The organism is Streptomyces sp. NPDC059785 (assembly GCF_042732375.1).
Lineage (GTDB): Bacteria > Actinomycetota > Actinomycetes > Streptomycetales > Streptomycetaceae > Streptomyces.
The window spans coordinates 1-94,923 of record NZ_JBHWHV010000038.1; the positions used below are offsets into that span (position 1 = coordinate 1).

Consider the following 94,923-nt stretch of genomic DNA (forward strand, 5'->3'; position numbering starts at 1 on the left):
CCGCCGGGCGGCGGACTACGTCGCCGCCGCGATGATCTTTCTGCGGGACAACCTCCTGCTGCGCGAGCCACTGCGCCCGGAGCACCTCAAACCGCGGCTGCTCGGCCACTGGGGCACCTGCCCCGGCATCACCAGGACGTACGCGGCGCTCAACGTGCTCATCGAGGAGAGCGACGCGGACGTCCTGCTGGTGACCGGCCCGGGGCACGGCGCGCCCGCCAACCACGCCAACCTGTGGCTGGAGGGCACCCACGAGGAGTACGACCCGGACCTGGACCGCACGGAGCAGGGCCTGACCGAGCTGGCCCGCCGCTACTGCGCCCCCGACGGCTTCCCCAGCCATCTGTCACCGGCCCTGCCGGGCACCCTCCACGAGGGCGGCGAACTCGGCTACGCGCTGGCGACCGCCTTCGGCGCCGCCCTGGACGCCCCGGACCGGCTGGTCGCCTGCATCGTCGGCGACGGCGAGGCCGAGACCGGGCCGACCGCCGGCGCCTGGCACTCCACCAAGCTGCTCGACCCCGCGACCAGCGGCGCGGTGCTGCCGGTCCTGCACCTGAACGGCTACAAGATCTCCTCGCCGACGCTGTTCGCCACCATGTCCGACGACGAACTCACCGCGTTGTTCCGCGGCTACGGCTGGGACCCGCGCATCGTCGACGTACGGGCCGAACCGGACGGCGAACAGCTCACCGACGCGGTCCGCGACGCGTACGCCGCCATCACCCGCATCCAGCACCGCACCCGGACACAAGGCACTGTCGAGCGCCCCGCCTGGCCGATGATCGTGCTGCGCAGCCTCAAGGGGCAGGGCGCGCCCGCCGAGGTGGAGGGCAGGCGCATCGAGGGCACCTTCCACTCCCACCAGATCCCGCTGGACGGCGTCCACGACGACCCCGAACAGCTCAAGGCGCTGGAGACGTGGCTCCGGTCGTACCGCCCCGAGGAACTTTTCGACGAGCACGGGCGGCCACGTCCCGAGGTGACTGACCGCTGCCCCCGCGGCGACCGACGCATCGGCATGCAGCGGGCCGCGGACGGCGGCCGGCTGCGCCGCCCCCTGGACCTGCCGCCGCCCGAGCCGTACGCCGTCGACGTGACGCAAGGGCCCGGCTCCGCGACCGCGAGCCCGAACAAGGCCCTCGGCGCCTGGCTCACCGAACTCATGCGCCGTACGAAGACCACCCGCGACTTCCGCATCGTCTCCCCGGACGAGCTCGCCTCCAACAAGCTCGACGCCGTCCTGGAGGTCAGCGGCCGCTCCTACGTGTGGCCGGTGGACGAGTACGCCGAACACCTCTCCCGCGACGGCCGGGTCATGGAGGTGCTCTCCGAGCACAACTGCCAGGGCTGGCTCCAGGGTTTCCTGCTGACCGGCCGCCACGGCCTGTTCCCGACGTACGAGGCGTTCGCCACCGTCGTCGACAGCATGCTCAACCAGTACGCGAAGTGGCTGAAGATGTCCCACGAGGTGCCGTGGCGCACCCCGGTCAGCAGCCTGACGTACCTGCTGACCAGCGAGGGCTGGCGGCAGGAGCACAACGGCTACAGCCACCAGGGCCCCGGCTTCATCAACAACCTGCTCACCAAGAAGCCCACCGTCACGGGCGTCTACCTGCCGCCGGACGCCAACACACTGCTGGTCACCATGGAACGGCTGTTCACCGACACCGGACGTGTCAACCTGGTCGTCTCGGGCAAGCACGAGGCCGCCCAGTGGCTCGGCCTGGACGACGCCCGCCGCCACTGCGAACAGGGCGCCTCGATCTGGCGGTGGGCCTCCACCCACGACGGCGAGGACCCCGAGATCGTCCTCGCCTGCGCGGGCGGCATCCCCACCGTCGAGACGCTCGCCGCCGCGCAGATGCTGCGCCGCGACCTGCCCGACGCCCGGGTCCGCGTCGTCAACGTGGTCGACCTGTGCGCCATCGCCCCGCCGGACCGCCATCCGCACGGCATGCCGGACGCCGACTTCCGCGCCCTGTTCGGCACGGACACGCACGTCGTCTTCGACTTCCACGGCTACCCGTCGGCCGTCCACCAACTGCTGCACGGCCGCCCGTACACGGAGCGCTTCCACGTCCGCGGTTACGTCGAGGAGGGCACGACCACCACCCCGTACGACCTGCTCGCCAGCAACGGGGTCTCGCGGCACGACCTGGCGATCACGGCCCTGGAGTACCTGCGCGGACGCAACGCCACCACCGGTGACCTGGCCGTCGGCTACGCCCGCGAACGCGACCGGTACCGCAAGGAGCTGCGGCGCACCGGCATCGACCCCGCGGCGATCCGCGAGTGGACGTGGCAGCCGTGAGCGGGGGACCCGTACTGGTCGTCGACGCCGGTTCGTCCAGCCTGCACCTCGCGGTGCTCGACGCGACGGACCGTACGGTCGCCGAGCGGGACTTCGACTCGGCGCCCGGGCCCGGCACCGCGGACGACGTCGCCGCCTTCCTGCGGGACGCCCCCGGCATCGCCGCCGCCGGGCACCGCATCGTCCACGGCGGACCGCGGCTGCGCGGCCCCGTCCGGCTCGACGACGGCGTACGCGGCGAACTCGACCGGGCCGCGGACCTCGCGCCGCTGCACGTCCCCCCGGCGCTCACCGCCCTGGACGCCGTGCGCGACCGGCTCCCCGGCATCCCGCACGTCGTGTGCCTGGACACCGACTTCCACCGGGACCTGCCCGAGGCCGCCACCACCTACGGACTGCCCCGCGAGTGGACCCGCCGCCACGGGCTGCGCCGGTACGGCTTCCACGGCCTGTCCTACGCCTGGGCGCTGGACCGGGCCGCCGCCCTGCTGGACCGGCCGGCCGAGTCGCTGCACGTGGTGCTGACCCACCTGGGCGGCGGCTGCTCGGCCTGCGCCGTACGGGACGGCCGCAGCGTCGACACCACCATGGGGTTCACACCCCTGGAGGGCCTGGTGATGAGCAGACGCAGCGGCAGCGTGGACCCCGGGCTGCTGCTGTGGCTCCAGACCGCGCAGGGCATGAGCGCCGAGCGCCTGAGCGACGCCCTGAACCACAAGTCCGGCCTGCTCGGACTGTCCGGGACCTCCGGCGACACCCGTGACCTGGTCCGGGCCCGCGCCGACGGCGACGAGGCGGCGGCGCTCGCCCTCGACGTGTTCGTCCACCACGCCCGCCGCGGCATCGCGGGCGTCGCCGCCTCGCTCGACCGCGTCGACGCGCTGGTCTTCACCGGTGAGATCGGCGAGGACCAGCCTGAGGTACGGGAGGCCGTCTGCGCCGGGCTCGGGGTGCTCGGCGTCAGCGGCGGGCTGACGCCCGGGAATCCGGGGCGCGACGCCGTCGTGAGCGCGCCGGACGCGCCGGTCCCTGTCCTCGTCGTGCCCACCGGCGAGACGGCCCGGATCGCACGGGAGACGCGTGCGTGCCTGGAGGCGGACGGGCGGTGAGGGCTGTCGGCCCCCGGCTGTGGCCGGTGATGCCGATGAGCCAAGAATGGCGTGATCCACGATTGTCCCGCGGCAGGTCCGGCGGCGAGATTGGCCGGTATGGAGGGGCGAGAGGAGCCGGTGTCCGGGCTCGAGCAGGTACGCGGCGCGGCCGGCCTTGTGGCGCTGATGAAGCGGCTGAAGGAGTCCTCGGGGCTGAGCTACCGGCAGTTGGAGGAGCGCGCGGCGGAACGGGGCGACGTGCTGGCCAGGAGCACCCTGGCGGACGTGTTCGCGCGCAGCGCGCTGCCCAGGCCGGAGCTGCTGGCGGCGTTCGTGCGCGCCTGCGAGGGGGAGGAGCGGCTGCCCCAGTGGCTGGCGGCCCGCGACCGCGCCGCCCTCGCCCCGACCGGGCCCGCCGCTTCCGGCGGGCTTGCCGCCTCTGCTGGGTCCGCCGCTTCCGACGGGCTCGCCGCCTCCGCCGAGGCCGCCGCTACCGATGGCCCCACCGCCCCCGGTGGGCCCCCCAGTGCCGGCCGGACCCTCGATTCCGGCCCGTCCGGGGGTGCCGGGCGCTTACTCGATGCCGGCCTGCCCGCCGACGCCGATCGCTCCCTCGATGCCGGCTCGTCCGCCGCTTCCGGCCCGTCCGCAGCCTCCGCCGCGGCCCGGCCGGACGCGGACGCCGCCGACGCCTCCGGCGGTGACGCGCAGGCCGGAACCCCGGCCGCGAGGAGCCGTCTGCCCGGCGGGCCGCGCGCCCGCACCGTGCTCGCCGTGGTGGCCGCGGCCGTCGTCCTCGCGGGCATCGGTGCCGCGCTGCTGACCCCCGATGGCGGGGACCCGACGCCGCCCGACACCACGGGCGGGCAGGAAGTCGCGGGCCAGGCCGACAGCCCGGGGACTCCGCCGCCGCGGGGCACCGTACGGGTGCGCCCCGTGCTGGCCCCCGGCCTGTGTCTGACGGACGGTTTCGTGGCGGACGGCCGGTACGACACCGAGGTGGCCGTGCACCGCCCGTGCGACGAGGCGGAGCCGCCGACCACCAAGCTGCTGCCGCTCGGCGACGGGTTGTACCGCGTGCAGTGGGACCACCCCGAGCACGGCAAGGGGTGCCTGATCGTGCTGCGCGGCGGCGACGCCGACGGCCTGCTCGAACCCCGCAACGACTGCGGCGGCTCCAGCCGCTTCCGCGTGGTGGAAACCACCGCGGCCACCGGAACAGCCGGGTCCACCGGGACCGCCGCTTCCGGCGCGAAGGAGAGCGGCACGCCCGGCGAGGACGAGACGTCCGCCCGGACGTACGTCCTGCGCGTGGACGACGACGGGTGCATGGGCGTCGCCGGCCCGGCCGCCTCCGAGCCTGCGGCGGGCACCGAGGCGGTCGTCCAGTCGTGCGACGGCCGGGCCGCGCAGCGGTACCTGATCGAAGCCTCGTCCTGAACGGTCCCGAACGGTCTCGAAGGCCCTGGTGCGGACCCGGTCCGGTGAGGTCCCCCGACAGCTCACCGGACCGGTCCGGGTGATCACACGTCAGTCACCGCAGGCCTTCCGTGTGCGGCAGAGAGCGGTTTCGGCCATCCGGCACGGTGGCCGAAGCGGTGTGAACGGCGCCCCTGATGCGCCCGCCCGCCACCGGCCGTACCTCTCCCTCGCCCCACACGGTCCCCCGTTCCCCCGATGGGCCAGCGGTGTGACGTTGTGTCCCCATGAGCTTGTGGGGAGGACGGGGCGCGGGGCAAGAGGTGACGGGTGTCCGGGACAGTCGCCGGATGTCCGGGCTGGTCAGCGCGGTGTCCGGGGGCGAATCCGGACAGCCGCGGGGCCGCGTCCCGGTGCGCCGCGGTCTCCGGTGCCGCGACCGCGCCCCGTTCAGGCCGCCGTCAGATCCGCCTCCAGCGCCCGCGCCGCCGCGTCGAGGGCGGCCACCAGGGGAACGGAGCCGGCGCGGTTCGTAGCGGACACTGGGCATCGACACCGACAGACCCGCCACGGCCGTGCCGTCCGCGCCGCGCACCGGCACTCCCACCGCCACCAGCCCCCGTTCCGAGCGCTCGCGGTTGACGACGAAGCCGCCGCGGGCGGCACGCTCCAGTTCGGCGCGGAGGGCGGGCAGGTCGGGCCGCTCCCCGGGGCGGTCGCGGTACCGCTCGGGCGCGTACACGTCGGCCGGCTCGTCCCCAAAGAGCCCGGCCAGGAGCAGCAGCCCCGCCGTGGTGCGGTGCGCCGGGAAGACCATGCCCTCCCGGGACCCGACGCGCAGCGCCTGCCCGCACTCCACACTGGCGATGAAGCGGGCCGTGTCGCCCGTGCGGATGGTGAGGTTCGCGGTCTCCTCCAGCAGGTCGACCAGGCGGCGCAGATGCGGCAGGGCGGCGGCGCGCAGCAGGGACACCTGGGAGCGCGCGTGCGCGGCGAGCTCCAGGACCGGGCCCGCGTGGTAGACGCGGTGGTCGTCCTGCACCGCGAAGTCCCGGTGGACGAGCATGGCCAGCAGCCGGTGCGCGGTCGACCGGGCCACCCCGAGCCGCCCGGCGATCTGCGAGACGGTCAGCCCGCTCTCCGACTGGAGCATCGTCGCGGCCCGCAGCGCGTGATCGACGCTGGCGATCGCGTACGGCGGCGGATTCTTGAGCGGCTTGCGGCGTGAGGTCGCCGATCTCGGTCCACAGCGGGACGAGCAGTTCCTGCTCGAAACCCCGGTACGGCTCTTCGAGCGCCGGGGTGACCTGGCCGAGCCGCGCTCCCGCGCCGTACCGCACCTGTGGCGCTGGCGGCGGCTGCGTCAACTGGCCGCGCAGGCCGGCGACATCGTGCCCGTGGGCCGCGGCGGCGAACGCCGCGCCATCGCGCCGGCCGACCCGGCGCTGGGCGGCCGCGCGATGGACCTGGCCATCGGGGCCAAGCAGGTCCTCGTGATGACGAAACTGTTCACCCGGGACGGCACCCCGAAGCTGGTCCCGGCCTGCACCTAGCCGCTGACGGCCCAGGCCTGTGTCTCCCGCGTCCACACGGACCACGCCGTCTTCTCGGTAGAGGCCACAGGCGTCCGCGTCCTGGAAACGTACGGAATCACGACCGCGGACCTCATCCACCGCCTGAAGCCGCGCCCAGGCACCCACCTGAGCCCCCGTACGACAACGGAGGCCACACCGCGCGAAGCGATGTGGCCTCCGTCATCCACCCACGGTCAGGCGCCACTGGCGTTGAGCATGTCCTCACGCTCGACGAGCTTGACGCGCTCGCGGCCCTGGGGCTCGCCCAGCGCCTTCTCCGCGGCGTCGAGCTGGTACCAGCCGTCCCACGTGGTGAAACGGACGTTCCGCGAGGCGAGGAACGCCTCAACGGCCTCCGGGGCGGGGGCGTCGGGCTCGTGCAGCCGCCCGTTGGCGAAGTCGTCGAGCAGGTTGGCGACGGTCTCGTTGGCGTCGCCCTTGGTGTGCCCGATGAGACCGACGGGACCGCGCCGGATCCAGCCCGTGACATAGGTCGACCGAAGGTGCGCCCCGGTCTCCTCGATCACCCGGCCGCCCTCGTCGGGCACGGTGCCCGTCTCGACGTCCCAGGGCAGCTTGGGCAGCTTGTCGGAGAGGTAGCCGACGGCGCGGTAGACCGCCGTGACGTCCCAGTCCTTGAAGGTGCCGGTGCCCTTGACGTTGCCGGTCCCGTCGAGGGCGGTGCGCTCGGTGCGCAGACCGACGACGCGGCCGTCCTCGCCGAGGATCTCCGCGGGCGACTCGAAGAAGTGCAGGAAGAGTTTGTGCGGCCGGTCGCCGACGTCGCGGATGGCCCAGTTCTCCAGGGTCTTGGCGACCATGTCGGCCTGCTTGTTGGCACGCCGGACGGTGATCGAGCCCTCGTCGTAGTCGATGTCCTCGGGGTCGACGATGACCTCGATGTTGGGGGAGTGGTCGAGCTCCCGCAGCTCCATCGGACTGAACTTGGCCTGCGCGGGCCCACGGCGCCCGAAGACATGGACCTCCAGCGCCTTGTTGGCCTTGAGCCCCTCGTAGACGTTCGGCGGGATCTCGGTCGGCAGCAGCTCGTCGGCCGTCTTGGCGAGCACACGCGCGATGTCGAGCGCGACATTGCCGACACCGAGAACGGCGACCTTCTCGGCCTCCAGCGGCCAGGTGCGCGGCACATCGGGGTGACCGTCGTACCAGGACACGAAGTCGGCGGCACCGTAGGACCCGTCGAGCTGGACCCCCGGTATGTCGAGCGCCCGGTCGGCCGTCGCGCCCGTGGAGAAGACGACCGCGTCGTAGAGGGACCGCAGATCGTCCAGGCTGATGTCGGTCGGGTAGTCGACGTTGCCGAAGAGCCGGACCTGCGGCTTGTCGAGCACCTGGTGCAGGGCGGTGATGATGCCCTTGATCCGCGGGTGGTCGGGGGCCACGCCGTACCGGATCAGGCCGAAGGGCGCGGGCATCCGCTCGAAGAGGTCGATGGACACGCCGGGCTCGGCGGCCACTTCGGACTTCAGCAGCGCGTCGGCGGCGTAGATCCCAGCGGGTCCGGCTCCGACAATGGCTACCCGCAGGGGGCGGGGCATGTTCAGGTTCCCTTCGAGCGGTGACAGACTCGACGGCAACCCTAAACTAAGGTGAGCCTAACTGAGTACGAGGGTCCGGCCTATGACCTCATAAGCAAACCTTATGCCCGAGCTGAGCCGTCACTCGACGGCAGGATCCTCCTGGGCCTGCCGAGCGGCCTGTCGCACAGCCCGCTCCACCACCCTCACATCCTGCCCGGTCGCGGCGGCGTACTCGGCGATCGCGACCCGCAGGACCTCGCACCCTGCGCAGTACCGGCCCCGCTGGTCCTCGTACTCCTCGCCGCACAGTCCGGCCAGCCGCGCACGCTCGACCTCGGCCGCCAGTTCCAGCTCGATGAGACGCTCCGGGATGTCAGTCACCCTCCGGATCCTAGGCGCGGCACAGCCCCGCCGACCGCACCACCGCAGGACACGCCGGACCCGACGCGCCCGGACCCGGATGGCCCGACTGCCCGCTGCCCGGCCACGGTAGGGATGGGTCGTGCAGACATTCCTCCCCTATCCCGGCTTCCTCAGCTCCGCCGCCGTACTCGACCCCGCCCGGCTGGGCAAACAGCGGGTCGAGGCACTGCAAGTGCTGCGCGGGCTGACGGTGCCGGGGTACGGATGGCGCCACCACCCGGCGGTGCGCATGTGGATCGGGTACGAGGAGGCGCTGGTCCGCTACGGCCTGGACATGTGCGGGGTGTGGTCGGCCGAGGGGCGCGCGGACACCTGCGCGGTCACGATGGTCACGGACTTCACCCGGCACCGCCCCGGGGGCGAGGTCCGCACCCAGGAGGAACTGGTCGCCGCCGGGGAACTGCCGCCCTGGCTGGGCGACGAGGACTTCCACCGCAGCCACCGGTCGGCACTGGTGCGCAAGGCACCGGAGGTCTACGCCGCCCGCTTCCCGGACGTACCGGACGATCTGCCGTACGTGTGGCCGGCGTCGGACCGAGGCACGACGCTTACGTAGCCGACGCGTACGCACAGAGCCCGCTACTTCTTCTTGGGATCGTGCCCCCAGTTCATGAGCGAGTACCGCCACGTGCTGTCGGTGATGTCGCCGTCGGGCCGCTGGGCCAGGTGGCGGTGGACGTAGCCGACGACCTTGCGCATGTGGGCCACGTCGTCGTCGCTCAGGTCGGACTTCTTCGTCCGCTGGAGTTCGACGATCCGGCGCCCCGCGGCATGCCCGACGCTCTCGCCGCCGCCCTTCTTCTGGCCGGAGTCCTTCGACTCGTCGGTGCCGAGCCACTTCTCCAGCTCGCCGGGGGACATGTTGACGGCGTCGTCGAACTCCTTGAGGGTGCCCTCGCGGTCGTCGTCCTTGCCGCCGCTCACGACTTCTTGCCTCGCTTGTGCAGGGACTCGGGCTTGTGGACGGCGTTGCCGCCCGACTTCTCGCTCTCGACCTCGTACTGCGGTTCGTCGCTGGACGCGTCCACGGTGCGCCCGGCCGCCTTGGTGCGGTCGGTGATCTTCTTCTTCACCGTGCCGGGCGTCTCCTTCCCGTGGCTCTGCCAGGAGACCTTGTCGCCCTTGGACAGTTTCTTGTCGGTCATGACTGCTGTCGTCCTTCGCTCGGAGTGCGGCCCCCACCTCCAGCATCGGAGTCCCATCCCCACCGCGCATGTCGAACGCGGACGCGCGGACGCGGACGTGGGTCGGTCGGTCGACACGGCCGGCAGCAGATCGCCGGCCGCGGCTCAACCCATGACAAGGCTCAACCCATGACAAGGCCGGCCCCTGACTCGACTCAACCCGTCACGGAGCCCAGGCCCCCTCCACGGCCCACACGGTGTCCGCGGTGAACGACGCGGGGTTGTCCCAGTCGTGCGCACCACCGGGCGTGGCGAGCCACACCTCGGAGTTGATGTGCCGCAGGTACTGACCGGGATAGTTGTACGAACTCAGCCGCACCCCTCCGGACCCCGCGGCGGCGCACCAGGTGGCGTCCGCCTTGTACAGATCCCCGTCACCGGCCTCCTTGTAGACCCGGAACTCCCGATGGCGCAGATACTGCCCCGGATAGTTGCGGGACTCGAAGGAGTAGCACGAGCTGTCGGCGAGACCGGGGACGATCTTCCAGGTGGCGTCGTTCTTCAGCAGCGCGGTGCTGTTCGCGTCGACCACCTCGGTGAAGGCCGCGCCGTCCTGGTGGCGCAGATAGCGGTTGGTGTAGCCGGAGGTGGTCACCCGCAGCGAGCGGTACTGCCCGGTGGGCAGGGTGACCGGCGTGGGCGGGGTGCGGGAGGCGTCGATCAGCGCCTGGTTGGCGGCCTTGACGCGGGCCGCGTCGACCTTGGTGACCTGCCGGTCGTAGGTCATGAGCCCGTTGGCCTCGTTCTCGACATCGGTGATCTCCGTGTAGACGGAGGCGGACAGCCCCGCGGGCAGCCGGACCTGGCGGATGGCGTCGATGAGTCCCACGAACCGGTCGTTGAGGCGGGCCGTGGTGGCCTGGTCCTCGTAACTGAAGCCGCCGCCCGGATACCACTCGTGACCGGCCACCTTGTAGCCGAGACCGCCGAACTCGCCGAGCACGGCGGCCCGGGTCGCCGAGGGCCTGGTGGTGCCGGGGCCGACATACATGTGGTCGTCGACGACGTCGCCGTTGCCGCCGTCGACGGCGCCGCAGCAGTTGACCCCGCTCATGTTGTCGACGAGCCGCGAGGGGTCGTACGCCTTGACGTGACTGGCGATGCGGGCCTGGTCGTACTGGCCCCATCCCTCGTTCTGGTCGACCCACATGACCAGCGCGGGGGAGCTGCGGTGCTGGTCGATGATGCGGTCGTACTCCGCCTCCCACTGGGTGCGGGCCGCGCTGTCGGGGGACTTGCCGGTGTCCATGGCGGGCATGTCCTGCCACACCAGCAGACCGAGTCTGTCGGCCCAGTAGAACCAGCGCTGCGGCTCGACCTTGATGTGCTTGCGGACCATGTTGAAGCCCAGGTCCTTGTGTCTCTGGAGGTCGTACTTGAGGGCGGCGTCGGTGGGGGCGGTGTAGATGCCGTCGGGCCAGTACCCCTGGTCGAGGGTGCCGGTCTGGAAGACGAACTTGCCGTTCAGGACCGGGCGCAGCACGCCGTTCACACTGGCGACGGAGATGGAGCGCATGCCCGCGTAGCCGCCGACGCTGTCCACGACGGTGCCGCCGTCGAGCAGGTCGGCTCTCAGGTCGTAGAGGAAGGGGTCGTCGGGCGTCCAGAGGTGGGGGTCGGGGACGGAGACGGTCACCGTGGAGCCGACCGTGCCGGTGGCGGTGGAGACGGTGGTGCCGCCGGAGGAGACGGTCACCCGGGCGGTCTGCCCGCTGACGCCGTCGCCGCGCACGGTCACCTTGAGGGTGTTGTTCGCGAGGTCCGGCACGCTGTCCAGGCGTGTGATGTGTGCGGCGGCGGTCGGCTCCAGCCACACCGTCTGCCAGATGCCGGAGGCGGCGGTGTAGAAGATGCCGCCGCCCGAGTGCGGCGTGACGTCGTTGATGCGCTGCTTGCCGACGGCCTGGCCGCCGGTCTGCGTCGGGTCGAAGACGGAGACGACGACCGTGTTGGTGCCGCCGTTGAGCAGCGGGGTGATGTCGTAGCCGAAGGAGTCGTAGCCGCCGCTGTGCACGGCGCCGGCCTGGACCCCGTTGACCCACACCGTCGTACGCCAGTCACTGGCGCCGAAGTTGAGCTGGACGCGCCGCCCCGACCAGCCCGCGGGCACGGTGAAGGTGCGCTTGTACCAGAGCTTGTCGTTCTGCGTGATCTTCCGCTGGATGCCCGACAGGGCGGACTCGGCGACGAAGGGCACCCGGATCTGCTCGGTGAAGGACGCGGGCCGGCCGGCGTCCGCCGAGGTCACGGCGAAGTCCCAGATGCCGTTGAGATTGGCCCAGTCGGGGCGGGTGAGCTGCGGCCGCGGGTACTCGGGGAGCGGGTTGTCGACCGGTACCTGGTCGGTCCACGGCGTGGTCATCGGGGCGGGTTTCGGGATCCACGCCGCCGGGGCGGCCTGTACGGGGCCTGCCGTGACGAGCAGGACACCGCACAGCAGCGCGAGGACGCCGGTGAGCGCGGTCAGTCCGCGGGAGAGGGCGGAGGGTCTGAGGCCCGGAACGGGGGGTGGGACGTGCATGGCGGCTCCTGGTGGTCGGACCCGGGTCCTTGGCCCAAGCGCCTGCGTCCAAGGCGACCGGTTCTGCTGGGGGTGGGGTGTGTGCGCGACGGTGCCAGAGTTGCCTGAAGCGTGTTTTATAACGTTGGAATCGACCTGTAAAGAGGTCCGTACCAGCTTCACGGCACGCCGCTCCCGGGGCGGCCGGACGGGACGGGCGGGAACTCCCGCGAGCGGTGGTGCGTTGACAACAGACGCGCACGGAACGGAAGTTGCGCCTCGCGCGGCTTCCCCGCGTCCCCTGAGCTCCCGCGTCCCACCGTTTTCCGTTCCCCGTTCCCCGAGTTCCTGAGCCCCTGCACGTCATCCGTCATCCGGAGGTACGGAACCATGGCCCGACCCCCGTTCGACCCGTCCCGCCGCGCCGTCCTGGGCACGGCCCTCCTGGCCGCGGCGGCCACCGCCGGCACGGCGCACACCGCTGCCGCCGCCGAGGCCACCACCGCCCCGGCCGGCGCCTGGCCCACCGAGTTCCCGCTGCCCGACGGCTGGCTCCCGGAAGGCATCACCATCGGCCGGGAGCCGTACGCCTACCTGGGATCGCGCGCCAACGGCGCCGTCTACCGCACCGATCTGCGCACCGGCCGCGGCGAAGTGCTGTATCCCGGCGAGACCGGCGCGGTGGCCGTCGGACTGGAGCTGGACCACGACGGGCTGCTGCACATGGCCGGGGGCCCCGGCGGAACCGCACGCGTCGTGGACAGCCGCACCGGCCGCCTGCTGACCACGTACCGACTGACCGAAGCCACGGGCCACTTCATCAACGACGTGCACGTGCTCGGCGACCGGGCCTGGTACACCGACTCGCGGGACAGCGTGCTGTACGGCGTGCCGCGCGGACGCAGGGGGAAGGTCAGAGCGCTGCGGCTCGGCGGCGACTGGGTGCAGACACCGGACGTGAACAACGCCAACGGCGTCGTCGACACCCCGGACGGCCGCGGACTGATCGTGGTCAGCAGCCAGCCGGGGCGGCTCTACCGCGTGGACCTGCGGACCGGCCACGCCACCGGACTCGCCCTGAGCGGCGCGGCGGACGTGGCAGGCGGCGACGGACTGCTGCGCGTCGGACGCACGCTGTACGTCGTCCAGAACCGGCTGAACGTCGTGAGCGTCTTCGCCCTGGACGCCGCGGTGACGACGGCGACGCTGCGGCGTACGATCACCGATCCCCGCTTCGACGTCCCCGCGACCGTAGCCCGCTGGCGCGACCGCCTCTACCTGGTCAACGCCCGCTTCACGTCACCGCAGACACCCGGGACGACCTTCAGCGCGGTGGCCGTACCGCGCTGACCGCGAGGCTCCCAGCGCGCAGGGCCCCGGCGTGCTGCCGGGGCCCTGCGCTGCACTCCTCGGGCGATTACTTCATCGCGTCGGCGAAGAGCGGCACCACGTTCTTCAGCGCGTAGTCGACCGAGAGGATCGAGTCCGTGGCGAAGGCGCTGCTCAGGTTGGAGTCGTCGAAGACCACGGAGTGGCCCTTCTTGACGGACGGCACCGCCTTGTACAGCGGGTCGGAGGAGATCTTCTTGGCGGTGATGCCGATGGGCGCCATCACCGTGAGGTCGGCGTCGAGCAGCTGGAGGTTCTCCTCCGAGACCGGCACGGAGAACGCGTCACCCGCCTTGGCCTCGATCTTCGGGTTGTTCTCGAAGCCGAGCCGCTCGACGAAGTCGATCCGCCCGGTGCCGCGCACGTAGGCGCCCCAGGCGCTCGCCGTCCGCGAACCCACCGTGATCGTCTTGCCCTTGAACTCCGGGTGCTCGGCCGCGGCGTCCTTGAACTTCTGCTCCGTGTCGGAGATCAGCTTCTCACCGTCGTCCGCGAGCCCGAGCGCCTGGGCGACCATGCTGGTCTGCTTCTTCCAGGAGATCTTGTACTGGTCGCCGCCCTTGGGCACCCCGATGGTCGGCGCGATCTTGCTCAGGGTGTTGTAACGGGTCTCGTCACCACTGGACTTGGTGTCGAGGATGAGGTCCGGCTTGAGGGCCGCGATCTTCTCGTACTCGGGCTCCAGCGTGCCGATCTTCTGCGGGCTCTTGTCGTACTTGCCCTCAGCCCAGGGACCGACGCCGTCACCCCCAAAAGCGAGCCAGTCGCTCTGGCCGACCGGCTGCACGCCGAGGGCGAGCGCGGTCTCGGCGTCGCCCCAGCCGAGCGCGACCACACGCTTGGGCCGGGAGTCCACGGTCACCGTGCCGAACTTCGTGGCGACCTTCGCGGGGAACGCCCCGGAGGACTTCGTGCCCGTGTCCGAGGACGCCGTGCCGGAGTCGTCGGAGGAGCCGCAGGCGGCCAGCGCGCCGAGCAGCGCCACGGCGAGGGCGCCGGTCAGCAGCCGCGTTCCGCGCGGGCGGCGGACACGGGAGCCGCGGTCGGTGGTACGAGGAGACATGATGTGTGCTCTTTTTCTCAGGGGGGTGGGACGGATGGTGTGGGGGGTCTGGGTCACCCGGACGCGGGGGCCGTGACGTGGTGCCGGCCCATGGGCACGATCATGGGAGTGCCCGAGGCCGGGTCCGGGACGACGGCGCTGCGCAGCCCGAACACCTCGTGCACGAGGGACTCGGTGACGATGCCGGAGGGCGCGCCCTCGGCGACGATCCGGCCGTCCTTCATCGCGATGAGGTGATCGGCGTAGCGGCAGGCGAGGTTCAGGTCGTGCAGGACCACGGCGAGGGTGACGCCGCGGGCCCGGTTGAGGTCGGTGAGCAGGTCGAGGACCTCGAGCTGGTGGGTGATGTCGAGGAACGTGGTCGGCTCGTCGAGCAGCAGGATGTCGGTCTCCTGCGCCAGGGCCATGGCGATCCACACCCGCTGGCGCTGGCCGCCGGAGAGCTCGTCGATGGGCCGGTCGGCGAGTTCGAGGACACCGGTGGACAGCATCGCCGCGGCGACGGCCTCGTCGTCGGCGGCCGTCCAGCGGCGGAACCAGCCCTGGTGCGGATAGCGGCCGCGGCCGACCAGGTCGCCCACGGTGATCGCCTCGGGGGCGACCGGCGACTGCGGCAGCACGCCCAGGACGGCGGCCACCTCCCGGGTGGACGTCTCCTGGATGCTGCGCCCGTCGAGCAGGACCGCGCCCGCCGACGGTGTCAGCAGCCGGGCCATGGACCGCAACAGGGTCGACTTGCCGCAGGCGTTGGGGCCGACGACGACGGTGATGCGGCCGGGCGGCACGTCCACGTCGAGCCCCGGGATGATCTCGCGCTCCCCGTAGCAGAGCCTGAGCTCCCGGGCCTGGAGCGTGTGCTGGGAGGTCACAGGGGTCTCCTCGTGGGTACGGAGCCGTCCCCGGCGGCGCCGGGCGGGGTGAACGTTCCTCGGGCCATGTCAGCCGCCCCGCCCCGCGCGGTTGGCCCGGGCGAGCAGCCAGAGCAGATACGGCGCGCCCACCACGCTGGTCACCACGCCCACCGGGAGCTGGGTGCCCGGCAGTACGCGCTGGGCGGCGTAGTCGGCGAGCAGCACCACGGCGGCGCCGGTGACGGCGGAGGGCAGCAGGGCCGGGCCGCGCCCCGGGACCAGCCGCCGGGCGATCGGCGCGGACACGAAGGCGACGAAGGCGACGGGGCCGGCGGAGGCGGTGGCGACACCGGCGAGGGCGGTCGCGCAGGCCAGCAGGGCGAGGCGGCTGCGTTCGACGCGGGTGCCGAGGCCGCCGGCCGTCTCGTCGCCGAGTTGCAGCGCGGGCAGCGCGCGGGCCGCCGCGAAGGTGAGCGGCAGCAGTACGGCGGCGCTGGTCAGCAGCGGCCAGAAGTTCGGCCAGGAACGGCCGTTGAGACTGCCGGTGAGCCACAGGAAGGCGTTCTGCGCCTCGGTGACGTCGGAGCGCGTCATCGTGTACGACACGATGCTGGACAGTCCGGTGCCCACGCCGATGCCGACCAGGACCAGCCGGTAGCCGGTGACTCCCTGGCGCCAGGCCAGCAGGTAGATGGCGGCGCCCGTCAGTACGGCGCCGCCCAGCACCACGGCCGACAGGGAGAGCCCGCCGACTCCGAGGAACAGGCCGGCGAGGACGGCGAAGGCGCTGGCGCCCGAGCTGACACCGATCACGTCGGGGCTGGCCAGGGGGTTGCGCAGGAGCGCCTGGAAGACGGCGCCCGAGAGGCCGAAGCAGACGCCGACGAGGATCGCGAGCAGGGCCCGCGGCAGCCGGAGCTCGATCACGACGAACCGGGTGCCGGGGTCCCCGCCGCCGACCAGGGTGGCGAGCACGTCCGCCAGGGGTACGGAGATGTCGCCGGTGGCGAGGGACAGGCAGAACGCCGCGAGCACGACGAGCAGCAGACCGCCGGTGACGACGGCCACCCGCGCCCGCCCGCGCCGCCTGACCAGCCGGACCCGCCCGACAGCGGCCAGCCGGGCCGCGCCCGAAAGGACGGTGGCGTGTCCGCCGGGGGCGTCCGGAGTCAGGCCGGGCGCGGGGGCGGAGGGGGTGAACGGGGCGGTGTCGGTCGCCTGTTGCCCGGGGGCGTCCGGGGTCGCGTCGGGTGTGTGGGCGGAGGGTGTGTCCGGGGCCGTGTCGGGCATGTGTCGTCCGGGATCGTCCGAAGGCGCGTCGGATCCGGGGACGTCCGGAGCCGTCTCGATCGCCTGTCGTCCGGGGGTGTTCGGGGTTGCGTAGGGCCCGGGGGTGTTCGGGGTTGCGTAGGGCCCGGGGGTGTTCGGGGTCGCGTCGGGCCGGGGGGTGTTCGGGGTCGCGTCGGACCCGGGGGCGTCCGGAGTCGCGTCGGGCCCGGGGGTGTCCGTGCCGGCCGTACCCGGCTCCGGTGTCGTGGGCCGCTTCACAGTTCCACCGTCTTCCGGCGGCGGACCAGCAGGACGAACGGGATCGCGCCCAGTGCCGCGGTGACGACGCCGGCCTGGACCTCGCCGGGCCGTGCCACCACCCGGCCCACCACGTCGGCGAAGAGCAGCACGGTCGGCGCGAGGAGCGCGCTGTAGGGCAGGATCCACTTGTAGTCGGGCCCGGTGACCAGCCGCGCCGCGTGCGGAACGGCCAGGCCGACGAAGCCGATCGGCCCGGCGACGGCGGTCGCCGCACCGCACAGCAGCACGACGCAGACGGCACAGACCAGCCGTACCGCCACCGTCCGCTGGCCGAGGCCGCGGGCGATGTCGTCACCGAGGGCCAGCGCGTTGAGCGACGGGCCGAGCAGCAGCGCCAGCACGGCACCCGTCGCGATGAAGGGCAGGGCCTGCCACAGCACGTCGGGCTCCCGGCCGCCCAGCGCGCCGACCTGCCAGAAGCGGAACTGGTCGAAGGTCCGGCTGTCGGTGAGCAGCATGGCGTTGGTCAGGGAGCCGAGGATCGCGGTCGTGGCCGCGCCGGACAGCGCCAGCTTCACGGGCGTCGCCCCGTCGCGGCCGAGGCTGCCGACGCCGTAGACGACGGTCGCCGCCACGCAGGCGCCGAGGAAGCCGAACCAGATGTACTGCGACGGTTCCGTCAGGGACAGCACGCTGATGGCGAAGACGACCGTCACCGCGGCGCCCGAGTTCACCCCGAGCAGCCCGGGATCCGCCAGCGGATTGCGGGCGATGCCCTGCATGACCGTACCGGCGAGCCCCAGGGCCACGCCGGCCAGCAGCCCGGCCAGCGTCCGCGGGATGCGTACCTCCTGGACGACGAGCTGGCCGCGGATGCCGCGGTCGGGCGAGAACACCCCTTGGACGACGTCGTGCAGCGGTACGTCGCCCGAGCCCACGAGGAGGCTGACCGCGCACATCACGGCCAGGGCCAGGGCGATCGCGACGAGTCCGGCGACCAGCGCGGTCGGACGGCGGCGGGCACGGACCAGGGTGCCGGCGGGAGTTGCCGCCCCGGCGGCGACCGGCGTCATGAGGCGCCGCGCCGACAGCGCGGGGCACGGCCGGAGGCCGTCCGTCTGAGGTGCACGAGAGTCCTTGTCGGCCCGCGCGCGAGCGGGCAGCCTAGAGTTCCGGAAGCGCTGCTTCCATGCATAAGGTAAGGCAAACCTAACATCAGTTAAAGTTCAACAAGTAACCAGTCAGGCGCCCGAAAGCCGCTCCGACCTCCCCGGTCGCCGCGGCCGTCCCGGCACCGGCCCGGCACCACCCACCCCCCACGGGAGAAGGCTTGTCTCAGACCATGGACGTCGGCGCACACCCCGCGACCGCTCCCGGCGCGGGCGCGGCGGGCGGACGCGTCACGGACGCGGAGGAACACGTCACGGGCGCGGAAGGGGAGATCACCGGCGCGGACGGGTACACCGAGCTGACCTCACGCGACCGGCTCCGCGAACTCCTGGGCGAGCCGCACCCCGTGGTCATCGACAAGGTGCACGGCCGGCTCACCGAAGAGGACCGGCAGACGCTCGTCCGCTCGCCGTTCTGCCTGCTGGCGACCGCCGACCTGCACGGCAACTGCGACGTCTCCCCGCGCGGCGACGGACCCGGCTTCACGCACGTCATCGACCCCGGCACCCTCGCCCTGCCCGACCGGCCGGGCAACCGGCGCGGCGACAGCTTCCACAACATCCTCGACAACCCGCACGCCGGACTCCTCTACCTCGTACCCGGCAGCAGGGACGTCCTGCGCGTCAACGGACGGGCCCGCGTCCTCACCGACGCGCCCTTCTTCGACGCGATGACGGTGGCGGGCCGGCGACCGGCGCTCGCGCTGCTCCTGGAGATCGACGAGATATACCGGCACTGCCCGGCCTCGCTGAACCGCTCGGGCATCTGGAAGCCCGAGTCCTGGGAGAACTGACCCTTCGGGGACCGGCCGCGACGGTTCCACGGAACAGCCTCCGGCCGCACGGGTGTTTGTCCTTCCGGTGAAGGGCAAAGCGGATCCCATGACTGAAGCGAACAAGAACACGAGTGAGAAGAGCGCGGCCGCGCGGACGGCCGGGGCCAAGGCCCAGCGCACCGCGGACAAGGCCACGGCCCCCGCCACCCGGACCGCCAAGACGGCCGCGGACAAGGCGGATGACACCGCGTCGGCCGCGAAGGCGGGAGCCGCGCGCACGGCCGACGTCGCGAAGGCCGGTGCCGCGCGCACGGCCGACGCGGCCAAGGCCGGCGCGGGGCGTACCGCCGACGCGGCCAGTGGCGCGGTGCACAGCGCGGCCAAGGGCGTCGAGGTCGGCCGGCAGGCGATCGTCTCGGCGTCGGGCCAGGTCGCGGCCGGTGCGAAAACGGCCTGGCTGGTCATCAGCCACCGCAAGCTCGTCGCCGCCGGCGTGGGCGCGGGCCTGACCGCACTGAGCGCGGTGTCGTTCGTGGCGGGCCGCCGCGCCGAACGCCACACCTACGGCCCCGTCACCCGGCTGACCGGAGGCCGCTTCTGACCGCGCACGGCGGCGGGCCGGGCGCCCGCCGCCCGGTCGGCCGGGCCCGGGCCGGGGCCCGGTTCAGGAACCGGTGTGCGCCGTGACCCGGGTGGTGAAGACCGTCCGGCCGTCCTGGCGGCCGGTGACCTCGACGGTGCTCATGTCGCCGTCGGCCCGCGCCGCCGTGACGTGCAGCGGCTCCGTGAGTTCCGCGTACTGGCCGAAGACGGTGGCGAAGGTGACGGCGTCCGCGCCGGCGGTGTGGGCGTGGGTGGCCTGCCGGGCGGCCTCGATGAGGACCATGCCCGGGAAGTGGTCGCCGGGGTGGTCGAAGAGCACGGGGTGGCCGAGGTTCGGGTTCAGCAGGAACCGGCCCGGCACTCCGGTGGGGGAGAGCACCACGTCGTAGGGGTGCGTCTTGCCGACGGCGTACGGTGCCACGACGGGCTCGGGGTGCAGCCGCGCGCCGCCGTCGCCGAGGACCGCGCGGCCGGTGCCGGCCGTCGCACCGGCGTGCCGCAGCCGGTGGTACGTGGCCGGGGTGAGGCAGGTGAAGTGCCCGCCGCCGGTGGCGTAGACGCGACCCGTCGCGGCGTGGGTGAGGACCACGTGCATGGCGAAGGCGGCGAGCCGCTTGCCCTTGCGGGTGATGTCGGAGCACGTGGCGTGCAGGGTGAGTTCGGTGGGCCGGGTGCCGATGGCCATCAGGGTGGGATGGCTCGTCGTGGTGAGGTCGTGCAGCAGGAAGTGGTGGCCGAGGGGCACGCCGAGCTGGGCGTGCGCCAGGTAGAGACCGGTCTGGCGAATGGTTTCTGCGGCCTGGAGCGGATCGTGGTGGGTGCCCTGCGGGGTGGTGTAGAAGGTGTGCGCCCGCGGCCACTGGCCGCTGAAGGAGTAGTGCGTCTCGTCGAGCCGCCGGCAGCCGGTGAGGAACACCTCGGCGTGACTGGCGCGGTGGACGTACTCGCGCGGCACGGTGGTGGTGAGCTGCCCCGGTGCCGCCGCCCCGGCCGGTGACGCGGTCCCGGAGGGAGCGTCCGGACCGGCCGTCGGGGCTTCGTCGTCCGCCGGACGAATGGTCAGCAGGGTCATCTCGAGCCGCCTCTTTCCGCATCTGTGCACGAGTGGGTCCGGACGGTGGTGAGGTGCAGGATCGATAAGATACGGACCCGCCGGTTTTCTTCGCAAGGCCGATCCGGGAAATCGTTCGGGCAAACATTCGGACGAACGGCCCGTGATCCGGATGGCCACATCCCGAAGATGTCCTGCTTGTTGTCAATTGAACATGTACGGGCAGGCGACGGGTAACCCGGGGCGGTGCCGGGAAAACCAGGGGACCGGTTTGCAACTGTCGGTCACCACGGTCTCAGAGCCCGTCGAGCGCCCGTTCCGCACGGCCGACCGCCGCCTCGACCTCGGCGGCGGTCCGGTTCCCGGCCGTCCAGGGAAGGTACTGGACGCAAGTCTGCAACTCGGCCCAGCGGCGGCCGAGTTCCGTCGTACCGATGTCCAGCGTCTTGCCGGTGATGTGCTCCCAGGCCTGCCGGTGGACGCCGAACGAGCGGGAGCCGGGGGCGACGAGATTGGCGAGATCGAGCAGGGCGGGACCGACCCGGCAACTGTCCCAGTCGATCGGCCGGGCCCGCCGTCCGTCGACGAGGACATTGCCCGGGTGGACGTCACCGTGCAGCAGCGTGCGGGGCAGCCGCTCCGATGTGCGCCGTACTCCGGGATGGAGGGCGGCCCGCCCGGCCGTCTCCACCGCCCGCGCGAGGGTGTCACCGGGCAGCTTCGCGCGCTGCCGCTCCAGCCCCGGGACGACCCACTGCCGGCACAACTCCCGCCACCAGCGCGGATCCACCCGCGGGAGGCCGGCCGGCACCCGTTCCGCGCCGCGGAACCGGGCGTGCAGGTGGGCCGGCGAGACGAACAGGCGGTCCGGCGCGGCCGTGCCCCGGTCCGGCATGGGCGCTCCGGGCAGGTACGGCGTGATCAGCCACGTCCCGTCCGCGTCCTCGCCCCGGGCGATCAACTCCGGTACGGCGGGCGCCCGTTGCCGTACCGCCTGTGCGGTTTCCAAGCCGGCCGCCTCGTGCGCGGAGGCTCGCTTGCGCACCACCCGCACGGTGCCGGGCGCGTCCCGGCCGCCCGACAGGTGCAGGGTGACCGCCTCCACGAGGCCGGAGACCGAGCCGCCGGCCGGCGGGCGCGCCGTACGGCGGACGACGCGCGCGCCGCCCGTGGTCCGCGCCACCCACGCCGACAGCTCCGGGTGCGGTTCCGGTCCGGTCACGACGGCCTCCCGACCCGTACGGCACGGGCGCCTGGCATTCTTGCCCCATGAGCACACCGCCCGACGGGCTTCCCGTGTACCGGCTGCTGACCGGACCCGACGACGAGACCTTCTGCCGCCGGGTGAGCGAGGTGCTCGCGCTCGGTTACCGGCTGCACGAGGGCCCGGCGGTCACCTTCGACGGCGAACGGGTCGTCGCGGCCCAGGCGGTGCTCTGGCCGCAAGCGCAGGACGGCCCCCGAAGCCGAGAGCCCTGAGCGCTCAGACGGGAAGCCGCGGCACGCTGTCGATGAGCCGCCGCGTGTACGGGTGCGCCGGGGCGCCCAACACCTGTGCCGTGTCGCCCTGTTCGACCAGCCGCCCGCGTTCCAGGACCGCGGTGCGCTCGCACAGCGAGGCCACCACGGACAGGTCGTGGGAGACCATGACGATGGTCAGGCCCTGTTCCCGCTGGAGTTCGGCGAGCAGGTCGACCACCTTCACGCGGGTCGTGACGTCGAGCGCGCTGACCGGTTCGTCGGCCAGCAGGACGCGCGGCCGGCACACCGTCGCGCGGGCGATCGCGATGCGCTGGCGCTGGCCGCCGGAGAACTCGTGCGGATAGCGGCTCGCCGAGTCGGCCGGGAGGCCCACCCGTTCCAGCGCCTCGGCCACCTTCGGCGCCGACGTCCGCCGGGAGTCCAGGCCCAGGGAGACGAGCGGCTCCGCCACGATGGCGCCGACGCGCCGCCGGGGATCGAGCGAGGAGTACGGGTCCTGGAAGACGCAACTCACATCGCGCCGGAAGCGGCGCATCTGCTCGCGGGAGCCGGGGCGCAGCTCCGCACCGTCGTACCGGACGCTGCCCGAGGTGGGCCGGGCCAGGCCGAGGAGCATCCGCAGCAGGGTCGTCTTGCCCGCGCCCGACTCGCCGACGAGCGCCAGGCCGCGGCCGTTCTCCACGGTGAGGGAGACGTCCCGCACGACCGGTTCGGCCGCACCCCGGTAGCGCAGCGCGGCCCCGTCCAGTGCGAGTACGGGCGCGGTCCGCGGTTTCGGCTCCGTCGCGGGTGTCATCGGGTTCCTCCCAGGTCCAGGGCGGATTCGAGGCGCTGGGCGCTGCTCACCAGGGACTTGGTGTAGGCATGGCGCGGCGCGCGGACGAGGTCGAGCACCGGGCCCTCCTCCACGGCGCGGCCCGCCCGCAGCACCACGGCGCGGTCGGTGATCCTGGCGACCACGGCGAGGTCGTGGCTGACGAAGACCACCGCCATGTCGCGTTCGCGCACCAGGGTGTCGATCAGGTCGAGCATCTCGGCCTGCACGGACACGTCCAGCGCGGTGGTGGGTTCGTCGGCGATGAGCAGAGCGGGGTCGCAGGCCAGTGCCATCGCCAGGGCGACGCGCTGGCGCTGGCCGCCGGACATCTCGTGCGGGAAGGAGCGGGCGATGCGGTCGGGTTCGGGCAGCCGCACCTGTTCCAGGGCGTCGGTGACGGCCTGCTTCAGTGCCGCGCCCTTCAGGCCGCGGCGACGTCGCAATGGTTCGGCGATCTGCCGGCCCGCCCGCATCAGCGGGTCGAGCGCGGTCAGCGGCTCCTGGAACACCACGGCGGCGTCCCGGCCGCGTACGCCCGTGAGCTGTTTCTCGCTCGCGCCGACGATCTGCGTGCCCGCGAGTTCGACGCTGCCGGTGGCGGTGATGCCCCGGGGCAGCAGCCCGAGCACGGCGAGGGTGGTCAGTGACTTGCCGGACCCGGACTCGCCGATCAGGCCGAGGCGTTCACCGCGTCCGACGGTGAGGGACAGGTCGTCCACGAGGACGGTGCCCTCGGCGGTGCGGACGGTGAGGCCCTGGACGTCGAGGACGGTCATGTGCTCCTCCGCCGGGCCGCGGGGTCGAGGGTGTCGCGCAGTCCGTCGGCGATCAGGTTCACGCCCACGACCAGCAGGACGAGCAGGATGCCGGGGGCCAGCGCGCCGGCGGGCGCGGTGGTGAAGGTGGCCTGCGCCTCCTGGAGCATCCGCCCCCAGGACGCGTTGGGCGGGGGAGCGCCGAGCCCGAGGTAGGACAGGCCCGCCTCGGCCAGTACGGCGAGACCGAACTGGAGGGCCAGGTTGACCACGAGGGTGGGCCAGATGTTGGGCAGGACGTGCCAGGCCACCGTGCGCGGCCAGGAGGTGCCCGAGGTACGGGCGGCCGTGATGTAGTCCTGCGCCAGCACTCGTTTGACCAGGATGCGGGTCAGCCGGGCGACGACCGCGCTCTGCGCGAGTCCGATGGCCAGCACAGCGGAGCCGAGCGTCGCCGAGCGCGCCGCGACGATGAGCATCGCGAGCAGCAGCGTCGGGAAGGCGATCAGGATGTCGAGGAACGCCGAGAGCGTGTCGTCGAGCCAGCCCTGCGCGAAGGCCGCGAGCAGCCCGAGCAGCCCGCCGAGGACCGCCGCGACGATGACGGACCCGAGGCCCGCCTCGACCGCGATCCGCGACCCCGTCATCACCTGCGTGAACAGATCACGCCCGAGCTTGTCGGTGCCCAGCCAGTGGTCCCCGGCGGGCCCGGTCAGCCGCCCGCCGGAGGTGTCGTCCGAGTCGTACGGGGTCCAGAACAGCGAGACGAGCGCGAGCAGGACGATCAGGCCCGCGAGCACGCAGCCGGTGATCAGGGTGTACGAGCGCGCCCGCCGCCGTGGGACGGTGGTCACCGCCGTGGCCGTCATCGGGCTCCTCCCGACAGTCTGCCGCGCAGCCGCGGGTCGATGATCCGCTGCACCAGGTCGGCGGCGAAGCCGATGAGCAGCACGGCGAGGGTCGACACGAACAGCACGCCCTGGACGACCGGGTAGTCGTGCTGCGAGATACCGGTGGCGAGCATCGAGCCGAGGCCGGGCAGCGCGTACACCGACTCCACGACGACCGCGCCGAGCAGGGTCGAGGCGAGTTCGATACCGAGGACCGAGATGACGGGCACGGACGCGTTGCGCAGCCCGTGGCGCCACATGGCCCGGCCGAACGACGAGCCGAGCGCGCGGGCCGTGCGCAGATAGTCGCTGTCGAGCACGTCGAGGGTGGCCGAGCGCACGTACCGGATCAGGGAGGCGCTCATGACCAGGGCCACCGTCACCACCGGCAGGACCAGCGAGCGGAACGCCTCGCCCGGTTCGGCCCAGCCGTCCTGCGGGAAGCCGCCCGCGGGCAGCCAGCCCGCGTTCAGCGCGAACACGGCGATGAGGATCATGCCGAGCCAGAACACGGGGACGGCGATGCCCAGTTGGGACACCCCGCTGAGCAGGGAGCCGTACCAGGTGTGCCTTCTGTGCGCGGCGACGAAGCCGGCCGGGACCGCGACCAGGACGGCGAGGACGAAGGCGGCGAGCGTCAGCGGGACCGTCACGTTCAGCCGGGTGGCCACCTCGGGGCCGACCGGCAGCGCGGAGACGAACGACGTACCGAGGTCGCCGCTCGCCAACTGCCCGATCCAGTGGGTGAACTGCCCGGGCAGCGGCTTGTCCGAACCGATGGAGTGCCGGGCCGCCGCGATCTGCTCGGGGCTCGCGCCCACCGCCGTCAGGGCGTTGGCCGGGTCGCCGGGCAGCATGCGCAGCAGGACGAACAGCACCACGCTCGCCAGCGCCAGCGACACCACGAGAAAGGCGAGGCGCCGCAGCAGGTAACGCGCCATCAGCCCTTCTTCTTGATGTCGTAGGCGTAGAACTGCGAGTTGAGGCCGTTGAGCGGGTAGCCCGACAGCTTGGTGCTCGCGACGACGGTCTGCGGGTAGAGGTAGAGCCAGTCGCTGGCCGCGTCCTCGGCGGTCTTGCGGTTGACCTTCTTCAGCAGCTCGGTCTGCTGCTCGGTGGTCGACGCCTCCTCGGCCTGCTCGACCCACTGGGTGACCTGCTTGTCGTCGTAGCCCCAGTAGAAGTCGGGGTTGCCGTACCAGACCAGGTCGCGGTCGTTGACGTGCTCCTGGAGCGTCGCCGTGAAGTCGTGGTTCTGGTAGACCTTCGTGTACCACTCGTCCGGCGTGATCGTGTTGATCTTGACGGTGATGCCGACCTTGGCGAGCTGCGACTTGATGAAGGTCGCGGCGGTCGGGTGCGGGTCGTAGTTCGGGGTGTCGAGGGTGAAGCTGAAGCCCTTGGCGTAACCGGCCTCCTTGAGCAGCTTCTTCGCCTTCGTCACGTCGTACGCGTTGACCTTGGTCAGGTCCTCGTACCAGGGGTCGGTGGGCGGCACCATCGACCCGATCTCCTTGCCGTAGCTGCCCCAGACGGACTCCAGGAGCTTCTTGTCGTCGATGGCGGCGGAGACGGCCTGGCGCACCTTGACGTCGGTGAAGGGCTTGGCCTTGTCGTTGAAGGCGAGCAGCAGCTTGGTGGTGGAGTCGCCGTCGTTGACCTTGTAGTTCTGGTTGGACTTGAACTGGTCGAGGGCGTCGGGCGACTGCTCGCTGGTGACCACGTCCACGGCGTTGGTCAGCAGCGCGTTGTTCAGCGAGGTCGCGTTCTTGTAGTAGTGGAAGACGACCTGCTTGCCGGCGGCGGCGTCGCCCCAGTACCCGGCGAACCGGTCAAGGCGCAGCGCCGAACCGCGGGTCCACTTGCCGAGCTCGTACGGGCCGGTGCCGTCCTCACTCGTCTTCAGCCCCTTGGCCTGCGAGTTGATGATCCACACGTAGGAGAGGTTGTAGACGAAGGAGATCGACTTCTTGGAGAGGGTGACCTTGACGGTCTTCGCGTCGGGCGTCGCGATGTCCTTGACGACCTCGAGGTTGCTCTTGCGCGCGGACTGCGAGTCCTTCGCGAGCACCTTCTCCAGGCTGTACTTGACGTCCGCGCTGCTCAGTTCCTTGCCGCTGTGGAACTTGACGCCGTCGCGCAGGGTGAAGGTGTACGTCAGTCCGTCGCCGGAGACCTGGTAGTCCGAGGCGAGCAGCTTCTCCACCTTGCCGTCGTCGGTGAGCTTGAACAGCCCCTCGTAGACGTTGCCGTTGAGGGCCTCGGTGACGCCCTGGCCGCCGCCCGCGGTGTTGTCCAGGTTCTGCGGCTCGTACAGGGAGCCGATGTTGACGGTGGCGTCCTTGTCCCACGTGCCGCCCGAGGCGCTGCCGCCGGAGCCGCCGCCGCACGCGGTGAGGGTCAGGGCGAGCGTGGCCGCGGTGGCGGTGCCGTACAGGGAGGTCTTCTTGATGCTCATGCTGCTCATGTCGGGATACGCGCTTTCGTGCTGCGGAAAGTAAGGGGGTGGGGGCGATCAGTGCTGTGCGCGGAAGCCGTCGCGGAAGCGGGGGAGCTTCTCGCCGGCCCCGACGGGCAGGTGGAAGCGGTTCTGCCGCGGCGGCATCGGACAGTTGTACTGGTCGGAGTAGCCGCAGGGCGGCACGAAGGCGCGGTTGAAGTCGAGCACCACACGGCTGTCGTCCGCCGTGCGCTCGACGAAGAGGAAACGCCCGGCGCCGTACGTGGCGTCGCCGTTGGTGGGGTCGCCGAAGACGAGCAGCAGGGTGCCGTCGTCGTCGAAGGCGCTGAGCGTGTAGTCGCGGCCGTCGACGGTGAGCGCGATGTCGCCCGGGACCACCAGGTCGCGGGTGCCGCCGTTGTCCCGGATGTGCTCGAAGGCGACGCGCCGGGCGCCGGGCACCGGCGTGTAGAGCGCCTCCAGGACCCACGCGGGGTCGTACGGGTAGGCGTCCGTGTCCTCGTAGTGGCGGATCGCGGGGGAGTCGGCGTCCCACAGGCGCAGGCCGTGCTCGGGCTCGCCGGTCACCAGGTCGGTGCGCTGAAGGGTGGTGACGGTGACGCTGTCCGGCTGTCCCGCGCGGGCGGCCCCGGCGTCGGGCAGCTCACCGGCGGGCAGCCAGCGGGTCTCGACCAGGGCGAGGTTGCCGGTCGGGGCGGTGAGCGAGCGGCGGCGCTCCGCGCGCCAGGCGTCCCATCGCGCGCGGGCGTCGGGAGCGGACTGGCCGGAGGCGGCGGGGTGGGACACGGCAGAACTCATTCGCGTAGGGGTCGGAGGCGCTCACGCCTCGAATCTCACGCTGCGTGAATTACTGCCCAAAGCGTGTTCTTTATCTGCCATAAGAGGACCTAATGTCAAATACGGCCGGAGTCTGAGACGCGCCGCTCACCTGGCACGACGGAGCGGATAGCGGAACGACGGAGCGGCTGCCGGAACTGCGCGGACTACCCGAACGGGCTACGCTGGCCGCGGAGTGATCAATGCCCTCGAAGCATCCCACTGACGACGCCGGCGACCTGCTGGCCCGACTCGGATCGCTGACCGCCCAGGCGCGGGAGCGCGCGGAGCTGCAACGCTCCAGGGTCGAGCTGGCCGTCGCCCTCCAGCGCGGCATGCTCCCCGCGGAACTGCCGGCCGTACCCCGGCTGCGCGTCGCCGCCCGCTACGTGCCCGCCTGCCACGGACTCAACGTGGGCGGCGACTGGTACGACGGGTTCGTCCTGCCCGACGGCCGCGTGGGCATCTCCATCGGCGACGTCCAGGGCCACAACATCGAGGCCGCCGCCTTCATGGGACAGGTACGGGTCGGACTGCGCGCCCTGGCCTCCGTCACCAGCGAACCGGGCGAACTCCTCGCCCGCACCAACGACCTGCTGCTGACCCTGGGCACCGAGCTCTTCGCCACCTGCACCTTCATGCGGATCGACCCGGACACCGGCCTGGTGGAGTGCGCCAGGGCCGGTCACGTCCCCTGGGTCTGGGCCACGGCCGACGGGAGGTCCGGCGTCGCCGGAGGAGAGGGCGGACCGCCGCTCGGCGTGCTGCCCGGCACGGAGTATCCGGTGACCCGCTACCGGCTGACCACCGGCGGCGTCCTCGTGCTGCCGACGGACGGCGTGGTCGAAGGCCCCTCGCTCGTCGTCGACGAGGGCCTGGACCAGGTGGTCCGCCTCGCGGGCATCGCGGCGGTGGCCCAGATGGAGGCCGACGCGCTGGCTTCCGCGGTCATCAAGCTCTCCGAACAGGTGGGCCATGAGGACGACGCGGCGGCGCTGGTGGTCCGGTACGAAGGGCCCCTTTAGGAGCGCGGGGAACTGCGCGCTCAGCCAAGACGGCGCCGCGGCCGCCCGACGGCGGCTCGCGGCAGTCCCGGCGCGCACGCGGGCAGCGCGCGCCGCGCTGAGGTCGCCGTACCGGCCCCGCCGGTGTCTGATGGCTGCGTGGTGCGTACCCAGCCCTTGCGCCGACCGGCCGCCCTCGGCATCCAGACGCTGGCCGTCGCCGCCTGCTACTTCGCGGCGGGACGGCTGGGCCTGCTGCGCCGGCTCGTCGTGGAGGGCGCGGTGGTCACCCCCGTATGGCCGCCCACCGGCATCGCCCTCGCCTGTCTGCTGCTCTACGGCAAGCGGTCCTGGCCGGGCATCGCGCTCGGCGCGCTGCTCGTCGTCATGTCCATCGCCCCGCTCGGACCCGGCGTGATCGCCACCCTGGCGGGCAACACCGCCGCCCCCGTCTGCTCCTGGCTGATGCTGCGCAAGGCGGGCTTCCGCACGGACCTCGGCCGGCTGCGGGACGGCCTGGCGCTGGTGTTCCTGGGCGCCCTCACCGGCATGCTGATCAGCGCCACGGCGGGCGCCGGTGTCCTGTGGTACACCGGCAGGCTCGACGCGCACAGCTTCTGGCCGGTGTGGTCGGCCTGGTGGGTGGGCGACGCGATGGGGGTGCTGCTCGTCACTCCCGTCCTGCTCCTGCTGCGCCGGGCGCACTGGCCCCCGCCGACGGCGCGGTGGAAGGAGGCACTGGGTCTCACCCTCGTCGCCTGCGTCCTGATCGCGGTCGCCACCCGCAGCGCCCTGAGCGTGCTCTTCCTCGTCTACCCGCTGCTGATCTGGACGGCGCTGCGCTTCGAGCTCGCGGGCAGCGCCCTGTGCGCGCTGGCCTGCTCCGTCCTGGCCACCGTGGCGGCGACGGACGGCGCGGCGGGCCCGTTCGCCGGGCTGTCACGCGTCGAGGTGATGATCAAACTCCAGGCGTTCAACATGACCATGGCGCTGACCGCGCTGCTCCTGTCGGCGCTCATCACGGAACAGCGCAACACCCGCCGCTCCATCGAACGCGCCTGCCTGGAACTGGCCGAGGTCCTCGAACACCTCGCACCGGGCGAGACTCCGCCCGCCCGGCCGCCCGCTCAGGACTCGCCGCGCGAGCGCCACAGCAGCAACCCGAAGTAGGGCGCGCCGATCACGGCCGTGACCAGGCCCACGGGGATCTGCGAGGGCGCCACGACGGACCGGCCGACGGTGTCGGCGACCACCACGAGCAGCGCCCCGATGAGCGCGGCGACCGGCAGCACGCGCGCGTGCCGCTGTCCGACCAGCGCGCGGGCCGCGTGCGGCGCGACCAGGCCGACGAAGCCGATCACGCCGACCGCGGCCACCGAGGCGGCCGTGAGGACGACGGCGATGGACAGCAGCGTCAGGCGTGTCGTACCGGGCCGGATGCCCAGCAACCGCGGCGTGTCGGCGTCCAGGCCGATGAGATCGAGCTCCCGGCGCAGCGCGGCGAGCACCGGCAGCGACACGGCCAGCGCGGCGGCCACCGGCCAGATCTCGGGCAGGGTACGCCCGTAGGTGGACCCCGACAGCCAGGTCAGGGCCTTCGTCGCGTTGTACGGGTCGGTGAGCACAATCAGCAGGCTGACCAGCGCGGACGCGGCAGCGGAGACACCGACGCCGATCAGTACGAGACGGTTCTGCTCCAGGCCGTGCCGCGCCGAGAGCCCGAAGACGAGCGCGGCCGTGGCCGCGGCCCCGGCCAGCGCCGCCCCGCCGACCAGCCAGAAACCCGCCAGCGGTACGAGGGTGAGCGCGGTGACCGCTCCGGCGCCCGCCCCGCCGACGACGCCGAGAATGCCCGGCTCGGCCAGCGGGTTGCGGGACACCGCCTGGACGACCGCGCCCGCCACCGCGAGGGCGGCCCCGGCCAGCAGCGCCGCGGCGATCCGCGGGACCCGGGTGTCGAGGATGTAGCTGACGAGCGGTCCGGCGCGTCCGGTGAGCCAGTTGCCCACGTCGCCGAGGAGCAGCGGGGCGTCACCGAAGAGCACGGCCGCCAGCACGGCGACGACCAGCGCCGCGGACGTCACCACCAGGGTCAGGACGAAGGCGCGCCGGCTGCGCAGCCGCGCGAACGCCGTCGACGGGCCGTTGGCGCCCGCGTCGCGCGACCGGTGCGCGAGCGCCACCAGGACCAGCGCCCCGAAGAAGGTGGTCACGATGCCGGTCGGCACCGCGGCCCCGGCCTGCGCGCCGAACAGCGCCCGCAGCAGTACGTCGGCGCCGAGCACCACGTACACACCCGCCAGCGCCGAGGCGGGCACGAACACGCGGTGCCGCAGCAGGCCCGGGATCCGGGAGCCCGCCAGCCGGACCACCGCGGGCGCGCACAGGCCCACGAAGCCGACCGGTCCGGCGACCGCGACGGAGACCGCCGACAGCAGGACGGCGAGGACCACGGCGACCGCGCGGGTCTGCCGCGGACTGATGCCGACCACCGCGGCACCGTCGTCGCCGAGCGCGAGGATGTCGAGGCGGCGGCCGAGCAGCACGAGACCGGCCAGGGCGAGCACGGCGACCGGGGTGAGCCGGTCGATGCTCTGCATCCCGGTCTGCGCGAGCGAGCCGTTGCCCCAGGCGAAGAGCCCGGTCGTCTGCTGGGACCGCAGCAGCAGGAGCATGCCGCTCAGTCCGCTGAGCGCGAGGGTGAGCGCGGAGCCGGCCAGCACCAGCCGGACCGGTCCCGCACCGGCCCGGGACAGACCGAGCACCACCCCGGCGGCCAGCAGCCCGCCGGCGAACGCGGTGCCGCCGGCGGGCAGCGCGGGCAGGCTGATGCCGAACGCGGCGACGGACACCACCGCGAGATAGGCACCGGCGTTCACCGCCAGCGTGTCCGGCGAGGCCAGTACGTTGCGCGACACCGACTGGAGCGCGGCTCCGGCCGCGCCGAGCGCGCAGCCGACCAGCAGGCCCGCGGCGAGCCGGGGCAGCCGGGACGCGGCCAGGACGGCGGCCGCCTGGTCCGTGCCGCCGTCCCGCGCCGCCTCCCCGTACGAGGCGATCGCCCGCCAGAAGGTCGCCGGGCTCACCGGTGCCGTGCCCTGGCTCAGGTGCACGAGCGCGAGCAGGAAGAGCACGGCGAGCGCCGTGAGCAGGAGCAGGACGGTACGGCCGCGGTGGCCGTCCTGGCCTGTGGGGGAGGGCGGGACGGCGTCGGCCTGGCCGGGCCGCGGCGGGGGTGTGCCCCGGCCGGGCCGCGGTCCGGCCGGTTCGGTCTGCGGTCCGGAGGGGCCGTGCGGGGTGCGGGTGGTGGTCACGGTAGGTCCGTCAGTCCGTCAGTCCGTCAGTTGGTCAGTTGGTCAGCCAGTCAGTCAGTTCGTCCGTCAGCCCGTCAGGGCGTCCACGAGCGCGTCGACGTACTGCTTCATCGACGCGGGGCCGCCGAACATCCAGATGCCGTCGGGCAGCCGGTACACCTGGTCCTTCTTCACGAACGGCAGCGACTTCCACACCGCGTTGTCCTTCAGGCCCTCCGCGAACGGGTCCTCGCCGCTGCTGTCGTTCGCCAGGTACGCGAACCGGGCGTCGCCGACCTTGGTCAGGCCCTCCACGTCCGTGGTCGCGAGGCCGTAGTTCTTGTCGCCCTTCAGGGTCCACGGAGTCTTGAGGCCCAGCTCGGTGTTGATGTCGGCGAGCAGCGACCCCTCGACGTACGGACGCACCGTCACCTGGTTGTCCTGCTTCCAGCCGTCGGCGAAGGCGAGTTCCTCGCCGTCGAGTCCGGCGGCGGCGAGTTCCTTCTTGCCGTCGGCCACGGTCTTGCGGAAGGACGCGATCTCCGTCTTCGCCCTGGCCTCGGTGCCGGTGGCCTTGGCGATGAGATTGACGTTGTCGGTCATCTGGTCGATCTGCCGGCTCGCGTCGGCGGCCCGGACCACGACGGTGGGCGCGACCTTGGACAGCTGCTTGAGCGCAGAGTCGGACAGATCGGTCGTGGCCACCACGAGATCGGGCTTCAGGCTCGCGACCGTGGCGACGCTCGGTTCGTCACGGGTGCCGATGTCCTTGACGTCTCCGGTGAGCGGGGCCGCGGTGTCGTACGCCTTGTAGTTCTTGACGTCGGCGACGCCGACCGGGTCGACGCCCAGCGTGATGAGCGTCTCGACGACGTTCCACTCGATGCCGACGACCCGCTTGGCCGGGCCGTCGAGTTCGACCTTCTCGCCGCGGGCGTCGGTGACCGTCAGCGCCGAGCCGGAAGCGGCTGCCCCGGCGGGCTTCTCGGTGGTGCCGCACCCGGCGAGGGCGAGCGCCGCTGCCGCGGCGAACACCGGCCAGACCATGTGCTTGGTCGTCATGAGGGTTCAGGACCTTTCCGTTCGGAGGTGATGTCTGCCCACCGCACGGGTGCGGGGGATGCCCGTAGAGGTGTCCGTCTCCACCTCGATACGGATGCCGTAGGTCTCCGTCAGCCGTGCCGCGTCGTACACCTCGGCGGGGGTGCCCGCGGCGACGACGCGGCCCGCGGAGAGCAGGACGACCCGGTCGGCCACGGCGGCCGCCTGGTCGAGGTCGTGCAGGACGACCCCGATGGTCACGCCGTGCGTGTCGGCGAGGTCCCGTACCAGGTCGAGGATCTCGACCTGGTACCTGAGGTCCAGATAGGTGGTCGGCTCGTCGAGCAGCAGCACGTCGGTGTCCTGCGCGAGGCAGCAGGCGAGCCAGACCCGCTGGAGCTGGCCGCCGGAGAGGCTTTCGACGCCGCGGTCGGCGAGTTCGGTGACGTCCGTGACGGCGAGCGCGTGCTCGATGAGCCGCGGGCCGTCCGGGTCGGTGCCCCGGAAGCGGTGCCGGTAGGGGTGGCGGCCGAAGCCGACCACGTCCCGCACGCTGAGTCCGGCCGGGGTCGAACGGCTCTGCGCGAGCAGGGTGATGCGGCGGGCGAAGTCGGTGCGTGACAGCGCGAGGGCGTCCAGCCGCCCGTCACGGTCCTCGCCCCGTCCGTCGCCATCGCCGTCACCGCCGCTGCGGCTCCCGTCGTCGGCCGGCACGGTCACCGTGCCGGTCCTGGCCTTGTGCAGGCGGGCGATGGAGCGCAGCAGGGTGGACTTGCCGCTGCCGTTGGGGCCGATCAGGGCGGTGACCCGGCCGCGCGGCAGTCGCAGGTCGGCCTCGTGCACCACGTCGGTGCCGTCGTAGGCGACCGTCATGGCGCACGCGTCCAGTCCGGCGACGGCGGCCCCGTCGGGAGCGGCGGCGGACATCCCGCGGGCACCCGCTCCGGAGCCGTCCGGTGGGATGTCATCTGGGTCGAGTGGGTCGGGCGCAGTCACGAACACGTGACTGAGGTTAGCCTAACCTCAGTCGAATGTTGAACCCTCACCCAACGCTCCGACCTGCGGATCAGTCGGCGGGAGCGTACTGTGCCGCCCCGTCGCCGAGCGACCAGTCGGCGGACGTGTTCTCGGTGAGGGTGATGAACACGTTCCGGGGTTCGGTTCCGGCGTACCGGTGGGCGAGTTCGGCGATCCGCCGGTACAGCGCGCGCTTCTGCTCCGGGGTGCGTCCGGCGCGCAGCGTGACGGCGACATAGACGATGCCGTCGTCGCGCCGGATCCCGAGGTAGTCGTCGTAGTGCAGGGTGCTGCGGTCGCCCCCGTCGTGACTGGTCAGGACCTGGAAGCGGTCGTCGGGCGGGATGCCGACCGTCTCGACGAGGGCTTCGTGCACGGCACGGCCGAGCGCGGCGAGACGGCCGGGGTCCGCCCGCAGGGCGTCGATGCGAACGAAGGGCATGGCGAAGGCTCCTCGGGGGTGACGGCAGTGAGCGGCGGTGAGCGCGCGACTGACTGTACATACTAGTAGGTACAGTCAGTTGTCCGCCGCTCGGCGGGACGGGTGAACGAGTGGACAAGCGGCGCCGTACGTACGGACATTGGGGAGCGTGGTGATCCATGAGTCGTCCGGAGGGGGATCATGTCGTCCGTCGTCGTTGTCGGTGCCGGGATCGTGGGGGCCTCCGTGGCCTACCGTCTGGCCCGGCGCGGAGTCTTGGTCACGCTGCTCGACCAGGGGCCCGCGCCGGCCGCGGGCGTGACCGGGGACTCCTTCGCGTGGATCGGCGACAGCGGCGGGGACTGGCCGGGCGGCGCGCTGGACCTGCGGTCGTCGGTACGGGCCGACTACCGGCGCCTCGAGAGCGAACTGCCCGGCGTCACGGTGCGGTGGACCGGCTCGCTGGACTGGAACCGTACGCAGCGGCCGGACGCGGAGTTGGGGCCGGGGCAGTACTGGGTGTCCCGCGACGGCATGGCGCTCCTGGAGCCCCGGCTGCGCAACCCGCCCGAGCGCGCCGTGCACATACCGGGTGACGGAGGCGTCGACCCCGTCGCGGTGACGGCCGCGCTCGTCGACGGTGCCCGTGCGCACGGGGCGGAGGTGGTCTTCGGAGCCGCCGTCGCGTCGCTGCACCGGGCCGGCGGGCGCCTGAGAGGCGTACGGTCCTCGCTCGGTCTGCATCCGGCGGCGACGGTCGTGCTCGCGTGCGGCACCGGCGCCGCCGCCCTGTGCGAACCGCTCGGGGTACGTCTGCCGGTCGCGGTGTCCCCGGCCTGGCTGGTGCGTCTCGCGGCGCCCTCCGGGCTGGTCCGAGGCGTGGTGGCCACTCCGCGGGCGGAGGTGAGGGAGGCCCGGGACGGCGAGTTGCGGGTGACGCTGCCCGCGGTGGGGGACTGGTCGGCGGCGTCGGCGGAACGGGCCGCGGGGTACGCGCGGGAGCGAGTGGCGGAGTTGTTCACCGGCGGCGCCGAATGCCGTGTGCTGAGCTGCCGGGCCGGCCGCCGTCCGATGCCCGAGGGCGGACCGCTGGTGGGGCCCGTGACGCCGGACGGGTCGGTCCACGTCGCGGTGGCGCACTCGGCGGTCACCCTGGGCCCCACGGTCGGGCGTCTCGTCGCGGACGAACTCGCCGACGGCAGACCCGCCGGCGAACTGCGCCGCTGCCGCCCGCGGTGACGGTAACTGCCTGCCGGGCGTCGGGAGTTCACCGCCGGGCGGGGGCAAGTGACCGCCGAGTGGCGGTAGTTACGGCGGGCAGTGTGCGTTCACTGTCCGGCGGTGGAGCGGGAGCCGAGTCGGTAGTCCTCGTCGAGCTCGTGCGGGAGGCGGGCGCTCGGGGACGGACCCGGGTCGATGCCGAGCAGCTTCCACAGGCCGTCACTGGCGAAGTGGTGGTCGACGGTCAGCATCGTGAGGTTGTGCACGGCCTGCGGGTTGCCGCCGACCCGGGCCAGGGTCTCCTCGGGGGTCAGACGGGGCTCGGCGGGAAGTCCCAGTCGAGCCAGGAGCAGGCCGATCAGCTCGTCGGCGGCGAGCGGGACGGGATGGTTGGCGTGGTGGGCCCCGGCGATGTCCTGGTCGGTGAGGGCCGCGGCGAGCACCGCCCGGCCCAGGGTCGTCACGTCGACGGCCGAGTGGAGCGCGGTGGTGGCGATGCCGGCGCCGAGGTGGCGCAGGAGCCGGGCCAGGCCGGGGACGACCCACCGGTCCCCGGCGCCGTGGACGAGGTGGGGGCGCAGGACGGTGCCGCCGGCGTCGAGGACGTGCCGTTCCGCGGCGGCGCGGCTGCGGCTGGTGGCGGACTGCGGGTCGAGGGTCAACTCCTCGGCGCGGGCGTCGCGGAAGGGGCCCCGGCCGTAGACCGCCGCGGTGCTCACGTAGACGACGCGGCGGACGCCGTGACGCCGGGCGTCCTCGACGAGGGCGCGGGTGCCGAGGTCGTTGACGGCGTGCAGGGTCTCGTCGTCGGCGTTGATGCTCGACGCGCAGTGCACCACCGTGTCGACGCCCGCGCAGAGGCCCCGTACCGCCGCGGGATCCCGCAGGTCGGCGATCACCCTCTCCGCTCGCGTGCCGGAGGAAAGTGGCACCTCGGGACCGCCGGATGCCCCAAGGGGGCCGGGGGCGCCAGGGGTTGACGAGGCGGAGGAGGCGTCCGGGGTGCGGTGGACCAGCCTCAGCCGGACGTCCGGGTCCGAGAGGGCGGCAGCGGTCACGTGCCGTCCGATGAAGCCGCGGGCTCCGGTGACGAGGAGGTGGTGCGGCATGGGTGCTCCTGTGCGGTCGGTGATGAGGCATCGGGATCGGCCACAGCGGTGGCGACACCGCGGGACCGGCTTGTGAAAATACGGACTACCTGGTTTTGTTTCCAGGGGGCGATGGCAATCAAGACACCCATGTGGTCATGCGGGCGGCGCCGCTCCGGCCGGGTGGTGCAGTCACGGCAACAACCATGGAGGCCTTGAGTGGCACGACAGGAGCGTGCGATCCGCACCAAGCTCGCGATTCTGAACGCGGCGGCTGCGGTGTTCGACGAGCGCGGGTACGAGGCTGCCACCATCGGTGAGGTGCTGACGCGGGCCGGAGTGACCAAGGGGGCACTCTACTTCCACTTCCCTTCCAAGCAGGCGCTGGCCGAGGGCGTCCTGAGCCAGCAGTTCGCGAACGTCGCGGTCGAGCGGCAGGCGTGCCGGCTCCAGGAGTTCGTGGACACCGGACTGCTGGTGGCCTACCGGATGCGGCGCGACCCGATGGTGAGCGCGGTGGCCAGGCTGTCCCTGGAACAGGACATGAGCACCCAGTTCGGCACCGCGGCACTGACCCAGTGGATCGAGACGTCGCAGTACCTCCTGCACGAGGCCAAGGGACAGGGGGAGTTGCTGCCGCACGTGGACCCGGCCGAGAGCGCCTGGCTGTTCTCCGCGGCCTGGACGGGCGTCCAGGTGTTCTCGCAGATCCTGGAGGGGCGGGAAGGGCTCGAGGCGCGGGTGGTCATGCTGTTCGAGCACCTGCTGCCCGCCATCGCCGTGCCCGCCGTGCTGAACCGTCTGATCATCACCGCCGACCGGGCGGCCGAACTGGGCGCCGCCGGGAGCCGCGCCGCCGACCGGCCCGACCGGCCCGAACCCTCGGAACGGCTCGACGGGTCCGCTCCCGACGCGCTGGCCGAGCGGGACACGGAGGCCGGACAGGACCGGGACGGGGGCCGGGCGAACGGCCGCAGCGGACGGGCCGGACAGGTCCAGGCGACCCTCTGAGCCGGCCGCCCGACCGCGGCCGCCGGGTGACCGGTTGACGTCATCGGGCCGTGCCGGAAGTGACCGGTGGTGGCCGATACGTTGTCCTGCGGTTTCGGGTGAACGGGGCGTTCCCCTCCATCTGTAAACCGCGCAAGCGGTTTGTTAATCTGATGGGAATTTCGGAGCGGCGCAGACGGACCCGGGTGCGAGCGCGGCCGATCGCTGGTGATGCGCCCGGCAGGCACGCGAAGGTGCCGGTCCGTACGCACGGCGGCCCCCCGCACGACGGAGCAAGTGATGGTCAGGCAGGAACGCGCGATTCGTACCCGGGAAGCGCTCATCAAGTCCGCCGCGGAGGCATTCCACCGGGAAGGCTTCACGGTCGCCTCGCTGACCGCGATCAGTACCCGGGCCGGAGTCAGCAACGGAGCGCTGCACTTCCACTTCGCCAGCAAGGCGGCCCTGGCGGACGCCGTCGAGGAGGCCGCACTCCAGCGGCTGCAATCCGTCACCCGGCTCTCGTCCGCCACCGCCGAGGGCTGCCTCCAGCACCTGGTCGACGTCTCCCACGCGCTGGCCAGGGGACTGGTCGCCGACGTGGTGCTGCGGGCCGGCTTCGAGCTGGGCGGCGACCCGGCCAGGCCGCAGCGCACCGAACTGCGCCGGCAGTGGCGGCACTGGGTCGAGCGGGTGCTGCTCGAGGCGGCCCGGGCGGGCGAGCTGCGGGCCGGGGTGACGCCGGATCAGGCGGCCCGTGCCGTGGTCGCCGCCATGGTCGGGTTCGAGGTGCTCGGTGCCCGGGACGCGACGTGGCTCAGGCCGCCGATCATCAGCCAGTTCTGGCAGTTGCTGCTGCCCACGCTCGCCTCCCGCGCGGTCCTGGCCACCCTCGTCACCACCGGCACCGCCACCGTCAGGCAGGCACAGCAGCCGGCCGGCGGCTGACGCCCGGAGCGGACCAACCGCGCCGTATCTCCGCGCCGAGCCGCGCACGCCAAGCGGACGAGGGCGAAGCGAGGGGAGTCCGGGGAGTCCCGGAGTCCCTGAGGCGCCCCTCACGCCCCCGTGGTGCCGTCGATGCGCTCCCGGATCAGATCGGCGTGCCCGTTGTGGCGTGCGTACTCCTCGATCAGGTGGATGAGGATCCAGCGCAGGGAGACCTCGGTGTCGCCGACGATCCGGGCGTCGGGTTCGGGCAGTACGCCGCAGTCGTCCAGTGACGCGGCGGCGATGATCTCGCGGCCCCGTTCGACCTCCTTCCGCCAGAGGGCGAGCGCCTCGTCGAGTCCACGGTCCGGGTCGAGGGCGAACCCGTCGGACTCGGCCCGCCCGAACAGCCGGTCGACGTCCTGGCCCGCGAACACCCGCTGGAACCAGTTGCGTTCGACCTCGGCCAGGTGCTGGACCAGTCCGAGCAGTGTCATCGGTGAGGGCGCCGCGGAGGCGGTGCGTAACTGGTCGTCCGTCAGGCCCGAGCACTTCAGCGTGAGGGTGGACCGGTGGAAGTCGAGCCACGTTTCGAGCATGGCCCGCTCAGCGGCGTGCGGCGGGGGAACGGGGCGTCCGTCCGGTGTCGTAGTCATGTCTCGCACCCTGGCACGAAGGGCCGGGAGACACCCGGGCCTTCGCCCCCGACGAACGCGCCCGGCCGCTACCGCCCGCTCCCCGTTGCCCGCCGTCCGGCCGCCGGAACGGACCTCCGCGGCGGCGATCGGCCGCCGCCCGGGAGGGGAGCGGCCCGCAATTCGGTACCAACCGGGGTGATCCGGCGTGGATATCGGTGTCGGCGCGGCCCGGGACGCGTGGCACATGCCGTGGGAAAAGTCCTGGCAGAGGCCGGTACAAGCAGGCTCAAACCCTGCTGGCGACCCACTCGTCCCAGCACGTAAGTTCGAGCTGCCACGGGGAGCGTCAACAGGCGCCACATGGGCAACTGTGTCAACAACGCCAACCGGGTTGCTCCGACGTCGACCGGCGTCCCCGGGCGGCGCCTCCGTCCTTCGAGAGCGGAACGAGAGCGGAGCGTGGACGTCCGGAATCCGCCGGGCGGCCTCGGCGTCGTCGTGCCGCGGGAGATTCGGAAGCGTATATTCCGCGCAGGGTGGTGCACTCGTATCCGACGAGGGCTGATACAGCCGGTGAACAGGCGTGTGCGGGGCCTGCACGAGCCGGTGGCGGTCGCCGCCGGGGCTGTGCCTCGCCGGCGGCGACCGCGAGCGCGGAGAACATCCGGCTCCCCAGCCGGGGCCTTCTCCGCACCGACCGTCCTCTCCCCCCTCCCGGGGTGTGCGGGAGTTCACCCCGGGCTCGAACCGGCGGGGAGGACGAAGGCTGGAGCCGCGCTCTGAGTGGTGCGGCTCCAGCCGTCCTGGACGAACAGTGGCTCATGGCCCGGGGTCCGGGGGCCGAGCAAGCGCGCGGGGCTACTGGCACCGGTGGGGCCGGTGCCGGACTGCCCTGCCCGAAGCTTAGAACGGGCTGAGGACGAAACGGCAGCCCGATGCATACGACAACCTGTCGTCAGGTTGTCGACAATCGGACCGGACGACGCGTCCTCGCGGCACGACGGGGCTGCGTGCCGTTCAGGCGGATGATCACCGTTCGACCCTACGCAGCACCGTACGGCCGTGTCACGGCAACGGCGGATGAACCCGTGGAACCGGTCGCCCAGCCGGATTGCGCCCGTGCTTCGCCCGCAATTCGGCCGGGTTCGGACCGTGCTTCGGCCGCGCGGGAACGGTGCTCCGACCGGCCGTTCAGTCCGTCGGCGGGGTCGGCGGGGTCGGCGGGGCGACGTCCAGGGCGGTGAAGCGCGGCCACGCCCCGGCGGTCGCGTTGCGCGCGGCGAGCGCGAAACCGCCGGAATGCTCCGCCGGATCCGAGCCCGGCGGTGTGCGCAGAGCGAGGACGGTACGGCCGTCGACGACGGCGCGGACCCGGCGCGGGCTCACGAGCAGGGTCAGCCGGTGGGCGGCGGAGGGCGCGAGGCGGCCGGTCCGTGTGCGCGGCGCGCCGCCCGCCGCGGCACCGGGCGCGGGCGTCCCCGTCACGCGGTCGGTCAGCCGCGCCGTGTTGCGGCCCACCGTCAGGGTGACCGGGCGCGAACTGCCGTCGCGGACGGTGACGGAGACGCTGTTGCTGGTGGAGCGCAGCCCGGCGGCGGTGGCCCGGACGCGGTAGGCGGTCCAGTCGGCCGTGGCGACGGGCCGGTACCTGGCGGTGAGACAGCCCGTGCGGGCGGCGTGCGGACCACGCCCGGTGAGCGCGGCGAGCACCGCCTCCGGGGTGCCGTCGGACGCCTGCCACCGGCCGGGCCGGCGCAGCGGCTCGCGCACCTGGCCGGGCGTGACGGAGGTCCACTCGGACACCTGCCGCAGCAGCCGGGCGGGCGTGGTGGAGGACAGCACCTCCAGACGCTGGGCCTGCCCGGCCGCCGCCGCGCGGGGCCCGGCGGGCAGCGGCCGCGGCGCGGTGTTGGTGAGGGCCGCGGCGAACCGGGCCCGCAGCAGGCGCTGGAGCAGCGAGACGTCACGGCCCGCCAGGTTGGTGCGCTGGGCGGTCTCCGAGAACGGATAGGCGAACAGCCGCGCCGCGGGCAGCCCGTGGTCCGCGAGATCGCGCGCCGACCCGTCGAGGTCCGCCTCGATACGGCGACGGTACTCGTCCTCGGTCTCCAGGCGCCCGCGTGCGGGCAGCCACAGGCGGTTGGCGAGCACCGACCCGGTGCGCCCCGAGGCGTCGACGGGCGCCCGGCGGTGGCTGTGCCGGGTGTGCGCCTGGAAGTCCCAGCGCCCCGAGCCGGCCATCCGCGCGGTCTCCTGCCAGGACAGGTAGTAGGGGCGGTGCGTGCCCACGAGACCCGTGATGAGGTACGCGGCTGCCTTCATCCGGTACTTGGCCAGGATCGGGTCGGCGTGCACCCACAGGCCGCGGGTGCCGTCGTCGAAGGTGAGGTAGACGCTGCGCCGGGCCGGCGGGCGGCCGGTGCGCAGGTACGCCGTGAACTCGGCGGTGGACAGCGTCCGGTAGCCGGCCGCCCGCAGCGCGGAGAGCTGGGCGTCCAGGGACCGCGGGGTCACCGTGTAGCGGCCGCCCGCGTCCGGCGCGACGTCGTGGTAGGCGAGGACCACCGGCGCGGCGGGCGGGCCGCCGCCGCTGCCGCGCGGCCGGGCGTCGCCCCCGCCGGGCGCGGGCGCCTGGTCCGCGACGGCGCGCCGGTGGGCCTCGTACTGCCGCACGGCGGCGAACGGCGCGGCCACGACGGCCAGGGCGAGCAGCCCGAGGACGGCGCGCAACAGCCGGTTCCGGACACGCCCGCGGACCGGGCGGGACGGGGCGGTGGACCGCTGCGCGGCGGGCGGCCTCACAGGGGGCGGCCTCGGGTGAGCACGACGTAGTACACGCCCGCGAGGACGGCGGCGGTGACGGCGAGCACGACGAGACGGCCGAGACCGCGCAGCAGTCGCGGGGCCTGCGGAGGGCGGCGCGGCGAACGCGAGGGGCGCCAGACGTTCAGGGCACGCGAGGGACGCCGGAAAGCCGGGACACGCGAAGGGCGCCGGGCACGGAGGAGACGCGAAGGGCGCCGGGGATTCACAGAACGCGGGGCACGCGCGGGCCGCGAAGGACGTTTCACGCCGGGCTCCTCGTCCAGATCCTGCGGCGGACGGTCAGCGCCGCGTACGGCAGCAGCCAGGCCAGTACGCAGCACGAGAGCAGGCTCATCAACGGGCGGTAACGCCAGCGCGGGTCACCGGGGTTGTCCAGGCGGTAGGCCAGACCCCACACACAGCCCTTGAGGACCACCCCGGTCAGGTACAGCACCGCCAGGGCGCCCGCGTGTTGCAGCGGTGCCACGACGAGGTGCCAGCAGACCATGAACGGCGCGGCCGTCACCCACAGGGCGTGCCCGTAGTACAGCAGGGCGGGGCCGGGGCCGCGCCGCCACATGAAGCCGCCGGTGAAGAAGAGGTTGCGCAGGAAGCTCTTCTTCCAGCGCACCTGCTGGTGCAGGAACGGCCGCCACCGGGACGGCACGTTGGTCCACACCCGCGCCGCCCGGCTGTAGCCGACCAGCCACCGGCGTGCGGGATGGTCCTGGTCCCGTACGAACGGGGAGTCGGCGTGGCGGCGCTTGAGGGCCTCGCCGCGCCAGGCCTGGCCCAGGACGTAGCCGGTGAGCTGGCGGTCGGTGGCGAAGCGGAAGGGCGCGCCGAGGAACCGGTCCTCGGCCCAGGCCGGCAGGTAGTTGAGGATCGCCTCCCGGCGGAAGGCGGCCAGCGGACCGGAGACGCAGGTGACCGAGCCGAACGCCGCCTCGGCCGCCTTCGCGATCCGGAACTGCCCCTCGTACCAGACGTCCTGGACCCGGGCGAGCAGGCTGCTGCGCGGGTTCAGCGCGCGGCAGTGGCCGCTGAGCGCGCCGAGGTCGGGGTGGCGGACCATGGCCTCGACGCACAGGCGCACCGCGTCGGGCGCGATCACGCAGTCGGAGTCGGTGAAGACCAGGACGTCGCCGTCGGCCATCTCGCAGGCCCTGACGAGGGCCGCCTTCTTGCCGATGTTCTGTTCGAGACGGATGACGGTGACGCCGAACTCCCCGGCCAGCGCGTCGAGCACGTCGGGCGTGGCGTCGGTGGAGCCGTCGTCCACGACCACGATGTCCAGGTCGGGGTAGTCGCTGGCGGCCATCGAACGGACACAGGACTCGACGTTGTCCTGCTCGTCCTTGACGGCGAGCAGGAAGCTGACCTTCGGGTGTGCGGGCAGCGCGGGGAACTCCGTGTGCTCCCGGGCCCGTCCGCGCAGGGGGTGCCGGGCGGGGTCGTCGTAGCAGGCGTAGGCGAGGTAGAGCAGGCAGACGGTGCCGCCCATGACGCTGAGCCCGTAGCCGACGGCCAGGTAGGCGCCCTGCGGCAGCAGGAAGGTGCGGCGGGCCAGCAGCAGGAGCAGCGGCAGCAGGGCGGTCAGCGTCAGCAGCCGGACGAGTCCGGCGCGGACCGGCCGGTCCAGGCGGTCGATCCGGCGGCCCACGGTGCGCGACAGACCCCGGCGCACGGCGGACCCCGCGGACCGCTGGGCGCACAGCCCGCCGGTCCGCGCCGCCTTCTCGCCCGCCGCCTCCTCGCGCGGTGCCGGTGCGCCGGGCCGTCCGGTGAGGGTGCTCATGCCGTCACCCGCGCGGGCCGTACGGTGCCGCGATGGCGGGTGTCGAGCACGCACGGCGCCCCGTCCAGCCAGGACAGCTCTGCCCCCGGCTGCACGGTGTGGACGATCACGAGGTCCCAGGGCACCGCGCGGGGGTCGGGCACGTGCCGCACCGTACGGCCGTCGAGCGCGACCGCGGGGACCAGCGGGTCGCTGTAGGAGACGTCCGCACCGGCCGAGGTCAGCAGGCCGATCAGCCGGAGCGCCGGGCTCTCCCGGACGTCCGAGACGCCTTCCTTGTACGCCACTCCGATCACCAGGACCCGTGCCCCGGCGACGGGCACGCCCCGCGTCGCGAGCAGGTCGAGGGCCTGGCCGGCGACACGGGCCGGGCGCCCGGCGAGCGCGTCCATGGCCGTCGTGACCAGCGGTGCCGACAGCTGACGGCCACTCAACTGAGCCAGCAGGTAGTGCGGATCGCACGGGATGCAGTGCCCGCCCGCCCCCGGCCCCGGGTAGAAGGGCATGAACCCGTACGGCTTGGTCGCGGCCGCCTCGAGGACGGCGGCCGGGGCGAGGCCGAGGGCGCGGCAGGCGTCCGACAGTTCGTTGGCCAGCGCGATGTTGACGGCGCGGAAGGTGTTCTCCCACAGCTTCGCCATCTCCGCCGTCTCCGGGTCGGGGACCTGGTGGATGCGCGAGGCGGTACGGGCCAGCAGCGCGGCGGCCGCCCGGGTGCTCAGCGGTCCGGCGCCGCCGACCACGCGCGGGGTGTTCTCCGGCAGATGCCGCTCGCTCCCGGGGTCGATCCGCTCCGGCGCGAAGGCCACCAGGACGTTCTCCTCGGCCACCAGGCCCCGCTCCGCGAGCGGGCGCAGCAGCAGTTCGCGGGTCGTGCCGACATGGCTGGTGGACGTCAGCACGATGAGCTGGCCGGCGCGGGCCCGCTCCACGACCGACGCGCAGGCCGACCTCAGCGCCCGCAGGTCGGGCCGGCGGTCGTCGGTCAGCGGGGTGGGCACGCAGACGACCACGGCGTCGGCCTCGCGCAGGGCGGCCGGGTCCGGGGTGAGGCGCAGCGCGTCGTCCGCCGTCGCGTCGGCGAGCCGGACGAGCTGCGCGGGCAGCAGATCGACCGCCCCGGCCCGTACGTCGCGCAGCCGCCGCTCACTGGTGTCGACCCCGAGGACCGTGGCGCCCGCCTCGCACAGGCCCAGCGCCGTGGGCAGGCCCACGTACCCCAGGCCGACGACCGCGACCGTCCTGCCCGTCAGGTCCGCGTCGGTCCCCTGACGGACGATGTGCCGGGTCCAGACGTCCGTGCCGCCGAGGGCACCGGGGCAGCCGGCGCCCGTGGGCAGGCGCTCCTCCACTACTTCTGCCGCAATAGTCACATCGTGATATATAAGGTGCGATCACGGACGCGATCGGGTGCCGCGCGCGGAACGCACCTTGCCGGGGCGGCGATTCACTCCAGCGGAGCCCCGCACGCGCCGCCCACCGCGGCCGGGCGCCGTCCTACCCGTGCAGCGACCGGTACGCCGCGACCGCCCCCGGATGCAGGGCGATCGTGCCGGTACTGATCAGGCTGCGGACGTCCAGGAACTGGGTGCCGACCACGTGCGCGGGGACGAGGGAGCCGGAGCTCTGCACCAGGATCCGGGTCAGCGCCTCGGTGAGACCGGGGGAGAGGCCGGGACGGCAGACCAGCAGGTTGGAGACGCCGATGGTGGCGATCCCGTTCACCCCGTCGTACGCGCCCTGTGGCAGCGTCACCTGGTCGAGGCCCGCGGCGGCCAGCCCCTGGCTGCCGCCGAGCCGGGGCAGCAGGTCGGCCAGCGGCAGGAAGCGCAGACCGGGCGCCGCGGTGAGCCGGGACAGCACCGGGATGGGCGCACCGCCCACGACCAGCAGCGCGTCGACGGCGCCGGAGCGCACCCGGCCCGCGACGGCCGTCATCGGCAGGTGCCGGACGCGGACATCGGTCCCGGGGGTGAGTCCCGCGGCCCGCAGCAGCCGTTCGCCGAGCTCGGCCCCGCCCGATCCGGCCGCGCCCAGCCACACGGTGTGCCCGGCCAGTTGGGCCACCTCGCGCACGGCGGAGTCCGCGCGGACGGCGCACTGAAGGTAGGTCTCGTAGACCCGGCCGAGCGCGCGCAGCCCGATCGGCCGGCCGAAGGGGGCCGCGCCCTCGGCGGCGGTGCGCGCCGTGTCCGTGAGCACCAGCGCGAGGTCGGCGCGGCCCGCGTCGAGGAGCCGCAGGTTGTCCACGCTCGCGGCGGTGGTGAGCACCCGGCAGCGCAGCCGCGGCAGCCGCGCCTCCACCTCACGGGCGAGCAGCCGGCCGAACGCGGCGTGCAGCCCCGCCTTCTCCCCGGTGGCCAGCCGCAGCACCCCGGCCGGCTCCGGCCGCCGCAGCGGGGCGTCACCCGCGAGCACCCCGGCGAGCCCCGCACCCGCGGCCACGGCGAGCCCACGACGCAGGGCGTCGCGCCGGGAGACGGCACGAGTGCCGGTACGAGGGCCGGGCCCGGGCTCGGACCGGGTGCCGGTTCGAGGGTGAGGCCGGGGCTCGGGCCGGGTGCCCGTACGAGGACGGATGCGGGGGTCGGTCATCGCGCACCGTCCTCGCCGGCGGCCGTGCCGTCCCCGTCCGTCGCCACCGGCAGGAGCGCGCGGACCTCGAGGCCGCGCGGCCGGGCGGGCCGGAGTTCGAGACGGCCGTCGCGGCCCGTGAGGAGTTGTTCGGCGATGGCGAGGCCGAGGCCGGTGCCGGAGGTGCCGTGGTGGCGGCCCGAGCGCCAGAAGCGCGTCGTGGCGAGGGCTGTCTCCGCCGGGTCGAGGCCCGGCCCGTCGTCCGTCACCGTCAGCACGGCCCGGCCCCCGTCGACGGCGCAGGCGAGGGTGATCGTGGCGCCGGGCCCCGCGTACTTGATGGCGTTGTCCAGCAGGATGTCGGTGAGCTGGGCGAGTTCGCGGTCCGTGCAGGCGGCCGGCACGGGCGGCGCGACCCGCGTGGTCAGCCGGGAACCTGCCCGCCGGGCGACCGGCTCCCACAGCCGCCGCTGGGCCAGCGCGACCTCGGCCGCGTCGCAGCGGGCGTCCCCCGGCCCGTGGACGGCCAGCTCCCCCGTCCGGTGCTCCGCGGTCGCCAGCGCGAGCAGGTCGTCGAGGAGCGTCTCCAGCCGGTCGAGCTGGGAGGTGACCCCGCTGTACGTGCGGCCGGCCGACGCGGGCAGATGGCTGTGCAGGGCGTCGACGCGCAGCCGCAGCGCCGCCATCGGGTTGCGCATCTGGTGCGAGGTGTCGGCGACCAGCCTGCGCTGCTGCTCCAAGGCCGCCGTCACGGTCCTGGCCATCCGGTTGAACCCGGTGGCGAGCTGCCGCAGCTCCGGCGGCCCCGCGGCCCGCGTCTGCTCCGGCGGCAGCCCCGCCGCGAGCCGTCCCACGGCGCGGTCGAGACCGCGCAGCGGACTCACCACCCAGCGCGTCGCGGCCCGCGCGAGGACCGTGCAGGCCACGGCGACCAGGGCCGTCCCCGCGAGGACCGCGGCCCAGCGCAGGGCCACGTCGTGCGCCGCGCTCCGCACCGAGGCGCGCAGCACGACGGCGCCGGTGACCTGCGTACCGGTCCCGGCGGGCTCCGCGAACATCACGTTCCCCCGCGACCAGGGCCGCAGCGACCGCGTGGGATGTGCCGTCCGGTTGCGCAGGGCCGCGTCGATGAGCTTCTGGACGGCCGGGTCGGCGGCGCGCATGCCTCCGGTCTGCACGACGGGGACACGGCGCGCGTCCACGACGACGAGCGGTTCGCCGTAGAGCTGGGTGTAGCGCCGCGCCTCGGCCACCACCGCCGAGGTGTCGCCGGACGTGGTGGCCTGGTCCATCAGGGAGGCGAAGCGGTCGAGGTCGGCGGTGCGGGTGAGGACGAGCTGCTGCGTACGGTCGGAGGCGGTGAACAGCAGCAGCGGGATCGCGAACGCGGCCACGGCGAGCACGGCGAAGGCGAGCAGCGCGGCCTGGACCCGGGTGCGCATGCCGGACTCAGTCCCCGAAGCGGTAGCCGAAGCCCCGGATGGTCGTCAGCAGTTCGGGCCGGGCCAGCTTGGCGCGCAACTGCGTGAGGTGGACGTCGAGGGAGCGCGACACGGCGTGGAAGGCGTCGCCCCACACCTCGTCCAGGAGCTGCTGACGGCTCACCGCGGTCCCGGCCCGCCCCGCGAGCACGGCCAGGATGTCGAACTCCTTGGTGGTCAGCTCCACCTCCGCGCCGCCGACCCGGACCCGCCGCGCCTGGAGGTCGACCTCGACGTCACCGGCCCGTACCGTCCGCGCCGAGGGCGTGCCGCGCGCCGCGGAGCGCCGGGTGACCGCGTCGATCCGGGCCAGCAGCTCGGCCAGCCGGATGGGCTTGACGAGATAGTCGTCGGCGCCCAGGCGCAGCCCCCGTACGACGGAGCGTTCGTCGCCGCGCGCGGTCAGCACCACCACCGACAGGTCGCTCACCGCCCGCAGCCGGCGCAGCACGTCCAGGCCGTCGACGTCGGGCAGCCCCAGGTCGAGCAGGAGCAGCTCGGCGGCGCGGTGGTAGGTCAGCACGTCCCGGCCGTGCCGCACCCGCCGGACGACGTGTCCGTGGTCGTAGAGGACCTCCACGAGCGCCGAGGCCACACCGTCGTCGTCCTCGGCCAGCAGTATGTGCACCTTTCCCGGCCCTTCCCGCGGCGGCGTCCTCCTCGGCACTCCTCGGTTCTCCTCGGCTTCCCTCGGCACCCCGCGTCGTCGAGGTCCCGAATGTAGACCACGCTCCTGAGCGGCCCGCGGCCGGTCACCACCTGTGTTAAGGGACGGTTAGTTCTGGTCCCGGGGCCCTCGAACCGCCCCGCGGCCGTCGGCCACGCTGCACCGGCTCACGGTGACACGGACCGCCGCGGACTCCTCCCCCCGAGTCGCGCACCGGTCCCGCCCGAGCCGCACGCAGACGTCCCCCGAGTCGCAAGGAGATGACCGTGGCCAGCACGGACACACCCGCCCCCACCACGGCGCACAGCCCATGGAAGGCACTGGTCGGCGGTTCCGTCGGCAACATGATCGAGTGGTACGACTGGTTCGTCTACTCGACCTTCTCCGTGTACTTCGCCGCCGAGTTCTTCCCCGAGAGCGACGCCACCGCGCAGCTGCTGCACACGGCGGGCATCTTCGCGGTCGGCTTCTTCATGCGCCCGGTCGGCGGCTGGCTGCTCGGCCGCGTCGGGGACCGCAAGGGCCGCAAGGCCGCCCTCACCACCACCGTCACCCTGATGTCGCTGAGCGCCATCCTGATCGCCGTCGCGCCGACCTACGCGCAGGTCGGCTACTTCGGAGCGGTGGTCCTGCTCGTGGCCCGCCTGCTGCAAGGACTCTCCGTGGGCGGCGAGTACGCGGCCAGCGCCACCTACCTCAGCGAGGCGTCCACGCCCGGCAGGCGCGGCTTCTTCGCGAGCTGGCAGATGGTGTCCATGAAGATCGGCCAGCTCATCGGCCTCGGCATGCAGATCACCCTCCAGCACACCATGTCCGACGAGGTCCTCGGCTCCTGGGGCTGGCGCATCCCGTTCGTGGTGGGCGCCATCGGCGCGGCCGGCATCTTCTGGCTCCGCCGCAACCTGCTGGAGACCGAGGCCTACGAGGAACTGGACGAGGCCGACCCCCAGGCCGCCAAGCGCGGCACGCTGCGCGGACTCCTCGAGTACAAGCGCGAGTTCGTCATGATCCTCGCGTTCAGCATGGGCGGCACGCTCTGCGACTACACGTACTCCACGTATCTGACCAAGTACCTGTCCAACACGGCGGGCATGAGCAAGGACGACGCGGCGCTCGTCAGCTTCTGCGCGCTGATCGTCTTCATGCTGCTCCAGCCACTGGCCGGCGCGCTCTCCGACCGGATCGGCCGTCGGCCCCTGCTGATCACCTTCGGCATCGGCGCCGTGCTCTTCACCGTGCCGATCATGACGGCACTGGGACATGTCTCGACCTTCGGCGGAGCGCTGGGGCTGATGCTGGCCGGACTGGTGATCATCACCGGCTATACCTCCATCAGCGCCGTGGTGAAGGCGGAGCTCTTCCCGACGCACATCCGCGCGCTGGGTGTCGCCCTGCCCTACGCGATCGCCAACGCCCTGTTCGGCGGGACCGCCGAATACGTGGCGCTCTGGTTCAAGGACGCGGGGATCGAGTCGGGCTTCTACTGGTACGTCACCGGCTGCGCGGCCGTCTCGCTCGTGGTGTACGTCATGATGCGCGAGACCCGGGACGCGGTCTTCTCGCCGCACGAGAAGGCGCAACCGGCGCCGGAGGGCCTGGCCGCGTAGGGCTCGACGGTGCCCTGAGCGCCGTACAGGGCCTGCCGGTGCCCGTGCCTTACGGGGTCTGCCGCCCGGGTCAGACGTCCCGTTTGTGGCGTGGCGCGTGGTGTGGGTGCGGTCGGTAGAGCAGGAGCAGGGCCAGCAGCAGAGGTCCGGCGGTGCACAGCGTGAAGATCACGATTTCCCCTCTCCACTTCGCTGATTGCTCCATTCCTCCTACCCATACCTACCTTTCATAGGCATCAAGGGCATCAAAGGGGCATCGAGCCGCTTCCGCCCCGGAACGGATCCGGGGCGGAAGCGACGGGAACCGCCGATGACGGTCACTGCCGGAGATCGCCCTTGGCGTTCTCGTAGCTTCCCTCGCCGATCCGCTCGGCGGGCGCGTAGAGCAGGTTCAGCACCCCGGTGCTGAAGGTCTCGGAGGAGATCAGCTTCAGCGGGACCATCGTCTCGCCCTCCTCGAAGAGCCGCATGCCCTTGCGGACGGCGATGGGGTGCACCAGCAGGTGCAGTTCGTCCAGCAGCCCGGCGTCCAGCAGCTGACGGACCACGGAGACCGAGCCGCTCATCCCGATACGGCCGCCCGGCTCGTTCTTCAGGGCGGTCACCGCCTCGACGAAGTCGCCCCGGAGCACCTCGGAGTTGCGCCAGGTGAACTCGAGGTCCTGGTGCGACACGACGATCTTCCGGGCGTCGCCGAGGATCTTGGCGAAGGAGGCGTCCTCGCCGCCCGCCGCCTCCCGCTCCGGCCAGGCCCCGGCGAAGACCTCGTACGTCCTGCGGCCCAGGAGCAGGGTGTCCGTGGTGCCGAGGGTGTCACCGACGGCCGCTCCCATCTCGTCGTTGAAGTACGGGAAGTGCCACTTGTCGGGGGTCTCGACGACACCGTCGAGCGAGATGAACAGTTCCGCCACGATCTTCCTCATGGGAGCCTCCCTGAAGCCGTCGGTGTGTGGTGCGGTGTGGGTGGGTGTGCGTTCGCGCTCGTCCTGTTGGACGGCGCGGGCCGTGTGAACTCATCGGTGGTGCCGCGCCGGGCTGGATACGGGGGCCGGGCCGCCGCCCGGTGGTTCTCTGCCAAGCAGGGCGGGGCCGCTGTTTCCGCTTCGGCGTGTATCCGCTGGCGGCGTACGGCCGGTGCCGCGCGCGGACGGTGCCTACCGGCCAACCTCGGTCATGCGTGCCTGCTGCGTGATTGCCGGGCGACATACTCGTTCCCGGGGCCGAGGAGGCGCCCGCCCTTTCCCCCGAGGGGCGGTTCCCCGGACGGACGTCGCCCCTCGGCCCCGCCACCCCCGTATCAGCCACCGTGGCCGTTCTCCTCCAGCGGGCCGGGCCCGTCGGCCTGTCCGCCGGGCGCGTACGGGTGGGGAGCAGAGGGAGCATAAGGGACCGGTGCGGCCGGAGCAGCGAGGTATCCGGCCGGTTCCCGGCCCGCCGCGAAGCCGGGGAAGCCGGTTGCCGCGTTGGGGAAACCGAGCGTGGCGCCAGGGAACGGGACCGGCGGCCACGGGGCATCGGGCGGCGCGGGCACCGGAGCGGCGGCCGTGCGGGCCAGGGGCCTGCGCCGCACGAGCCACAGCACCGCCAGCGCGTACACCGCGGCGCCCGCGAGGTCGACGGCCACGATCTGCCAGGTCGCGTCGGCGGCCGTCTCGTCGCTCTTCAGGCCGTCGACCACCGCCGCGCTCAGCCCGAAGGCCAGCAGGTTGTTGACCGCGTGCAGGCCGATGGCCGCCTCGAGACCGCCGGTGCGCACGGTCAGCCAGCCGGCCAGCACCCCGTAGACGGTCAGGTCGGCGAAGCCCCACGCGGTGCCCCAGCCGTGGGCCGCGGCGAACAGCACGGCCTGCGGGAGGACCGCGATCCACGGCGACCGGAAGAAGGCGCCCGCCGCCTGAAGCAGCCAGCCCCGGAAGACGTACTCCTCGGCCGCCGCCTGGAGCGGCACCAGGACGACGAGCATCGCGAGGGCGGGCAGGAAGACGTCGAACCCCGCCCACCGGGACGGCGGCTCCGAGACGCCCGGCACCAGCAGCAGCACGCAGGCCGACACGGCGAGGACGGGCAGCGCCAGCAGCACGCAGCTGCCCAGCAGGCGCCACCGCAGCCGGCCGGTCACCGAGGACGCCGTACCGGCGGGCCGCCGACCGATCCAGCGGACGGCCAGGAGGACGACGGGTATGGCGGTCGCGATGAGCAGCAGATCGACGGCCGTGCCCGTCACCGGACCGAACTCGACCCACCCGTCCGGTCCTTCGGGGTACCCCTTGAGGGCACCCAGGCCGGACAGCGAGAGGTCGAGCAGACCGAGCAGGAGGACCCAGCCCACGGCCACGAAGAGCGTCCCGGTCACCGGCCGCCACCAGCGGTGGGACAGGGAGAGGCGGGCCAGCCGGTGGTACGTCAGGGGCGCGGGCGCCGGTGGAATCGTCATGCCCTCAGCCTGCCGGTCCGGATCCGTCCCGCCATCGGCCGCCGGCACGACCTTCGCCTCTGTCCCAGGGTAGGGATTGGACAGGGGCTCTCAGATCACGCGGAACAGGTCGGCGGCGGCCTGGACGTCGGTGAAGTCCTCGACGGAGCGGAGGTTGTCGCACAGCGCCTCCAGGACCGAACCGGTCCCGGCCGCGTCCGGAGCGCCGACGGCCACCCCGAAGACGCGGAAGCCCAGCCGGTGCTTGGCGTCGTTCCAGCCGCGCGTCCACTCCTCGGTGACGCCGCACTCGTCGTCGGTGAGCAGCACGATGTCGCCGCGGGCGCGGGCGGTGTCGTCGAACTCCGCCGCCAGCAGTTCGGCGGCGGCCGACAGGGGTGTCTGGTAACTGGTGCCGCCGCCGAGGAAGCTCTCCGCGAAGTCGAGGGTCCGGGCGATGCCGGCGGGCTCGGCGGCCGGGAACCGGAAGACCTGGAGCCTGCCGGGGGCGGAGAACAGGATGCCGACGAAGTCGCGTCCCGCGGAGCGGGCCTGGTCGAGCAGCGCCAGGGCGCACGCCTTGGTCCACGCCTCCCGGGTGACTGAGCCGGGGCCTTCCACGTACATGGAGTGCGAGGTGTCCACGCACGCGATGACAGCGCCCCGGCCGGTGGCCTGCTCGCCCTGGCTGTCGTAGAGCATCAGCTCACCTGCGGCGTAGCGGGCGGCGAACACCGCGCGCAGCGCGGGCAGGCCGAGGCCCGCGAGTTCGGAGGGGATGACGCGGGAGAGGTCGTCGCCGAGCGTGACGCCGACCAGTTCCCCGGTGGTGTTCTCCACCTTGCGGGCGCGTTCGCCCGCGGCCATCTGCCGGAAGCGGCCGATGAGTTCGGCCCAGCGGGCGAGGCGGCCGGTGCGCAGCCGTTCGGCGAGCCGGGCGCGCTCGTCGAACGGCATCCGCTCCAGTTCGCCGGGGGCGACGCCCCAGGCCCGCAGCAGCGCCGCCTCCGCCCGTACGGCCCCGGCCGCCCGCGCCGCCGCGTCGTGCGCGCCGGCCCGGAGGCCGGGGGCCGCCGCCGCGAGCGCCTGCGCGGCGCCCCGGGCGGCCCGCCGCGCGGTGGCCTCGGCGGCCTGCGCGGCCCCTGCCGCCTGCCGGACGGCGTCGGCGGCCGGGTCCGGCACGGTGCCGTCCGTCGCGGCCTCGGCGGCGGCCCGCTGGAGCGCCTCGCTCACGGCGTCCGCCGCGTCCTCGGCGGCCCGCCGCGCCTGCCCCGCCCGCGCGGCCTGCTCGCGTGCCTCCCGGGAACGCTCCAGCAGCGCGCGCAGCGCGGGGGCCTGGGCGAGTACGGCCATGGCGGCGGCGTACGGGTCGCCGGCCGTCTCCCGGTGCAGCCCGGCGAACTCCGGGGACTCCACCAGCGAGCTGATGACCTGGTGGTTGACCAGCCGCGACGGATCCATCTCCGCGGGCTCGCGCACCTTCGGGACCATCTTGTACGCGGCGAGGAAGGCGTCCGCCAGGAGGTCGGCGGCGTGCTCGTGACGCCCGGCCAGCTCCCCGGCCAGCTCGCGCAGCCCCGCCGACTGCGCGTAGGTGTCGCCCCAGGCGACCCGGTCGAACCGATCCGCGACGACGACGGAGACACACCCCCCGACACCCCCACCGGAACCGGCCCCCCCGACCCACCGCCCGACCGCCGTCACCAACGCACCCAACGACCCGGACACCCCACCTCCGCCCAACGGACGCGACGCCTCACCCACGTCAGCAGCACCGGCCACCCCGCCGGTGCCCGGCCCACCCGGCGTCCCGCCCGTGCCCGGCCCACCCGGCGTCCCGCGTCCGCCCGGCCCGCCCGGCGCCCCGCCTTCGCCCGACGCGCTCGCCGCCCCGCCCGTGCCGAGCCCACCCGTCGCCGCGCCCGCAGTCGGCCCGCTCTGGCCCGGTCTGCTCTGCACCCCGCCCTGGCCCGGCTTGCCCGGCGCCCCGCCCGCACTCGACGCGTTCGCCGCCCCGCCTGGTGCCCCGCGTCCGTCCGGCCCGCCCGGCGTCCCGCCTTCGCCCGACGCGCTCGCCGCCCCGCCCGTGCCGAGCCCACCCGTCGCCGCGCCCGCAGTCGGCCCGCTCTGGCCCGGTCTGCTCTGCACCCCGCCCTGGCCCGGCTTGCCCGGCGCCCCGCCCTCACTCGACGCGTTCGCCGCCCCGCCTGGCGCCCCACCTCCGTCCGGCCCGCCCGGCGTCCCGCTCGCACCCCGATTCGGCCCACCCGGTACCGCGCCCCCGCTCATCCTCCCTCCCTCCCTCTCTCCTCCCGCCCCGGTCAGAGCTGTGCCTCGATCATGCTTGCGTCCACGCCCAGGGCTTCGGTGAGGACGCGGGCGCGGACGGCGCGCTGGCGGGCGGTGACGCGGTCGATGGCGGCGGTGGAGCGCCCCGCGCCCGCCGCCTCCGCGCGCAGCTTCTCCAGCCGTCTTCCGGCCATGGCGAGTTTGTGGTGGGCGTGCTTGATGACCCACTCGCTCAGCGCCTCGCGGGACTGCCCCGCCATCGCGTCGAGCTGGGCCTCCAGCTCCCCGATGGTGTCGGCCAGGTCGAGCGCCTCCTTGGCGTCGGGGTTGACCAGGTTCAGCACCTCGCGCTCGACGGCCGGGCGTTCGGCCGGGGAGTTCCACAGCACGTGGGTCAGCACCGACAGGTCGGTCTCGGCGACCGCCGGGCGGCCGTCGAGGTACGCGGACGCCTGGAGCAGACGTACGGCCTGCCGCCAGCGCCGGTCGGAGGCGACGAGCTCCCGGCGGCGCAGCGCGGCCCGCAGCGTGCACACCGCGTCGACGATCGCGTCCGGTACCTCCACGGCCGGGACGGAATCGGTCACGGCCCGCTGCAATGCGGCCAGTGCGACCGTGGTCCGGGCCGGCGCCGCCGGGCGGCTGACGGCGGAGCGGACCAGCGCCGCGAAGTTCGAGGGATCCTCCAGGTAACCGACCTCGATCCGCACCAGCAGCCGGTCGTAGATCGCGGCCGAGTCCTCGCCGACCGGCAGCTCGTTGCTCGCCGTGATCGCCCCGATCAGCGGGCAGCGGATCGGCTCACCGCCGTTCTCGGGGTGGTAGATCCGCTCGTTGAGGAAGCCGAGGGTTTCGTTCAGCGCAGCCGTGGAGCACTTGAAGATCTCGTCGATGAACGCGATATGCGCGGTGGTGGCCCGGCCGTCGTACACCTGCCGGTACTCGCCCCCGGCGAGCGCGGCGACGTCGATGGGCCCGAACATCCGCGTGGGCGCGGTGAACTTCGACAGCAGGATCTCCCAGTACGCCGCCCCCTCGATCCGGCCCGTCAGCTCCCGGGCCAGCTCGGACTTGGCCGTCCCGGGCGGGCCGAGCACCAGCGAGTGCTGCCCCGCCAGCAGCGTCACCACCAGCGTCCGCACCACGTCGTCCCGCTCGTAGAAACGGTCCGACAGCTCACCGCTGATCGCCCGCAGCCGCTCCGCCGTCCCCCGCGCGTCCTCTGCGCCCATCCCCGACTCCATGCCGTGCGCTCCGCCTGGTCCCCCTCGTCCCCGACGGCGCATGCCCCGGCTGGCAGCCGCACCGTACGCTCGGGCGAGACATGGGAACCATACGCAACTGGCTGCTCCCCGGATGCCTCGCCGCCGCACAGCTCGGCCGGCTGTGGCCCGGGACCGCGCTGACCGGTACACAGCCGCCGGGCACGGCCGCCGTCACCGGCATGCTGCTCGCGCTCGCCGGAGAGACGGCCGCCCTGGGCTTCCGGCGCCGGACACCGGTACGGGCCCTCGCCGGTACCCTCGCCGCGCTCGTACTGGGCCAACTGGCCTGCCCGGACGAGTACTTGGGCGTCGGAGTGCTCGTCGCCCTGTACTCCGTGGCGGTCCACTGCCCGGTGCCCGTGACCCTGTGCGCCGTCACCGCGGGCGTCGGCACGGAGTGGCTGCTGTCCTTCGCACGCATCGGACCGCATCCCGCGCTCGTGGCGGAGTGGACGATCGGCGCGCTCGTGTACGTGAGCTGCGCAGGGCTCGGCGAGGCGCGCCGGCAGTGGCTCGCGGGCCGGCTGACGGCGGCCCGGCGGCTGGCCGCGGCCGAGCACGGCAGACAGCGGGCGGGCGACGACGAACGCGAGCGACTGGCGCGGGAGTTGCACGATGTCAGCGCCCACCACCTGACCTCGGTCGTCATCACCGTGGACGCCGCGCGCAGGCTCGGCGACGGCCGACCCGCCCTGACGGCCGAGGCGCTCGCGTTCGCCGAGCGCACCGGCACCGAGACCCTGACCGCGCTGCGACGGCTGGTCGGCCTCCTGCGCGACAGCGACAGCGACAGCGACAGCCACAGCCACAGTGACAGTCACAGCGACAGCCACAGCCACAGCCACAGTGACAGCCGTCATGCTGATCACGGCGGCTCCGACCGCTTCGGAACCGGGTGGCGGCAGCAGTCCACGACCGGGCGGATCGAGGAGCTCGTCGCCGGTTTCGGCAGGCTGGGCCGGCCCATCACCACGGAGCTGCCCGGGAACCTGGCGGGCCCGGCGGCCGAAGCGGTGCACGGCATCGTCCGGGAGGCCCTCACCAACGCGCTGCGCCACGCACCCGGCGCCGCGGTGACCGTCACCGTCCGCCGCACGAACGGACAACTCGCGCTGAGCGTCGACAACACCCCGGGCCGCGCCGCCGCGTCCCCGGCCACCGGCGGCCTCGGCTCGGGGCGCGGGGTCGCGGGCATGCGGGCGCGCGCGGCGGCGGCCGGCGGGGAACTGACCGCGGGGCCGGGGCCCGACGGGGGCTGGCGGGTGCGGGCCACCCTGCCGGACATGACGGGCCCGCGGCCGGCCGCCGCAGGTCAGTGGCGCCGCGACGTCCTGCGCGAACAGCGCCTCGCCGACCCGGCGCTGGCGTTCACCGCCACGGTCCTCCCGCTCGTCGTCGCCCTCGCCGCCCTGGAGGACGTTCCGGAACCCGGCCGCCGCGCCGCACCGACGGGCCTCGCCGTCCTGGCCGCGCTGCTGGCCGTGCACGCCCTGCCCCTGCTGTGGCGGCGGCGGTCTCCGTGGGCGGCGTTCGCGGGGGTACTGGCGACCGCCTGGTTGTGGCCCGTCGCCGTCGCCCGGTCCGTACTGCCGCCCGGGACGGGGGAGTTCGTCGCCGGGGGAGTGGTCGCCGAACTTGCCGCGGTGTACGCCCTCGCCGTCTACGGCCGGGGCGCGGCCCGCACCTGGCCGTCGCCGGTCGTGGCCGCGGCGGGGACGGCGGCGGTCTGGACGGCGACCGCCGCCGCCGACGGGGAGCTGGGCGGCGAGGCCGCCTCAGGGCTCGTGGCGCTCGCGATCGCCGTACCACTGTGCCTGGCGCTGTGCGTCCTCTTCCTCGCGCCGTGGGGCGCGGGCCTCGCCGTCCGCCGCCGCAGGCTGCGCGTCCTGGCCCACGAGGACCACGCGCTCGCCAGCACCGAGTGGCACGCTGGCCTGGCCGCCGACGCGGAACGCCGGCGGCTGGCGGCCCGGCTGCACGACGCGGTGCTCGACCGTACGGCGGCGCTCGTCGAACACGCCCGGCAGGAACGGCTCGCGGACGTGGCGGTCACCGCCAGGTCCGCCCTGGCCGCCATGCGCGAACTGCTGCACGGCCTCGGCGACACCGGCGCACCCGGTCCGCAGGACCCGGCGCCGACCCTGGCCGACCTGGAACCGCTGTGCCGCTCGCTGCGCACGGCCGGCCGGGACGTGACGCTGCGCGGTCTGCCCGGGGCCGCGGCGGAACTGCCGCCCGCCGTCGCCCTGTCGGCGTACCGCATCGTCGAGGCGGCCCTCGGCGCGGGCGACCGGAACCCGGCCCGGGTCACCCTGCGCCGCCGCCGCGGCACCCTGCACCTGACGGTCACCGGGGTGCGGCTCGCCGTCGCCGGTCCCGTCGCGGAACGTCTGCGGGTGCGGGCCGGCACGGGGGAGGGCCGTATCGCGTTCGACCCGGCCGGTACGGTACGGGTGTCCCTGCCGGCCGGTTCGCACCCGGCCCCCGCCCAGGAGGTGTCCCCGTCGTCATACGCGTGATGGTCGTCGACGACCAGCCCGTGGTCCGCGCGGGCTTCGCCGCCATCGTGGACGCCGAAGCCGATCTGACGGTGGTGGGCGAGGCGGGCGACGGTGCGTCGGCGGTGTCGCTCGCGGCGGCCGTGGCCCCCGATCTCGTCCTGATGGACATCCGGATGCCCGGCATGGACGGACTCACCGCGACCCGCCTCGTCACCGCCCTCGACAACGCCCCACGCGTGCTCGTCCTCACCACCTTCGACCTCGACGCGTACGTGTACGAGGCGCTGCGGGCCGGCGCGTCGGGGTTCCTGCTCAAGGACGCGCTGCCCGAGGACCTGCTCGCGGCCGTACGGGTGGTGGCCGCGGGCGACGGCATCCTCGCCCCGGGTGTCACCCGCCGCCTCATCGACACCTTCGCCCAGGGCGCACCGCCGCCGCCCGCCGTCACCGGAGCGCTGGCCGCGCTCACCCCGCGCGAGCGGCAGGTGCTGCTGCACCTCGCGTCCGGTCTGACCAACGCCGAGATCGGCACGGAGCTCGGCGTCACCACCGGCACGGTCAAGACGCACGTCAACGCGCTGCTGAAGAAGCTCGGCCTGCGCGACCGGGTACAGGCCACGATCCTGGCCTACGAGAGCGGTCTGATCCGGCCGCGCGGCACACCGGCGGTCTGATCCGGCCGCGCGGCACACCGGCCGTCTGACGGCGGCGCCGACCGTCGGGGCGGGGCTGGGGGAGGAGGGCTGTGGTGGGGGTCCGGGAGAGGCCCCCCACCACATCGGTCTCACACACGTAGCCGGGCATGGAGGGTGTGCGTGAGCCCGTCGGTGTCGCTCGCGCCGTGGACCTGGCTTTCGGCGAGCGCTGTCGCGAAGGACAACTGCTTCCGGTCCCGAGGGGTTCTCGGACGCACCTCCATCGAGCGATTCGGGGGCGTCGCGATTGACACCGGGCGCGCGATGGACGCCGGACGGTGGATCAGGCCGTGCCGGTTCGCGTCGCTGCGGCGGCCACGGTGGCGTAGCGCATCGTGAAGCCGCCCCCTGCCGCGTCGACGGCGGCGCCGATGCCGTCCAGCACCTCGGCCAGTTCGGCTTCCGGGAGCCGGGTGAAGGCGCCCTGGGTGGGCAGCTGGTCCAGCCACTCGTCCCGGGTGTAGTGCCGCTCCCAGTCAAAGCGCCACCGCTCGGGCTCGGTGAACGCCCCCGCCCGCACCATGCCCTCGGCGGCCTTGCCGCACAGCGCCGCGTACCCGTCCACGGCCGGCCCCGACCACTGCCGGGCGGCGAGCGAGCCGGGCACCAGCCGGTCGCAGACCCCGGCGAAGGCCTCGGCCAGTTCGGCCGGTGGGCGGCCCGCGTTCCAGAACAGGGCCAGCAGACCGCCGGGGCGCAGCACCCGGGCCGCCCGGTCGGCTCCGGCGAGCGGATCCACCCAGTGCCAGGTCTGTCCGGAGACGACGGCGTCGAAGGTCCGTCCGGCCGGGTCCCAGGTCTCGAACGGCGCCACCTCCACGTCGAGTCCGTGCCGCCGCGCCAGGTCGGCCATCCGTGCGTCGGCGTCGACCCCCAGCACGCGGCACCCCGCCGCCGCGCACTGCCGGGCCACGATGCCGGTGCCGCAGCCGACGTCGAGGACGTCGGGCCCGGGGCTCACGGCGACGATCCGCTCCACGAGGGCGCGGGGATAGCGGGGGCGGGCCCGGTCGTAGCGCTCGGCGTCCGCGCCGAACGACTCGGCCACGTCGCGCTGTTGATGGGGCGCGGGTTCGGGCCGGCCGTGCCGTGGACTGTTCTCCGCAGGTAAAGTGGGCATGCGCCCACTATGAGTGGGCAAGTGCCCACTCGTCAATGGAGCCGGACGACGGGGGCGGGCGACGGAAGCGGGACGGAAGACCGGCCGAGCCGGCCGACCTGGACGATCGGCCGAGCCGGGCGACCGGGTGGCCGGCCGAGCTGGGCGACCGGGTGAGCCCGTCATGACGGAAGGAAGTGCGTGGTGCCCACAGGAGTAGCCATCCGTGACGTTCGCGAGCAGCTCTTCGACGCCGCGGAGCGGGTGCTGCTGCGGGACGGGCCCAGCGTGCTGACCAGCCGGGCGGTCACCACGGAGGCCAACTGCGCCAAGGGGGTCCTGCACCGGCACTTCGCCGACTTCGACACCTTCCTCGCCGAACTCGTCCTGGACCGCGCGGCCCGGGTCGAGGTGCAGTCGGCGGGCCTGCGCGAGTCCGCGGGCACGGGCACCGTCACCGGCAACCTCACGCGGACGCTGACGGATCTCTTCGGCTCGGTCGCGGTGGCCATCGTCAGCCTCGTCATCTCCCGCGACGGTCTGCGCGCCCGGCTGCGCAAGGCCAGGCCCACCGGCGTCCCGCTCCTGACGGACGCCGCCGCCGCGATCGCCGGTTACCTCACCGCCGAGCGCGCACTCGGCCGGATCACCGCGGACGCCGACGTCGACACCCTCGCGCCCACCCTGATCGGCGCCGCGCACATGCTGTTCGCCGACAGACGCGGCACCCCGCCGACGCCCGAAGCCGTCCGCAAGGCCGTGGCCGCGGTCCTCGCAGGCTTCGAAAACCAGGTGTAGCCACGGATGTCCGCGCTTACGGTGCGGTCATGCACCGGAACGGCGGGCAGGGGAGACGGCAGGCGAGGCGAACGCGCACCGAGCGGGCGCCCCGGCCCGCCGGGGTGCCGGATCTCACCGGTGCCCGCGTGGTCCTCGTCGGCTACTTCTCCGCCAAGCGGAAGGACTTCGGTGACGTCATGGACGCGGCCGTCGCCGAGCTGACGGGACGCGGCGCCGAGGTGGTGGGACGGGCAGTCCAGCGCCGTGGCGTGTCCGACGGCGGCGTCCGCAAGATGCATCTGCCGCTCTCGCCCCGCACCGTCCTCCGTAACGGAAAGGTCCGCGAGGTCGCCGCACTCCGCGCCGCGACGGCGGCCGATACGGTCGTACTGCTCTGGCCCCTGACGGGACGTCAGCGCGGCCTGCTGGCACAGGAACTCGGGTGCGCCGTGCTCGGAACGAGGGAGACGGATCCCGGCGGAGCCGGGTGAAGGCTCCCCGCACCGGCCCGGCCACACCCGCCGATACGCGCACCGTTCTCACCAATCGATGTGCGCGCGGATCCACCCCCGCAGCGCCTCCTCCTCCCCCGCGGGCGGCAGCTCCGGGGCGCAGTCGAGCGGGGTGCAGGAGAGCTGGAGGTGGGTCAGATAGCCGTACGGGCCGTTGTCGGAGGCCGGACCGACTATCAGGGCGTGCGTGCCGGTGCGCCAGATGTACTGCGGGAGCGAGGGGCCGAGCGCCTCGTCGGCCGACGGCACGGTCCGCTCGGGCTCCGCGCCGAGATGCTCCGCCACCGTCCGCGCCGCCCGGGCCAGTACGGCCTCGCAGTCCTGCGCGGTGCACGGCCGCTGCCCCGACCAGCCGGGCAGCGCCTGCCAGTCGTCGATGAGGCCGTACAGCCAGGGGCCGTTGTCCAGCGGCTCGTCGTCCGGGTCCGGCGGATACAGCTCTCCGAACACCAGGAAGGACCGTATGCCGGGCCGGCCGAACGGGCTCATCCCGTCGGCGCACACCACGTGCCCGGAACCGGTGAGCAGGGATTCGCAGACCATCTCGGTGAAGTCCCACCCGCGCCGCTCCACCTCGGCCTCGACGGCGTCGAAGTCCTCCGGGACGTGCGGTGCCGTGGGCAGGCCGACGTATTCGGCGACGGCCTGCGGGGTCAGCGGACAGTGGGCGAGAGCAAGTACGGGAACCGACATGCCGATCACCCTAGAGGCAGGGTCTGACAACGCCCCGTCCGGCGGAGGCTCCGGTCAGTGGGCGGTGGCGGTCTGCGCCTGCTTCTTGCGGGCGCGGTAGGCGGCCGCCTTGATCTTGTTCCCGCAGGACTCCATGCCGCACCACTGCCGGCGCATGCCGCGCGAGCGGTCGATGTACACACGCGTGCACTCGGGGTTGCCGCACTCCTTCATCAGGGGCACGTCCGGCCCGCTGAGGAGCTCGACGGCCTGCCGCGCCACGGTCGCCAGGGCCTCGGCGGGCGTCGCGTCCGTCCGCCGTCCGGCGGTGGTGAGCCGGGGCGCCGCGGCGGGCTTGCGCGCCGCGGCGTTGACCACGGTCAGCGCCTCGTCGTCGTACGGCTCGCCGAGCCGGCGGGCGGTGACGAGCCGGTAGACGGCCTCCCGTACGACGATGGCCTCCTCGACGTCGGAGTCCTGGCCGGGGGAGACGAAGTCGACGACGCCGGACTCCACGTACCAGGCGTTCAGCCGGTCCGGCGAGACGAACATCTCGAACCGCGCCGAGCGGCGGGCGCGGAGCGTCGCGGCGAAGTCGAGGGCCGGGTTCCCGCAGACGAAGACGTGTTCCAGGTTCACATCACCATTCTGGCAGGTGATGCCAGTACCGGCAAGGAATGTCACCTGTCCAATCGGTGATGTGAACCCGGAGAAATTTCAGGGGGCGCCGAGGTCGGTCTCGGCGAGCAGGCCGAGGGAGTCCAGCGGGACGGCCGCGGCCTGCCCGGCGCCGAGGGCCAGCTCGTACGTGTCGCGGACGGTGCGGTCGGGGCGGGCGAACACGGTGTCCTGTTCGAGTACGCCCACGGTCAGCCCGCGCCTGCGCCGCACCTCGCCGTCCGGCACCGGACGCCCGGCGAGCACCGCGAGGAGCGTCGACTTCCCGGAGCCGTTCGCCCCGGAGACCAGCAGCCGCTCGGTGGCCGACACGTCGAGGCGGTCGACGGTGAGCCGCCCCGGCACGCGTACGCCGCGCAGGGAGACGGCCGTCCCCTCCGCGGCCGGCGCGGCGAGCGCCGTGCGCCGGAACCGCAGGGGCGGCGGCGGTGCGCCGACCTGCTCGCGCTCCAACAGCTCCAGTCTGCGCGCGGCGTTGCGCACCCGCCGCGAGATCTGGCTCTGCACCCGCCCGCCGCGGTGGCCGTACCCCATCTTCTCGTTGTCGCGCCGCTCCCGGTCGGGGGCGACCCGGTGCGCGGTCACGTCGACCGCGTGGCGCAGCCCGGCCAGCTCCTCCTGCTCGGCCGCGTGGCGCTCCTCCCACCGCGCCCGCTCCGCGCGCTTGTGGGCCAGGTAGGCGCTGTAGTTGCCGCCGTACCGGACGGGTCCGTCGACCGCCGGATCGAGGTCGATCACATCCGTGCAGACGGCGTCCAGGAACGCCCGGTCGTGACTGGCCACCACGACGACTCCGGACAGGGCGCGCACCTGCCCCTCCAGGAAGGCGGCCGCGCCGTCGTCGAGGTGGTTGGTGGGCTCGTCCAGGAGCAGCGCCGACGGCCTGCGCAGCAGCAGCGCGGCGAGCGCGAGCCGGCCGCGCTGCCCGCCGGACAGCGAGCCGAGCGTCCGCCCGTGCCCGAATCCGCCGAGGCCGAGCCCGGCGAGCACGATCGCGGCACGCCGGTCGGCGTCCCAGGACTCCCGCTCCTGGGCCTGTTCGAGCCGTTGCCCGTACGCGTCGAGCAGGTCGGCGTGGCCGGGGGAGTCCGCCGGCGCCTCGGCGATCCGCCGGGTCAGCCGGTCGAGTTCGGCGAGGTCGTCGCGGGCCTCGGCAAGCGCGTCGTCGAGCACTCCGGCGATCGTGGCGGCGGGGTCGTAGGGCATCTCCTGGTGCAGGAAGCCGAGGTCGGCGGGGCGTACGACGCTGCCGGAGTCGGGCGCGTCGGCCCCGGCGAGCAGCCGCAGCAGGGTCGACTTGCCCGCCCCGTTCTCCCCGATCAGGCCGATGCGGCGGCCGGGGGCGGCGGTGAGGGAGACACCGTCCAGGACCCGCCGGCCGCCGAGGGAGCGGACCAGATCGCGGGCGAGCAGGGGCGACGCGTCGGACGCGGACAGGGACGGCAGCAAGAAGCGGGGTGACTGGTCGTCGGATGCGGGCATGGGGGTCCACCTCACGTGATCGGGTCTCGGCCCGCCGGGCGGTGCCTCGGGCGCGGGCATGGAGGAGCACGTCAGCGGTTCACACCTCGGGAGCCCCCGTCTCCAGCAGCCGCCCCTCGGACAGCCGCAGCCACCGGCCCACCCGGATCCCGGCGAGGAAACGCTCGTCGTGGCTGACGACCACGAAGGCCCCCTGGTAGGCGGTCAGCGCGCTCTCCAGCCGGCCCACGCTGACCAGGTCCAGGTTGTTGGTCGGCTCGTCCAGCAGCAGGAGCTGCGGCGCCGGTTCGGCGTACAGGACGCAGGCCAGGGTGGCGCGCAGCCGCTCGCCGCCGGACAGGACGCCGACGGGCAGGTGGGCGCGCGCACCGCGGAAGAGGAAGCGGGCGAGCACGTTCATCCGCTCGGCCTCGGCGGTGCCGGGCGCGAAGCGGGCGAAGTTCTCCGCCACCGTACGGCCGGGGTCGAGGAGGTCGAGCCGCTGGGAGAGGAAGGCGACGCGTCCTTCGGCGCGCGAGAGCTCGCCGCCGTCCGCCGCGAGGTCCCCGCCGACCAGCCGCAGCAGCGTGGACTTGCCCGCGCCGTTGGGCCCGGTCAGGGCGATGCGTTCGGGGCCGCGGATCGTCAGGTCGACACCGTCTCCGGCGAAGACGTCCCGCTCGCCGTGGCGCCGCCGCATCCCCGTACCGAGGAAGACGGTGCGGCCCGCCGGGACCCGGGTGCCGGGCAGCTCCAGCGCGATGCGCTGGTCGTCCCGCAGGGCGCGGCCCGCCTCGTCGAGCCGGGCCCTGGCGTCGCCGACGCGTGCGGCGTGCGTCTGCCCGGCCCGGCCCGCGGACTCCTCGGCGCCCCGCTTCATGTTCCCGGCGAAGATACGGGGCAGGCCCGCGTTCTTCAGATTGCGGGCCGCGTTGCTCGCGCGGCGCTCGGCGCGCTCGCGGGCCTGTTGCAACTCCCGCTTCTCCCGCTTGAGTTCCTGTTCGGCGTTGCGGACGTTCTTCTCGGCGGTCTCCTGCTCGGCCCGCACGGCCTGCTCGTAGGCCGTGAAGTTGCCGCCGTGGAAACGGAGTTCGCCGCGGTCGAGTTCGGCGATGCGGTCCATCCGGTCGAGCAGCGCCCGGTCGTGGCTGACCAGCAGCAGACAGCCGCCGAAGTCGTCGAGGGCGTCGTACAGCCTGTGCCGTGCTTCGAGGTCGAGGTTGTTGGTGGGTTCGTCGAGCAGCAGGACGTCGGGCCGCTTCAGCAACTGGGCCGCGAGCCCGAGCGACACGGTCTGGCCGCCGCTGAGGGTGCCGAGGCTCCGGCCGAGGGTGACATCGGTCAGGCCGAGCCGGTCGAGCTGGGCGCGGGTGCGTTCCTCGATGTCCCAGTCGTCGCCGACGGCGGTGAAGTGCTCCTCGGCCACGTCCCCGGACTCGATGGCGTCCAGCGCCCTGATCACCGCGGCGACGCCGAGGACGTCGGCCACCGTCAGGTCGGCGGTCAGGGGCAGGTCCTGCGGGAGGTGGCCGGGCGTTCCGGTGACGGAGACGCTGCCGCCGCCGGGCCGCAGCTCCCCGGCGATCAGCTTGAGCAGGGTGCTCTTGCCCGCGCCGTTCGGAGCGACGAGGCCGGTACGGCCGCCGCCCAGGGTGAAGGACAGGTCCTGGAAGACGGGGGTGTCGTCGGGCCAGGAGAAGGACAGGGCGGAGCAGACGACGCATGCGTCGGACATGAAGGAGAGACCTCAGGTGTCATGGCGGGCGCGCGCGAAGGCGGCGGCCCGGCCGGGGACATGGCGGAAGGGAACGACGGCATGGCCACGACGGCGGCGCTCCTCGGCGCCGGCCGGTGGCCGCTCAGCCCCGGGTATCACCCGGAGATGTCGTCGTCACCCGCCATGTCTGGTCTCCCTGTCGGTCGGACTCGTGCGCGGTCGCCCCGCACACGATCGATGGCCCGGACATGCTAACAGCGACCGGTACGCGAACGCGGGCGGGTGTGTGCGCCCGGGTCGGCGGCGGCCCCGCACGTGCCGCCGCCGCTGTCCCGCGTCAGCCCGTCGGCCGGGACTGCCGCAGAAAGGCGATCCCCTGGTCGAGTGCCGCTTCGAGGTAGTCCGTCGTGCCGGTCGAGAGCAGGATCAGCACGCCGCCCTGGACGCCGGCCAGCAGCGCGGCGGCGCTGCGGTCGGCGTCCACGTCCGGGCCGATCTCCCCGCTGCCCTGCATGTGCCGGATGCCCTGGGCCAGTTCGGCGTGCCAGCGCTCCATCAGCTCGGTCACCACGGCCTGCGCGCCCTCGGTGGTCCGCCCGAGCTGGGACATGGCGACGTTGAGCGGACAGTTCCTGCCCTGTTCCCGGTAGCGGGCGAGGACCTTGTCGCGCCAGCTCTGCCAGGCGGACCACGAGGTGAGCGAGGAGAGCTGCGGCTGCTGGTCGCTGATCACCCGGTCCGCCTCGTGGCGGGCCACGGCGAGGAGCAGTTCCTCCTTGCCGCCGGGGAAGTAGTGGAAGAGCTGGCTCTTGCTGGTGGACGTGCGCGCCAGCACGTCGTCGAGGGTCATCGAGAGCACGCCCTGCGCGCGGATCTCGGCGGCGGTTCCCTCGACGATGCGCTGCTTGGTCGCGGCGCCTTTGCGGGTCAGCGGCACCGTGGGGCCTCCTGGTCGTCACCGGTTCACAGCTGCTCGGAGCCGGCGTGGCTCCGCCGTCCGGACGTGCTCTCAGGGCAGGAGCAGCAGCTTGCCCGTGGTGCGGCGTGACGCGAGGTCGGCGTGCGCCCGCGCCGCGTCGGCGAGAGCGTAGCGCCCGCCGATGCGCGGGGTGACCCGCCCGGTGCGGACCATGTCGAAGACCTCGCCGGTACGGGCGACGAGCGCGTTCCGGGTGGGCACGTGGTCGTGGACGATCGGGTACGACAGCAGGATGCTGTGCGGCAGGTCGGTCACGTCGATGGCCGGTACGCCCATGAAGGGGCCGTAGTAGGCGTGCACGCCGTGCGGCCGCAGCGACCGCTGGGAGGACGCGAACGTGGCCGAGCCGCCGCCGTCGTAGACCACGTGGGCGCCCTGTCCCGCGGTGAGTTCCCTGACGCGGTCCTCGAAGCCGCCGCCGGCCGAGACCAGGACGTGGTCCGCGCCCGCCTCCTTCGCCGGGGCCGCCTTCTCCTCGCGGGAGACCAGGCCGATGACCGTGCCACCGCGCGCCTTGATCATCTGGGTCAGCATGAGCCCCACCCCGCCCGCCGCCGCGTGCACGACGGCCGTGTCACCCGGCTTGACCGCGTACGTCTCGGTGGTGAAGTGATGGGCCGTCAGCCCCTGCATCAGCACGGCCGCGGCGGTCTCGTCGCTCAGCTCGTCGGGCACTTCGACCAGGGAGTCAGCCGGGACGGCCAGCAGTTCGGCGTAGCTGCCGGGGTGGTAGAACCAGGCCACCCGGTCGCCGACGGCGAAGCCGTCGACCCCCGCGCCCAGGCCGGTCACGCGGCCCATCCCCTCCACGCCGAGGACGGTGGGCGCCCGCCAGCCCTTCGACGGTGCCGTGCGGGCGCCGACGTCCATGAAGTTGACCCCGGCGACGCCGAGGCGGACGAGCACCTCGCCCGGTCCGGGTTCCGGGTCCGGCAGCTCGGTCCAGTCCATGACCTCCGGGCCGCCGTGCCGCTCGATACGGATGCCGTGCATGGGAGTACGTCCCTCCTGTGAGCCGTGGCCGGGCCCGATGGGCGAGCCCGGCACCGACGAACGTAGAGAGACGAAAATGGACCCACAAGTCCAGTCCTGTGGCCGGTACGGCGGCCGTGGTCAGACCGGCGTCCGCCGCCGTCGTCCGGCGGCGGCTACGAGCTCTGGCACCGTGGTCAGCTTGGTACGCACCCTGCCGTCGCCGGTGCCCCGGGCGAGTTCGGCGCGGTCGATGGCGGCGAGCCCGCGCGCGTCGACGACGTGACGGTTACGGCGCCGGGCGAGCCGCTGGAAGGACTTCCACGACAGGGCGGGGGCGCGCAGCGTGCCCGCGACGGCGTCGGCCAGCAGGGTGCCGACGGTCTCGGCGGCGCAGGCCCGGTTGGCGCCGATGCCGCCGGACGGGCCGCGCTTGATCCACCCCACGACGTACGCGCCGGGCTGTCCCGCGACCCGGCCCGCCTCGTGCGGGACGGTCCCGGTGGCCTCGTCGAAGGGCAGTCCGGGCAGCGGGGTGCCCCGGTAGCCGATCGCCCGGAGCAGCATGCCGGCCGTCAGCTCGACGTCGCCGGACGCACCGGTGACCCGCGCCGCCCGTACCGCCCCCGCGTCGTCGCCGAGCACCTCCACGGGCGCGGAGTGGAAGCGCAGGACGATACGGCGGCCCGCGGGCGGCGGGCCCGACCAGTCGACCTTCTCGCGGCGTACGTCCTTCAGCAGCGCCGCCTTGTCCCGCGGCCCGGCCGCGTCGATCGCCGCGCCGATGCGCGGGTCGTGGTCGTCGACCACCACCTGCACGTCCGGGAGCTGGGTGAGGGCCAGCAGTTCGGGCCGGGTGCAGGCCGCGTCCTCGGGGCCGCGGCGGCCGAGCAGGACGACCTCGCGGACGCCGGCGGTGCGCAGGGCCGCCAGCGCGTGCCCCGCGATGTCGGTGCCGGCCAGGTCGTCCGGGTCGGAGACCAGGATGCGGGCGACGTCGAGGGCGACGTTGCCGTTGCCGACCACGACGACGCGCTGCGACGACAGGTCCACGGCGTCGGGCGCGACGTCGGGGTGGGCGTTGTACCAGGCGACGAACGTGGTGGCCGGCAGGGAGCCGGTCAGGTCCTCGCCGGGGACGCCGAGCCGGCGGTCGCCGGAGGCGCCGACCGCGTACACCACCGCGTCGTGGTGGGCGGCCAGTTCCTCCACGGTGACGTCCTCGCCGACGCGCAGTCCGAGGTACATCCGTACCCGCGGGTGCTCGTGCAGCCGGGCGAAGGTCTCGCCGACCTTCTTGGTCGCGGGGTGGTCGGGCGCGACGCCGTAGCGCACCAGGCCGCCGGCCACCGGGAGCCGGTCGACGAGGGTGACCTCGGCGCTGGTGTGCAGCAGCAGGTCCTCGGCGGCGTACATGCCGGCCGGTCCGGTGCCGACGACCGCGACGCGCAGCGGGCGGAAGTCGGCGGGCAGCGTACGGTCGAACGACGGCGCGCCCCAGCGGTGGAAGTTGGGGCTGTCCGCGGCGACTTCGGCGGGCTCGGCGTCCGCGAAGTACGCCGCGTTGATGTCGGCGTACGCCTTCTGCGGGCCCATGAGGGAGTCCGCAGGGAAGATCGCGTCCACCGGGCAGGCGTCGGCGCAGGCGCCGCAGTCGATGCAGGCCTTCGGGTCGATGTACAGCATCTCGGTCCGGCCGAAGGCGCGTTCCTCCGGCGTCGGGTGGATGCAGTTCACCGGGCACACGGCGACGCACGTGGCGTCGCTGCAACAGGTCTGGGTGATGGCGTAGGTCATGGTGTCCGCTCTGCTCGGCGACGCTGCCGGGTCGCTCGGGTCAGGTCACGTCAGGTGGGCGCGGTCAGATCAGGTGGGCGCGCTTGTAGAAGGCCAGGGCGGGCTTCGTGAGCAGCCGGCAGGAGCCCAGGAACTCCATGAGCCCGGCGCAGCTGGAGCGCATCATCGCCTTGTGGTGCTCGTTGGCCTTCGCCTCGGCGAGGGCACGCTTCTCGTCCAGCCCGGCGTTGGCGTACACCTTCTTGTTCACCATGCTGGTGACGATGACGTACGCGGCCACGGCTATCACGAAGGCGTGCAGGTGCCGGCGGACGGGTCCCGCCTCGGCGAGGTGCTTGCGCGTCTCCTCGCGGGCGAACTTCATGTGCCGTGATTCCTCGACGACATGAATGTTGTTGATGGTGCGCACGAACGGGACGACGCGCTCGTCGCGCATCCAGTCGCGCTGCATGACGTCGAGCACCTCCTCCGCGACCAGGATCGCCGCGTAGGCGGCCTCGCCGAACGCGAGGGTCTTGAAGCCGCGGCCCAGTTCGATGGCGGCCCGGCGCGGCTGGTACGCCGGGGCGCCGAGCTTCTTGGCGCCGCGGGCGAACATGATCGAGTGCCGGCACTCGTCGGCTATCTCGGTCAGGGACCACTGGACCGTGTCCTCGGTGGGGTCCTTGGCGTAGATGTCGCGCAGGATGAGCTGCTGGAGGATGATCTCGAACCAGATGCCGGTGCTGGCGACCGACGCGGCCTCGTGCCGGGTCAGCTCCTTGCGCTGGGCGTCGGTGAGTTCGGACCAGTACGCGGTGCCGAACAGGGTGCTCCACTCCGGGCTCGCGCCGTGGAAGTCCTTGTCCAGCGGGGTGTCCCAGTCGACCTCGGTCGCCGGGTCGTAGGACAGCGTCGCCGACGAGTCGAGCAGTCGCCTGGCAACACCAGGGCCCTCGGTGCTTCCCAGAACTTCCGGCCGGGCTGTGCTGCTTGCCATGCTCCCAACTCCTCAGTTCGAGTGTTCGAGTAACTGACGTGCGGTGCGGCGGGGTGGGGTGGGGTGGGGGGAGTGCGGGGCGGCCGGGCGCGGGGCGGCGGCCGGCCGCCACGGAGCCGCGCGGCAGCCCTGTCGAGGCGCCTCCGACCCGTTGTTAGACGGACTGTATAACAAGGGATCCGGGGTGGCCTACCCCTCGGTAGGGATCAGTTGGCGCCTTCGCGCCACCGCCGTGCGGGCGCCGTCGGCAGGTGATCCGCCTGACGTGCCTGTACAGCGTGGTGAGGCGGCCCGTGTGCCGCGGGCGGGGGCGGCATGCTTTTCGGACTTTTCACCGGGCGTCCACATCTGCCGCTTGATTAATGCAGCTGTTTTAAAGTTGGCTGGGCGGAGACAGGCGGTCCGCTTGCGCTGGACGACTCCGGAGATCCGCATGACCGACGTGTACGACGACCGACAGGGCACGCCACGGCGCCCGTCGACGCGGCCCGGCGGTGCGCGATGAGCGCGCGTGCCACCCGCAGCGGCAGCCGTTCCGCCGAGACCCGCGAGGCGATCATGGCCGCCGCCGAACGGCTCTACGCGGAGCACGGCCCGTCCGCCGTCTCGAACCGGCAGATCGGCGAGGCCGCGGGCCAGGGCAACGTCGCCGCCGTCGGCTACCACTTCGGCTCCAAGGCCGAGCTGGTGCGCGCCCTCATCGACCGGCACGCCGAGCCCATCGAGCGGATCCGGCAGCGGCTGCTGGCGGAGACCGGAGACAGCCGCGAGGTACGGGACTGGGTCGCCTGCCTGGTGCGCCCGGCCCCGGAACACCTGGCCTCGCTCGGCGTCCCCTCCTGGTACGCCCGGTTCGGCGCGCAGGTCATGACCGACCCCCTGCTCTCGGCGCTCGTCACCGACGACGCCCTGATGCGCGCACCGCTGGCCCGCACCCTGCGCGGCCTCGGCCACTGCCTCGACCACCTGCCCGCCGACGTGCGCCGGCAGCGCGGCCAGATGGCCCGGCTGCTGATCACCCACACCTGTGCCGAACAGGAACGCGTGCTGGCCGAGCGGCCCGGAGCGTCCCAGGCGTCCTGGCAGGAGACGGCCGCCGCGCTCACGGACGCGATCACCGGACTGCTCCTCGCCCCCGTCACACCCGCGGCATCCGCCCCCGTCACAACGCCGCACCCGCGCACGTCACATCCGTGACCGCCCCGCCCCCCACCCAAGGAGAACCCCACATGAAGATCACCGTCGACGAGGTGAAGTGCTGCGGAGCCGGGCAGTGCGTGCTCATCGCCCCCGAGGTCTTCGACCAGCGCGACGAGGACGGCATCGTGCTCCTGCTCGACGCGGAACCCGGCGCCGACCACCACGACGCGGTACGGGAGGCGGCGAGCGTCTGCCCGGCGGCCGCGATCGAGCTGAGCGAGACCCCGTGACCCACCCGTCGAGCGTCCTGGTGGTGGGCGCCTCCGCGGCGGGCCTCGCCACGGCCGAGAGCCTGCGCCGCAAGGGCTACGCGGGCCGGCTCACCCTGCTGGGCGCCGAGCCGCATCCGCCCTACGACCGGCCGCCGCTGTCCAAGCAGGTCCTCGCCGGCACCTGGCGGCCGGAACAGGCGCACCTGCGCTCACCGGACCGCCTCGCCGCGCTGGACGCCGAGTTCGTACTGGGCGACCCGGCCGTGGGCCTGGACGTCGCGACGCGCACGGTGCGCACTGCCTCCGGCCGGCACCTCCGGGCGGACGCCGTGGTCATCGCCACCGGCGTACGGCCCCGGGCGCTGCCCGGCCAGCGGCGGGCGGCGGGCCTGCACATGCTCCGTTCGCTGGACGACGCGCTGGCGCTGCGGTCGGACCTGACGGCCGCCGGGCACGCCGTGGTCGTGGGCGACGGGGTGCTCGGCGCCGAGATCGCCGCGACCGCGCGCACCCTGGACGTGCCCGTCACCCTGGTCGGCCCCCAGCCGACCCTGATGGCCTCCCAACTCGGGCTCACCGTCGGCCGGTTGCTCACCGACCTGCACCGGGAGCGCGGCGTACGGCTGCGGCTCGGCACGGCGGTCGCCGGGCTGACGTACGGTCAGGACCGCGTCACCGGGGTGCGGTTGGGGGACGGTGACACGCTCGACGCGGCGGTGGTCGTCGTCGCCATCGGTGCCGTGCCCGAGACGGACTGGCTCGCCGGCAGCGGCCTCGCGCTGGGCGACGGCGTGCTCTGCGACGCCCACGGCCGGGCCGCCGACGGGATCTACGCCGTCGGTGACGTGGCCCGCCGGCCCGACGCGGAGAGCGGGGCCCTGCTGCGGCTCGAGAACCGGACCAACGCCACCGAGCACGCCTCGGCCGTCGCCGGGACCATCCTCGGCGAGCTGCGGCCGTACGCGCCGGTCCCGTACTTCTGGACCGACCAGTTCGACGCGAAGATCCATGTCCACGGGCGGCCGGCGCCGGACGACGAGGTGCGCGTCGTCGAGGGCGACACCGGCGCACGGCGCTTCGTCGCGGCGTACCACCGGCAGGGCCGGGTCACCGGAGTGCTCGGCTGGAACATGCCCAAACAGGTGCGACAGCAGCGGCAGGCGCTGCTGGTCGGACCCCCGCCGGGGGTCACCGCCGACGCCTGACCCGCGGCCTTTGCCATCGGCCATCGGCCTGGGCGAAGCCACCGCCGCACTCACCGGCCCACCCCCCATCACCGACCTCCGAAGGATCCCCCATGCGCCCCACCGCCCCGACGGACCCCGTAACGGACTCCGGACCGGACGACATCCGCGACTTCCCGCATCCGCGTTCCGCGGGCTGCCCCTTCGACCTGTCTCCCGGCATGCGCGCACTGGCGCAGGAAGGGCCGGTGACCCGGACCCGCGCCTGGAACGGCCGGGCCCCGTGGACGGTCACCGGTCACGCCGAACAGAAGACGCTCCTCGGCGATCCCCGCCTCAGCGCCGACTTCTCCCACCCGGGCTTCCCGAGCCCCGTCGCCCACCACGGGGAGAGCGAGGCGGGCGCCACCGACCTCAGCTTCGTCGGCATGGACGACCCGGAACACGCCCGGCTGCGCCGTATGGTCAGCGGCGCCTTCACCATCAAGCGGATCGAGGCGCTGCGCCCGGCCGTCCAGGCGATGGCCGACCGCTTCATCGACGACCTGCTGGCCGGGCCCAAACCCGCCGACCTCGTGCAGGCCCTCGCGCTGCCCATCCCGTCGCTGGTGATCTCCGAACTGCTCGGTGTCCCCTACGAGGACCACGACTTCTTCCAGACCAACAGCAAGACCATCGTGTCCGCCGTCGCCACGCCCGCGCAGCGGCACACCGCGCACACCAATCTTCAGGACTACCTGGACGACCTCGTCGGCAGGAAGACCGCCGAACCCGGTGACGACCTCCTCTCCCATCTGGGACGGCACATCGACGCGGGCGAGCTGAGCCGCCGCGAGGCCGCCGCCATGGGCGTACTGCTGCTGCTCGGCGGCCACGAGACCACCGCGAACATGATCTCCCTGGGCACGCTGCTGCTGCTCCAGCACCCCGACCAGCTCGCCCGCATCCGCGACGCCGAGGACCCGAAGGTGGTCGTCGCCGCGGTCGAGGAACTGCTGCGCTACCTCAGCATCGTGCACCTCGGCCGCCGCAGGACCGCGGTCGAGGACATCGACATCGCGGGCCGCACCATCCGGGCCGGCGACGGGGTGATCCTCCTCGGCGAGCTCGCCAACCGCGACCCGGCCGTCTTCCCCGACCCGGACCGCCTCGACATCGGCCGCGACGCCCGCCACCACCAGGCGTTCGGCGCGGGCACCCACCACTGCCTGGGCCAGCCGCTGGCCCGGATGGAGCTCCAGGTGGTCTATCCGACGCTGTTCCGCCGCATCCCCACCCTGCGGGCCGCCGTGGACCTCGACGAGATCCCGTTCAAGCACGACGCCGTCATCTACGGTCTGCACGCGTTGCCCGTGACCTGGTGACGGCACCGCTCGCGGGCGCGGCGGCCCGGTTCAGGCCGCCGCGCCGGTGACGGCCCGGTTCCAGCCGGCGACGGTGCTGACGTCGCCGCGGTGGGCGAAGACCCGCTCCAGGAGCGCCCGGTGCAGCTCCGGGTCCCGGTCCGCGCAGCCGTCCGCCAGGAACGTCAGCCGGTAGTCGAGGTCGAAGGCCTCGCAGGCGGTGGAGAGCACGACGCCGCTGGTGGCGATCCCGGCGAGGACGAGGTGTCCGGCGGACCCGGCGGCGAGCACCTGCCGCAGGTCGTTGCCCGCGAAGGCGCTCACGCGGTTCTTGACGACCACCGTCTCCCCGGGCACCGGCGCCACGTCCGGGTGGATGGCGGCGTCCGGGTCGTCCTCGGTGTACGCGTCCGGGGGCAGCGCGGAGAAGACGCGGTTGCCGGCGCCGACTTCGGGGTGGCCCGGTCGGAAGCCCAGCTTCACGTGGATGACGGGGATGCCCGCGCAGCGGGCCGCGCCGATGGCGGAGGCGACCCGCGGGAGGTAGCCGGGGTCGCCGACGCGCGTCAGGTGACCGCGCTGGAGGTCCATGACGAGCAGGGCGGTACCGGACCGCGGGGCGTCGGGTCGTGCGTTCAGGGTGTTCGAGGCGTCGGGCATGAGTGGGTGCTGCTTCCTGTGGGCGGGGGATGGGTGGCTCGGTGTGCACGCCGGGGCGTGCCGGCTCAGGAACCGCCGGTCGCCGCGCGGGCCTCGGCGTCGGCCTGGCGCAGTCCGCGGTCGAGCACGGTGGACAGCAGGAACAGCACCCCGGCGCCCAGCATGAACCAGGCCAGGTGGTGCAGCCCGCCGGTGTCCGCGTGCAGGTGGAAGGAGGAGGCGGTGGCCGCGGAGGCGACGATCGAACCGAGGTAGATGAAGGTGCGCAGCAGCCCCGCGGAGGAGCCGATGCGCTCGGGCTCGGCCTGGAAATAGACCGAGTTCTGCAGGGCCAGGCTGTTGAGCCCCTGCGGCACACCGAAGACGAGGCCGACGACGAGCAGCATCCAGACGGGGCTGTGCCCGCCGAGACCGAGGATCAGCGCACAGGCCACGATCTGCGCGACGGCGCCGACCACGAGCTTGCCCCGCACACCGGGCCGCCGGCCGGTGAGCGTCGAGACGACGATCGCGGTCAGGAACAGCGGCAGTTGTACGAGCCCGGCCTGCGACGGGGTGAGCCCGCGCCCCTCCTCCACCCACTGCGTGAAGCCGTACAGGAACCCGTACGCCACGGCGTACGCCGCGAGCGCCCGTACGTAGGTGGCGATGAGCGGGACGTTCCCGCCGAGCACGCGCAGGTCGATGAAGGGCACGGCCGCGCGCAGCTCGCGCAGGGTGAACGCGCCCGCCGCGACGACGGCGATCAGCAGCAGGTACCAGGTGTCCGCGTGCAGGTCCATCAGGAACAGCAGCAGTGCCACCAGGGTCGCCGCGAAGAGCGCCATGCCGGGGAAGTCGAGCTGCGACGCCGTACGGGTGCCGTCGGCGGGGCGGACGCGGCTCTGCTTCGGCAGCCGCAGGGCGCCCAGGAGGAGTGCGGCCAGGGCGAGCGGGACGTTCAGGGCGGACGTGGCGCGCCAGCCGCCGAGGCCGATCAGCAGCCCGCCCAGCGAGGGGCCGATGACGGCGATGGTCTGGTTGGAGACCGCGAGCACGGTCAGCACACCGGCGGGACTGTCGCGGCCGGTCCGCTCGGCCTCGCTGCGCAGCAGCGACATGGCGGCCGGATAGCCGGCGCAGGTGCCGAAGCCGAGCAGGACGCGGGCGCCGATCAGCGTGCCCAGGTTCGGGGCCAGCGCACCGAGGGCACCGGCGATGCCGACCAGGGTGGTGCTGATGAGGAACAGGCGCCGGGGGCCGAACAGGTCGATGAGGCGTCCGACGACGGGCTGGCCGACCGCGGTGGCCAGATAGAGCGCCGACACCAGCCAGGCCGTCTCCGACGGCGGCGCGCCGAACGCGACTCCGATCGGGACGAGGGCGACGGAGACGATCGAGGAGTTGATCGGGTTGAGGACCGAGCCGAGGATCATCGGGGGGATCAGCCGGCGGTCGAAACGGCCTGGTGCCCCGTCGTGCGAGCCGCCGCGCGCGTCGTCACGCGTATCGCCCGGTACATCGCCCGGCATCTCGCCCTGTGAGCCGTCTCGTGCGTCGTCCGCGGGGTCGCTCCTCATGGCCCCACCGTAAAACATTCAGTCTCGGCTGTACAGTTTCGACTGTATGTATGGCTGCCGCCGGTGCGGGGTGCGGGGGAGGGCGGAAAGCCGTCGCGCCACCGTCGCCCCGTCTCGTACTGTCGCGGCGTGAGAAGTCATCGCCGGACGCGCCGGCTGGTCGTCGGGGACGTGACCTGGCTGTGGACGGTCCGGCACCGGCATCCGGACTGCCGGGAGGTGCTCTCGCTGCGCCAGGAGGGGGTCCCGGTGAAGGTCCGTGTCGTCTTCCGGCCCGGTCCCGGCCGGTGCGTGAGCGACGGGTGGTTCATCCCGTCGGGCTCGGTCGCCGACGACCGTACGACGCTCAATCTCCACCGGCCGGGCGCCGTCCGCGGGCTGGTGGATCTGCTGGCCGTGCGCGGGCTGCTGCCGGTGTCCCCCGGTGAGACGGAGGTGGACGGCTGGCCGTTGCTCGACGCGCTCGGCGACGCCGACGGCGGCGGCGGGCTCACGCCTCGCTGAAAAACCGGGCGTTCACCTTGTGTTCATTCGGTGTCCTAAGGCCGTTCAGATACAGCTCTCACGACCCTTTCATCTCTTACCGGTTTCTTACGTGGAGGAGGTTGATCGCCGACCAACTGAAGGGACGTTATGACTGGCTGGCTGAAACGCCGCCGCGATGGCGACGGCGGATACGGGGGCGGATCCGGGGGAGACCCCACGCTCGCGGAGCCCGGTGGCACACCGCCGGGCGTCGCGGGAGAAGAGGCCCTGCGTGTGGCCAGCAGACTCCACGCGTTCAACCGCTACGAGCTGAAATACCTCGTCCCGGTGGACGAGGCGGCGCGGATCCGCGACGAGCTCGCACAGCGCATGGACCAGGACGCGCACAGCCCCGTCGGCGGCTACGGCGTGTGGAGCCTGTACTACGACACACCTCAACTCCGCTTCTACTGGGAGAAGATCGAGGGCCTGAAGTTCCGCCGCAAGCTGCGCATCCGCCACTACGGCGACCTCGACGGCGTCACCGACGAGTCCCCGGTCTGCGTGGAGATCAAGCAGCGCGTCAACCGGGTCACCCAGAAGCGCCGCATCACCCTGCCGTACGCCACGGCCCGGCAGCTCTGCGACGAGCGGGAGCTGATCGAGCACTCTCCGCGCGAGAACGCCTTCGTCAACGAGGTCCTGGAACTGGTCGTCCGGCTGAACCTCCAGCCCACCGCCATCACCGGCTACCAGCGCGAGGCACTGGTCGGCCGTGACCAGGACACCGGACTGCGCGTCACCTTCGACCGCCGCATCCGCGGCCGCGACCGGGACTTCCACTTCGGCGTCGCGAACCCCGAGAACCGGTTCACCATCCCGCCCCACATGTCGGTGATGGAGATCAAGGTGAACGAGCGCGCCCCCTACTGGATCACCGACCTGGCGGCGAAGCGCAACCTCAACCTCATCCGGGTCTCCAAGTACGTGCAGTCCATCGAGTCGTTCGGTCTGGCACCCCGCTCCGCCTTCCACGTCCGCGAGGAGGACCTGCCCCCGGCCCCGGCCGGCCACGGCCTCCCCGCCGTACCCACCCCCACCACCCCCACATCCCCCACGCAAGCCCGCGCCACGGAGGCACTCCACTCGTGAATCTCAACCTTCAGGACCTGAGCGGTACGTTCAGCGTCACCGACATCGTGCTCGCGATGGCCCTGTCCTTCGTGCTCTCCACGGTCATCGGCTACGTCTACCGGGCCACCCACAAGAACGTCTCGTACAGCCAGTCGTACGTGCAGACGCTGGTCATCGTCGGCATGATCGTCGCCCTCATCATGCTCGTCGTCGGCTCCAACCTGGCCCGCGCCTTCTCCCTGGTCGGAGCGTTGTCGGTGGTCCGGTTCCGGAACGCGGTGAAGGAGACGCGCGACGTCGGCTTCATCTTCCTGGTGATGGCGATCGGCATGGCCTGCGGCGCCCGCTTCTACACCCTCGCCGCGGTCGGCGGCATCGTGATCGCGCTGATCATCCTGGCGATGAGCAAGTTCAACTGGTTCGCCCTCAACGTCCAGCGCCAGGTCGTCAAGGTCCAGGTCCCCGCGGGTGAGGACCACACCCACGCCATCCAGGACGTACTGCTGCGCCACACCGACGAGTTCGAGCTCGTCAGCACGGAGTCCATCCGCGGCGGCACGCTGACCGAGGTGTTCTACACCGTCCGCATCAAGAAGGGCCACGAGCCGGGTGAGCTGGTCGCGGCCCTCCAGGAGCGCACCATGGGCCAGCGGGTCACGGTCCTGACCGGTTACGACCAGACGGACCTCTGATGGCGGCCCCCCGCACGCGGCTGGTGCACCGCATCCCGCTGCGGCTGCGCCACCACTGGAAGCCGACCGCATTCCTCGCGGTCGGGCTCGCCGCCCTGCTGGTCTTCCTCGGCGACGCGCGCATCACCCCGTTCGTCACCAGCGCCTCGCGCGCGGACGCGGACGAGATCACCGAGAACGTCACGGGCGCGGTCGACCTCTTCGATTCCTCCGAGTCCCACTCGATCCAGCTGTCGTACGAACAGACCGACTTCGACGACATGATGGAGAAGTTCCAGGACGAGGGCGAGAAGGAGTTCATCGAGGCCGACCTCACCATCGACGGTGTCTACCTGAACGACGTCGGCATCCGGCTCAAGGGCAACTCCACCCTCCAGAGCCTGCGCAGCGGCGGCCAGGGCGGCAACCGCGGCGGCCAGGGCGGCGGCGGCCCGCAGGGCGGCTTCCCGGGCCAGAACGGCCAGGAGGGCCAGCAGCAGGGCGGAACCGGTCAGCAGCAGAACACCGGTCAGGACCAGCAGGGCCGGCAGACCCAGCAAGGTCAGCAGGACGACGGTGACCAGCAGCAGGACCAGCAGGACCAGCAGGACCAGCAGGGGCAGCAGGCCGGCGGCGGGATGGGAGGCGGTGGCGGCATGAACCAGTACGACCTGTCCGCCTCCAAGCCCGAGGAACTGCCGTGGCTCATCAGCATCGACGAGTACGTCGAGGGCCGCGCCTACCAGGGCCACCGTGAGATCTCGCTGCGCCCCGGCGTCGACGAGGCCCTGCCGCTGAACGAGGCCCTGTCGCTCTCCCTGATGAAGAAGTCGGGCCAGACGGCCGAGGGTTACGCGTTCACCGGCGTGCAGGTCAACAACCGGCCCGCGGTCACCCGGCTCATGGTCGAGAACCCGAGCAAGGACTACGTCGACTCGGAGATCTCCTCGACGGGCGTGGCGTACAAGGCGCGCGCGGGCGGCAGCTTCGACTACGTGGGAGACGACCCCACCGACTACGAGGAGTCCTTCAAGCAGCTCAACCTCAAGGGCAGCCAGGACCTCTCCCCGGTGATGAAGCTCCTGAAATGGGTCAACAAGGCGTCGGACAAGGAGTTCGCCGAGAATCTGGACAAGTACGTCGACGTCGACTCCTTCGCGGAGTACGTGGCGACGCAGAACCTGATCCTGAACTTCGACGACATGGCCGGTCCTGGCAACAACTACGTGCTCTGGTACGACCTCGACACCAAGAAGTTCTCCGTCCTCGGCTGGGACTTCAACCTGACCTTCAGCGGCACGGCCACCACCGGACCCGACGATTCCACCAGCATGGGCGGCGGCGGTGGCGGTGGCGGCATGCCGGGTGGGAACGCCACCGGGAACACCGGCGACACCGGTGACGGGGCGGCGGCCGACGCCGCACCGAACGCCATGCCGTCGGGGATGCCGTCGGGGATGCCCTCCGGCATGCCCCAGGCCGGCGGCGGCCAGACGGACGGCGGCCAGAACGGCGGCTTCCCGGGCGGCGCCCCCGGCGGTGACGGCGACGACAATGCCAAGGGCGGCGGTATGGGCGGCGGCGGTATGGGAGGCAACATCCTCAAGGAGCGCTTCCTCGACACCGACGCCTTCGACAGCGCCTACCACTCCGCGTACAAGAAGCTGTACCAGCAGTTCTTCGGCTCGGGCTACGCGGTCGACGCCCTCGACGCCCTGGCGAAGCAGGCCAAGGCGGCCGGTGCCGACGCGTCAGGTGTCGCCAGTACGGCCAAGTCCCTTCGTACGACCGTCACGACGCGGACGAAGAGCCTGGCCGGGGACGAGGTGATCACCGGCTGATCCCCGGCCCGGACAGGGGAAAGCGGCGGCCGGCCTCAGCGAGAGGCCGACCGCCGCTTTCCTGTGTCCCGGCCGTCTGTGCGCCCGTCAGACGGCGGAACGGTCCGCGCCCGCGCGCGCGGGCTCCAGGCGCACGATGACGCCCTTCGAGGTCGGGGTGTTGCTGATGTCGGCGACGCTGTCGAGCGGTACCAGGACGTTGGTCTCCGGGTAGTAGGCCGCGGCGGAGCCGGTCGTGGTCGGGTACGACACGACGCGGAAACCGTCGGCCCGGCGCTCCACCCCGTCGGTCCACACGCCTACCAGGTCGACCATGCTGCCGTCCGCGATGCCGAGTCCGTCGAGGTCGGCGGGGTTGACCAGGACGACGCGGCGGCCGCCCTTGATGCCGCGGTAGCGGTCGTCCATGGCGTAGGGGATGGTGTTCCACTGGTCGTGCGAGCGCAGCGTTTGCAGGACCAGGTGGCCCTCGGGCGCGGTGAGGGCGGTGAAGTCGTTCACCGAGAAGACGGCCTTGCCGCTCGGGGTGCGGAACACCTTGTCGTTGACCGGGTTGGGCAGCCGGAAGCCGCCGGGCCGCCGGACCCGCTCGTTGAAGTCCTCGAACCCGGGGACGACCCGGGAGATACGGTCCCGGACGGTGTCGTAGTCCGCCTCGAACTCCTCCCAGGGGATGCCGGACGCCGGGCCCAGCACCTTGCGGGCCAGCCGGGTGATGATGGACACCTCGCTGAGCAGGTGCGGGGAGGCCGGGGCCAGCCGGCCGCGGGTGGTGTGGACCTCGCTCATGGAGTCCTCGACCGTCATGAACTGCTCGCCGCCCGCCTGCACGTCGCGGTCGCTGCGGCCGAGCGTCGGCAGGATCAGCGCCGTGCGCCCGCACACCGCGTGCGAGCGGTTGAGCTTGGTCGAGATGTGCACGGTCAGCCGGCAGTTGCGCATGGCGCGCTCGGTGGCGTCGCTGTCCGGCGTCGCCCGTACGAAGTTGCCCGCGACGCCGACGAACACCTTGGCGCGGCCGTCGCGCATGGCGCGGATGGAGTCCACCGAGTCCAGGCCGTGCGCGGTCGGCGGGGTGAAGCGGAACTCGCGCTCCAGGGCGTCCAGGAACGGCTGGGGCACGCGCTCCCAGATGCCCATGGTGCGGTCGCCCTGCACATTGCTGTGCCCGCGGACCGGGCACACGCCCGCGCCGTGGCGGCCGATGTTCCCGCGCAGCAGCAGGAAGTTGACGATCTCCCTGATCGTGGGGACGCCGTGCTTGTGCTGGGTCAGGCCCATCGCCCAGCAGACGATGATGCCCCGGCTCCTCAGGACGCGGGCGTGCACCTGCTCGATCTCGTCGCGGGTCAGCCCGGTGGCGTCCAGCACCTCGTCCCAGGACGTCAGGGTGCGGGTCCGCTCGGCGAACGCGTCGAACCCGGCGGTGTGCGCGTCGATGAACTCCTGGTCGAGGACCGTGCCCGGCTCCTTGTCCTCGGCCTCGAGGAGCAGCAGGTTCAGCGCCTGGAACAGGGCGAGGTCGCCGCCGGGGCGGATCTGGAGGAACTGGTCGGCGATGTCCGTACCGCGGCCGACGATGCCGCGTACCTTCTGCGGGTGCTTGAACCGCAGGAGCCCGGCCTCGGGCAGCGGGTTGACGGCGACGACCTGGCCGCCGCGGCGCTTGGTCTCCTCCAGGGCCGACAGCATGCGCGGGTGGTTGGTGCCGGGGTTCTGCCCGACGACGAAGACGAGGTCGGCGTCGTAGAGGTCGTCCAGGCTGACGCTGCCCTTGCCGATGCCCAGTGTCTCGTTCAGCGCCGAACCGCTGGACTCGTGGCACATGTTGGAGCAGTCCGGCAGATTGTTGGTGCCGAAGGCGCGGGCGAAGAGCTGGAGCAGGAAGGCGGGTTCGTTGGCCAGCCGGCCCGAGGTGTAGAACAGCGCCTCGTCCGGGTGGTCGAGATCCCGCAGTTCACCGGCGAGCAGGTCGAGCGCGGCGTCCCAGCCGATCGGCTCGTAGTGCTCGGAGCCCTCGCGCAGCACCATGGGCTCGGTCAGCCGGCCCTGCTGGTTGAGCCAGTAGTCAGAGGCCCGGCCCAGCTCCGCGACGGTGTGCTCCTGGAAGAACTCCCTGGTCACCCGGCGGGTGGTGGCCTCGTCCGCGGTGTGCTTGGCGCCGTTCTCGCAGTATTCGTTGGCGTGCCGCTCGCCGGGGCCCGGGGCGGGCCAGGCGCAGCCGGGGCAGTCGAAGCCGCGGGTCTGGTTGACGTTCAGCAGCGTCAGCGCGGTGCGCCTGGGTGAAGTCTGCTCCAGGGCGTACTTCAGGGCGTGTGCCACGGCGGGGGCGCCGGTGGCCCATTTCTTGGGGGCCGAGACGGTCAGCTCGCCCTCGTCCGGTTCGTCGATGCCGCGCATCGAACATCACGCCCTTCCCGAGTGCGCCACGCACTGGCTTGCGGATCTCGACAGATCCCGTCACTGTCCCCCGCCGCGTTCCGCCAGGTCAAAGCGGTAGTTCCGATCGCTTGATAGGCACCGCCGATCAAGGGAGGGACCGCCGACGCCGTACGGGCGCGGCGGGGCATGAGCGTACGGACGGACGGGCGCGGCGGGGGCATGAGGGCCGCAGGGGGACCGCCGGTGCAAGATGAGGTGTGCTGCTCCGCCAACTCGAGTACCTGGTCGCTCTCGCCCGGGCCCGTCACTTCGCCCGGGCCGCCCAGGCGTGCTTCGTATCCCAGCCCGCGCTGTCGGAGGGGATCCGCAAGCTGGAGGAGGAACTGGGCGTCCCGCTGGTGCTCAGGGGACGCAGGTTCGACGGCTTCACCCCGGAAGGGGAGCGGGTCGTTCTCTGGGCGCGGCGGATCCTCGCCGACCGTGACGCGATGCACGACGAGATCCGGGCGCTGCGCTCCGGGCTGACCGGGCAGTTGCGCATCGGGGTGGTGCCCACGGCGTCGACGGCCGTCTCACTGCTGACCCAGCCGTTCTGCGCCGCGAACCCGCTGGCGACGGTGCGCGTGGTCGCCGATCTCCAGTCCGTGGACATCGTACGGATGCTGCGGACCTACGAGCTGGACGCGGCGGTGACCTACCACGACCCCTCGCTGGACGGGGAGTTCACGTTCGTGCCGCTGTACCGGGAGCGCTACGCGCTGCTGACCCAGCGGCCGGCCGCCGACCCCGGGCCGGACGAGATCTCCTGGGCGCGGGCGGCCCAGTACCCCCTGTGCCTGCTGCATCCCGGGATGCAGGGCCGCCAGGTGCTCGACGCCGTCTTCGGCGAACTCGGCACGCCGGTCACGCCGCGCGTCGAGACGGACTCCATCGCCTCCCTGTTCGCACACGTCAGGGCGGGTCAGTGGGCGAGCGTCGTGCCGCACGCCTGGCTGCACGTCTTCGGGATCCCCGCCGGGATGTGCGCGGTCCCGCTGGTCGAACCGGTCCGCACGGCGCGCGTCGGGCTGCTGCTGCCGCCCCGGGAGCCGGTCTCGGTGATCGGCCGGGCGCTCGTCGAGGTCGCCGGACGGGTGGACGTGGCCGCCGTCCTGGAGGAGATGCCGGGCGTGGCCTGAGCCGCGGGGCCCGCGAACAGGCTTTTACGCCGCGGGGCCCGCGAACAGGCTCTTGCGCCGCGGGGCCCGTGAACAGGCTCTTGCACGCAGGCTGTTACGACAACCGGTGCTCAGCCGGTGCCGTCCATCGACGCCCGCAGCCGGTCGCTGGCCATCCGCATGTGCTCGGCCATGGCGCGGTCCGCGGCCTCCGGGGCGCGGTCGCGGATGGCCGCGAGGACGGCGTCGTGCTCGCACAGGGTGCCGCTGACGGTGCCCTCGATGTCGCTGACGCGTTCCATCCAGACCTGGAGCAGCGCCCGGATGCTGTGCAGGATGTCGCTGAGCACGGTGTTGCGGGCGATCCGTGCGCACTCCAGGTGGAAGGCGATGTCCGCGTCGATGAACGCCTTCACGTCACCGCCCGCCTCGCGCATGTGCCGCAGGTGTTCCTCGAGGCGGGTCACGTCCTCGTCGGTGGCGCGCTCGGCGGCCAGCCGGGCGGAGACGCCCTCCATGTAGGTGCGCACCTCGACCAGGTCCTGCGTCCTGCGCTGACCGAGCATCAGGCCCCAGTTGATGGCCCGGGGCAGGAACTCGGAGGTGCCCTCGCGGACGTAGGAGCCCGAGCCCGGCCGGATCTCGATGATGCCGAGCACGTCGAGGGCGGACAGGGCGCCGCGCACGCTGGACCGCGCCACGCCCAGCGCCTCGGCGAGCTGGCGCTCGGCGGGCAGCCGGGTGCCCGGCCGGATGTGTCCGGCCGAGAGGTGATCGAGGAGCCGCTTGGCGACCTCGCTCACGGAGGATTCGCGCACCACGGGGCGCAGGAGCTGCGCCAGGTCCGGGGCGGCGGCCGGCTGCTGCTGATCAGGCTGACTGGTCACGGTCACCAGTCAACCAGATGGCGGTGCCCCACGGCTGACCTGGCAGTTCAGGATCCAGAGAGCTGTGTTCAGGAGCTGGACCACCGGGATTTGTCAAGAGTTCCGCGCGTCATCGATCTTGAGACTCTCGCCACACTGGTAAATTGGTGACCAATTTGGAAACGAGGCATAGCGTGAGACCGATCCGGTGAGCCGAGTGCTGCACACATGTGAGCCGCGTGCCGCGTACCCGCTCGTCGGAGTGACCCACCCCGGACGGAGCTGTCCGGGCGAGCCGAGGAGTCGCCATGGGTGCCCACGCGCCATCCACGGCAGTCGAGAGAACTGCCATCAAGAAGATCTCAGTCCGCCTCGTTCCCTTCGTGGCGCTGATGTTCTTCGTGAATTACCTGGACCGCACGGCCGTGTCGTTCGCCGAGCCGAACGGCATGGGGGAGGACCTCGCCCTGACAGCCGCGCAGTTCGGCTTCGCGTCCGGGATCTTCTTCCTCGGCTACATCGTGCTCGAGGTCCCCAGCAACATGGCCCTGCACCGCTTCGGAGCCCGCCGCTGGCTGGCCCGGATCATGGTCACCTGGGGCATCGTCTCGCTGCTCTTCACCTGGGTGGACAGCAGCGGCCAGCTCTACACCCTGCGCTTCCTGCTGGGTGTCACCGAGGCCGGCTTCTTCCCCGGGGCGATCCTCTTCCTGAGCCAGTGGGTGCCCTCCCGGCACCGCACCAAGATCCTGGGCCTGTTCTACCTCGCGCAGCCGCTGACCACGGTCTTCGGCGCCCCGCTGGCGGGCTGGCTGATCGGCCGCCACGGCCTGTTCGGGCTCGAGGGCTGGCGCGTGATGTTCCTCTTCGTCTCGCTGCCCGCGATCCTGCTCGGCGTCATCGCCTGGTTCTACCTGATCGACAGGCCGGCCGACGCGAAGTGGCTGAACGCCGACGAGAAGGAGTGGCTGACCAAGGAGCTGGCCGCCGAGAACGCCCAGAAGACCGGGAGCGAGAGCAACCGCGAGGGCGGCCACGCCAAGGGCGACCTGAAGGCGGCGTTCAGCAGCGGACGCGTCTGGGTCCTGGCCGTCGTCTACTTCGGCTTCATCTACGGCCTGTACGCGCTGGCGTTCTTCCTGCCGACGATCATCAACGGCTTCCAGGACCAGTACGGCACCACGTTCAGCGTGATGGACAAGGCGTGGATCACCGCCATCCCGTACCTGCCCGCGGCCGTCGTGCTCTTCTTCTGGACCCGCCACGCCACCCGCAACGGCACCCGCACCTGGCACATCGCCGGTCCCGCGATCGCCGGTGGCATCACCATCCCGCTGGCCCTCTACATGGGCTCGCCGACCGCGACCGTCGCCGTGATCACCATCACCGCCTGTTCGATCTTCGCCGCGCTGCCGGTCTTCTGGTCCGTGCCCTCCCGCTTCCTCACCGGCGCCGCCGCGGCCGCGGGCATCGCACTGATCAACACGGCCGGCAACATCGCCGGGTTCGCCTCCAGCTACATCACCGGCTGGCTCAAGGACTGGACCGGCGACTACTACGTACCGCTCTACCTGGTGGGCTTCTTCATGCTGCTGTCCGCCGCCCTGATGATCTGGCTCGCCGCCCGCGGCGACACCTCGGGGCCCGACCGCAGTCCGGAGCGCGCACCCTCGGAGGCCCTTCGATGACCCGCCTGTTCAACGACCCCGCCGCGTTCGCCGACGAGGCGCTCGAAGGCTTCACCGCCGCGCACCGCCGCTGGGTCCGCCCCGTCACCGGAGGCGTCGTCCGCGCCGCCGCCACCCCGGCCGGACAGGTCGCCGTCGTCATCGGCGGCGGCTCGGGCCACTACCCGGCCTTCTCGGGCCTGGTCGGCCAGGGGCTCGCCCACGGCGCCGCCGTCGGCAACGTCTTCGCCTCCCCCTCGGCCCAGCAGATCCGCTCCGTGGCCAGGGCCGCGCACGGCGACGCGGGCGTCCTGCTCATGTACGGCAATTACGCCGGTGACGTCCTGCACTTCGGCCAGGCCGCCGAGCGCCTCGCGGGCGACGGCATCGAGGCCCGTACGTTCGCCGTCACCGACGACATGTCCAGCGCCCGCCCCGAGGAGTCGGCCAAGCGCCGTGGCATAGCCGGTGACCTGCCCGTCTTCAAGGCCGCCGCGGTCGCCGCCGAACAGGGGAAGCCGCTGGCGGAGGTGGCCCGCGTCGCCGAGCACGCCAACGCCCGCACCCGCTCCTTCGGCATAGCCTTCTCCGGCTGCACGCTGCCCGGCGCGGACCACCCGCTGTTCACCGTGCCCGAGGCGCGCATGGCGGTCGGCCTCGGCATCCACGGCGAGCCCGGCATCGGCGAGGAGGAACTGCCCACCGCCGACGAGGCCGCGCGGCTCCTGGTCACCACCCTGCTGAAGGAACTCCCCGAGGGTGTCGACCGGCCCGAAGGCGGGCGCGCCGCCGTCATCCTCAACGGGCTCGGCTCGGTCAAGTACGAGGAACTGTTCGTCGTCTACCGCAAGGTCGCCCAGCTCCTCGGCGACGCGGGCGTGGACATCGTGGACCCCGAGGTCGGCGAGCTGGTCACCAGCTTCGACATGGCGGGCATCTCCCTCACCCTGACCTGGCTGGACGAGGAGCTGGAGGCCCTGTGGCGGGCCCCGGCCGACACCCCGGCCTTCCGCAAGGGCGCCGTCACGGGCCCCGCGCCGGCCGTGGAACCGGCGGCGGCCGAGGAACCCGCCGCCGCCGAGGAACCGCTCGTCCCCGAGGCGTCCGACGCCTCGCGCGAGAGCGCCGGGACCGTGTTCGAGGCGCTGCGCACACTCGCCGCCACCGTCGACGCGCACGTGGACGAACTCGGCCGCATCGACGCCGTCGCCGGGGACGGCGACCACGGCATCGGCATGCAGCGCGGCTCCACCGCCGCCCGTCTCGCCGCCGCCTCCGCGCGGGAACTCGGCGCGGGCGCGGGCACCGTACTGCACCACGCGGCCGACGCCTGGGCCGACAAGGCGGGCGGCACCTCCGGCGCCCTGTGGGGCACCATCCTGCGCTCCCTCGGCACCGCGCTGGGCGACCAGGACCGGCCCGACGCGACGCGGGTCGCCGCCGGTGTCTCGGAGGCCGACGCCGCCGTCCGCCGCCTGGGCGGGGCCGAGGTCGGCGACAAGACCATGGTCGACGTCCTCGTCCCGTTCGCGGACACCCTCGCCGCCGCCACGGCCGCCGGGACTCCGCTGACCGACGCCTGGGACCGCGCCGCCACCGCCGCCGAAGCGGCCGCCGCCGCGACCGCGAACCTGCTGCCCCGCAAGGGACGCGCCCGCCCGCACGCCGAGAAGTCCCTCGGCACGCCGGACGCCGGCGCCCACTCCCTCGCCCTGATCGTCCGTGCCGTGCACGGCGTGCTGATCGACCACCACTGAGGAAAGCCGCGATGACCGAGAACACCCCCACGCCCGCCGAGCTGCGCATCGTCGTCGGATCCGACGACGCCGGTTACCAGTACAAGGAAGCCCTCAAGCAGGACCTGCTGGGCAGCGCCCTGGTCGCCGAGGTCACCGACGTCGGTGTGGACGCCGACGGGCACACCGCCTACCCCAAGGTCGCCATCGCCGCCGCCGAGATGGTCGCCCGCGGCGAGGCCGACCGTGCCCTGCTGGTGTGCGGCACCGGACTCGGCGTCGCCATCGCGGCCAACAAGGTCAAGGGCATCCGCGCCGTCACCGCCCACGACTCCTTCTCCGTCGAGCGGGCGATCCTCTCCAACAACGCGCAGGTCCTGACCTTCGGGCAGCGCGTGATCGGCCTGGAGCTGGCCCGCCGCCTGGCGGGGGAGTGGCTGACCTACCGCTTCGACGAGACCTCCGCCTCGGCCGCCAAGGTCCAGCTCATGTGCGACTACGAGAGCACGGCGGGCACCGCCGACGAGGCCGCCTGATGTCAGCCCCCGCACCGTCACCCGCACCGTCGCCCGTCACCATCGGGGTGAGCCTGAAGATGTACTTCGGGCACCACGAGACGCTGAACTGGGCCCGTAGGATCGGCGAGCTGGCCACCCGGCACCCGGCCACCGTCTCCGGCGCCGCCCGGCTGTTCGTCCTGCCGGCCTTCCCCGCGCTCGTCCCCACCGCGAACATCCTCGCCTGGTCCGGCGTCGCCATCGGTGCCCAGGACATCGCCACCGAGGACACCGGACCGTACACCGGCGAGGTCGGCGGCCCCTTCCTCAAGGAGATCGGCTGCCGCTACGCCGAGGTCGGCCACGCCGAACGGCGCCGCCTGTACGGCGAGGGCGACACCGTCGTGGCCGCCAAGACCGCCGCCGCCCTGCGCAACGGACTGACCCCCGTGCTCTGCGTCGGCGAACGCGACCGGGTGTCCCCGGCGCAGGCCGCCGAGCGCACGGTCGAGGAGGCCGCCCGCCTGCTGCACGGCCTGACCGGCACCGTCGTTCTCGCCTACGAGCCGCAGTGGGCGATCGGCGCCCCGGAGCCCGCCTCCACCGAGCACATCACCGCGGTCTGCACGGCCCTGCGCGACTGGCTCGACGCCCGGCCCGCGTACGCCGGTTCCACCGTGATCTACGGCGGCAGCGCGGGCCCCGGCCTGCTGACCGCGCTCGGCCCCGCCACGGGCGGCCTCTTCCTCGGCCGCTTCGCCCACGACCCGGCGAACGTCGAGGCCGTCCTGGACGAGATCCGCACCCCGGCGGCGGTGGCGTGATGGCCTACGGAATCAGCACCTACGCCTACTTCTGGCGGATCTCGGCGCGCGCCCCGCAGCCGATGACGCTCACCGAGATGCTGCACGACACCGCGCGGCTCGGCGGCGAGGTCTTCCAGATCTGCGACTACGCGCCCGTCGAGTCCTACGACTCCGCGCAGCTCGCGGACGTCCGGGGCACCGCCCGCGACCTCGGCCTGCGCCTGGAGCTCGGCACCCGGGGCGTGCGCACCGGGCACCTGCGCAAGTACCTGGACATGGCCGGGGAGCTGGGCGTCACCCTGGTCCGCTCCATGCTCAACACCGCCGACCACCGGCCGGCCCCGGACGAGGCCGTCGCCCTGCTCGGGGAGACCGTGCCGGAGTACGCCGACGCCGGTGTGACCCTCGGCCTGGAGACCTACGAGCAGGTGGCCACCGACGACCTGCTGGCCGTCGTACGCGGAGTCGGCAGCGACCACCTCGGCGTGGTCCTCGACCCGGGCAACAGCGTCGCCCGCCTGGAGCGCCCCGCCGACGTGGTCGCCGCGACCGCGCCGTACGTGGTCAACATCCACGTCAAGGACTTCGCCTTCACCCGGCGCGACGGCTGGGTGGGCTTCACCTACGCCGGCTGCCCGCTCGGCGAGGGACTCCTGGACCACGACGGCATGATCGCCGCCGTGCGCGCCGCCCGGCCGGACGCCGACGGCATCAACCAGATCGTGGAGCACTGGCTCCCCTGGCAGGACGAGGGCTTCGAGACCACCGCCCGCCTTGAACACCAGTGGACGCAGCACAGCATCACCACCCTGCTGGGCGGAACCTCGCTCAGCGACACCCTTTCGAGGAGCAAGTAATGGCCACCGAAATCCAGACCCAGGCCGACGTCAAGACCGTCGCCGTCATCGGGGCCGCCGGCAAGATGGGCCAGCGCGTCTCCAACAACCTGGTCAAGAGCGACTTCCGGGTGCTCTTCAGCGAGGCCTCGCCCAAGGGCCAGGAGCTGATCCAGGGCCTCGGCCGCGAACTGACCGAGTCCGCCGACGCCGCCGCCCAGGCCGATGTCGTCATCCTCGCCGTCCCGGACGTCGTCCTCGGCAAGGTCTCCGGGGAACTGGTGCCGCTGATGAAGCCCGGCACGGTCGTCCTCACCCTCGACCCGGCCGCCGCGTACGCCGGTCTGCTCTTCGAGCGCGAGGACATCCACTACGCCTGCGCCCACCCCTGCCACCCGTCGGTGTTCCTGGAGCGCACCACCAAGGAGGAGTGGCAGGACACCTTCGGCGGCATCGCCGCCCCGCAGGAGGTCGTCGCCGCGTACGAGGGCGGCGACGCCGCGAAGCAGGAGCTGGCCGACTCCGTCATCCGCGTGATGTACGCCCCGGTCGTCGACGTGCACTGGGTCACCGTCAAGCAGCTCGCCGTCCTGGAGCCGACCCTCGTCGAGACCATCGCCTGCATGGTCGGCGCGCTGCTCACCGAGGCGCTGCACGAGACCGTGCACACCGTCGGCGTCCCGGAGAAGGCCGCCCGCGCCATGCTCCTCGGCCACACCCAGGTCGCCCTCGCCAACACCCTCAAGGGCTCCAACCCGTTCTCGGACGCCTGCCTGATCGCCATGGACTACGGCCGTGAGTCGATTGTGCGCGAGGACTGGAAGAAGGTCTTCGAGGACGACGAGCTCGACAAGGTCATCACGCGCATGCTGAAGATCAAGGAGATCAAGCGCTGATCCGAGCGCCGGCAGATCAAGCGCTGACCCCAGCGCTCCCGAACCGGCCCGTGCCCCCTCTCCCCCAGGGCGGCACGGGCCTTTCGATCGGCAGGCGCTGGTCAGGCGCTGGACAGGCGCCGGTCAGGCGCTTTCGTACGCTTCCGCGAGCACGTCCTGCCGGGCCTCGTCCAGCGTCGCGCCCAGGTCACGCACCCCGGGGTCGGCCTCGGCGGCGCGCGGCGCGACGTCGAGGCACATCGACACCGTGGCCACCGCGAGCTTCACCGCGTCGTCGCTGCGGCCCTCGCCGAGCAGCGACTCGATCTGACGGGCGAGCCCGGCGAGCGTGTCCTCGTCGGTGCCCGGAGCCAGATGGCCGTCGAGCTCCGGCGGGTAGGGCACCCGCTCCCGGTGGGCGCGCAGCTCGGACACCACCGCCGGTTCGGCGCTGTACCGGTCGAGCAGCGCGACGAGCACGCACAGCCGCGCCGCGAGCCGGGGCGGCCCCGGATGCCGGTCGAGCCAGCCGATCAGCGCGCTCGGACCGCCGAGGTGCCCGGTGATCCGCGTCAGCTCCGCCGCGGCCGGTACGGGCAGCGCCGCGTGCACCGGCAGGGCGCGCGCCACCTGGAAGGCGAGCGCGCTCTCGCCCGCCGGGCCCAGGGTGCCGTCGGTGAAGGCCCCGGCCAGCGCGGGGTCGATACCGAGGGCGCCGGCCGCCTGTCCGCCACCGCCCCGGGCACCCTCGCGCGGCGCCCGCAGAAGCCAGGCCCCGACGTTTTCCAGCGGTCTGTCCCGCATGAATCGATCCTCCCGGTCGCGCGCGCTGCTCGTCGTCCCCTACCGACACCCTGGCTCCCGGCACGGGCGGGCGCGCGCCGGAGGATCCGGGCGGGTGACGCGCGTGCACGTAAGTCATGCATGACTCATGCATGACCGGGAGGCGCCGGGGGACCCGTGAGCCATGCGCGACGAGACGCGAACGGCGAACCTGCTCGGGGCGGCGGCCCTGGCGCTGAGTGATCTGCTGCTGTCCGAGGCCACCGGCCTCGCCGCTACCAGCGGAAGCGGGGCCGGTGCCCTCGTCGTCCTCTCCACCGACCCCGGCCTCGGCGTGACCGAGCTGGGGCGGCGCGTCGGCCTGACCCAGTCCGCCGCCGCCCGCATGGTCGACGGTCTGGAACGGCGTGGGCTGGTCCGCAGAGAGGCGGGGCCGGGACGCGCTGTGGCCGTCCGGCTCACCGCCGCCGGAGAGCGGGCGGCGCGGGGGCTGCTCGCCTCGCGCGCCGCCGCCCTCACCGAGGCGCTGCACTGCCTCGACGCGCCGGAACGGGACCAACTGGACGTTCTCCTCGGCAAGTTGCTGACCGGCCTCTACCGGCGGCCCGGCGACGCCGAACGGCTCTGCCGTCTGTGCGACCGGGGCGCCTGCGTCCGTGACGACGCGGTCTGCCCGGTGGGCCAGGCCGACCGGGACCACCGGGCGCGCACGGACGCGAGCCGTACGGGGCGGGGTACCGGCCATGGGTGAACTGCTCGCGCTGGTGTCGGCCCTGCTCTTCGGCGCCACGCACTTCGTGAGCGGGCTGCTCGCCCGGCGCGCCGACAGCGCGGCGGTGGCCCTGATCGGCCAGCTCGGCGGCGCGGCGCTGATGCTCGTGATCGCTCCCTTCTTCGCCGCTCCCGGCATCGGCTGGGCCGCGCTGGGCTGGGGCGCCCTCTCCGGTGTCGGCACCGGCGTGGGGGTGGCCTGCCTCTACCGGGGGATCAGCCACGGGCGCTTCAGCGTCGTGGTGCCGCTCAGCGACGTGGCCGCCGTCGCGCTGCCCGTGCTGGTCGGCGTCGCGCTGCTCGGTGACCGGCCCGGCGCCGTGGCCTGGTGCGGGATCGCCGCCGCCCCGGTCGCGCTCTGGCTGGTCACCCGCTCGGGGCGGGCCGACGAGGACGGCGACGGCGGCGGTACCGCCTCGGGAGCCCGTGCCGGACTGCTCGCGGGCGCGGGCTTCGCCCTCCAGTTCATCGCCCTCGCCCGGGCCGATCCGGCGGCGGGCCTGTGGCCGCTCGTCACCAGCCGTGCCGCCTCCGTACTGACCCTGCTGCCCCTGGTCGTCCGCCGCCCCGTCCGGCTGCACATGTCCCCGCGGCCGGCCTGGGGTTCGGTGGGCGCGGGACTGCTGGGCACCACGGCCATCGCGCTCTACACGCTGGCCGCCCGTGAACAGCTCCTCTCCGTCGCGGTGGTCCTCACCGCGCTCTACCCGGCCATCCCCGTCCTGCTGGGCGTCACCGTCCTGCGTGAACGCCTCACCCGGGCCCGGACACTGGGCCTGGTCTGCGCGGCGGCGGCCATCGCGCTCATCTCGCTGTCCTGAGGACCACGATGCCGTGACAGCACGCCAGACAGGTGGTGCCGCCGGCCCCGTCGCTCAGTCGGATCGGATGAAACGGCAGTGAGTTCGCGGGAATCGAGCCGGTTCCGAGCGCCGCCGGAGCGACGGGGAGCGCGCCTGCTCGGCGCCGGCAGGGCGGGCGGGACGTGCGGGTGTCAGTCCTTGCGTCCCGTCGCGGCGACGGCGACGCCCAGGCCGATCATGGTCAGCCCGCCGACGCCGCCGACCAGGGAGAGCCGGCGCGGGGGGCCCCCCCCCCCCCCCCCCCCCGGCGCCGCCCCCCCCCCCCCCCCCCCCGGGGGGGGCCCCCCCCCGCCCCCCCCCGACCGCCCCGCCGGGCCCCGCCGCGCCCCGGC

Annotated in this window: 82 protein-coding genes and 3 pseudogenes; 37 read left to right on the forward strand and 48 right to left on the reverse strand. The window is 73.1% G+C overall.

The window, feature by feature from the left end; genetic code table 11:
• The 3 genes from ACFV6E_RS26245 to ACFV6E_RS26255 all read left to right on the forward strand — a co-directional run.
• Nucleotides 1-2,314: phosphoketolase family protein (locus ACFV6E_RS26245; protein ID WP_385464995.1), on the forward strand; the 2,314-nt coding region annotated here is incomplete at its 5' end.
• Nucleotides 2,311-3,423 carry an acetate/propionate family kinase gene (locus ACFV6E_RS26250; RefSeq protein ID WP_385175836.1) on the forward strand — a complete coding sequence of 371 codons (1,113 nt, stop codon included), beginning with the start codon at nucleotides 2,311-2,313 and terminating at the stop codon, nucleotides 3,421-3,423. The genes ACFV6E_RS26245 and ACFV6E_RS26250, both read left to right, overlap by 4 nt.
• Nucleotides 3,424-3,522: 99 nt before the next feature.
• Complete coding sequence (locus tag ACFV6E_RS26255) at nucleotides 3,523-4,845, forward strand: hypothetical protein (protein ID WP_385464998.1); 1,323 nt, start codon at nucleotides 3,523-3,525, stop codon at nucleotides 4,843-4,845.
• A 94-nt stretch (nucleotides 4,846-4,939) separates the two neighbouring features.
• On the opposite strand, the gene ACFV6E_RS26260 is transcribed toward ACFV6E_RS26255, so the two are convergent.
• Nucleotides 4,940-5,977 (reverse strand): IclR family transcriptional regulator, encoded by a 1,038-nt coding sequence (locus tag ACFV6E_RS26260; protein ID WP_385465001.1) that lies wholly within the window; start codon nucleotides 5,975-5,977, stop codon nucleotides 4,940-4,942.
• Between the two features lie 142 nt (nucleotides 5,978-6,119).
• On the opposite strand from ACFV6E_RS26260, the pseudogene ACFV6E_RS26265 reads away from it, so the two are divergent.
• A pseudogene (locus tag ACFV6E_RS26265) lies at nucleotides 6,120-6,281 on the forward strand (cupin); the annotation flags it as partial.
• Nucleotides 6,258-6,503 (forward strand): annotated as a pseudogene (locus ACFV6E_RS26270) (CoA-transferase); the annotation flags it as partial. The pseudogenes ACFV6E_RS26265 and ACFV6E_RS26270, both read left to right, overlap by 24 nt.
• An 89-nt stretch (nucleotides 6,504-6,592) precedes the next feature.
• Here ACFV6E_RS26270 and ACFV6E_RS26275 read toward each other — a convergent pair.
• Nucleotides 6,593-7,957 (reverse strand): FAD-dependent oxidoreductase, encoded by a 1,365-nt coding sequence (locus tag ACFV6E_RS26275; protein WP_385175845.1) that lies wholly within the window; start codon nucleotides 7,955-7,957, stop codon nucleotides 6,593-6,595.
• A 120-nt stretch (nucleotides 7,958-8,077) separates the two neighbouring features.
• Nucleotides 8,078-8,320, reverse strand: a complete 243-nt coding sequence (locus tag ACFV6E_RS26280) for a hypothetical protein (protein ID WP_385175848.1) — start codon at nucleotides 8,318-8,320, stop codon at nucleotides 8,078-8,080.
• Between the two features lie 121 nt (nucleotides 8,321-8,441).
• Here ACFV6E_RS26280 and ACFV6E_RS26285 point away from each other — a divergent pair, with 121 nt between their 5' ends.
• Entirely contained in the window at nucleotides 8,442-8,918 is a 477-nt protein-coding gene (locus ACFV6E_RS26285) for an MSMEG_6728 family protein (RefSeq protein WP_385175851.1), read from the forward strand.
• Between the two features lie 23 nt (nucleotides 8,919-8,941).
• Here ACFV6E_RS26285 and ACFV6E_RS26290 read toward each other — a convergent pair whose 3' ends face one another.
• The 3 genes from ACFV6E_RS26290 to ACFV6E_RS26300 form a co-directional block, all read right to left on the reverse strand.
• On the reverse strand, nucleotides 8,942-9,286 hold the full coding sequence (locus ACFV6E_RS26290; RefSeq protein WP_385175853.1) for a DUF3140 domain-containing protein: 345 nt from the start codon (nucleotides 9,284-9,286) through the stop codon (nucleotides 8,942-8,944).
• Nucleotides 9,283-9,507, reverse strand: coding sequence for a DUF2945 domain-containing protein (locus ACFV6E_RS26295; protein WP_385175856.1), 225 nt, complete (start codon nucleotides 9,505-9,507; stop codon nucleotides 9,283-9,285). Before ACFV6E_RS26295 ends, ACFV6E_RS26290 begins: the two co-directional genes overlap by 4 nt.
• Before the next feature lie 202 nt (nucleotides 9,508-9,709).
• Entirely contained in the window at nucleotides 9,710-12,067 is a 2,358-nt protein-coding gene (locus ACFV6E_RS26300; protein ID WP_385465004.1) for an AbfB domain-containing protein, read from the reverse strand.
• 369 nt (nucleotides 12,068-12,436) lie between these two features.
• Here ACFV6E_RS26300 and ACFV6E_RS26305 point away from each other — a divergent pair, with 369 nt between their 5' ends.
• Entirely contained in the window at nucleotides 12,437-13,396 is a 960-nt protein-coding gene (locus ACFV6E_RS26305) for an SMP-30/gluconolactonase/LRE family protein (RefSeq protein ID WP_385465006.1), read from the forward strand.
• A 67-nt stretch (nucleotides 13,397-13,463) separates the two neighbouring features.
• Here ACFV6E_RS26305 and ACFV6E_RS26310 read toward each other — a convergent pair whose 3' ends face one another.
• From ACFV6E_RS26310 to ACFV6E_RS26325, 4 genes are all read right to left on the reverse strand, one after another.
• Complete coding sequence (locus tag ACFV6E_RS26310; protein ID WP_385465009.1) at nucleotides 13,464-14,498, reverse strand: iron-siderophore ABC transporter substrate-binding protein; 1,035 nt, start codon at nucleotides 14,496-14,498, stop codon at nucleotides 13,464-13,466.
• Nucleotides 14,499-14,551: 53 nt separating this feature from the next.
• Entirely contained in the window at nucleotides 14,552-15,367 is an 816-nt protein-coding gene (locus ACFV6E_RS26315) for an ABC transporter ATP-binding protein (protein ID WP_385173741.1), read from the reverse strand.
• Nucleotides 15,368-15,436: 69 nt separating this feature from the next.
• Nucleotides 15,437-16,639: a FecCD family ABC transporter permease gene (locus ACFV6E_RS26320; RefSeq protein ID WP_385465012.1), complete on the reverse strand. Its 1,203-nt coding sequence runs from the start codon at nucleotides 16,637-16,639 to the stop codon at nucleotides 15,437-15,439.
• A 254-nt stretch (nucleotides 16,640-16,893) separates the two neighbouring features.
• On the reverse strand, nucleotides 16,894-17,952 hold the full coding sequence (locus tag ACFV6E_RS26325; RefSeq protein ID WP_385465014.1) for a FecCD family ABC transporter permease: 1,059 nt from the start codon (nucleotides 17,950-17,952) through the stop codon (nucleotides 16,894-16,896).
• A gap of 257 nt (nucleotides 17,953-18,209) precedes the next feature.
• On the opposite strand from ACFV6E_RS26325, the gene ACFV6E_RS26330 reads away from it, so the two are divergent.
• Together ACFV6E_RS26330 and ACFV6E_RS26335 are read left to right on the forward strand one after the other, a co-directional pair.
• A complete protein-coding gene (locus ACFV6E_RS26330; protein ID WP_385465017.1) occupies nucleotides 18,210-18,842 on the forward strand; it encodes an MSMEG_1061 family FMN-dependent PPOX-type flavoprotein in 633 nt (210 codons plus the stop codon).
• 88 nt (nucleotides 18,843-18,930) lie between these two features.
• The gene (locus ACFV6E_RS26335; protein WP_385173753.1) at nucleotides 18,931-19,425 is read left to right on the forward strand and encodes a hypothetical protein; all 495 of its coding nucleotides are present in this window, start codon (nucleotides 18,931-18,933) and stop codon (nucleotides 19,423-19,425) included.
• 63 nt (nucleotides 19,426-19,488) lie between these two features.
• On the opposite strand, the gene ACFV6E_RS26340 is transcribed toward ACFV6E_RS26335, so the two are convergent.
• Nucleotides 19,489-20,499, reverse strand: coding sequence for a ScbA/BarX family gamma-butyrolactone biosynthesis protein (locus tag ACFV6E_RS26340; protein WP_385173756.1), 1,011 nt, complete (start codon nucleotides 20,497-20,499; stop codon nucleotides 19,489-19,491).
• Between the two features lie 274 nt (nucleotides 20,500-20,773).
• Nucleotides 20,774-21,700: a phosphotransferase family protein gene (locus tag ACFV6E_RS26345; protein WP_385465019.1), complete on the reverse strand. Its 927-nt coding sequence runs from the start codon at nucleotides 21,698-21,700 to the stop codon at nucleotides 20,774-20,776.
• A gap of 47 nt (nucleotides 21,701-21,747) precedes the next feature.
• Between ACFV6E_RS26345 and ACFV6E_RS26350 the strand changes: the two genes are divergently transcribed.
• Entirely contained in the window at nucleotides 21,748-21,957 is a 210-nt protein-coding gene (locus ACFV6E_RS26350; RefSeq protein WP_385173762.1) for a DUF1737 domain-containing protein, read from the forward strand.
• A 4-nt stretch (nucleotides 21,958-21,961) separates the two neighbouring features.
• Here the strand turns inward: ACFV6E_RS26350 and ACFV6E_RS26355 are convergent, their stop codons facing one another.
• The 6 genes from ACFV6E_RS26355 to ACFV6E_RS26380 are packed head-to-tail and all read right to left on the reverse strand — an operon-like array spanning nucleotide 21,962 to nucleotide 27,681.
• Nucleotides 21,962-22,756: an ABC transporter ATP-binding protein gene (locus ACFV6E_RS26355; protein ID WP_385465022.1), complete on the reverse strand. Its 795-nt coding sequence runs from the start codon at nucleotides 22,754-22,756 to the stop codon at nucleotides 21,962-21,964.
• Nucleotides 22,753-23,553, reverse strand: coding sequence for an ABC transporter ATP-binding protein (locus tag ACFV6E_RS26360; RefSeq protein ID WP_385465025.1), 801 nt, complete (start codon nucleotides 23,551-23,553; stop codon nucleotides 22,753-22,755). Before ACFV6E_RS26360 ends, ACFV6E_RS26355 begins: the two co-directional genes overlap by 4 nt.
• Entirely contained in the window at nucleotides 23,550-24,401 is an 852-nt protein-coding gene (locus ACFV6E_RS26365) for an ABC transporter permease (RefSeq protein WP_385465028.1), read from the reverse strand. Before ACFV6E_RS26365 ends, ACFV6E_RS26360 begins: the two co-directional genes overlap by 4 nt.
• Nucleotides 24,398-25,363, reverse strand: coding sequence for an ABC transporter permease (locus tag ACFV6E_RS26370; protein ID WP_385173773.1), 966 nt, complete (start codon nucleotides 25,361-25,363; stop codon nucleotides 24,398-24,400). Before ACFV6E_RS26370 ends, ACFV6E_RS26365 begins: the two co-directional genes overlap by 4 nt.
• Nucleotides 25,363-26,880 (reverse strand): ABC transporter substrate-binding protein, encoded by a 1,518-nt coding sequence (locus tag ACFV6E_RS26375; RefSeq protein ID WP_385465088.1) that lies wholly within the window; start codon nucleotides 26,878-26,880, stop codon nucleotides 25,363-25,365. Before ACFV6E_RS26375 ends, ACFV6E_RS26370 begins: the two co-directional genes overlap by 1 nt.
• A gap of 57 nt (nucleotides 26,881-26,937) precedes the next feature.
• Entirely contained in the window at nucleotides 26,938-27,681 is a 744-nt protein-coding gene (locus ACFV6E_RS26380) for a DUF1684 domain-containing protein (protein WP_385173779.1), read from the reverse strand.
• Between the two features lie 221 nt (nucleotides 27,682-27,902).
• Between ACFV6E_RS26380 and ACFV6E_RS26385 the strand changes: the two genes are divergently transcribed.
• Both ACFV6E_RS26385 and ACFV6E_RS26390 read left to right on the forward strand, forming a co-directional pair.
• Nucleotides 27,903-28,724 (forward strand): PP2C family protein-serine/threonine phosphatase, encoded by an 822-nt coding sequence (locus ACFV6E_RS26385; protein WP_385173782.1) that lies wholly within the window; start codon nucleotides 27,903-27,905, stop codon nucleotides 28,722-28,724.
• Between the two features lie 138 nt (nucleotides 28,725-28,862).
• Nucleotides 28,863-29,873: an MASE1 domain-containing protein gene (locus ACFV6E_RS26390; RefSeq protein ID WP_385173786.1), complete on the forward strand. Its 1,011-nt coding sequence runs from the start codon at nucleotides 28,863-28,865 to the stop codon at nucleotides 29,871-29,873.
• Here ACFV6E_RS26390 and ACFV6E_RS26395 read toward each other — a convergent pair.
• From ACFV6E_RS26395 to ACFV6E_RS26410, 4 genes are all read right to left on the reverse strand, one after another.
• Entirely contained in the window at nucleotides 29,831-32,017 is a 2,187-nt protein-coding gene (locus tag ACFV6E_RS26395) for an iron ABC transporter permease (protein WP_385465031.1), read from the reverse strand. The genes ACFV6E_RS26390 and ACFV6E_RS26395 overlap by 43 nt on opposite strands.
• 66 nt (nucleotides 32,018-32,083) lie before the next feature.
• On the reverse strand, nucleotides 32,084-33,058 hold the full coding sequence (locus tag ACFV6E_RS26400) for an ABC transporter substrate-binding protein (protein ID WP_385176308.1): 975 nt from the start codon (nucleotides 33,056-33,058) through the stop codon (nucleotides 32,084-32,086).
• A gap of 6 nt (nucleotides 33,059-33,064) precedes the next feature.
• A complete protein-coding gene (locus tag ACFV6E_RS26405; protein ID WP_385176305.1) occupies nucleotides 33,065-33,964 on the reverse strand; it encodes an ABC transporter ATP-binding protein in 900 nt (299 codons plus the stop codon).
• A 139-nt stretch (nucleotides 33,965-34,103) separates the two neighbouring features.
• Entirely contained in the window at nucleotides 34,104-34,496 is a 393-nt protein-coding gene (locus ACFV6E_RS26410; protein WP_385176302.1) for a tautomerase family protein, read from the reverse strand.
• A 180-nt stretch (nucleotides 34,497-34,676) separates the two neighbouring features.
• Between ACFV6E_RS26410 and ACFV6E_RS26415 the strand changes: the two genes are divergently transcribed.
• On the forward strand, nucleotides 34,677-35,714 hold the full coding sequence (locus ACFV6E_RS26415) for an NAD(P)/FAD-dependent oxidoreductase (protein ID WP_385465034.1): 1,038 nt from the start codon (nucleotides 34,677-34,679) through the stop codon (nucleotides 35,712-35,714).
• An 89-nt stretch (nucleotides 35,715-35,803) separates the two neighbouring features.
• Here ACFV6E_RS26415 and ACFV6E_RS26420 read toward each other — a convergent pair whose 3' ends face one another.
• Nucleotides 35,804-36,805, reverse strand: coding sequence for an NAD-dependent epimerase/dehydratase family protein (locus tag ACFV6E_RS26420; RefSeq protein ID WP_385465037.1), 1,002 nt, complete (start codon nucleotides 36,803-36,805; stop codon nucleotides 35,804-35,806).
• A 198-nt stretch (nucleotides 36,806-37,003) separates the two neighbouring features.
• Here ACFV6E_RS26420 and ACFV6E_RS26425 point away from each other — a divergent pair, with 198 nt between their 5' ends.
• Both ACFV6E_RS26425 and ACFV6E_RS26430 read left to right on the forward strand, forming a co-directional pair.
• A complete protein-coding gene (locus tag ACFV6E_RS26425; protein ID WP_385176293.1) occupies nucleotides 37,004-37,795 on the forward strand; it encodes a ScbR family autoregulator-binding transcription factor in 792 nt (263 codons plus the stop codon).
• Nucleotides 37,796-38,074: 279 nt separating this feature from the next.
• Complete coding sequence (locus ACFV6E_RS26430; RefSeq protein WP_385176289.1) at nucleotides 38,075-38,722, forward strand: ScbR family autoregulator-binding transcription factor; 648 nt, start codon at nucleotides 38,075-38,077, stop codon at nucleotides 38,720-38,722.
• A 110-nt stretch (nucleotides 38,723-38,832) separates the two neighbouring features.
• Here the strand turns inward: ACFV6E_RS26430 and ACFV6E_RS26435 are convergent, their stop codons facing one another.
• The 7 genes from ACFV6E_RS26435 to ACFV6E_RS26465 form a co-directional block, all read right to left on the reverse strand.
• On the reverse strand, nucleotides 38,833-39,360 hold the full coding sequence (locus tag ACFV6E_RS26435; protein WP_385176286.1) for a DinB family protein: 528 nt from the start codon (nucleotides 39,358-39,360) through the stop codon (nucleotides 38,833-38,835).
• Nucleotides 39,361-40,533: 1,173 nt separating this feature from the next.
• Nucleotides 40,534-42,072, reverse strand: coding sequence for a polysaccharide deacetylase family protein (locus tag ACFV6E_RS26440; RefSeq protein WP_385465040.1), 1,539 nt, complete (start codon nucleotides 42,070-42,072; stop codon nucleotides 40,534-40,536).
• A 337-nt stretch (nucleotides 42,073-42,409) separates the two neighbouring features.
• The gene (locus tag ACFV6E_RS26445; RefSeq protein WP_385465043.1) at nucleotides 42,410-43,945 is read right to left on the reverse strand and encodes a glycosyltransferase; all 1,536 of its coding nucleotides are present in this window, start codon (nucleotides 43,943-43,945) and stop codon (nucleotides 42,410-42,412) included.
• A complete protein-coding gene (locus ACFV6E_RS26450; protein WP_385465091.1) occupies nucleotides 43,942-45,225 on the reverse strand; it encodes a nucleotide sugar dehydrogenase in 1,284 nt (427 codons plus the stop codon). Before ACFV6E_RS26450 ends, ACFV6E_RS26445 begins: the two co-directional genes overlap by 4 nt.
• A gap of 217 nt (nucleotides 45,226-45,442) precedes the next feature.
• Nucleotides 45,443-46,540 (reverse strand): TAXI family TRAP transporter solute-binding subunit, encoded by a 1,098-nt coding sequence (locus ACFV6E_RS26455; protein ID WP_385176946.1) that lies wholly within the window; start codon nucleotides 46,538-46,540, stop codon nucleotides 45,443-45,445.
• Nucleotides 46,537-47,961 carry a sensor histidine kinase gene (locus tag ACFV6E_RS26460; RefSeq protein ID WP_385176944.1) on the reverse strand — a complete coding sequence of 475 codons (1,425 nt, stop codon included), beginning with the start codon at nucleotides 47,959-47,961 and terminating at the stop codon, nucleotides 46,537-46,539. The genes ACFV6E_RS26455 and ACFV6E_RS26460 overlap by 4 nt, the downstream gene beginning before the upstream one ends.
• A gap of 7 nt (nucleotides 47,962-47,968) precedes the next feature.
• The gene (locus ACFV6E_RS26465; protein WP_385176942.1) at nucleotides 47,969-48,628 is read right to left on the reverse strand and encodes a response regulator transcription factor; all 660 of its coding nucleotides are present in this window, start codon (nucleotides 48,626-48,628) and stop codon (nucleotides 47,969-47,971) included.
• A gap of 299 nt (nucleotides 48,629-48,927) precedes the next feature.
• On the opposite strand from ACFV6E_RS26465, the gene ACFV6E_RS26470 reads away from it, so the two are divergent.
• Nucleotides 48,928-50,274, forward strand: a complete 1,347-nt coding sequence (locus tag ACFV6E_RS26470; protein ID WP_385176940.1) for an MFS transporter — start codon at nucleotides 48,928-48,930, stop codon at nucleotides 50,272-50,274.
• A 317-nt stretch (nucleotides 50,275-50,591) separates the two neighbouring features.
• Here ACFV6E_RS26470 and ACFV6E_RS26475 read toward each other — a convergent pair whose 3' ends face one another.
• From ACFV6E_RS26475 to ACFV6E_RS26490, 4 genes are all read right to left on the reverse strand, one after another.
• Nucleotides 50,592-51,197 (reverse strand): dihydrofolate reductase family protein, encoded by a 606-nt coding sequence (locus tag ACFV6E_RS26475; RefSeq protein ID WP_385176938.1) that lies wholly within the window; start codon nucleotides 51,195-51,197, stop codon nucleotides 50,592-50,594.
• Nucleotides 51,198-51,571: 374 nt separating this feature from the next.
• Nucleotides 51,572-52,708 (reverse strand): CPBP family intramembrane glutamic endopeptidase, encoded by a 1,137-nt coding sequence (locus ACFV6E_RS26480; RefSeq protein ID WP_385465046.1) that lies wholly within the window; start codon nucleotides 52,706-52,708, stop codon nucleotides 51,572-51,574.
• A gap of 90 nt (nucleotides 52,709-52,798) precedes the next feature.
• Nucleotides 52,799-54,415: a VWA domain-containing protein gene (locus tag ACFV6E_RS26485; protein WP_385465049.1), complete on the reverse strand. Its 1,617-nt coding sequence runs from the start codon at nucleotides 54,413-54,415 to the stop codon at nucleotides 52,799-52,801.
• 593 nt (nucleotides 54,416-55,008) lie between these two features.
• The gene (locus ACFV6E_RS26490) at nucleotides 55,009-56,208 is read right to left on the reverse strand and encodes an AAA family ATPase (RefSeq protein ID WP_385465052.1); all 1,200 of its coding nucleotides are present in this window, start codon (nucleotides 56,206-56,208) and stop codon (nucleotides 55,009-55,011) included.
• A gap of 92 nt (nucleotides 56,209-56,300) precedes the next feature.
• On the opposite strand from ACFV6E_RS26490, the gene ACFV6E_RS26495 reads away from it, so the two are divergent.
• Both ACFV6E_RS26495 and ACFV6E_RS26500 read left to right on the forward strand, forming a co-directional pair.
• The gene (locus ACFV6E_RS26495) at nucleotides 56,301-58,760 is read left to right on the forward strand and encodes a sensor histidine kinase (RefSeq protein ID WP_385465055.1); all 2,460 of its coding nucleotides are present in this window, start codon (nucleotides 56,301-56,303) and stop codon (nucleotides 58,758-58,760) included.
• The gene (locus ACFV6E_RS26500; protein ID WP_385171148.1) at nucleotides 58,760-59,416 is read left to right on the forward strand and encodes a response regulator; all 657 of its coding nucleotides are present in this window, start codon (nucleotides 58,760-58,762) and stop codon (nucleotides 59,414-59,416) included. The genes ACFV6E_RS26495 and ACFV6E_RS26500 overlap by 1 nt, the downstream gene beginning before the upstream one ends.
• A gap of 304 nt (nucleotides 59,417-59,720) precedes the next feature.
• On the opposite strand, the gene ACFV6E_RS26505 is transcribed toward ACFV6E_RS26500, so the two are convergent.
• On the reverse strand, nucleotides 59,721-60,557 hold the full coding sequence (locus ACFV6E_RS26505; RefSeq protein WP_385465057.1) for a class I SAM-dependent methyltransferase: 837 nt from the start codon (nucleotides 60,555-60,557) through the stop codon (nucleotides 59,721-59,723).
• Nucleotides 60,558-60,740: 183 nt separating this feature from the next.
• On the opposite strand from ACFV6E_RS26505, the gene ACFV6E_RS26510 reads away from it, so the two are divergent.
• Together ACFV6E_RS26510 and ACFV6E_RS26515 are read left to right on the forward strand one after the other, a co-directional pair.
• Entirely contained in the window at nucleotides 60,741-61,334 is a 594-nt protein-coding gene (locus ACFV6E_RS26510) for a TetR/AcrR family transcriptional regulator (protein ID WP_385171142.1), read from the forward strand.
• A gap of 29 nt (nucleotides 61,335-61,363) precedes the next feature.
• The gene (locus ACFV6E_RS26515; protein ID WP_385171140.1) at nucleotides 61,364-61,807 is read left to right on the forward strand and encodes a hypothetical protein; all 444 of its coding nucleotides are present in this window, start codon (nucleotides 61,364-61,366) and stop codon (nucleotides 61,805-61,807) included.
• Nucleotides 61,808-61,855: 48 nt separating this feature from the next.
• Here the strand turns inward: ACFV6E_RS26515 and ACFV6E_RS26520 are convergent, their stop codons facing one another.
• From ACFV6E_RS26520 to ACFV6E_RS26555, 8 genes and pseudogenes are all read right to left on the reverse strand, one after another.
• A complete protein-coding gene (locus ACFV6E_RS26520) occupies nucleotides 61,856-62,521 on the reverse strand; it encodes a hypothetical protein (protein WP_385171137.1) in 666 nt (221 codons plus the stop codon).
• Between the two features lie 54 nt (nucleotides 62,522-62,575).
• Complete coding sequence (locus tag ACFV6E_RS26525; protein WP_385465060.1) at nucleotides 62,576-63,139, reverse strand: CGNR zinc finger domain-containing protein; 564 nt, start codon at nucleotides 63,137-63,139, stop codon at nucleotides 62,576-62,578.
• Nucleotides 63,140-63,220: 81 nt separating this feature from the next.
• A pseudogene (locus ACFV6E_RS26530) lies at nucleotides 63,221-64,720 on the reverse strand (ATP-binding cassette domain-containing protein); the annotation flags it as partial.
• A gap of 19 nt (nucleotides 64,721-64,739) precedes the next feature.
• Complete coding sequence (locus tag ACFV6E_RS26535) at nucleotides 64,740-66,374, reverse strand: ABC-F family ATP-binding cassette domain-containing protein (RefSeq protein WP_385171128.1); 1,635 nt, start codon at nucleotides 66,372-66,374, stop codon at nucleotides 64,740-64,742.
• A gap of 319 nt (nucleotides 66,375-66,693) precedes the next feature.
• Nucleotides 66,694-67,293: a TetR/AcrR family transcriptional regulator gene (locus ACFV6E_RS26540; protein WP_385171125.1), complete on the reverse strand. Its 600-nt coding sequence runs from the start codon at nucleotides 67,291-67,293 to the stop codon at nucleotides 66,694-66,696.
• 72 nt (nucleotides 67,294-67,365) lie between these two features.
• Nucleotides 67,366-68,328, reverse strand: a complete 963-nt coding sequence (locus ACFV6E_RS26545) for a quinone oxidoreductase family protein (protein ID WP_385171123.1) — start codon at nucleotides 68,326-68,328, stop codon at nucleotides 67,366-67,368.
• 120 nt (nucleotides 68,329-68,448) lie between these two features.
• Nucleotides 68,449-70,104: an FAD-dependent oxidoreductase gene (locus ACFV6E_RS26550; protein ID WP_385171121.1), complete on the reverse strand. Its 1,656-nt coding sequence runs from the start codon at nucleotides 70,102-70,104 to the stop codon at nucleotides 68,449-68,451.
• A 64-nt stretch (nucleotides 70,105-70,168) separates the two neighbouring features.
• Nucleotides 70,169-71,083 (reverse strand): diiron oxygenase, encoded by a 915-nt coding sequence (locus ACFV6E_RS26555; protein ID WP_385171119.1) that lies wholly within the window; start codon nucleotides 71,081-71,083, stop codon nucleotides 70,169-70,171.
• A gap of 501 nt (nucleotides 71,084-71,584) precedes the next feature.
• Between ACFV6E_RS26555 and ACFV6E_RS26560 the strand changes: the two genes are divergently transcribed.
• The 4 genes from ACFV6E_RS26560 (at nucleotide 71,585) to ACFV6E_RS26575 (ending at nucleotide 75,043) form a co-directional block, all read left to right on the forward strand.
• Nucleotides 71,585-72,280, forward strand: a complete 696-nt coding sequence (locus ACFV6E_RS26560; RefSeq protein ID WP_385171116.1) for a TetR/AcrR family transcriptional regulator — start codon at nucleotides 71,585-71,587, stop codon at nucleotides 72,278-72,280.
• A 32-nt stretch (nucleotides 72,281-72,312) separates the two neighbouring features.
• Entirely contained in the window at nucleotides 72,313-72,513 is a 201-nt protein-coding gene (locus ACFV6E_RS26565; RefSeq protein ID WP_385171113.1) for a ferredoxin, read from the forward strand.
• Nucleotides 72,510-73,700 carry an NAD(P)/FAD-dependent oxidoreductase gene (locus tag ACFV6E_RS26570; protein WP_385171111.1) on the forward strand — a complete coding sequence of 397 codons (1,191 nt, stop codon included), beginning with the start codon at nucleotides 72,510-72,512 and terminating at the stop codon, nucleotides 73,698-73,700. Before ACFV6E_RS26565 ends, ACFV6E_RS26570 begins: the two co-directional genes overlap by 4 nt.
• A 92-nt stretch (nucleotides 73,701-73,792) precedes the next feature.
• On the forward strand, nucleotides 73,793-75,043 hold the full coding sequence (locus ACFV6E_RS26575; protein ID WP_385465063.1) for a cytochrome P450: 1,251 nt from the start codon (nucleotides 73,793-73,795) through the stop codon (nucleotides 75,041-75,043).
• Between the two features lie 30 nt (nucleotides 75,044-75,073).
• Here the strand turns inward: ACFV6E_RS26575 and ACFV6E_RS26580 are convergent, their stop codons facing one another.
• Nucleotides 75,074-75,682, reverse strand: a complete 609-nt coding sequence (locus tag ACFV6E_RS26580; RefSeq protein ID WP_385465066.1) for a cysteine hydrolase family protein — start codon at nucleotides 75,680-75,682, stop codon at nucleotides 75,074-75,076.
• Between the two features lie 65 nt (nucleotides 75,683-75,747).
• Nucleotides 75,748-77,097, reverse strand: a complete 1,350-nt coding sequence (locus ACFV6E_RS26585) for an MFS transporter (RefSeq protein ID WP_385171157.1) — start codon at nucleotides 77,095-77,097, stop codon at nucleotides 75,748-75,750.
• Between the two features lie 273 nt (nucleotides 77,098-77,370).
• Between ACFV6E_RS26585 and ACFV6E_RS26590 the strand changes: the two genes are divergently transcribed.
• From ACFV6E_RS26590 to ACFV6E_RS26605, 4 genes are all read left to right on the forward strand, one after another.
• Nucleotides 77,371-77,745, forward strand: coding sequence for a hypothetical protein (locus ACFV6E_RS26590; RefSeq protein WP_385465069.1), 375 nt, complete (start codon nucleotides 77,371-77,373; stop codon nucleotides 77,743-77,745).
• Between the two features lie 255 nt (nucleotides 77,746-78,000).
• Nucleotides 78,001-78,858 (forward strand): polyphosphate polymerase domain-containing protein, encoded by an 858-nt coding sequence (locus ACFV6E_RS26595; protein WP_385465072.1) that lies wholly within the window; start codon nucleotides 78,001-78,003, stop codon nucleotides 78,856-78,858.
• A complete protein-coding gene (locus tag ACFV6E_RS26600; protein ID WP_385171097.1) occupies nucleotides 78,855-79,532 on the forward strand; it encodes a DUF4956 domain-containing protein in 678 nt (225 codons plus the stop codon). The genes ACFV6E_RS26595 and ACFV6E_RS26600 overlap by 4 nt, the downstream gene beginning before the upstream one ends.
• Entirely contained in the window at nucleotides 79,532-81,352 is a 1,821-nt protein-coding gene (locus tag ACFV6E_RS26605; protein WP_385465075.1) for a CotH kinase family protein, read from the forward strand. Before ACFV6E_RS26600 ends, ACFV6E_RS26605 begins: the two co-directional genes overlap by 1 nt.
• A gap of 87 nt (nucleotides 81,353-81,439) precedes the next feature.
• Here ACFV6E_RS26605 and ACFV6E_RS26610 read toward each other — a convergent pair whose 3' ends face one another.
• Nucleotides 81,440-83,752, reverse strand: a complete 2,313-nt coding sequence (locus ACFV6E_RS26610) for an FdhF/YdeP family oxidoreductase (protein ID WP_385465077.1) — start codon at nucleotides 83,750-83,752, stop codon at nucleotides 81,440-81,442.
• Nucleotides 83,753-83,991: 239 nt separating this feature from the next.
• Between ACFV6E_RS26610 and ACFV6E_RS26615 the strand changes: the two genes are divergently transcribed.
• On the forward strand, nucleotides 83,992-84,912 hold the full coding sequence (locus ACFV6E_RS26615; protein ID WP_385175905.1) for a LysR family transcriptional regulator: 921 nt from the start codon (nucleotides 83,992-83,994) through the stop codon (nucleotides 84,910-84,912).
• Between the two features lie 110 nt (nucleotides 84,913-85,022).
• Here ACFV6E_RS26615 and ACFV6E_RS26620 read toward each other — a convergent pair whose 3' ends face one another.
• Nucleotides 85,023-85,784, reverse strand: coding sequence for a FadR/GntR family transcriptional regulator (locus tag ACFV6E_RS26620; RefSeq protein ID WP_385175908.1), 762 nt, complete (start codon nucleotides 85,782-85,784; stop codon nucleotides 85,023-85,025).
• A 281-nt stretch (nucleotides 85,785-86,065) separates the two neighbouring features.
• Here ACFV6E_RS26620 and ACFV6E_RS26625 point away from each other — a divergent pair, with 281 nt between their 5' ends.
• From ACFV6E_RS26625 to ACFV6E_RS26650, 6 genes are read left to right on the forward strand one after another with little or no spacing between them, the layout of a single operon-like run.
• Complete coding sequence (locus ACFV6E_RS26625; protein WP_385175910.1) at nucleotides 86,066-87,445, forward strand: MFS transporter; 1,380 nt, start codon at nucleotides 86,066-86,068, stop codon at nucleotides 87,443-87,445.
• Nucleotides 87,442-89,181 (forward strand): dihydroxyacetone kinase family protein, encoded by a 1,740-nt coding sequence (locus ACFV6E_RS26630; RefSeq protein ID WP_385465080.1) that lies wholly within the window; start codon nucleotides 87,442-87,444, stop codon nucleotides 89,179-89,181. Before ACFV6E_RS26625 ends, ACFV6E_RS26630 begins: the two co-directional genes overlap by 4 nt.
• An 11-nt stretch (nucleotides 89,182-89,192) precedes the next feature.
• A complete protein-coding gene (locus ACFV6E_RS26635; protein ID WP_385175916.1) occupies nucleotides 89,193-89,696 on the forward strand; it encodes a ribose-5-phosphate isomerase in 504 nt (167 codons plus the stop codon).
• A complete protein-coding gene (locus ACFV6E_RS26640; protein ID WP_385465083.1) occupies nucleotides 89,696-90,481 on the forward strand; it encodes a triose-phosphate isomerase in 786 nt (261 codons plus the stop codon). Before ACFV6E_RS26635 ends, ACFV6E_RS26640 begins: the two co-directional genes overlap by 1 nt.
• Nucleotides 90,481-91,320, forward strand: a complete 840-nt coding sequence (locus tag ACFV6E_RS26645; protein ID WP_385465085.1) for a sugar phosphate isomerase/epimerase family protein — start codon at nucleotides 90,481-90,483, stop codon at nucleotides 91,318-91,320. Before ACFV6E_RS26640 ends, ACFV6E_RS26645 begins: the two co-directional genes overlap by 1 nt.
• Nucleotides 91,320-92,195 (forward strand): phosphogluconate dehydrogenase C-terminal domain-containing protein, encoded by an 876-nt coding sequence (locus ACFV6E_RS26650; RefSeq protein ID WP_385175924.1) that lies wholly within the window; start codon nucleotides 91,320-91,322, stop codon nucleotides 92,193-92,195. The genes ACFV6E_RS26645 and ACFV6E_RS26650 overlap by 1 nt, the downstream gene beginning before the upstream one ends.
• 123 nt (nucleotides 92,196-92,318) lie before the next feature.
• On the opposite strand, the gene ACFV6E_RS26655 is transcribed toward ACFV6E_RS26650, so the two are convergent.
• Nucleotides 92,319-92,978: a hypothetical protein gene (locus ACFV6E_RS26655; RefSeq protein WP_385175927.1), complete on the reverse strand. Its 660-nt coding sequence runs from the start codon at nucleotides 92,976-92,978 to the stop codon at nucleotides 92,319-92,321.
• Between the two features lie 163 nt (nucleotides 92,979-93,141).
• On the opposite strand from ACFV6E_RS26655, the gene ACFV6E_RS26660 reads away from it, so the two are divergent.
• The gene (locus ACFV6E_RS26660; protein WP_385175930.1) at nucleotides 93,142-93,708 is read left to right on the forward strand and encodes a MarR family winged helix-turn-helix transcriptional regulator; all 567 of its coding nucleotides are present in this window, start codon (nucleotides 93,142-93,144) and stop codon (nucleotides 93,706-93,708) included.
• Nucleotides 93,701-94,549 carry an EamA family transporter gene (locus tag ACFV6E_RS26665; RefSeq protein ID WP_385175932.1) on the forward strand — a complete coding sequence of 283 codons (849 nt, stop codon included), beginning with the start codon at nucleotides 93,701-93,703 and terminating at the stop codon, nucleotides 94,547-94,549. The genes ACFV6E_RS26660 and ACFV6E_RS26665 overlap by 8 nt, the downstream gene beginning before the upstream one ends.
• The last annotated feature ends 374 nt before the right edge of the window (nucleotides 94,550-94,923 follow it).

What these genes read in the sequence shown, in the direction of transcription:
- ACFV6E_RS26255 (WP_385464998.1), top strand. Translation starts at nt 3,523, where the DNA reads ATGGAGGGGCGAGAGGAGCCGGTGTCCGGGCTCGAGCAGGTACGCGGC.
- ACFV6E_RS26260 (WP_385465001.1), bottom strand. Translation starts at nt 5,977, where the DNA reads ATGCTCCAGTCGGAGAGCGGGCTGACCGTCTCGCAGATCGCCGGGCGG.
- ACFV6E_RS26275 (WP_385175845.1), bottom strand. Translation starts at nt 7,957, where the DNA reads ATGCCCCGCCCCCTGCGGGTAGCCATTGTCGGAGCCGGACCCGCTGGG.
- ACFV6E_RS26295 (WP_385175856.1), bottom strand. Translation starts at nt 9,507, where the DNA reads ATGACCGACAAGAAACTGTCCAAGGGCGACAAGGTCTCCTGGCAGAGC.
- ACFV6E_RS26300 (WP_385465004.1), bottom strand. Translation starts at nt 12,067, where the DNA reads ATGCACGTCCCACCCCCCGTTCCGGGCCTCAGACCCTCCGCCCTCTCC.
- ACFV6E_RS26305 (WP_385465006.1), top strand. Translation starts at nt 12,437, where the DNA reads ATGGCCCGACCCCCGTTCGACCCGTCCCGCCGCGCCGTCCTGGGCACG.
- ACFV6E_RS26310 (WP_385465009.1), bottom strand. Translation starts at nt 14,498, where the DNA reads ATGTCTCCTCGTACCACCGACCGCGGCTCCCGTGTCCGCCGCCCGCGC.
- ACFV6E_RS26320 (WP_385465012.1), bottom strand. Translation starts at nt 16,639, where the DNA reads ATGCCCGACACGGCCCCGGACACACCCTCCGCCCACACACCCGACGCG.
- ACFV6E_RS26325 (WP_385465014.1), bottom strand. Translation starts at nt 17,952, where the DNA reads ATGACGCCGGTCGCCGCCGGGGCGGCAACTCCCGCCGGCACCCTGGTC.
- ACFV6E_RS26335 (WP_385173753.1), top strand. Translation starts at nt 18,931, where the DNA reads ATGACTGAAGCGAACAAGAACACGAGTGAGAAGAGCGCGGCCGCGCGG.
- ACFV6E_RS26340 (WP_385173756.1), bottom strand. Translation starts at nt 20,499, where the DNA reads ATGACCCTGCTGACCATTCGTCCGGCGGACGACGAAGCCCCGACGGCC.
- ACFV6E_RS26350 (WP_385173762.1), top strand. Translation starts at nt 21,748, where the DNA reads ATGAGCACACCGCCCGACGGGCTTCCCGTGTACCGGCTGCTGACCGGA.
- ACFV6E_RS26355 (WP_385465022.1), bottom strand. Translation starts at nt 22,756, where the DNA reads ATGACACCCGCGACGGAGCCGAAACCGCGGACCGCGCCCGTACTCGCA.
- ACFV6E_RS26360 (WP_385465025.1), bottom strand. Translation starts at nt 23,553, where the DNA reads ATGACCGTCCTCGACGTCCAGGGCCTCACCGTCCGCACCGCCGAGGGC.
- ACFV6E_RS26365 (WP_385465028.1), bottom strand. Translation starts at nt 24,401, where the DNA reads ATGACGGCCACGGCGGTGACCACCGTCCCACGGCGGCGGGCGCGCTCG.
- ACFV6E_RS26370 (WP_385173773.1), bottom strand. Translation starts at nt 25,363, where the DNA reads ATGGCGCGTTACCTGCTGCGGCGCCTCGCCTTTCTCGTGGTGTCGCTG.
- ACFV6E_RS26375 (WP_385465088.1), bottom strand. Translation starts at nt 26,880, where the DNA reads ATGAGCATCAAGAAGACCTCCCTGTACGGCACCGCCACCGCGGCCACG.
- ACFV6E_RS26380 (WP_385173779.1), bottom strand. Translation starts at nt 27,681, where the DNA reads ATGAGTTCTGCCGTGTCCCACCCCGCCGCCTCCGGCCAGTCCGCTCCC.
- ACFV6E_RS26385 (WP_385173782.1), top strand. Translation starts at nt 27,903, where the DNA reads ATGCCCTCGAAGCATCCCACTGACGACGCCGGCGACCTGCTGGCCCGA.
- ACFV6E_RS26400 (WP_385176308.1), bottom strand. Translation starts at nt 33,058, where the DNA reads ATGACGACCAAGCACATGGTCTGGCCGGTGTTCGCCGCGGCAGCGGCG.
- ACFV6E_RS26405 (WP_385176305.1), bottom strand. Translation starts at nt 33,964, where the DNA reads ATGTCCGCCGCCGCTCCCGACGGGGCCGCCGTCGCCGGACTGGACGCG.
- ACFV6E_RS26410 (WP_385176302.1), bottom strand. Translation starts at nt 34,496, where the DNA reads ATGCCCTTCGTTCGCATCGACGCCCTGCGGGCGGACCCCGGCCGTCTC.
- ACFV6E_RS26415 (WP_385465034.1), top strand. Translation starts at nt 34,677, where the DNA reads ATGTCGTCCGTCGTCGTTGTCGGTGCCGGGATCGTGGGGGCCTCCGTG.
- ACFV6E_RS26420 (WP_385465037.1), bottom strand. Translation starts at nt 36,805, where the DNA reads ATGCCGCACCACCTCCTCGTCACCGGAGCCCGCGGCTTCATCGGACGG.
- ACFV6E_RS26430 (WP_385176289.1), top strand. Translation starts at nt 38,075, where the DNA reads ATGGTCAGGCAGGAACGCGCGATTCGTACCCGGGAAGCGCTCATCAAG.
- ACFV6E_RS26435 (WP_385176286.1), bottom strand. Translation starts at nt 39,360, where the DNA reads ATGACTACGACACCGGACGGACGCCCCGTTCCCCCGCCGCACGCCGCT.
- ACFV6E_RS26445 (WP_385465043.1), bottom strand. Translation starts at nt 43,945, where the DNA reads ATGAGCACCCTCACCGGACGGCCCGGCGCACCGGCACCGCGCGAGGAG.
- ACFV6E_RS26455 (WP_385176946.1), bottom strand. Translation starts at nt 46,540, where the DNA reads ATGACCGACCCCCGCATCCGTCCTCGTACGGGCACCCGGCCCGAGCCC.
- ACFV6E_RS26460 (WP_385176944.1), bottom strand. Translation starts at nt 47,961, where the DNA reads ATGCGCACCCGGGTCCAGGCCGCGCTGCTCGCCTTCGCCGTGCTCGCC.
- ACFV6E_RS26470 (WP_385176940.1), top strand. Translation starts at nt 48,928, where the DNA reads ATGACCGTGGCCAGCACGGACACACCCGCCCCCACCACGGCGCACAGC.
- ACFV6E_RS26475 (WP_385176938.1), bottom strand. Translation starts at nt 51,197, where the DNA reads ATGAGGAAGATCGTGGCGGAACTGTTCATCTCGCTCGACGGTGTCGTC.
- ACFV6E_RS26480 (WP_385465046.1), bottom strand. Translation starts at nt 52,708, where the DNA reads ATGACGATTCCACCGGCGCCCGCGCCCCTGACGTACCACCGGCTGGCC.
- ACFV6E_RS26490 (WP_385465052.1), bottom strand. Translation starts at nt 56,208, where the DNA reads ATGGGCGCAGAGGACGCGCGGGGGACGGCGGAGCGGCTGCGGGCGATC.
- ACFV6E_RS26495 (WP_385465055.1), top strand. Translation starts at nt 56,301, where the DNA reads ATGGGAACCATACGCAACTGGCTGCTCCCCGGATGCCTCGCCGCCGCA.
- ACFV6E_RS26500 (WP_385171148.1), top strand. Translation starts at nt 58,760, where the DNA reads ATGGTCGTCGACGACCAGCCCGTGGTCCGCGCGGGCTTCGCCGCCATC.
- ACFV6E_RS26505 (WP_385465057.1), bottom strand. Translation starts at nt 60,557, where the DNA reads ATGCCCACTTTACCTGCGGAGAACAGTCCACGGCACGGCCGGCCCGAA.
- ACFV6E_RS26515 (WP_385171140.1), top strand. Translation starts at nt 61,364, where the DNA reads ATGCACCGGAACGGCGGGCAGGGGAGACGGCAGGCGAGGCGAACGCGC.
- ACFV6E_RS26520 (WP_385171137.1), bottom strand. Translation starts at nt 62,521, where the DNA reads ATGTCGGTTCCCGTACTTGCTCTCGCCCACTGTCCGCTGACCCCGCAG.
- ACFV6E_RS26535 (WP_385171128.1), bottom strand. Translation starts at nt 66,374, where the DNA reads ATGTCCGACGCATGCGTCGTCTGCTCCGCCCTGTCCTTCTCCTGGCCC.
- ACFV6E_RS26545 (WP_385171123.1), bottom strand. Translation starts at nt 68,328, where the DNA reads ATGCACGGCATCCGTATCGAGCGGCACGGCGGCCCGGAGGTCATGGAC.
- ACFV6E_RS26550 (WP_385171121.1), bottom strand. Translation starts at nt 70,104, where the DNA reads ATGACCTACGCCATCACCCAGACCTGTTGCAGCGACGCCACGTGCGTC.
- ACFV6E_RS26555 (WP_385171119.1), bottom strand. Translation starts at nt 71,083, where the DNA reads ATGGCAAGCAGCACAGCCCGGCCGGAAGTTCTGGGAAGCACCGAGGGC.
- ACFV6E_RS26560 (WP_385171116.1), top strand. Translation starts at nt 71,585, where the DNA reads ATGAGCGCGCGTGCCACCCGCAGCGGCAGCCGTTCCGCCGAGACCCGC.
- ACFV6E_RS26565 (WP_385171113.1), top strand. Translation starts at nt 72,313, where the DNA reads ATGAAGATCACCGTCGACGAGGTGAAGTGCTGCGGAGCCGGGCAGTGC.
- ACFV6E_RS26575 (WP_385465063.1), top strand. Translation starts at nt 73,793, where the DNA reads ATGCGCCCCACCGCCCCGACGGACCCCGTAACGGACTCCGGACCGGAC.
- ACFV6E_RS26580 (WP_385465066.1), bottom strand. Translation starts at nt 75,682, where the DNA reads ATGCCCGACGCCTCGAACACCCTGAACGCACGACCCGACGCCCCGCGG.
- ACFV6E_RS26585 (WP_385171157.1), bottom strand. Translation starts at nt 77,097, where the DNA reads ATGATCCTCGGCTCGGTCCTCAACCCGATCAACTCCTCGATCGTCTCC.
- ACFV6E_RS26605 (WP_385465075.1), top strand. Translation starts at nt 79,532, where the DNA reads ATGGCGGCCCCCCGCACGCGGCTGGTGCACCGCATCCCGCTGCGGCTG.
- ACFV6E_RS26610 (WP_385465077.1), bottom strand. Translation starts at nt 83,752, where the DNA reads ATGCGCGGCATCGACGAACCGGACGAGGGCGAGCTGACCGTCTCGGCC.
- ACFV6E_RS26625 (WP_385175910.1), top strand. Translation starts at nt 86,066, where the DNA reads ATGGGTGCCCACGCGCCATCCACGGCAGTCGAGAGAACTGCCATCAAG.
- ACFV6E_RS26630 (WP_385465080.1), top strand. Translation starts at nt 87,442, where the DNA reads ATGACCCGCCTGTTCAACGACCCCGCCGCGTTCGCCGACGAGGCGCTC.
- ACFV6E_RS26635 (WP_385175916.1), top strand. Translation starts at nt 89,193, where the DNA reads ATGACCGAGAACACCCCCACGCCCGCCGAGCTGCGCATCGTCGTCGGA.
- ACFV6E_RS26640 (WP_385465083.1), top strand. Translation starts at nt 89,696, where the DNA reads ATGTCAGCCCCCGCACCGTCACCCGCACCGTCGCCCGTCACCATCGGG.
- ACFV6E_RS26645 (WP_385465085.1), top strand. Translation starts at nt 90,481, where the DNA reads ATGGCCTACGGAATCAGCACCTACGCCTACTTCTGGCGGATCTCGGCG.
- ACFV6E_RS26650 (WP_385175924.1), top strand. Translation starts at nt 91,320, where the DNA reads ATGGCCACCGAAATCCAGACCCAGGCCGACGTCAAGACCGTCGCCGTC.
- ACFV6E_RS26655 (WP_385175927.1), bottom strand. Translation starts at nt 92,978, where the DNA reads ATGCGGGACAGACCGCTGGAAAACGTCGGGGCCTGGCTTCTGCGGGCG.
- ACFV6E_RS26660 (WP_385175930.1), top strand. Translation starts at nt 93,142, where the DNA reads ATGCGCGACGAGACGCGAACGGCGAACCTGCTCGGGGCGGCGGCCCTG.
- ACFV6E_RS26665 (WP_385175932.1), top strand. Translation starts at nt 93,701, where the DNA reads ATGGGTGAACTGCTCGCGCTGGTGTCGGCCCTGCTCTTCGGCGCCACG.